The sequence below is a fragment of the Nocardioides sp. NPDC006273 genome (genome assembly GCF_040613495.1).
GTDB lineage: Bacteria > Actinomycetota > Actinomycetes > Propionibacteriales > Nocardioidaceae > Nocardioides.
The window spans coordinates 1-107,589 of sequence record NZ_JBEXSD010000010.1; the positions used below are offsets into that span (position 1 = coordinate 1).

Annotated in this window: 104 protein-coding genes, 2 tRNA genes, 1 other RNA gene and 1 riboswitch; of the genes, 38 read left to right on the plus strand and 69 right to left on the minus strand. The window is 68.3% G+C overall.

Annotated elements, in window-relative coordinates; translation table 11 throughout:
• On the minus strand, nucleotides 1–775 hold a 775-nt coding region (locus tag ABZZ22_RS06370), incomplete at its 3' end, for a hypothetical protein (protein WP_354928058.1).
• An 80-nt stretch (nucleotides 776–855) separates the two neighbouring features.
• Here ABZZ22_RS06370 and valS point away from each other — a divergent pair.
• Nucleotides 856–3,486 carry a valine--tRNA ligase gene (gene valS, locus ABZZ22_RS06375; RefSeq protein WP_354928061.1) on the plus strand — a complete coding sequence of 877 codons (2,631 nt, stop codon included), beginning with the start codon at nucleotides 856–858 and terminating at the stop codon, nucleotides 3,484–3,486.
• Nucleotides 3,487–3,629: 143 nt separating this feature from the next.
• Here valS and ABZZ22_RS06380 read toward each other — a convergent pair whose 3' ends face one another.
• The 5 genes from ABZZ22_RS06380 to ABZZ22_RS06400 form a co-directional block, all read right to left on the minus strand.
• Nucleotides 3,630–4,550 carry a hypothetical protein gene (locus ABZZ22_RS06380; RefSeq protein ID WP_354928064.1) on the minus strand — a complete coding sequence of 307 codons (921 nt, stop codon included), beginning with the start codon at nucleotides 4,548–4,550 and terminating at the stop codon, nucleotides 3,630–3,632.
• A 144-nt stretch (nucleotides 4,551–4,694) separates the two neighbouring features.
• Nucleotides 4,695–5,987, minus strand: a complete 1,293-nt coding sequence (gene clpX / locus ABZZ22_RS06385) for an ATP-dependent Clp protease ATP-binding subunit ClpX (protein WP_179656817.1) — start codon at nucleotides 5,985–5,987, stop codon at nucleotides 4,695–4,697.
• A 99-nt stretch (nucleotides 5,988–6,086) separates the two neighbouring features.
• Complete coding sequence (locus tag ABZZ22_RS06390; protein ID WP_179656816.1) at nucleotides 6,087–6,692, minus strand: ATP-dependent Clp protease proteolytic subunit; 606 nt, start codon at nucleotides 6,690–6,692, stop codon at nucleotides 6,087–6,089.
• 4 nt (nucleotides 6,693–6,696) lie between these two features.
• A complete protein-coding gene (locus ABZZ22_RS06395; protein WP_354928349.1) occupies nucleotides 6,697–7,305 on the minus strand; it encodes an ATP-dependent Clp protease proteolytic subunit in 609 nt (202 codons plus the stop codon).
• A 196-nt stretch (nucleotides 7,306–7,501) separates the two neighbouring features.
• Nucleotides 7,502–8,512, minus strand: coding sequence for a hypothetical protein (locus ABZZ22_RS06400; protein WP_354928068.1), 1,011 nt, complete (start codon nucleotides 8,510–8,512; stop codon nucleotides 7,502–7,504).
• 210 nt (nucleotides 8,513–8,722) lie between these two features.
• On the opposite strand from ABZZ22_RS06400, the gene ABZZ22_RS06405 reads away from it, so the two are divergent.
• On the plus strand, nucleotides 8,723–9,502 hold the full coding sequence (locus ABZZ22_RS06405; protein WP_354928071.1) for a hypothetical protein: 780 nt from the start codon (nucleotides 8,723–8,725) through the stop codon (nucleotides 9,500–9,502).
• A gap of 81 nt (nucleotides 9,503–9,583) precedes the next feature.
• On the opposite strand, the gene tig is transcribed toward ABZZ22_RS06405, so the two are convergent.
• The 7 genes from tig to ABZZ22_RS06440 all read right to left on the minus strand — a co-directional run bounded on the left by tig (nucleotide 9,584) and on the right by ABZZ22_RS06440 (nucleotide 14,164).
• On the minus strand, nucleotides 9,584–10,972 hold the full coding sequence (gene tig / locus ABZZ22_RS06410; protein WP_354928074.1) for a trigger factor: 1,389 nt from the start codon (nucleotides 10,970–10,972) through the stop codon (nucleotides 9,584–9,586).
• A gap of 69 nt (nucleotides 10,973–11,041) precedes the next feature.
• Nucleotides 11,042–11,114: transfer RNA gene (locus tag ABZZ22_RS06415), tRNA-Pro, on the minus strand.
• A gap of 35 nt (nucleotides 11,115–11,149) precedes the next feature.
• Nucleotides 11,150–11,223, minus strand: a tRNA-Gly gene (locus ABZZ22_RS06420).
• A 113-nt stretch (nucleotides 11,224–11,336) separates the two neighbouring features.
• On the minus strand, nucleotides 11,337–12,416 hold the full coding sequence (locus ABZZ22_RS06425) for a PP2C family protein-serine/threonine phosphatase (protein ID WP_354928077.1): 1,080 nt from the start codon (nucleotides 12,414–12,416) through the stop codon (nucleotides 11,337–11,339).
• A gap of 69 nt (nucleotides 12,417–12,485) precedes the next feature.
• Complete coding sequence (locus ABZZ22_RS06430) at nucleotides 12,486–13,343, minus strand: DNA-formamidopyrimidine glycosylase family protein (RefSeq protein WP_354928080.1); 858 nt, start codon at nucleotides 13,341–13,343, stop codon at nucleotides 12,486–12,488.
• A 7-nt stretch (nucleotides 13,344–13,350) separates the two neighbouring features.
• Nucleotides 13,351–13,869, minus strand: coding sequence for a ribose-5-phosphate isomerase (locus tag ABZZ22_RS06435; RefSeq protein ID WP_354928083.1), 519 nt, complete (start codon nucleotides 13,867–13,869; stop codon nucleotides 13,351–13,353).
• Nucleotides 13,847–14,164: a hypothetical protein gene (locus tag ABZZ22_RS06440; protein ID WP_354928086.1), complete on the minus strand. Its 318-nt coding sequence runs from the start codon at nucleotides 14,162–14,164 to the stop codon at nucleotides 13,847–13,849. Before ABZZ22_RS06440 ends, ABZZ22_RS06435 begins: the two co-directional genes overlap by 23 nt.
• Nucleotides 14,165–14,440: 276 nt before the next feature.
• Between ABZZ22_RS06440 and ABZZ22_RS06445 the strand changes: the two genes are divergently transcribed.
• Nucleotides 14,441–15,679 (plus strand): inositol monophosphatase family protein, encoded by a 1,239-nt coding sequence (locus tag ABZZ22_RS06445; RefSeq protein ID WP_354928089.1) that lies wholly within the window; start codon nucleotides 14,441–14,443, stop codon nucleotides 15,677–15,679.
• Between the two features lie 50 nt (nucleotides 15,680–15,729).
• Here ABZZ22_RS06445 and ehuA read toward each other — a convergent pair whose 3' ends face one another.
• From ehuA to ABZZ22_RS06480, 7 genes are all read right to left on the minus strand, one after another.
• A complete protein-coding gene (gene ehuA, locus ABZZ22_RS06450) occupies nucleotides 15,730–16,533 on the minus strand; it encodes an ectoine/hydroxyectoine ABC transporter ATP-binding protein EhuA (RefSeq protein WP_354928092.1) in 804 nt (267 codons plus the stop codon).
• Nucleotides 16,523–17,203: an amino acid ABC transporter permease gene (locus tag ABZZ22_RS06455; RefSeq protein WP_354928095.1), complete on the minus strand. Its 681-nt coding sequence runs from the start codon at nucleotides 17,201–17,203 to the stop codon at nucleotides 16,523–16,525. Before ABZZ22_RS06455 ends, ehuA begins: the two co-directional genes overlap by 11 nt.
• Nucleotides 17,203–17,916: an amino acid ABC transporter permease gene (locus ABZZ22_RS06460; protein WP_354928098.1), complete on the minus strand. Its 714-nt coding sequence runs from the start codon at nucleotides 17,914–17,916 to the stop codon at nucleotides 17,203–17,205. Before ABZZ22_RS06460 ends, ABZZ22_RS06455 begins: the two co-directional genes overlap by 1 nt.
• Before the next feature lie 9 nt (nucleotides 17,917–17,925).
• Complete coding sequence (locus ABZZ22_RS06465; protein ID WP_354928101.1) at nucleotides 17,926–18,822, minus strand: transporter substrate-binding domain-containing protein; 897 nt, start codon at nucleotides 18,820–18,822, stop codon at nucleotides 17,926–17,928.
• A 259-nt stretch (nucleotides 18,823–19,081) separates the two neighbouring features.
• The gene (locus tag ABZZ22_RS06470) at nucleotides 19,082–19,654 is read right to left on the minus strand and encodes a hypothetical protein (RefSeq protein WP_354928104.1); all 573 of its coding nucleotides are present in this window, start codon (nucleotides 19,652–19,654) and stop codon (nucleotides 19,082–19,084) included.
• Between the two features lie 18 nt (nucleotides 19,655–19,672).
• Nucleotides 19,673–20,317: a class I SAM-dependent methyltransferase gene (locus ABZZ22_RS06475; protein ID WP_354928107.1), complete on the minus strand. Its 645-nt coding sequence runs from the start codon at nucleotides 20,315–20,317 to the stop codon at nucleotides 19,673–19,675.
• Nucleotides 20,314–21,207 carry an alpha/beta hydrolase gene (locus tag ABZZ22_RS06480; protein WP_354928110.1) on the minus strand — a complete coding sequence of 298 codons (894 nt, stop codon included), beginning with the start codon at nucleotides 21,205–21,207 and terminating at the stop codon, nucleotides 20,314–20,316. Before ABZZ22_RS06480 ends, ABZZ22_RS06475 begins: the two co-directional genes overlap by 4 nt.
• 45 nt (nucleotides 21,208–21,252) lie before the next feature.
• Here ABZZ22_RS06480 and cls point away from each other — a divergent pair, with 45 nt between their 5' ends.
• The 4 genes from cls (at nucleotide 21,253) to ABZZ22_RS06500 (ending at nucleotide 25,302) form a co-directional block, all read left to right on the plus strand.
• Nucleotides 21,253–22,719: a cardiolipin synthase gene (gene cls / locus ABZZ22_RS06485; protein WP_354928113.1), complete on the plus strand. Its 1,467-nt coding sequence runs from the start codon at nucleotides 21,253–21,255 to the stop codon at nucleotides 22,717–22,719.
• Between the two features lie 71 nt (nucleotides 22,720–22,790).
• Entirely contained in the window at nucleotides 22,791–24,053 is a 1,263-nt protein-coding gene (locus ABZZ22_RS06490; protein ID WP_354928116.1) for a hypothetical protein, read from the plus strand.
• Between the two features lie 59 nt (nucleotides 24,054–24,112).
• Entirely contained in the window at nucleotides 24,113–24,589 is a 477-nt protein-coding gene (locus ABZZ22_RS06495; protein ID WP_354928119.1) for a thioredoxin family protein, read from the plus strand.
• Nucleotides 24,586–25,302, plus strand: a complete 717-nt coding sequence (locus tag ABZZ22_RS06500) for a sulfite exporter TauE/SafE family protein (protein ID WP_354928122.1) — start codon at nucleotides 24,586–24,588, stop codon at nucleotides 25,300–25,302. Before ABZZ22_RS06495 ends, ABZZ22_RS06500 begins: the two co-directional genes overlap by 4 nt.
• Here ABZZ22_RS06500 and ABZZ22_RS06505 read toward each other — a convergent pair.
• The 6 genes from ABZZ22_RS06505 to ABZZ22_RS06530 form a co-directional block, all read right to left on the minus strand.
• Nucleotides 25,286–26,065 (minus strand): 2-phosphosulfolactate phosphatase, encoded by a 780-nt coding sequence (locus ABZZ22_RS06505; RefSeq protein ID WP_354928125.1) that lies wholly within the window; start codon nucleotides 26,063–26,065, stop codon nucleotides 25,286–25,288. The two genes, ABZZ22_RS06500 and ABZZ22_RS06505, sit on opposite strands and share 17 nt — an antisense overlap.
• Before the next feature lie 76 nt (nucleotides 26,066–26,141).
• Nucleotides 26,142–26,933 (minus strand): aminoglycoside phosphotransferase family protein, encoded by a 792-nt coding sequence (locus tag ABZZ22_RS06510; RefSeq protein WP_354928128.1) that lies wholly within the window; start codon nucleotides 26,931–26,933, stop codon nucleotides 26,142–26,144.
• A gap of 97 nt (nucleotides 26,934–27,030) precedes the next feature.
• Nucleotides 27,031–27,645: a non-canonical purine NTP pyrophosphatase gene (locus tag ABZZ22_RS06515; protein ID WP_354928131.1), complete on the minus strand. Its 615-nt coding sequence runs from the start codon at nucleotides 27,643–27,645 to the stop codon at nucleotides 27,031–27,033.
• Nucleotides 27,635–28,342 carry a ribonuclease PH gene (gene rph / locus ABZZ22_RS06520; RefSeq protein WP_354928134.1) on the minus strand — a complete coding sequence of 236 codons (708 nt, stop codon included), beginning with the start codon at nucleotides 28,340–28,342 and terminating at the stop codon, nucleotides 27,635–27,637. The genes ABZZ22_RS06515 and rph overlap by 11 nt, the downstream gene beginning before the upstream one ends.
• Before the next feature lie 167 nt (nucleotides 28,343–28,509).
• The gene (locus ABZZ22_RS06525; RefSeq protein WP_354928137.1) at nucleotides 28,510–29,346 is read right to left on the minus strand and encodes a hypothetical protein; all 837 of its coding nucleotides are present in this window, start codon (nucleotides 29,344–29,346) and stop codon (nucleotides 28,510–28,512) included.
• A complete protein-coding gene (locus tag ABZZ22_RS06530) occupies nucleotides 29,343–30,272 on the minus strand; it encodes an ATP-binding cassette domain-containing protein (RefSeq protein ID WP_354928141.1) in 930 nt (309 codons plus the stop codon). The genes ABZZ22_RS06525 and ABZZ22_RS06530 overlap by 4 nt, the downstream gene beginning before the upstream one ends.
• 133 nt (nucleotides 30,273–30,405) lie before the next feature.
• Here ABZZ22_RS06530 and ABZZ22_RS06535 point away from each other — a divergent pair, with 133 nt between their 5' ends.
• Together ABZZ22_RS06535 and ABZZ22_RS06540 are read left to right on the plus strand one after the other, a co-directional pair.
• Nucleotides 30,406–31,569 (plus strand): histidine kinase, encoded by a 1,164-nt coding sequence (locus ABZZ22_RS06535; protein WP_354928144.1) that lies wholly within the window; start codon nucleotides 30,406–30,408, stop codon nucleotides 31,567–31,569.
• A complete protein-coding gene (locus ABZZ22_RS06540) occupies nucleotides 31,566–32,252 on the plus strand; it encodes a response regulator transcription factor (protein WP_354928147.1) in 687 nt (228 codons plus the stop codon). The genes ABZZ22_RS06535 and ABZZ22_RS06540 overlap by 4 nt, the downstream gene beginning before the upstream one ends.
• A 62-nt stretch (nucleotides 32,253–32,314) precedes the next feature.
• Here the strand turns inward: ABZZ22_RS06540 and ABZZ22_RS06545 are convergent, their stop codons facing one another.
• Together ABZZ22_RS06545 and murI are read right to left on the minus strand one after the other, a co-directional pair.
• Nucleotides 32,315–33,085, minus strand: a complete 771-nt coding sequence (locus ABZZ22_RS06545) for an MBL fold metallo-hydrolase (RefSeq protein ID WP_354928150.1) — start codon at nucleotides 33,083–33,085, stop codon at nucleotides 32,315–32,317.
• The gene (murI, locus tag ABZZ22_RS06550) at nucleotides 33,082–33,939 is read right to left on the minus strand and encodes a glutamate racemase (protein ID WP_354928153.1); all 858 of its coding nucleotides are present in this window, start codon (nucleotides 33,937–33,939) and stop codon (nucleotides 33,082–33,084) included. The genes ABZZ22_RS06545 and murI overlap by 4 nt, the downstream gene beginning before the upstream one ends.
• A gap of 128 nt (nucleotides 33,940–34,067) precedes the next feature.
• On the opposite strand from murI, the gene ABZZ22_RS06555 reads away from it, so the two are divergent.
• The 3 genes from ABZZ22_RS06555 to ABZZ22_RS06565 all read left to right on the plus strand — a co-directional run bounded on the left by ABZZ22_RS06555 (nucleotide 34,068) and on the right by ABZZ22_RS06565 (nucleotide 36,740).
• Entirely contained in the window at nucleotides 34,068–35,075 is a 1,008-nt protein-coding gene (locus ABZZ22_RS06555) for an alkaline phosphatase family protein (RefSeq protein ID WP_354928156.1), read from the plus strand.
• 72 nt (nucleotides 35,076–35,147) lie between these two features.
• Nucleotides 35,148–36,374: an FAD-dependent monooxygenase gene (locus tag ABZZ22_RS06560; protein ID WP_354928159.1), complete on the plus strand. Its 1,227-nt coding sequence runs from the start codon at nucleotides 35,148–35,150 to the stop codon at nucleotides 36,372–36,374.
• Between the two features lie 30 nt (nucleotides 36,375–36,404).
• The gene (locus ABZZ22_RS06565) at nucleotides 36,405–36,740 is read left to right on the plus strand and encodes a hypothetical protein (RefSeq protein ID WP_354928162.1); all 336 of its coding nucleotides are present in this window, start codon (nucleotides 36,405–36,407) and stop codon (nucleotides 36,738–36,740) included.
• A gap of 28 nt (nucleotides 36,741–36,768) precedes the next feature.
• Here the strand turns inward: ABZZ22_RS06565 and ABZZ22_RS06570 are convergent, their stop codons facing one another.
• Nucleotides 36,769–37,716 carry a pyridoxal-phosphate dependent enzyme gene (locus ABZZ22_RS06570; RefSeq protein ID WP_354928165.1) on the minus strand — a complete coding sequence of 316 codons (948 nt, stop codon included), beginning with the start codon at nucleotides 37,714–37,716 and terminating at the stop codon, nucleotides 36,769–36,771.
• Nucleotides 37,717–37,806: 90 nt separating this feature from the next.
• Between ABZZ22_RS06570 and ABZZ22_RS06575 the strand changes: the two genes are divergently transcribed.
• Genes ABZZ22_RS06575 through ABZZ22_RS06590 form a run of 4 tightly spaced genes read left to right on the plus strand, consistent with a single transcriptional unit; the run spans nucleotide 37,807 to nucleotide 41,383 of the window.
• On the plus strand, nucleotides 37,807–38,736 hold the full coding sequence (locus ABZZ22_RS06575) for an ABC transporter ATP-binding protein (RefSeq protein WP_354928168.1): 930 nt from the start codon (nucleotides 37,807–37,809) through the stop codon (nucleotides 38,734–38,736).
• Nucleotides 38,733–39,476, plus strand: coding sequence for an ABC transporter permease (locus tag ABZZ22_RS06580; RefSeq protein ID WP_354928171.1), 744 nt, complete (start codon nucleotides 38,733–38,735; stop codon nucleotides 39,474–39,476). The genes ABZZ22_RS06575 and ABZZ22_RS06580 overlap by 4 nt, the downstream gene beginning before the upstream one ends.
• Nucleotides 39,477–39,489: 13 nt before the next feature.
• Nucleotides 39,490–40,704, plus strand: coding sequence for a sensor histidine kinase (locus tag ABZZ22_RS06585; protein WP_354928174.1), 1,215 nt, complete (start codon nucleotides 39,490–39,492; stop codon nucleotides 40,702–40,704).
• Between the two features lie 58 nt (nucleotides 40,705–40,762).
• Complete coding sequence (locus ABZZ22_RS06590; protein WP_354928177.1) at nucleotides 40,763–41,383, plus strand: response regulator transcription factor; 621 nt, start codon at nucleotides 40,763–40,765, stop codon at nucleotides 41,381–41,383.
• Nucleotides 41,384–41,495: 112 nt separating this feature from the next.
• Here the strand turns inward: ABZZ22_RS06590 and ABZZ22_RS06595 are convergent, their stop codons facing one another.
• The 4 genes from ABZZ22_RS06595 to clpS form a co-directional block, all read right to left on the minus strand.
• Nucleotides 41,496–41,771: a MoaD family protein gene (locus ABZZ22_RS06595; protein ID WP_008358635.1), complete on the minus strand. Its 276-nt coding sequence runs from the start codon at nucleotides 41,769–41,771 to the stop codon at nucleotides 41,496–41,498.
• A 32-nt stretch (nucleotides 41,772–41,803) separates the two neighbouring features.
• Nucleotides 41,804–42,232: a M67 family metallopeptidase gene (locus ABZZ22_RS06600; protein WP_354928182.1), complete on the minus strand. Its 429-nt coding sequence runs from the start codon at nucleotides 42,230–42,232 to the stop codon at nucleotides 41,804–41,806.
• 85 nt (nucleotides 42,233–42,317) lie between these two features.
• Entirely contained in the window at nucleotides 42,318–42,908 is a 591-nt protein-coding gene (locus tag ABZZ22_RS06605) for a DUF2017 domain-containing protein (protein WP_354928185.1), read from the minus strand.
• Nucleotides 42,908–43,201 (minus strand): ATP-dependent Clp protease adapter ClpS, encoded by a 294-nt coding sequence (gene clpS / locus ABZZ22_RS06610; RefSeq protein WP_179656783.1) that lies wholly within the window; start codon nucleotides 43,199–43,201, stop codon nucleotides 42,908–42,910. Before clpS ends, ABZZ22_RS06605 begins: the two co-directional genes overlap by 1 nt.
• A gap of 121 nt (nucleotides 43,202–43,322) precedes the next feature.
• Between clpS and ABZZ22_RS06615 the strand changes: the two genes are divergently transcribed.
• The 5 genes from ABZZ22_RS06615 to ABZZ22_RS06635 all read left to right on the plus strand — a co-directional run bounded on the left by ABZZ22_RS06615 (nucleotide 43,323) and on the right by ABZZ22_RS06635 (nucleotide 47,760).
• Complete coding sequence (locus ABZZ22_RS06615; protein WP_354928352.1) at nucleotides 43,323–44,615, plus strand: nicotinate phosphoribosyltransferase; 1,293 nt, start codon at nucleotides 43,323–43,325, stop codon at nucleotides 44,613–44,615.
• A gap of 22 nt (nucleotides 44,616–44,637) precedes the next feature.
• Nucleotides 44,638–45,213: a nicotinamidase gene (locus tag ABZZ22_RS06620; RefSeq protein ID WP_354928188.1), complete on the plus strand. Its 576-nt coding sequence runs from the start codon at nucleotides 44,638–44,640 to the stop codon at nucleotides 45,211–45,213.
• Nucleotides 45,214–45,268: 55 nt separating this feature from the next.
• Nucleotides 45,269–46,510, plus strand: a complete 1,242-nt coding sequence (locus ABZZ22_RS06625) for an MFS transporter (protein WP_354928191.1) — start codon at nucleotides 45,269–45,271, stop codon at nucleotides 46,508–46,510.
• Nucleotides 46,511–46,627: 117 nt separating this feature from the next.
• Nucleotides 46,628–46,966, plus strand: coding sequence for a hypothetical protein (locus ABZZ22_RS06630; protein ID WP_354928194.1), 339 nt, complete (start codon nucleotides 46,628–46,630; stop codon nucleotides 46,964–46,966).
• Nucleotides 46,967–47,037: 71 nt separating this feature from the next.
• The gene (locus ABZZ22_RS06635; RefSeq protein ID WP_354928197.1) at nucleotides 47,038–47,760 is read left to right on the plus strand and encodes a response regulator transcription factor; all 723 of its coding nucleotides are present in this window, start codon (nucleotides 47,038–47,040) and stop codon (nucleotides 47,758–47,760) included.
• A 34-nt stretch (nucleotides 47,761–47,794) separates the two neighbouring features.
• Here ABZZ22_RS06635 and ABZZ22_RS06640 read toward each other — a convergent pair whose 3' ends face one another.
• Nucleotides 47,795–48,334: a DUF1697 domain-containing protein gene (locus ABZZ22_RS06640; protein WP_354928200.1), complete on the minus strand. Its 540-nt coding sequence runs from the start codon at nucleotides 48,332–48,334 to the stop codon at nucleotides 47,795–47,797.
• 57 nt (nucleotides 48,335–48,391) lie between these two features.
• On the opposite strand from ABZZ22_RS06640, the gene ABZZ22_RS06645 reads away from it, so the two are divergent.
• Entirely contained in the window at nucleotides 48,392–48,871 is a 480-nt protein-coding gene (locus ABZZ22_RS06645; RefSeq protein ID WP_354928203.1) for a MarR family transcriptional regulator, read from the plus strand.
• Here ABZZ22_RS06645 and ABZZ22_RS06650 read toward each other — a convergent pair.
• From ABZZ22_RS06650 to ABZZ22_RS06670, 5 genes are all read right to left on the minus strand, one after another.
• On the minus strand, nucleotides 48,868–49,611 hold the full coding sequence (locus tag ABZZ22_RS06650; protein WP_354928206.1) for a copper homeostasis protein CutC: 744 nt from the start codon (nucleotides 49,609–49,611) through the stop codon (nucleotides 48,868–48,870). The two genes, ABZZ22_RS06645 and ABZZ22_RS06650, sit on opposite strands and share 4 nt — an antisense overlap.
• Nucleotides 49,612–49,697: 86 nt before the next feature.
• On the minus strand, nucleotides 49,698–51,479 hold the full coding sequence (locus ABZZ22_RS06655; RefSeq protein ID WP_354928209.1) for a DEAD/DEAH box helicase: 1,782 nt from the start codon (nucleotides 51,477–51,479) through the stop codon (nucleotides 49,698–49,700).
• Between the two features lie 79 nt (nucleotides 51,480–51,558).
• On the minus strand, nucleotides 51,559–51,837 hold the full coding sequence (locus ABZZ22_RS06660; protein WP_354928212.1) for a DUF3039 domain-containing protein: 279 nt from the start codon (nucleotides 51,835–51,837) through the stop codon (nucleotides 51,559–51,561).
• A 22-nt stretch (nucleotides 51,838–51,859) separates the two neighbouring features.
• Complete coding sequence (locus ABZZ22_RS06665) at nucleotides 51,860–52,426, minus strand: YqgE/AlgH family protein (RefSeq protein ID WP_354928215.1); 567 nt, start codon at nucleotides 52,424–52,426, stop codon at nucleotides 51,860–51,862.
• 152 nt (nucleotides 52,427–52,578) lie between these two features.
• Complete coding sequence (locus ABZZ22_RS06670; RefSeq protein ID WP_354928218.1) at nucleotides 52,579–53,109, minus strand: hypothetical protein; 531 nt, start codon at nucleotides 53,107–53,109, stop codon at nucleotides 52,579–52,581.
• Nucleotides 53,110–53,234: 125 nt separating this feature from the next.
• Here ABZZ22_RS06670 and ABZZ22_RS06675 point away from each other — a divergent pair, with 125 nt between their 5' ends.
• The gene (locus ABZZ22_RS06675; protein WP_354928221.1) at nucleotides 53,235–53,924 is read left to right on the plus strand and encodes a TetR/AcrR family transcriptional regulator; all 690 of its coding nucleotides are present in this window, start codon (nucleotides 53,235–53,237) and stop codon (nucleotides 53,922–53,924) included.
• A gap of 24 nt (nucleotides 53,925–53,948) precedes the next feature.
• On the opposite strand, the gene ABZZ22_RS06680 is transcribed toward ABZZ22_RS06675, so the two are convergent.
• The 12 genes from ABZZ22_RS06680 to ftsE all read right to left on the minus strand — a co-directional run bounded on the left by ABZZ22_RS06680 (nucleotide 53,949) and on the right by ftsE (nucleotide 64,848).
• Nucleotides 53,949–54,989, minus strand: a complete 1,041-nt coding sequence (locus ABZZ22_RS06680; protein ID WP_354928224.1) for a DUF3048 domain-containing protein — start codon at nucleotides 54,987–54,989, stop codon at nucleotides 53,949–53,951.
• A 220-nt stretch (nucleotides 54,990–55,209) separates the two neighbouring features.
• Entirely contained in the window at nucleotides 55,210–55,977 is a 768-nt protein-coding gene (locus ABZZ22_RS06685; RefSeq protein WP_354928227.1) for a glucose 1-dehydrogenase, read from the minus strand.
• Between the two features lie 101 nt (nucleotides 55,978–56,078).
• The gene (locus tag ABZZ22_RS06690) at nucleotides 56,079–57,209 is read right to left on the minus strand and encodes a glycerophosphodiester phosphodiesterase (RefSeq protein ID WP_354928230.1); all 1,131 of its coding nucleotides are present in this window, start codon (nucleotides 57,207–57,209) and stop codon (nucleotides 56,079–56,081) included.
• A 100-nt stretch (nucleotides 57,210–57,309) separates the two neighbouring features.
• A complete protein-coding gene (locus tag ABZZ22_RS06695) occupies nucleotides 57,310–58,224 on the minus strand; it encodes a glycerophosphodiester phosphodiesterase family protein (protein ID WP_354928233.1) in 915 nt (304 codons plus the stop codon).
• 104 nt (nucleotides 58,225–58,328) lie between these two features.
• Nucleotides 58,329–58,736: an HIT family protein gene (locus ABZZ22_RS06700; protein ID WP_354928236.1), complete on the minus strand. Its 408-nt coding sequence runs from the start codon at nucleotides 58,734–58,736 to the stop codon at nucleotides 58,329–58,331.
• Between the two features lie 13 nt (nucleotides 58,737–58,749).
• On the minus strand, nucleotides 58,750–59,577 hold the full coding sequence (locus ABZZ22_RS06705) for a hypothetical protein (RefSeq protein WP_354928239.1): 828 nt from the start codon (nucleotides 59,575–59,577) through the stop codon (nucleotides 58,750–58,752).
• A gap of 36 nt (nucleotides 59,578–59,613) precedes the next feature.
• The gene (locus tag ABZZ22_RS06710; RefSeq protein ID WP_354928242.1) at nucleotides 59,614–60,507 is read right to left on the minus strand and encodes a phenylalanine 4-monooxygenase; all 894 of its coding nucleotides are present in this window, start codon (nucleotides 60,505–60,507) and stop codon (nucleotides 59,614–59,616) included.
• Between the two features lie 372 nt (nucleotides 60,508–60,879).
• Nucleotides 60,880–61,249, minus strand: a transfer-messenger RNA (tmRNA) gene (gene ssrA / locus ABZZ22_RS06715).
• Nucleotides 61,250–61,322: 73 nt separating this feature from the next.
• Entirely contained in the window at nucleotides 61,323–61,802 is a 480-nt protein-coding gene (smpB, locus tag ABZZ22_RS06720; RefSeq protein WP_354928245.1) for an SsrA-binding protein SmpB, read from the minus strand.
• 64 nt (nucleotides 61,803–61,866) lie between these two features.
• On the minus strand, nucleotides 61,867–63,144 hold the full coding sequence (locus tag ABZZ22_RS06725) for a peptidoglycan DD-metalloendopeptidase family protein (RefSeq protein WP_354928248.1): 1,278 nt from the start codon (nucleotides 63,142–63,144) through the stop codon (nucleotides 61,867–61,869).
• A gap of 23 nt (nucleotides 63,145–63,167) precedes the next feature.
• Nucleotides 63,168–64,076, minus strand: a complete 909-nt coding sequence (gene ftsX, locus ABZZ22_RS06730; RefSeq protein WP_354928251.1) for a permease-like cell division protein FtsX — start codon at nucleotides 64,074–64,076, stop codon at nucleotides 63,168–63,170.
• An 82-nt stretch (nucleotides 64,077–64,158) separates the two neighbouring features.
• Nucleotides 64,159–64,848: a cell division ATP-binding protein FtsE gene (gene ftsE, locus ABZZ22_RS06735; protein WP_179656763.1), complete on the minus strand. Its 690-nt coding sequence runs from the start codon at nucleotides 64,846–64,848 to the stop codon at nucleotides 64,159–64,161.
• Between the two features lie 74 nt (nucleotides 64,849–64,922).
• Between ftsE and ABZZ22_RS06740 the strand changes: the two genes are divergently transcribed.
• Nucleotides 64,923–65,540, plus strand: coding sequence for a hypothetical protein (locus tag ABZZ22_RS06740; protein ID WP_354928254.1), 618 nt, complete (start codon nucleotides 64,923–64,925; stop codon nucleotides 65,538–65,540).
• 19 nt (nucleotides 65,541–65,559) lie between these two features.
• Here the strand turns inward: ABZZ22_RS06740 and ABZZ22_RS06745 are convergent, their stop codons facing one another.
• The 8 genes from ABZZ22_RS06745 to ABZZ22_RS06780 form a co-directional block, all read right to left on the minus strand.
• The gene (locus tag ABZZ22_RS06745) at nucleotides 65,560–68,721 is read right to left on the minus strand and encodes a BTAD domain-containing putative transcriptional regulator (RefSeq protein ID WP_354928257.1); all 3,162 of its coding nucleotides are present in this window, start codon (nucleotides 68,719–68,721) and stop codon (nucleotides 65,560–65,562) included.
• 84 nt (nucleotides 68,722–68,805) lie between these two features.
• Nucleotides 68,806–69,645 carry an NlpC/P60 family protein gene (locus ABZZ22_RS06750; protein WP_354928260.1) on the minus strand — a complete coding sequence of 280 codons (840 nt, stop codon included), beginning with the start codon at nucleotides 69,643–69,645 and terminating at the stop codon, nucleotides 68,806–68,808.
• A gap of 302 nt (nucleotides 69,646–69,947) precedes the next feature.
• Nucleotides 69,948–70,733: an alpha/beta hydrolase gene (locus tag ABZZ22_RS06755; RefSeq protein ID WP_354928263.1), complete on the minus strand. Its 786-nt coding sequence runs from the start codon at nucleotides 70,731–70,733 to the stop codon at nucleotides 69,948–69,950.
• Nucleotides 70,734–70,737: 4 nt separating this feature from the next.
• Nucleotides 70,738–71,856 carry a peptide chain release factor 2 gene (gene prfB / locus ABZZ22_RS06760; RefSeq protein WP_354928266.1) on the minus strand — a complete coding sequence of 373 codons (1,119 nt, stop codon included), beginning with the start codon at nucleotides 71,854–71,856 and terminating at the stop codon, nucleotides 70,738–70,740.
• A gap of 158 nt (nucleotides 71,857–72,014) precedes the next feature.
• Nucleotides 72,015–72,827: a C40 family peptidase gene (locus ABZZ22_RS06765; protein ID WP_354928268.1), complete on the minus strand. Its 813-nt coding sequence runs from the start codon at nucleotides 72,825–72,827 to the stop codon at nucleotides 72,015–72,017.
• A gap of 5 nt (nucleotides 72,828–72,832) precedes the next feature.
• Nucleotides 72,833–73,006: riboswitch (cyclic di-AMP (ydaO/yuaA leader) on the minus strand.
• Between the two features lie 212 nt (nucleotides 73,007–73,218).
• The gene (locus tag ABZZ22_RS06770; protein ID WP_354928271.1) at nucleotides 73,219–73,899 is read right to left on the minus strand and encodes a response regulator transcription factor; all 681 of its coding nucleotides are present in this window, start codon (nucleotides 73,897–73,899) and stop codon (nucleotides 73,219–73,221) included.
• Between the two features lie 14 nt (nucleotides 73,900–73,913).
• Complete coding sequence (gene ligD / locus ABZZ22_RS06775) at nucleotides 73,914–74,831, minus strand: non-homologous end-joining DNA ligase (RefSeq protein ID WP_354928274.1); 918 nt, start codon at nucleotides 74,829–74,831, stop codon at nucleotides 73,914–73,916.
• Nucleotides 74,831–75,811, minus strand: a complete 981-nt coding sequence (locus ABZZ22_RS06780; protein WP_354928277.1) for a DNA ligase — start codon at nucleotides 75,809–75,811, stop codon at nucleotides 74,831–74,833. The genes ligD and ABZZ22_RS06780 overlap by 1 nt, the downstream gene beginning before the upstream one ends.
• A 119-nt stretch (nucleotides 75,812–75,930) precedes the next feature.
• Here ABZZ22_RS06780 and ABZZ22_RS06785 point away from each other — a divergent pair, with 119 nt between their 5' ends.
• From ABZZ22_RS06785 to ABZZ22_RS06815, 7 genes are all read left to right on the plus strand, one after another.
• Nucleotides 75,931–76,788, plus strand: a complete 858-nt coding sequence (locus tag ABZZ22_RS06785; RefSeq protein ID WP_354928280.1) for a Ku protein — start codon at nucleotides 75,931–75,933, stop codon at nucleotides 76,786–76,788.
• A gap of 143 nt (nucleotides 76,789–76,931) precedes the next feature.
• Nucleotides 76,932–77,291, plus strand: a complete 360-nt coding sequence (locus ABZZ22_RS06790) for a YciI family protein (protein WP_354928283.1) — start codon at nucleotides 76,932–76,934, stop codon at nucleotides 77,289–77,291.
• An 11-nt stretch (nucleotides 77,292–77,302) separates the two neighbouring features.
• The gene (locus ABZZ22_RS06795; RefSeq protein WP_354928286.1) at nucleotides 77,303–78,589 is read left to right on the plus strand and encodes a sigma-70 family RNA polymerase sigma factor; all 1,287 of its coding nucleotides are present in this window, start codon (nucleotides 77,303–77,305) and stop codon (nucleotides 78,587–78,589) included.
• Nucleotides 78,590–78,641: 52 nt separating this feature from the next.
• Complete coding sequence (locus tag ABZZ22_RS06800; protein ID WP_354928289.1) at nucleotides 78,642–79,457, plus strand: alpha/beta hydrolase; 816 nt, start codon at nucleotides 78,642–78,644, stop codon at nucleotides 79,455–79,457.
• Between the two features lie 159 nt (nucleotides 79,458–79,616).
• The gene (gene kynB, locus ABZZ22_RS06805) at nucleotides 79,617–80,249 is read left to right on the plus strand and encodes an arylformamidase (RefSeq protein ID WP_354928292.1); all 633 of its coding nucleotides are present in this window, start codon (nucleotides 79,617–79,619) and stop codon (nucleotides 80,247–80,249) included.
• A complete protein-coding gene (gene kynU / locus ABZZ22_RS06810; RefSeq protein ID WP_354928295.1) occupies nucleotides 80,246–81,505 on the plus strand; it encodes a kynureninase in 1,260 nt (419 codons plus the stop codon). The genes kynB and kynU overlap by 4 nt, the downstream gene beginning before the upstream one ends.
• Complete coding sequence (locus tag ABZZ22_RS06815) at nucleotides 81,502–82,314, plus strand: tryptophan 2,3-dioxygenase family protein (RefSeq protein ID WP_354928298.1); 813 nt, start codon at nucleotides 81,502–81,504, stop codon at nucleotides 82,312–82,314. Before kynU ends, ABZZ22_RS06815 begins: the two co-directional genes overlap by 4 nt.
• Nucleotides 82,315–82,424: 110 nt before the next feature.
• Here the strand turns inward: ABZZ22_RS06815 and ABZZ22_RS06820 are convergent, their stop codons facing one another.
• Together ABZZ22_RS06820 and ABZZ22_RS06825 are read right to left on the minus strand one after the other, a co-directional pair.
• The gene (locus tag ABZZ22_RS06820; protein WP_354928301.1) at nucleotides 82,425–83,345 is read right to left on the minus strand and encodes a methylenetetrahydrofolate reductase; all 921 of its coding nucleotides are present in this window, start codon (nucleotides 83,343–83,345) and stop codon (nucleotides 82,425–82,427) included.
• Nucleotides 83,346–83,416: 71 nt separating this feature from the next.
• Complete coding sequence (locus tag ABZZ22_RS06825) at nucleotides 83,417–84,325, minus strand: CoA ester lyase (RefSeq protein WP_354928304.1); 909 nt, start codon at nucleotides 84,323–84,325, stop codon at nucleotides 83,417–83,419.
• Nucleotides 84,326–84,620: 295 nt separating this feature from the next.
• On the opposite strand from ABZZ22_RS06825, the gene ABZZ22_RS06830 reads away from it, so the two are divergent.
• Nucleotides 84,621–86,678 (plus strand): carboxypeptidase regulatory-like domain-containing protein, encoded by a 2,058-nt coding sequence (locus tag ABZZ22_RS06830; protein ID WP_354928307.1) that lies wholly within the window; start codon nucleotides 84,621–84,623, stop codon nucleotides 86,676–86,678.
• Here the strand turns inward: ABZZ22_RS06830 and ABZZ22_RS06835 are convergent.
• Nucleotides 86,638–90,588 carry an NAD-glutamate dehydrogenase gene (locus tag ABZZ22_RS06835; protein WP_354928310.1) on the minus strand — a complete coding sequence of 1,317 codons (3,951 nt, stop codon included), beginning with the start codon at nucleotides 90,586–90,588 and terminating at the stop codon, nucleotides 86,638–86,640. The genes ABZZ22_RS06830 and ABZZ22_RS06835 overlap by 41 nt on opposite strands.
• A 184-nt stretch (nucleotides 90,589–90,772) precedes the next feature.
• On the opposite strand from ABZZ22_RS06835, the gene ABZZ22_RS06840 reads away from it, so the two are divergent.
• Together ABZZ22_RS06840 and ABZZ22_RS06845 are read left to right on the plus strand one after the other, a co-directional pair.
• Nucleotides 90,773–91,246 carry a DUF2505 domain-containing protein gene (locus tag ABZZ22_RS06840; protein WP_354928313.1) on the plus strand — a complete coding sequence of 158 codons (474 nt, stop codon included), beginning with the start codon at nucleotides 90,773–90,775 and terminating at the stop codon, nucleotides 91,244–91,246.
• A 51-nt stretch (nucleotides 91,247–91,297) separates the two neighbouring features.
• Nucleotides 91,298–91,774, plus strand: a complete 477-nt coding sequence (locus tag ABZZ22_RS06845) for a DUF2505 domain-containing protein (protein WP_354928316.1) — start codon at nucleotides 91,298–91,300, stop codon at nucleotides 91,772–91,774.
• Nucleotides 91,775–91,996: 222 nt separating this feature from the next.
• On the opposite strand, the gene ABZZ22_RS06850 is transcribed toward ABZZ22_RS06845, so the two are convergent.
• From ABZZ22_RS06850 to ABZZ22_RS06865, 4 genes are all read right to left on the minus strand, one after another.
• Nucleotides 91,997–92,263 carry a transposase gene (locus ABZZ22_RS06850; protein WP_354928319.1) on the minus strand — a complete coding sequence of 89 codons (267 nt, stop codon included), beginning with the start codon at nucleotides 92,261–92,263 and terminating at the stop codon, nucleotides 91,997–91,999.
• A 606-nt stretch (nucleotides 92,264–92,869) separates the two neighbouring features.
• The gene (locus tag ABZZ22_RS06855) at nucleotides 92,870–99,655 is read right to left on the minus strand and encodes a DNRLRE domain-containing protein (RefSeq protein ID WP_354928322.1); all 6,786 of its coding nucleotides are present in this window, start codon (nucleotides 99,653–99,655) and stop codon (nucleotides 92,870–92,872) included.
• 145 nt (nucleotides 99,656–99,800) lie between these two features.
• Nucleotides 99,801–100,151, minus strand: a complete 351-nt coding sequence (locus ABZZ22_RS06860) for a hypothetical protein (protein ID WP_354928325.1) — start codon at nucleotides 100,149–100,151, stop codon at nucleotides 99,801–99,803.
• A gap of 21 nt (nucleotides 100,152–100,172) precedes the next feature.
• Nucleotides 100,173–101,645, minus strand: coding sequence for a wax ester/triacylglycerol synthase family O-acyltransferase (locus ABZZ22_RS06865; protein WP_354928328.1), 1,473 nt, complete (start codon nucleotides 101,643–101,645; stop codon nucleotides 100,173–100,175).
• Between the two features lie 96 nt (nucleotides 101,646–101,741).
• On the opposite strand from ABZZ22_RS06865, the gene ABZZ22_RS06870 reads away from it, so the two are divergent.
• The 3 genes from ABZZ22_RS06870 (at nucleotide 101,742) to ABZZ22_RS06880 (ending at nucleotide 103,902) form a co-directional block, all read left to right on the plus strand.
• Nucleotides 101,742–102,116 carry a hypothetical protein gene (locus ABZZ22_RS06870; protein WP_354928331.1) on the plus strand — a complete coding sequence of 125 codons (375 nt, stop codon included), beginning with the start codon at nucleotides 101,742–101,744 and terminating at the stop codon, nucleotides 102,114–102,116.
• Complete coding sequence (locus ABZZ22_RS06875) at nucleotides 102,113–103,456, plus strand: hypothetical protein (protein ID WP_354928334.1); 1,344 nt, start codon at nucleotides 102,113–102,115, stop codon at nucleotides 103,454–103,456. The genes ABZZ22_RS06870 and ABZZ22_RS06875 overlap by 4 nt, the downstream gene beginning before the upstream one ends.
• 179 nt (nucleotides 103,457–103,635) lie before the next feature.
• Entirely contained in the window at nucleotides 103,636–103,902 is a 267-nt protein-coding gene (locus tag ABZZ22_RS06880; protein ID WP_292647449.1) for a helix-turn-helix domain-containing protein, read from the plus strand.
• Between the two features lie 93 nt (nucleotides 103,903–103,995).
• On the opposite strand, the gene ABZZ22_RS06885 is transcribed toward ABZZ22_RS06880, so the two are convergent.
• The 3 genes from ABZZ22_RS06885 to sigE form a co-directional block, all read right to left on the minus strand.
• Entirely contained in the window at nucleotides 103,996–105,393 is a 1,398-nt protein-coding gene (locus tag ABZZ22_RS06885) for a trypsin-like peptidase domain-containing protein (RefSeq protein ID WP_354928337.1), read from the minus strand.
• Nucleotides 105,394–105,463: 70 nt separating this feature from the next.
• Nucleotides 105,464–105,931 carry a hypothetical protein gene (locus ABZZ22_RS06890; RefSeq protein ID WP_354928340.1) on the minus strand — a complete coding sequence of 156 codons (468 nt, stop codon included), beginning with the start codon at nucleotides 105,929–105,931 and terminating at the stop codon, nucleotides 105,464–105,466.
• Between the two features lie 76 nt (nucleotides 105,932–106,007).
• Nucleotides 106,008–106,625, minus strand: coding sequence for an RNA polymerase sigma factor SigE (gene sigE, locus ABZZ22_RS06895; protein WP_354928343.1), 618 nt, complete (start codon nucleotides 106,623–106,625; stop codon nucleotides 106,008–106,010).
• A gap of 175 nt (nucleotides 106,626–106,800) precedes the next feature.
• Here sigE and ABZZ22_RS06900 point away from each other — a divergent pair, with 175 nt between their 5' ends.
• A complete protein-coding gene (locus ABZZ22_RS06900; protein ID WP_354928346.1) occupies nucleotides 106,801–107,436 on the plus strand; it encodes an O-methyltransferase in 636 nt (211 codons plus the stop codon).
• Nucleotides 107,437–107,589 lie beyond the last annotated feature (153 nt).

Here is a 107,589-nt window from a genome sequence, read left to right on the forward strand (position 1 = left end):
GGGGTCGAGCGAGAAGTGGTTGCGGATCAACAACACCCAGGAGTGGTACGACCAGTACAGCGACCGCTACCAGGAGGACGTGCTTCGGTTCTTCGTAGACCGGCGCAATCCGGACCACGCCGTGCGCCGGCAGGGTCGCGCCCACGAGCGAGACCACCTCGCCGTCGACCTCCCACAGCAGCAGGAACTCCTCGATCCGGCGCCGCACCTCGTCCTCGCTCACGGCGGCGTGCTCGTGGGCGTAGTCCTCGTTCTCGGACTGTTCGCGGGCCGCACGCCCGAAGTCGCTCAGCCACTTCCGGCACAGCTCGAGATCGTCGTACGCCGCCGGGCGGGCGTGCCCGGGCACGCCCAAGGGCATCACCAGCGAGCCGAGCTCGTGCAGGCGCGACGCCATCGCGACGCTCACCCGTCCGCCGGTGAGCCGGACGGTCTCCTCCGCCACCGTTCGGGCGGCGGGTAGCGCCCCGTTGGCCCCACCGGCGTACTCGCCCCTCTCGTGCAGCGCCCGCGCCAGCTCGAGGGCCGCCGAGTCGGGCATCGGGCAGACGTAGAGCGGATACGGCTCGAAGGCGGCCGTCCGCATCGCCGCCCCCACGACCCGGCCATCCTTTCGGGCGACCGCGAACCAGCGGTACGGCCCCTCCTGCTCGACCCGGGTCGCCTTCTCGGCGTTGGTGGCGAGCACGTTGGCGGTCACCGGCTCCCCGGCGAGGTAGTCCCGCGCGACGTCGAGGAACTCGGCTGGATCGGTGAAGAACTCGATGGTGCCCATGCACCGAAGCATGGCGAGCGCGCAACGCCGGTCTCAACCGGTTTCGCGCCAGCAACCGCACGCCCATAGGATTTGGTCCCATGACTGAAACCACGCCCACGCAGATCGCACCGGAGACGACTACGCCCGCTGAGCAGCGCGTAGTCGCCGTACCGGACAAGCCGGTCCTCGAGGGCCTGGAGGCCAAGTGGGCCGAGCGGTGGAAGAACGACAAGACGTACGCCTTCGACCGGACCCAGCCACGCGAGAACGTCTACTCGATCGACACGCCGCCGCCGACCGTCTCCGGCAGCCTGCACGTCGGCCACGTGTTCTCCTACACCCACCCCGACCTGATCGCCCGCTTCCAGCGGATGAACGGGAAGTCGGTCTTCTACCCGATCGGCTGGGACGACAACGGTCTGCCGACCGAGCGTCGGGTGCAGAACTACTTCGGCGTCCGCTGCGACCCGAGCCTCCCTTACGACCCCGATTTCACCCCGCCCGAGAAGCCGGACCCGAAGCGCCAGATCTCCATCAGCCGCCCCAACTTCGTCGAGCTGTGCAACCAGCTCGTCGTCGAGGACGAGAAGGTCTTCGAGGACCTGTGGCGCACGCTGGGTCTCTCCTTCGACTGGGACCAGCAGTACACGACCATCGGCAAGGTCTCCCAGACCGCCTCGCAGAAGGCGTTCCTGCGCAACCTCGCCCGCGGCGAGGCCTATCTGCAGGAGGCGCCGACCCTGTGGGACGTCACCTTCCAGACCGCTGTCGCCCAGGCCGAGCTCGAGGCCAAGGACTACCCCGGCTTCTTCCACCGGGTCGCCTTCCACCGCGCCGATGGCACCCCGGTCCACATCGAGACCACTCGCCCGGAGCTGATCCCGAGCGTCGTCGCGCTGATCGCGCACCCCGACGACGACCGCTACAAGGACCTGTTCGGCTCGACCGTCACCTCGCCGATCTTCGGCGTGGAGATCCCCGTCCTGCCCCACGAGGCCGCGGAGATGGACAAGGGCGCCGGCATCGCGATGAGCTGCACGTGGGGCGATCTCACCGACGTCCAGTGGTGGCGAGAGCTCAACCTGCCCGCCCGGGCCCTGATCGGCCGCGACGGCCGCTTCTCCCGCGACACCCCGGAGTGGATCACCACCGAGGCCGGCATCGCTGCGTACGAGGACCTGAAGGGCAAGACCGTCCACTCGGCCCGCGAGGCCGTCGTCGCGATGATCCGCGAGTCCGGCGACCTCGAGGGTGAGCCGAAGAAGACCCAGCGGATGGCCAACTTCTACGAGCGTGGCGACAAGCCGCTCGAGATCGTCGCCAGCCGGCAGTGGTACATCACCAACGGCGGCCGCAACCCCGAACTCCGCGAGAAGCTGCTGGCACGCGGTGGCGAGCTGACCTGGCTTCCCGAGCACATGCGCCACCGCTACGACAACTGGGTCGGCGGCCTCGCCGGCGACTGGCTGATCTCCCGGCAGCGCTTCTTCGGCATCCCGTTCCCGGTCTGGTACGCGCTCGACGCCGAGGGCAACCCTGACTACGACAAGCCGCTGCTGCCGAGCGAGGAGCAGCTGCCGATCGACCCGTCCACGGACGTCCCGGCCGGATACGAGGAGGCGCAGCGCGGCAAGCCCGGCGGCTTCCAGGGCGACCCGGACGTGATGGACACCTGGGCGACGTCGTCGCTGACCCCGCAGATCGCCGGCGGCTGGGAGGCCGACCCGGACCTGTTCAGCCGGGTCTACCCGATGGACCTGTGCACCCAGAGCCACGAGATCATCCGCACCTGGCTCTTCGGCCGCATCGTCCGCGCCCACCTCGAGGACGGCACCGTCCCGTGGAGCCACGCGATGATCGCCGGCTGGATCCTCGACCCCGACCGCAAGAAGATGTCGAAGTCGAAGGGCAACGTCGTCGTCCCGACCGAGATCCTCGACAAGTTCGGCGCCGACGCGGTCCGCTGGCGGGCCGCGCTGACCCGTCCGGGGATGGACTCGCCGTTCGACGAGACCCAGATGAAGGTCGGCCGCCGACTGGCGATGAAGATCCTCAACGCCTCCAAGTTCGTCCTCGGAAACGTCGGCGCGAGCACCCTCAACCCGGTCGCGATCACCCAGCCGGTCGACTGCGCGCTGATGGCTCGCCTCAAGGAGACAATCACCAAGTCGACCGACGCCTTCTCCGCCTACGACTACTCCACGGCGCTGGAGACCTCGGAGAAGTTCTTCTGGGAGTTCTGCGACGACTACCTGGAGCTGGTCAAGGAGCGTGCCTACGACGAGGACGGCGGCCTCGCCACCGAGTCCGCGCGCGCCACCCTAGCCACGGCTCTCCACGTCCAGCTCCGCCTGCTGGCCCCCTTCCTGCCGTACGTCACCGAGGAGGTCTGGTCGTGGTGGCAGACCGGTTCGGTCCACACCTCGGCGTGGCCCCGTGAGCTCGAGCTCGGCACCGCCGCCGCCGCGGACCCGGCGACACTCGACGCCGTCGCGGCGACGCTGACCGGGATCCGTGGCGCGAAGTCCACCGCGAAGGTGAAGATGCGTCACCCGCTGGCGAAGGCCGAGGTCACCGGCCCCGCCAAGCTGGTCAAGGACGCCGAGGCCGCCGCGCCTGACCTCAAGCGGGTCGGCAACATCGTCGGCGATCTGTTCTTCACCATCGACGACAACGCCACGGCGATCTCTGTCACCGCTGAGCTGGCGGAGGTTCCCGAGGAGGCCTGAGGCACCGACGGCAGCAGAACGGAGCAGGCCCCGGACCGCGATGCGGTCCGGGGCCTGCCTCGTCCCTCACTCCGGCCAAGCGCCCGGGGGGACTCGCTCGGCCGGTCACTCTGGCGTGGTGCTGGTCGCCATCGGAGTGACCTCTACTGCACCGATTTCTCGGCACAAGTCTTCTCGTCCTTGCTGCCGTCCTTCGGCTCCTCCGACCGCTCCGGCGGCTCCGTCGTCTCAGCCTCGGACGGCTCGGCGGAATCGGTGGTGACCTCAGGGTCGGCTGCGGGCGACGACCCTACCGGGGTCTTCGGCTCAGTGCACGCCTCGCCGCACTCCGGCGTGGCCCGCGGCTCGGGAGCCTCGCTCGCTCCAGGCAGCTTCTTGACGTCCTCGGCGATCGCTTCGGTGAGCTCGCAGACGCCCTCGGCGATCCGCTCGGCCTCGGACTCCGGCCCGTCCTGCTCCGGGGCGGACTCCTTCGACTCTCCGGTCGACTCTTCCGCCTCTCGGGCGTCCTTCGGGTCCTTCATCGGAAGCGACTCGACCGGGACGCCGGCCTCGGCGGCGAGCAGCTGCCGCAGGAACATCGGCATGGCTTCGTCGACCGGCCTGGCGTCCTCCTCGGCCACGAACGGCCACAGCAGCGGCGCCATGATGCCGGGGATCGGCCCCACCGACGGCACCAGCGTAGGCGGCTTCGTCTCGTCTTCATCCTCGCCGGGCTCGGCCGGATCGGCCGGCTGCTCGGGGGACGGCGCGTCCGGCTGCTGCTCGGCAGGCGGCGCTGGCGGCGCCTTCTCCGGTTTCTTCTCCGCCTGCTCATCGGGCTCGGCGGCGTCGCCCCGGGCGTCGTCCCCGTTCTCCTCCGCTGCGGCGCTGGGAATCTTGGACACCCCGGAGACGCCGGGAGAAGGTGCCGGCGGGATCACGGTGAACTCGGCCTGGCCCGAGAGCGTACGCGGCACTCGGTGCAACGAGGAGACGTCCGGGCTGAGGGTCTGGATGATGACGAGCAGGCCGATGAGCACCACGGCGGCATAGGCCATCACCGGGCCCCTCTGGAACCTCACGTGCCCACTTCCCTACCGAGTGACGGAACTGGAAAGGTACAGATGCTCATCAATGCGTATTGTGTCCGACCGTCCGGGCCGATAACGACCCGGACGGCGAAAATGACTCAAACGGGCTAGGGCCGTGACTCCCGAGTCCCGGGTCTAGGCCGACTTCTTCTTGGTTTCCTTCTCACGAGTCACGAGCGTCGGCATCTCGCCGTCGTCGACCACCTCGCGGGTGACGATCACCTTGCCGACGTCGCCACGGGAGGGCACGTCGTACATCACGTAGAGGAGGACCTCCTCGATGATCGCCCGCAAGCCTCGGGCGCCGGTGCCGCGCTCGAGGGCCTTGTCGGCGATGGCGGTGATCGCGTCCTCGGTGAACTCGAGGTCGACGCCGTCGAGGTCGAAGAGCTTCTGGTACTGCTTGACCAGCGCGTTGCGCGGCTCGGTCAGGATCTGCACCAGCGCGGCCTGGTCGAGCTTCTCCACGCTCGCGATCAACGGCAGTCGGCCGATGAACTCCGGGATCAGCCCGAACTTGGTCAGGTCCTCGGGGCGCACGAGCTTGAGGAGGTCCTCGGACTCCTTCTCGGCCTTACCGCGGACCTCGGCGGTGAAGCCGAGGGTCTTCTTGCCCACGCGCTGCTCGATGATGTGCTCCAGACCGGCGAAGGCGCCGCCCACCACGAAGAGGATGTTGGTGGTGTCGATCTGGATGAACTCCTGGTGCGGGTGCTTGCGGCCACCCTGGGGCGGCACCGAGGCGGTTGTGCCCTCGATGATCTTCAGCAGCGCCTGCTGCACGCCTTCGCCGGAGACGTCGCGCGTGATCGAGGGGTTCTCCGCCTTGCGGGCAACCTTGTCGATCTCGTCGATGTAGATGATGCCGGTCTCGGCCTTCTTGACGTCGTAGTCGGCGGCCTGGATCAGCTTGAGGAGGATGTTCTCGACGTCCTCACCGACGTACCCGGCCTCGGTGAGCGCGGTGGCATCCGCGATCGCGAACGGGACGTTGAGCATCCGAGCCAACGTCTGCGCCAGATAGGTCTTGCCGCAGCCGGTCGGGCCGATCACCAAGATGTTGGACTTGGCGACCTCGACCTGCTCCTCCTTGGCGTGCTTGCCGGGGCCCTGCGGGCCTCCGGGCTGCAGCCCGGCCTGAACGCGCTTGTAGTGGTTGTAGACCGCCACCGCGAGCGACTTCTTCGCCTGCTCCTGACCGATGACGTAGGAGTTGAGGAAGTCGAAGATCTCCTTCGGCTTGGGGAGGTCAGCGATCTCCACCTCGGAGCCCTCGTTGAGCTCCTCCTCGATGATCTCGTTGCAGAGATCGATGCACTCGTCGCAGATGTACACGCCGGGACCCGCGATGAGCTTCTTGACCTGTTTCTGGCTCTTCCCGCAGAAGGAGCACTTCAGCAGGTCACCTCCGTCGCCGATGCGTGCCACGAGTGGCCTTCCTTCCCCGACTTGACTGCTAGGTCCGAATAATTACTGACGGTACCCCGCGCCGCCCTTTCGATGTGGGAGCGGCGCGGGGCCCGAGGGTCAAACGAGCGCCGGCGTCTTGAGCGACTCGAGCACCGAGTCGATCAGGCCGTACTCCACTGCCTGAGCGGCGGTGAGGATCTTGTCGCGCTCGATGTCGTGGCTGACCTCGTCCATCGACTTGCCGCTGTGGTCGGCGATCATCTTCTCCAGCAGCTCACGCATCCGGAGGATCTCGTTGGCCTGGATCTCGATGTCGGAGGTCTGGCCGAAGGTGCCCTCGGTGTAGGGCTGGTGGATCAGGATGCGGCTGTTGGGGAGCGCCATCCGCTTGCCGTGCGTGCCTGCACCGAGCAGGATCGCGGCCGCCGAGGCGGCCTGGCCGATGCAGACGGTCTGCACGTCCGGCTTGATGAACTGCATCGTGTCGTAGATCGCGGTGCAGGCGGTGAACGAGCCACCCGGGCTGTTGATGTAGATCGAGATGTCCTGGTCCGGGTTCATCGACTGCAGGCAGAGCAGCTGGGCGATGACCGCGTTCGCGACATCGTCGCTGATCGGGGTGCCCAGGTAGATGATCCGGTCCTCGAAGAGCTTGGCGTAGGGGTCGATCCGGCGGACGCCGTAAGACGTACGCTCCTCCCACTGCGGGATGTAGTAGTTCATGTCGTCAGTCCTTCTTGTGGGCGGGGCGGCCCTCGTCAGAGGCTTCCTTGGCACTCCGGATGACCTGGTCGACCAGGCCGTAGTCGAGCGCCTCGGCAGCGGTGAACCAGCGGTCGCGGTCGGCGTCGACAGTCACCTGCTCGACGCTCTGACCGGTGTGCTCGCTGATCAGGTCGAGCAGCACCTTCTTGATGTGCAGCGACTGCTGGGCCTGGATCTTGATGTCCGAGGCCGATCCACCCATGCCCGACGAGGGCTGGTGCATCATGATCCGGGCGTGGGGCAGCGCGTAGCGCTTGCCCTTCGCGCCGGCGCAGAGCAGGAACTGCCCCATCGAGGCGGCCAGCCCCATGCCGACGGTGGCGACATCGTTGGGGATGTAGTTCATCGTGTCGTAGATGGCCATGCCGGCGTCCACGGAGCCACCGGGAGAGTTGATGTGGAGGAAGATGTCGGCCTCCGGGTCCTCAGCGGAGAGCAGCAGAAGCTGCGCACAGATCGCGTTGGCGTTCTGATCACGGACCTCGGAGCCGAGGAAGACGATGCGCTCCCGCAGCAGTCGGGTGTAGATGTTGTCGTCGAGAAGGCTCAGACCACCGCCGTTGCCGCCCAGGCTCGGGGAGAGCCCTGGGGCACCGGCGTGAGCGTCAGCCGCGCTGGAGTCGATGTTCACAGGATCGACACTAGCCGCCGAAGCCAGTTGTTCCACGGCTGGTGTGCCGTTGTTCGCCGACGGCAGAACTGTGCTGTTGGCGATTTCCTCGCAATCCGCGCAGCGCGCCGAAGTCGGCAGGAGTGCGAGAGCTGCGCTAGGCGAGCCAGCGCAGCAGGGCGTCGTGCACCGACGGGTGGTTCGACAGCGGCGTCTCGGCGGTCGAGAGCGTGAACCGCTCCGCGGTCGGGAACAGGTCACGCACCCGTCGCGACCGCAGCGGCGTCTTGTGTCGCCACCACAGCATCTCCCCGAAGAGTCGCCCGACCCGGTTGGGTCGCGAGGTCGCCTTGTCGGTGACCAGCAGATAGTCCACGTCCGGCCGCGGCGGCAGCATCGCCTCGTCCGGCCCGACCACCGCGATCCCGGCCAGATGCTCGTCGATCTGCTTGCCGACCCCACGCGAGATCGGAGCGGAGGTGACCGCATAGGGGGTCGTGCCGAGCGCGATCAGCTCAGAGACGTACGTCGTCCACGGCCGGGCTCCGGGAGTGGCCACCCCGAGCGCGTTGCGGGCGATCAGACCACCGCCGGCGTACCCGACCAGGACGATGCGCGGCGAACCGGCATCATCGCCGCCCGACTCCGCCGCCAGGGCGTCCACGCACTCCTGGATCCGGCTGCTGAGCGCGACCGCGGCGGACACCGACTTGGTGCCGGCCGACACGTGCAGGTGCAGCGGCAGCCAGCCGAGCAGCTCGGCGAGCCGATCGGCGTACGTCGCACCGGTCGCCTCGGAGCCTTCGTCCCACACCGTCTCGTCCTTGCCCAGCGGCGGGACCAGGACCAGGACCCGCGGGCTCACCCCGGCGTGCTGGTGCGCAGCGGCCCACTCCCGCGCGCTGACCGTTCGGCGGTCGTGGCGCACCGCGACGGCCGGCCCGGACTCGGTGCCGGCGACGCCGCGGACGATCGGGGTCGCGAGCGCGAACGGCGCCACGAAGGGACGGCGCGCGAAGGCGGTGATGCGCCAGGCGAACCTCGCCAGACCGACGAGGCCGGCCACCCGGCCCTGCGCACGATCGAGCTGCTCCTCGACTTCGGGATCCACCGGGGAGTCCTCGACGTTGAGGACCACGGCACGGACGGTCTCGGGGCTGGTGCTCACGCTTGGAAGGGTAGAGCCTGAGGCTGGGCGGAGAGCTCACCTGTGCCGCCTGTCCGGCCCGTATGTGCTTCAGATCACATCACGCCCGCCGCATTCCGTACGTTTGCGTTCACTCACGCGTATGGTGTCTGTGATGCTGTTGTTACGGATGTTGCGTGACGATGGCGGTCTTCACGGGTTACCGTCGGACGGGGAAGGGGGTGTCGGTCAGTGGGTGATGAGCTGGAGTCACACTGCCCGACGTGCGGTGATTCGCAGCTTCCCGGGGCCATCTACTGCATCGGCTGCGGCGCTCCGCTGCTGGCTCCCCCGGAGCCCCGCCGCCCTCTCTTCGTCGACGAGATCGGCGAGGAGTCGTACCTCCAGCGAGACACGCGGGCCTTCTTCTTCGACGACGCTCCCCCGCCGCCTCCGGCAGGACGCAAGGGCCGCACCGCCGCGATCCTGACCGTGATCGCGGTGCTCGTGCTCGTGGCCGGAGCGCTCGGGTTCATCTTCGGCAAGGACGGGATCAGCCCCGCACGACCCGAGGCGAACCCTTCGACCGGCCCTGCCGGGACCGAGCCCGCGAGCGAGCCATCGAGCGAGCCATCGAGCGAGCCAGCCCTGGACCCGAGCGCCCCTCCCGAGAATCAGCTGCTCCGGATCTCCCGCCTCGACACCGAGGCCGCCAGCAAGCTCATCGGCAGCTGGCTCCCGCAGCTCGCGGCGGTCGGCGCCGGCGACGGCGGCGACGCCGACTGGCACGAGGCGCTGAGCCGCTACCAGGAGATCAAGACCGAGCACCCTGACGTGCTGCTCCTCGACACCGGCGAGTGGCCCAGCTCGTACGTGAAGCCGGGGATGTACGCCGTCGTCGTGCCCTATCCCAGCGACACCTCCGGGCCCGCGCTGGAGTGGTGCGTCGAGCAGGGCCTGTCCCGGAGCGACTGCGCGGCCAAGCGCCTGGAGGTCTCAGGCGACCCGACGGACAACTACGACTCCCAGTAGGTCCGCCAGGCTCCATCCATCAGGCGTCACAGACGAAACCGCCCCTGCCCGAATCGGGCAGGGGCGGCGTACGTCTGATGATCAGGCGTCAGCCTTCTCGGCGGCCTCGTCGCTCTCGTCGGCGGCCTCTGCCTCGGGCTCGCCGATGGTGCCGTCAGGACGGAGGTTCTTCAGCTCGACGTGGTTGCCGGACCCGTCGACGACCGTGGCGGCCTCGACCAGCTGGGCGAGCGCCTTGCCGCGCAGGATCTCCTGGACCAGCTCGGGCACGTGGTTGTGCTCGAGCATGTGGTTGACGAACTCCTGCGGGTCCTGACCGGACTGCTGCGCACGGCGCATCATGTGCTCGGTCAGCTCCTGCTGCTCGACCCCGATCTCCTTCTCCTTGGCGATCTGGTCGAGGATCAGCTGGGCGGCGACGGCGTCACGAACGCGGCGCTCGAGGTCGGCCTCGAACTCCTCGATCGTCTGCTCCTCGTCCTCGAGGTACTTCTCGAAGGTGAGGCCGGCGAAGCCGAGCTGCTGCTCGATGCCCTCGCGACGGGCGTTGAGCTCGTCGGCGACGATGGTCTCCGGAAGCGGGATCTCGACCTTCTCGAGGAGCGCCTCGAGGACAGCGTCCCGGGCGGCGGCGGCCTGCTCGAGGCGCTTGCCGTTGCCGAGGCGGGCGCGAACGTCCTCCTCGAGCTCCTTGACCGTGTCGAACTCGCTGGCGAGCTGGGCGAACTCGTCGTCGTACTCCGGGAGCTCCTGCTCCTGCACCTGGTTGACGGTGACGTTGACGTCGACCTCCTGGCCGACCAGCTCACCGCCGACGAGGGTGCTCTTGAAGTCCGCGGACTCGCCGGCCGACAGGCCGGTGAGGGCCTCGTCGAGACCGTCGAGCATGCCGCCCTTGCCAACCTGGTAGCTCATCCCGACGGCCTCGGCGCCGTCGACGTCCTCGCCGTCCTTGGTGGCCTTCAGGTCGATGACCACGAAGTCGCCGTCGGCGGCGGGGCGCTCGATGTCCTTGAGAGTGCCGAAGCGCTCGCGCATCGCCTGGATCTGCTCCTCGACGTCAGCGTCGGTGAGCTCGATGTCCTCGACCTTCGCCTCGATGCCCTCGTAGTCGGGCAGCGTGATCTCGGGCTTGATGTCGACCTCGGCGGTGAACTCCAGAGTCTCGTTGTCCTCGAGCTTGGTGACCTCGATCTCGGGCTGCGCGAGCGGCTCGAGCGAGTTCTCCTGGAGGGCTTCGAAGTACATCTGCGGGAGGACGTTGTTGACCGCCTCGGAGAGCACCGCACCGCGGCCGACCTGCTTGTCGATCACCTGGGGCGGGACCTTGCCACGGCGGAAGCCGGGGACGTTGATCTGCTTGGCGATCTGCTTGTACGCCGCGTCGAGGCTCGGCTTGAGCTCCTCGAAGGGCACCTCGACGGTCAGCTTGGCCCGGGTCGGGCTCAACGTCTCGACGGCGCTCTTCACAGGGTGTCTCCTGTCGTTTGTTTCTGAGAATGATGTCGCGTGCAGGGCTATGAAATTTCGCGGGAGATGTCGGGGCGACAGGACTCGAACCTGCGGTCTCCTGCTCCCAAAGCAGGCGCGCTAGCCACTACGCTACGCCCCGTCAAGAGCCCCTCCCCAATCAGCGGGAATGGCACTTGGAGCGGATGACGGGAATCGAACCCGCGTAATCAGTTTGGAAGACTGAGGCTCTACCATTGAGCTACATCCGCGTACGCGAGAGCCGACGCCCTCGTGCAACCTGCGAAATCCTGCCATAGATCTGGCTCACACCTGTAACCGGCTCCCCTACTGACCGGTTGGCCAGGTCGTTTCGGTGCGGATCTCAGCGCCGTCTGCCGACCGCGACGAGCGCGCGATCGTCGGCACTCGCGCTCATCCCCTCGAGCAGGCGCCGGGCTCCGCCACCCCGTCCGGTGACGGCGAGATGATCGGCGGTGGCGACCAGGTTGCTGATGCCGTCCTCGAGGTCGACGCCCCGCGCCTCCACGACTCCGTCGGTGTAGAGCATCACCATGTCCCCCACGCCCAGCGTGCCTGCGCAGGCATCGAAGTCGACGTCGTCCATGAGCCCCAGCACCGGGCCCACGCTGTCGGCCTCTTCCCAGCGGCTGGTGGACGCGCGGCGTACGAGCGCAGGCGGGTGGCCGGCCGTGCGGATCTCGTAGGCGCCGTCGCTGAGGTCGATGGAGAGGTAGACCGCGGTCGCGAAGCCCTCCTGCCAGTCCTGGCGGAGCAGGTAGCGGTTGGCGGCGGGCAGGAAGTCGCCCGGCGGCACAGCCCCGAGGAGGCCGCCGAACGCTCCGGACAGCTGGAGCGCCCTGGTGCCCGCTCGCTCCCCCTTGCCGGAGACGTCCACGACGACGACCTCCAGCCGGTCCTCCACCCGAGCGGCCACCACGAAGTCGCCCGCGAACCGGGTGCCGCCCGCCGGCAGGACCGCTGAGTCGGCGAGCCACCCCGGCGGCATCGGCGGGATCGCACCCTGGTCGAGCCGGTGGGTCAGGTCGAGCAGCATGAGCTCGTCGCTCAGGCCGCCGACCCCGAGGTAGGTGCGGCGCATCGCGACGGACAGCACGATCGCGCCGAGCAGGAAGTGCACCCCGATGGCGGCGGCGTCGCGGTCGGAGAGCGTGACGCGGCTGGCACTCACCACGATCATCACCATCACGAAGACGACGAACCAGCTGAGCGTACGCGGGCCGAGCAGCACTGCACCGAGCAGCAACGGCACCGTGAGGACCGCGACCGGGACCACCTGCAGCCAGCCGACCTGAGCCGCCGAGAGCACCGTCAGCAGGATGGTGAGCAACCCGAGCCACAGCACCGCTCGCAGCTCCGGGTCGCGGAACCTGCGGCGGATGGCGTTGCTCCGCAAACGGCCTGCGAAGGCATGGCTCGACATAGCCTCACTCTAGGTCTCGAGGTGGGCGCTGCGTGGTCGTTCTCGCAGGCCGGAGCGTAGTGCGGGCTCCTACCTCGCGTTCGTGCGGGGCCGGTAGGTGCGCTGGCACTTCGGACACCAGAAGAGGTTGCGCTGCTGCAGCTCGACGGTGCGTACGTTCGTGCCGCACACCAGGCAGGGCTGGCCGCTGCGGCGGTAGACGTAGACCTCGCCGCCGTGGTCGTCCTTGCGCGGCGGGCGGCCCATCGCCTCCGGCGTGTGCTCCTCGCGGACGGTGTCGATGCGGTTCGCCTGGACGCCGAGCTTCATCAGCTCGACCAGGTCGTCCCAGATGGCGTCCCACTGCTTCCTGCGCAGGGTGTTTCCCGGTCGCATCGGGTCGATCCGGTGCCGGAAGAGCACCTCGGCCCGGTAGACGTTGCCCACTCCGGCCAGGACGGACTGGTCCATCAGCAGCGCGCCGATGCTCGAGCGACTCCGGCTGATCCGCAGCCACGCCCGGCCAGGGTCGGCGTCGTCGCGCAACGGGTCCGGCCCGAGTTTCGCGACCACGGCGTCACGCTGGGCCGCGGTGACCAGGTTGCAGGTGTTGGCGCCACGCAGGTCTGCGTACGTCCCGCTTCCGGTGGTCGACCCTGCCGGGACCAGGCGGAGCCTGACCTGGCCGACGGGAAGAGGGGGCTCGGCGGTGTAGGGCAACAGGTCGAGCTTGCCGTAGAGGCCGAGGTGGATGTGGATGTACTGCTCCCCCGGGAACTCGACGAACAGCTGCTTGCCCCAGGCCTCGGCCCCGACGAGGACCTGGCCGTCCAGGAGGGCCGCGGAGTCTGCGAACCTGCCCTGCGGGCTGCTGACCCGGACCTGCTCGCCGGCGAAGGCATCGCTCAGGTCGAGAGCGAGGCGGTGGAGGGTGTGCCCCTCGGGCATCCCCGGATCAGTCCTGGTCCTCGGCCGGCCCCAGGCCCTTGGCCGAGTCGGGAAGCGCCGGCCGCACGCCGTCGGCGTCGTAGGCGTGGAGCTGGTCGATGCGGCGTACGTGCCGCTCCTCGTCGCTGAACGGCTCGGCCAGGAAGATCTCGACGAACTTCGTCATGTCCTCGAGACTGTGCATCCGGCCACCGACCGCGACGACCTGAGCATTGTTGTGGTCGCGAGCGAGCTTGGCGGTCTCCTCGCTCCAGGCGAGCGCACACCGGATGCCGGTCACCTTGTTGGCCGCCATCTGCTCACCGTTGCCCGACCCCCCGATCACGACCCCGAGGCTGTCGAGCCCCTGCTCCCGGTCACGAGCCACACCCTCAGCCGCCCGGATACAGAAGACCGGATAGTCGTCGAGTGCGTCATAGACGAACGGGCCATGGTCGACAGGCTCATAGCCGAGCTCCGTCAGACGGTTGATCAGATGGGACTTCAGTTCGAGACCGGCGTGGTCACAGCCGATGTGGACGCGCATGGCGCCCATCCTCTCTTACGGTCGGCTCAACTTCGGATTTGGTGGCTGGTGTTTCGCAGGGGCTGGTGGCCGCCGACCCGTTATGGATGGTGTTCACGCCGGTTCCCGGTGAGAATTCTGGCCGGTTACCGTCGGCATCGATCTTGTCCAGCGCTTTGGTGATCACTCCGGCCTTCGCCTCGGACACCTCGCCGCTCGCAAGGCCGGCGGCCACCAGTTCATACCGGGACACTGCGTTGGCGAGCTTGATCTGAGAGCGAGCGGCACCTTTGTCGACCAGCAGCTCGGCCCGCATCCACGCGGAAGCGTCCCTGTCGCCGCTCTCGGCCCGCGAGCGGGACGTTCCGGCAGGGAGGTCTCGACAAGCTCGACCACCGGGGGCTGGTCGTTCCGGCAGGGAGCTGTGTTGGTCTCGACACGCCTCCGCCTAGCGGCTCCGGCGGCTCGACCAGCGGGGCGGGTCTCGACAAGGTCGACCAACGGGGATGGGGTCTCGACAGGCTCGACCACCAGAAGCGAACCGTGTAGCCAAACGCCCTCCCAGACCGACCCCAGCCGATAGATTCCCCGCGTGGACCGATGGAAGACCATGGACGAGATCTTGGCAGCAAGAGCAACGTTCGAGAGTGCGATCAAGGGCTGGGCACCCCCAGCGGCGCACGGCGTAGGCCTCGTACCGTCGACCGCATCCACGCCGGCAGCGGAGCATTTCCCGCTGGTGAACGCCTACGGCCACCGCCTCCCGGCGGTCGTGATGGCGACAGTCCTCGGCCACACGGGTGGCACGGCGGCGTACCGGCTGACCAGGCAGGACCTCGAGCGGGCGATCGAGCTGCTCTCCCCGGCAGAGGCGTACGTCGGGTATGACCATCCCAACCTGTGGAGATGGCGCGACGAGCTCCTGCCCGCACTGACAGCAGATCCCGGGGCCGAGGTGGTCGCGGTCTTCGTCGGCGACGAGCCCGAGCACCCCTCGGACCCGGTGATCGATGCCTTCAGAGCAGCGTTCCCGGACTCGGCCGTCGCGATCGCGGCGGCGACGGCGGGGGCGGCGGTCGTTCGGGAGATGTACGGCACCGACCTGAGCCATTTCGACAAGTCTCCGACAGACTTCGCCACCGAGGCCGACCTCGCCTCGGAGAAGGCGATCCGGGAGACGATCGCGACCTACCGCCCCGACGACGCATTCGAGGGCGAGGAGACCGGCAGGGCCGGCAGCAGCGAGCGACGGTGGCTGGTCGACCCGCTCTGCGGCACCCTCAACTACGCCGCCCAGACCCCGCTCGCCGCGGTGAACGTCGCGCTGGTGACCCCCGACGGAGTCAAGACAGCGGTCTCGGCGGACCCGATCAGCGAGGAGATCTTCTGGACCGACGGGGTCTCGACAGGCTCGACCACCGGGGCGTGGGTCCGCAAGAGCGGCGGTGACACCGCCCTCTCCCCGACCCCGCGCACCCGCCTCGTCGACATCCAGTCCGACGGGCCGCTCGACCGGCTGTTCGTCGGTGGGCAGCTGGTCGCAGACCCGCGCCTACGCGCCGAGTTCGGTCCGCGGGTGATGTCCTCCACTCTCGCAGTCGCCTGGGTCGCGGCAGGCCGGCGGGCGGCGTACGTCACCGACGGCCATCTCGAGGGCAGCGTCCACTTCACCGCCGGCATCGCGCTGTGCCAGGCCGCCGGCTGCGTCGTCACCGATCTCAGCGGTGGCCCGATCCACACCGGCCGCGGGATGATCGCCGCGGCCGACGCCGCCACCCACCGCAAGCTCCTCGACCTGGTCCGCCCCCACCTGGACGCCACGTCGAGCTGAGTCGAGCTGAGTCGAGCTGAGTCGAGCTGAGTCGAGCTGAGTCGAGCCTGTCAGAGGACCGCTTGCAGGAACTGCTTGGTCCGCTCATGCGTCGGGTTGTTGAACATGACCTCAGGCTTGGCCTCTTCGATGACACGACCTTCGTCGAACATCAGGACCCGGTGAGAGACGTCCTGGGCGAACTGCATCTCGTGGGTCACCAGCAGCATCGTGATGTCGGTCTCCCTGGCCACCTGGCGCAAGACCTCGAGCACGTCGCCGACCAGCTCCGGGTCGAGCGCGGAGGTGACCTCGTCGAGCAGCAGGATCTCCGGTTCCATCGCAAGTGCGCGCGCGATCGCGACGCGCTGCTGCTGGCCACCCGAGAGACTGCTCGGGTGAGCATCGACCTTGTCCCGGAGACCGACCTGGTCGAGCAGATCGACCGCCTTGGCCCGGGCCTCCTCCTTGGACTGGCCCAGCACGTGCACCGGTGCCTCGATGATGTTTTCGCACACCGTCATGTTGGGGAACAGGTTGAACTGCTGGAAGACCATCCCGATCCGCTTGCGGATCCGGGTGACCTCTTTGCTCGGCAGCTTCACCCGGCGGTTGCCCCGCTTGGCGTAGGTCAGCGGGTCACCGTCGACGTAGATGTAACCGCCGCTCAGCTCCTCCAGCGTCATCAGCAGCCGAAGGATGGTGGTCTTCCCGGACCCGCTCGGGCCGATCAAGGTGACGCGTTCCCCGCGTTCCACGGTGAAGTTCAGCCCGTCCAAGACGGTGTTCTTGCCGAACCTCTTCGCCACGTCCTCCATCACGATCCGTGGCTGGTCCCCGGTGGACGCCCCCGGGCTGGTGGGGTCAGTAGACAAGCTTCTTCTCCAACTTTCGCATCAGGACGGCCGTGGGGTAGCTGGCCGCGAGGAAGATCAGGCCGGCGACGGTGAACACCTCGGTGTATTGATAGGAGGCCCCGCCCAGCTGCTTGGCCTTGGCGACCATCTCGGGGACCAGGATGACGAGCAGGAACGGGGTGTCCTTGAACATCGCGATCGCCCAGTTGCCCAGCGACGGCAGCGTGGCCCGCAGAGCCTGCGGGATGATCACCGCTCGCCAGACCCGAATCCGCGGCAACGAGAGCGCTGTGGCCGCCTCCCACTGCCCACGACCGATCGATTCGATCCCGGCGCGGTACGACTCCGCCATGTAGGTGGAGTAGTGGACGGAGAAGACCGCGACCCCGAGGATCATCCCGATGGTCTCGACGTCGGTCTCGGGAAACCTTCGATAGCCGTCGAACGAGATGAAGATCGCCACCGCGAACAGCAGCTGCAGCGGCAACGGCGTCATTCGGATCACGTCGAGCACCCAGGTGAGCACCATCCGGGTCGGCGTCGGCAGCTCTCGCTGACCGACCGCCCAGAGCAGACCCAGCAGGGCCGCGACGACTGAGCCGGCGACCGTGACCACGAGGGTCACCTGGAGGAACGCCATGAGCAACGGCCCCACGGTCTCCAGCGCGAACTCGAGATCGAACTCCATCAGGCCACCGCCTCTGCTGTCGCGCGGGTCGTCCTGGTCTTGCTCGGGGCGAGCCCGAGGCGTCGCTGCGCGCGACGTTCGAGCAGCCGCAGGCCGCTGGAGCAGCCGAGCGCGACCAGGTAGTAGAGCAGGAAGCCGACGCCGTAGGCGATCCAGAGACCTACCTCGGGATCCTTACGCATCACCTCTACCCAGTAGGTGAGGTCGTGCAGACCGATCAACAACGCCACGGCGGTGCCCTTGACCAGCATCACCATCAGGTTGTTGAGACCGGGCAGCATCAGCCCCCAGGCCTGCGGCCAGATCACCCGTCGCACCGCCATCGGCCACGACATCGAAAGTGCGGTGGTGGACTCCCACTGCACCTTGGACACGGCGTTGAGCGAGCCGCGAACCACCTCGGAGCCGTAGGCGCCGTAGTTGAGGCCCAGACCGATGATGCCGCACCACATTCCGGGAAGGTCGATCCCGAAGAGCGGGAAGACATAGAAGAGGAAGAACAGCTGGACCACCAGCGAGGTGCCGCGGAAGAACTCCACGACGACTCGCGACCCCACTCTCAGCACAGCGAAGGGGCTGATCGCACACAGTCCCAGGAACACGGCTACGACGAGCGCGACGACCGCCCCTCCCCCGGAGAGGGCCAGGGTCACCTGGACACCTTCCCAGAGGTAGGGGCTGTAGTCGGTTACTGCTTGGAAGAAGTCAGACAAGGCGTTCGGTCAGCTCGCCGACTCGTACTCGTCCACCGTCGGCAGCTCTCCCTTGCAGAGCATGTCGGTGGTGATGTTCTCCGGCGGACGCTCGGCGTCGGTGAAGCCGAACTCGCCGAGCACGCCCTCGTACGCCTCGGTCGAACCAGTGATCTTCTCGAGCTCCTTGTTGTAGTCCTCGCGCAGCTTGGAGTCCTTGTCGCGGAAGACGGTGGCACCGGCACCGACCTGGACCACGTCGTCGACGACCGCCTCGAAGGAGTCAGTCGCCTCCAGCCCGGCGTCCGGGTTCTCCTCGACCCACGTACGGACCGAGATCCCGGTCAGCGCGAAGGCGTCGGCCTGGCCGTTCTGGACCGCGGCGTAGCCGTCCTCGGCGGAGTTCACCGTGGTCACGCCGTCGATGCCGAGCTTCTCGGCGTAGCCCTGCTCGATGGCACCGTTGATGACGGCGAGCCGGACGTCGGAGTCGGCGACGTCCTGCATGCTCTCCAGGCCCTCGGGGTTGCCCTTCGGAACAGCGAAAGCCGTGGTGTACATGATCTCGGGATTGCCGAAGGACGCCTGCTCGCAGCGTTCCGGCAGGATCGACATCCCGGCGCTGACCACGTCGTAGCGGCCGGCGTTGAGCCCCGGGATCAGACCGTCCCACTCGACGACCTCGGCCTCGACGTTCTCGTAGCCGAGGTTGGTGAAGATCTCCTTGTGGAGCGCAACGGTGGCGCCGGTCGGCTCGCCATCCTCCATGTAGGAGTACGGCTTCTCGCCGGCGATGGCGATCGTGATGGTTTTGCCGCCCTCTCCTCCGCTGGCACCGTCATCGTCGCCGCCGCAGCCGGAGAGGAGCAGGGTCCCGGCTGCCAGCGTGGCAAAGAGTGCGCGTGAGCCTCTTGTGCGCAGTCGCATGGTGTTGAAACCTTTCGATCGGGCGTCTCGACGCGCCGACGTAGTCCGCGCATCGAGCTAAGACCTCGTGACCGTATGACGTCCTCGCCGACATCTCAACGTCCGCCGATCGCCATTCGGTGCGCCCTGGAGCCGGTTGCTCCCCTCCGGTATTCCCGGGTTGACCTGCACAGACCAGGTCCCGACCGATGCCGTTCGGACGGCCGGCGTCACGCCCAGGATCGACACATGTTCGTTACCTTGTCGCGGCGGAACGGACTCAGCGCTGCATCAACGCGTCCATGGCGACCGCGACGGCGGCAGCGACACGGAAGTCGACGCGAGGGTCGTGGACGGTGACGGTGTACTTGTCGCGGAAGGCGAAGCGGCGCTCGATCGAGATCAGCGACTGGCCGTCGGAGGCCACGTAGTCGAAGTGGATCGGGAGGAAGTCGAGCTCGGTGAAACGGCGCAGGATGGCGACCAGCTGATTACGCTCCTGCCCGGTGCCGGCGTACCCCGGACCCTCGATGTGAAAGGTCGAGCGGAGCAGGCTCTTGCCGAAGTCCTTGCGGAAGAAGCCCAGCGCCGCGCCGCTCGGGTCGGTGATGTCGTAGCCGGCGTTGAGGTCCATCACCGCGCGCGCCTTGAAGGCGAAGACGGCCTGCGACTTCGACTCGTCGGCGTAGAAGGTCACCTGCTCCTTGAACGCCAGCCGCTTCTGCTGTGCGAAGGCGAGCACCTGCCCCTCCGAGCCGTCGGCGTTGGCGGCCTGGGCCACGTATTTGTTGGTGAAGGGCGTGACCTTCTGGCGAAGGAAGAAGCGAGGTACGTGGTAGGGCTGCTGCGTCATGCGCGCAACCTATCGTCGTCAGCGCCGGCGCGCGACGAGATAGGCCTGCGGCGTGCGCTCCCAGTCCTCCGCGGAGCGGACCACGGTCGCGGTGACCTCGAACCCCGCGTCCTCGAGCAGCGCGCTGGTCGCCTCGACGGGGAGCCGGTAGCCGTCGAAGGTGACGTCGTGGCCATAGGCGCCGATGTGGCGGACGTGCTCGTCGCCGACCTGGAACGCGGTCACGAACCGGCCCCCGCGCCGGGTCACGCGGGCGAGCTCGGCGATGACCGCGGGCCGGCGCGTGGGCGGGGTGTGGATGAGCGAGTACCAGGCGAGTACGCCGGCGAGCTCCCCGTCGCGCAGCGGAAGGTGCTCCATGTCGCCGACCTCGAACCTCAGGTCAGGATGGCGTTCCGTGGCCTGCGCGATCATGCCCGTCGAAAGGTCGACCCCGAAGACGTCGAGCCCCCGCTCGGCCAGATATGCGGTCACCCGCCCCGGCCCGCAGCCGATGTCGCCGACGAGCCCGCCGCCGTCGTTGCGTACGTAGGTGGCGAAGGTGTCGAGAATCCCTGCGTCGAATGAGGTCTCGGTGACCGTCGGGTCGACGATCTCGGCATACGCCTTGGAGACCGTGTCGTAGGCGGCCCGGGTCTCGGTGACGTCGTAGGGCTCCGTCATCGGCGCCCGTTGAAACCGTGCTGGTTCAAGAAGGCGGCGGTCATCGCCATCACGGACTCGGCGGCGGGGAACGTCTTCCCGTGGCGCCAGAAGCCGTGGATCTGTCCGACGGCACGGAACGCGACCACCTCGACCCCGAGATCCGCCAGCCGGAGCGCGAAGTCCTCGTTCTCGTCGGTCAGGATGTCGCCCTCGGCACTGACGATCAGCGTCGGCGGCAGGTTGCGAAGCTCCTCGTCGGCGGCTAGATAGGGGCCCAGGTCGGGATTGCGCAGATCTGCTTCGCTCGCGGCGTACTGCTTCCAGTACCAGGCGGCCTCCTCGCTCCAGCCGCCCTCCACCGCATAGCCCGGCGTGCTCATCGACGGGTCGAGGAAGGGGTAGACCAGCACCGTCGCGGCGAACGTGCCGGGGTTGCGCAACGCGGCGACGAGGGCGAGGTTGCCGCCGGCGCTGTCACCGTGGACATAGGCCGGCAGCGCGCTCAGCGACGGATCGTTGCCCAACCACTTGATGACCGTGTCGACGTCGTCGGGCGCCGCCGGATAGGGGTGCTCCGGGGGCCTGCGGTAGTCGACCGACAGCACCCGCAGCCCGCTACGGTTGGCCAGCCGCCGGCACGCGGTGTCGTGGACCTCGACGTCGTTGAAGACGAAGCCGCCACCGTGGAGGTGGACGATCAGCCCCTCGCGTACGTCCTCCGGGGTGTAGAGCCGGCACGGAACGCCGTCGGCGTCGATGCCGGCGACCTCCGCGACCTCCTCCCTCGCCTCGGCCGCGGCCAGCGCGCGGGCCTGGTCGCGCTGGTGGGCGATGTCGACCGCCCACACGGGCGGCGAGGCCTCCTCGGCGGCGATGGCACGGCGGGCGGCGGGGAAGAGTCGAACCATGTCAGAAGATTCCCACACGAGCGGGCGTGGTGCATGCTGAGGCGCATGACAGTGGCTGGGGTCGTGGGGACCTCGATCTACATCATCGACCTGCTGGTCAAGATCGTCGCCCTCGGTGTCGTGCCGAGGAACCGACGTCCCGGCACCGCGATGGCGTGGCTGCTGGCGATCTTCCTGATCCCGGGCATTGGCCTGATCGGCTACCTGATGCTCGGGCAGACGCGGCTCGACCGGCGCCGTCACGAGCGGCAGCGGGCGCTCAACGAGGAGGTCACTCGGTACGTCGGCGGGCTGCCGAGGCCGCCGTATCCCGATTCGCTCTCGCAGGTCGACGCGACCACGATCGAGCTCAACGAGCGGCTCGGCTCGTTGCCTGCCACACCGGGCAACCGGATCGAGCTGATCGCCGACTACCGCGGCTCCATCGAGGCGATGACGGCGGCGGTCGAGCAGGCCGAGCACCACGTGCACGTGCAGTTCTACATCACCGCCTGCGACCACATGACCGAGCCGTTCTTCGACGCCCTCGACCGGGCGACGGCGCGGGGCGTGAGCGTCCGGCTCCTGCTCGACCACCTGGGCTCGCGCGGCATCCCGGTCTGGCGCCAGCTCGTCAAGCGGCTCGACGCCTCCGACATCGACTGGCGCCCGCTGCTGCCGATCCATCCCTTGCGCGGCCAGTTCCGCCGCCCCGACCTGCGCAACCACCGCAAGCTCCTGGTCGTCGACGGCCGGATCGCCTTCACCGGCTCGCAGAACCTCATCGAGCCGGGCTACGACAAGCCGAAGAACCACAAGGCGGGTCGGGAATGGGTCGAGCTGACCGCCCGGGTCGAAGGACCGCTGGTCTCGGCGCTCAACGTCGTGTTCGCCAGCGACTGGGACACCGAGACCGGCGAGCTGCTGCGATCGGAGCTCGCGGTCTCGTCGTCGGTCTGGACCTCCGGCGAGCTCGTCGGCGACGTCACCGGCCAGATCGTGCCGAGCGGGCCGGGCATCGATGCCGAGAACAACCTGCGCGCCTTCACCTCGCTGATCTACGCCGCCCGCGAGCGGATCTCGATCACGAGCCCCTACTTCGTGCCCGACGAGTCGCTCCTCTACGCCGTCACCACCGCCGCCCGGCGAGGTGTCGCGGTGGAGCTGTTCGTCAGCGAGGGCAAGGACCAGTTCATGGTCTACCACGCCCAGCGCTCCTACTACGAGGCGCTGCTGGAGGCCGGGGTCCGCATCTATCTCTACCCCAAGCCCGCCGTCCTGCACTCCAAGCACTTCAGCATCGACGACGAGGTCGCGGTGCTGGGATCGAGCAACATGGACATGCGCTCCTTCGCCCTCAACTACGAGATCTCGCTGATGCTCTTCGACGGCGACCCGGTGGCCCAGATGCGCAAGGTCGAGGACAGCTACCGGGCCATCTCGCGCGAGCTGCGGCTCGAGGAATGGCTCGCGCGGCCGAAGGTCGCGGCGTACGCCGACAACGTGCTGCGCCTCACCGCCGCTCTCCAGTGATTCCGGCGAGCACAGCGGCTCGCCCGAAGAATTCGGGGGCGGGTTCGTCCGGGGCTCCCTAGACTCCCGCCGTGGACCTTCGAGCACGCGCTGCCACGCTCGCGGTCCTTGCCTTCCTGGCCTTCCTCACCGCCGGCTGCGCGGACCTTCCCGGCGGCGCCAGCCCCTCCCCGGCACCTTCGCATCCTCCGTACGACCCCACTCCGGCCGACTACAAGGCGGTCGAGGACCTGCTCGCCCAGCGCGCGACAGCGGCCCTAGAAGGCGACGAGGCGGCCTTCCTCGCCACCGTCGACCCCCGCGACCAGAAGCTCGTCGATCAGCAGCAGACGATCTTCACCAACCTCCAGCACCTTCCGATGAAGTCGCTCGCCTACGAGGTGAAGAGCCTCGACCACACCCCGGACGAGGTCCGCAACCACGGCGTCCTCTTCGCTCCGCTGGTCACCGAGGTGGCCCAGCTCGAGGAGGCCCACCGGGCGCCGGTCGCCAACGCGACCGACATGACCTTCGTACGTCACGACGGCGGCTGGGTGATCGGACGGGACCGGCCCGCACCCGAGGACAGGTACAGCCGGCCGTGGTTCGGCGGCCCGGTCGAAGCCGCGACCGGGCGTTCGGTCGTCGTCGTCACCGAGCGCGACGGGCCCACCAGTGCCGCCGAGCTCCTGGACCGCATCTCGGCGGCACGCGCCGAGATCAAGGAGACCCTCGAACCCGTGTGGCGCGGCGAGCAGGGGGAGGAGCCGCTGCTCATCGACGCGACGTACAACGGCCAACCGCCCGGAGACACCTTCGAGGGCGATGACGGCGCCGCCGCGGTGACCTACTGGGTCGACGCGACCGGGTTCATGTCGGGTTTCGCCGGAGCCGTCGTCAAGGACAACCCCGTCGCGACCAATCGGCTGGCCACGGATGGCCGCACGTTGCGCCACGAGCTGAGCCATGTCTACGGCCCGGCGCTGGTGCCCACCTGGGTCAACGAAGGGCTCGCGGAGTACCTCTCCGGCTGCGAGTCCAACGTCTGCGACGAGGATGAGCAGCGCGATGAGCTGCTCGCGCACGAGCGAGCGATCCCGGGCGACGAGGAGTGGGGCGAGGACGGTTCGATCGACTACGCCGTCTCCCATGCAGCGGTCTCGTGGCTGATCGACGAGAACGGCGGTCTCGATGACTTCCTCGAGTTCTGCAACGACTTCTACCTGCACCTGCCGAGCGGTACCGACGACTTCCACGACGGGACGGGCAAGGCCCTGCGCGAGTCGTACGGCATCACCGAGAAACAGCTGGTCGACGGCACCTGGTCCTGGTTCGAGCGGCTCCCTTCCGATTGACTGGAAACATGCGACCGACAACGCCCATCCGCGGGGACATCCACTCCGAACCCAGTCACATGAAATCCCGCATCGTGGCTGTGCTCGCTCTTGTCCTCCTCGCCGCCGGTTGCGGCACCGACGCCGACCAGGCCGAGGAGCCGACGACCCCGGCCGCCTCGACGCCGTCGGCCGCCGAGCCCACCTCCAGCGAGCTGCCTGCCGACGACCCTGCCTGCGAAGCGCCGGGACGCTACACCGACTACTCCGCCGGGGCGGTCGCCGAGAAGTGCTACACCGACACGATCCTCTTCTTCCACGCACCGTGGTGCCCGGAGTGCCGCGGGTTCGAGGAGGCGATCAAGGGCGGCGAGGTTCCTGACGGGGCACAGATCCTGAAGGTCGACTACGACTCCGCGACCGACCTGCGCAAGCAGCACGAGGTGACGATCCAGTCGACCTTCGTACGGGTCGATCCGGCCGGTGACACGGTCAAGCTCTGGTCGGGCTACGGTCAGGACAAGTCGGTGGACGCCATTCTCGAGAACACCCAGTGACGCTGCTGCTGGCGTCGTTCCTCGCCGGGGCGCTCTCGGTGCTCGCCCCCTGCGTGGTCGCGTTCGTGCCGGTGATCCTCTCCCGCGGGACCGGTGAGCGCCGGCCGTGGGTGGCGGTGGCCGCGCTCGGTGTCTCCGTCATCGTGTTCAGCGTCCTGCTCAAGTCGACGACGCTGCTGATCGACGTCCCGCCCCGGTTCTGGAGCATCGTGTCCGGTGTGATCGTGGCGCTCTTCGGCGTCGTGATGATCTGGCCACGGCTGTGGGACGCGGTGGCGTTCCGCCTCGGGCTCGGATCGCGCGCCCAGGAGCGTCTGGCCCGGGCGAGCACCCGGCGCGGGCTCGGCGGCGACATCCTCCTGGGCGCGAGCATGGGGCCGGTCTTCAGTGCGTGCAGCCCGACGTACGCCTTGATCGTGGCCGCCATCCTTCCGGCCGAGCCGCTGCGTGGCCTCGGCTACCTGCTCGCGTACGTCGCCGGCCTGACGCTCCTGCTGGCCGCGGTCATGGTGGGCGGGCGAGCGTTGATCGCCCGCCTCCGGTGGGCGATCGACCCCGAGGGCACGTTCCACAAGGTGCTCGGCGTCGTCCTGGTGCTCATCGGTGTCGCGATCGCGACCGGACTGGACAAGGCCCTGCTCACCCTGCTCGTGGAGCAGGGGCTCTTCGACTGGCAGATCGGCCTGGAAGGCCGGCTCAGCACGGATCAGTGACCCGATCTGGGATGTCGTTCGGGGCCGCTCGGAACGATCGGCCGCGCAGGAGCGGCACCACCGACGAGCCGTCCGTCTCGGAGGCCACGACCACGTCGTCGGCGTAGCCCTTCGCGGTCAGCTCTCGGCCGCCGGCGCAGGCGTGGAGCGCGTCCGGAAGATCCGCCGCGCCGAAGGTGTCGCGCGCCATCGCGGCCTCGGGCGAGAGATCGCCCGGGTCGAGAGCGGCCAGGACCGCCCCGGCGCCCCAGAGGTCCTCGACCGCGGGACGGAGCGTGCCGTCCGGCCAGCGCTCCCCCGACGCGACGAAGCCGACGATCGCGCCGTCGGCGCAGCGAGGAGCGAGCCACTCGGCGACGGCGGTGCGGTTGCGGAGCGAGGCGCCGATGACCGTGGCGCCGCCCTCAGCGAGCAGGCTGCTGATCGTCGAGCCGTTGGGCGAGGGCAGCACGAGACGCCGGACACCCTCAGCCCTGCGCAGCGACGCGGGCGAGAGCGAGGGCCGGCCCGGCACCGCGTCCTGACGCTGGACCGCGAGAACGGCATCGTGCTCGCGTGCGTACGCCTCCGCCCGGTCGTCACGCCACCGGAACGGGAACACCTCGATCCCGCGCTCGACGGCGACCGTCAGCGTCGTGGTGAACGAGAGCACGTCCACCACGACGGCGATGTCCACCGGACCGATCGCCTCGGCGCCCACCGGCCCCCACTCGAGCCGGAACCGGTAGGCGTGCTGACGGTGCTGAGGGTCGAAGGTCGTCACACACCGAGGTTAAATACCCGCTCGCCGCATCCGGGAGAAACGATCGGAACTGGTTCGCCTGGTCGACGGGGCCGTCTCAGCCGTGCTCCAAGCGCTCGATCACTCCGGTGAGACCGGACTCGATGTAGGTGGGTTCGCCCTCATCCAGACCGTGGAGCACCTCGTGCCAGGGGCCGAGGCGGTGCCAGACGAACGCCCGACGCTCCTGTTGCGGATCAGGTCGGTAACTGGCGCGGATGCCCTCACGGAATCGCTCCGGGGTGCCGTGGAGTGTCCAGGCGAGGTCGATCGCCGGATCCCGCAGGCACGAGTCGGTCCAGTCGATGACGCCCGAGACGACACCTGCCTCGACCAGCAGGTGGGCAGGCCCGAGATCGCCGTGCGCGAGAGACAGCGGCGTCGTTTCCCCGGCCTCCGCAATCAATCCAGCACCCGGTTCACGCAACGTCGCCGGAAGCAGCGGAACTACTTCCCTCTCCATCCGCGCGAAGGTGAAGCCGAGGCCGCTGTCGAACCTTGCCTCGAGTCCAAGCGCACCCAGATCCAGATCGTGGAGCGTCCGCAGGAAATCGCCGACGATCACTCCGTCACCCCTGGTCAAGGCCGAGGGTGTCGCGGCGGCACCCGGAACGATCTGATGCCGAACTCGCCACGGGCCATCAGCGTCCGCGGGGATCTCGTACGGAACCGGCACGACGAGTGGCAGAAGCGGTGCGATCACGGGCAGGAGCCGACACTCCCACTCGAGGCCGTCACGCACGTCCGGGCGTCGCGGTATCCGCTCGATGAAGGCCACCCCATGAGCATCGTCGACGATCGCCGCCTCGCTGTCCCAGCCGGGGACAGCCACCGGCCGCCGGGTGCTCACGCGACCGGCTCGCCGAGACAAGGTCGAAGATTGCAGCCACCACGTGACTGGGATCTTCGACCTTGTTCACTCAAGCGATGACCTCGACGCATCGGACTCAGGCGAGCAGCTTCGCCATCTGCGGAGCGATCTCGCGCAGCGCGCGACCACGGTGGGAGATGGCGTCCTTCTCCTCGATCGACAGTTCGGCAGACGTACGTCCATCCGCGGTGTCGACCGCGACGAACAGCACGTCGTAGCCGAAACCGCCGGCGCCACGGACCTCACGGAGAACCCGCCCGTCCATTCGTCCCTCGACGACGATCTCGCCGCCGTCCCAGACGAACGCGATCGCGCACGCGAAGTGGGCGCCGCGACGCTCGTCGGGGACATCGGAGAGCTGAGCCAGAAGCAGCTCGTTGTTGCGCTCGTCAGACTTGGGTGGGCCGCCCCAACGTGCGGAGAGCACGCCGGGCATGCCGTTGAGCGCGTCGACGCACAGACCCGAGTCGTCCGCGACGGTCGGCAGCCCGGTGGCCGCGAAACCGGCCCGCGCCTTGATCAGCGCGTTGCCCTCGAACGTCGGTGCGTCCTCGACCGGCTCGTCGTAGTGGGTGACGTCATCGAGGCCGACGACCGAGACTCCGGGCACCAGCGGCGAGAGGATGCGGAACATCTCCCCCAGCTTCTTGGCGTTGCGCGAGGCGACGTGGATCTTCGGCTCAGCCGGCAAGTGCGGCCTCCTGCAGCTTGGTCAGGTCGGCGCAGCCCTTCTCGCCCAGCGCCAGCAGGGCGTCGAGCTCGGCGCGGTCGAAGGCGACGCCCTCGGCAGTGCCCTGGACCTCGACGAACTTGCCCTCGCCGGTCATTACGATGTTCATGTCGGTCTCGGCGCGGACGTCCTCCTCGTAGGGGAGGTCGAGCCGCGGCGCGCCGTCGATGATCCCGACCGAGATCGCCGCGACGGAGCCGGTCAGCGCCTTCTGCACGCCGAGTGAGGCGACCGCGTCGGCGAGCGCGATGTAGGCACCGGTGATCGCGGCCGTGCGCGTCCCACCGTCGGCCTGCAGCACGTCGCAGTCGATGTTGATCGTGTTCTCGCCCAGGGCCTTGTAGTCGATCACGGCACGCAGCGAGCGCCCGACCAGGCGGGAGATCTCGTGGGTACGTCCGCCGATCTTGCCCTTCACCGACTCGCGCGAGGAGCGCTCGTGGGTGGCGGCCGGGAGCATCGCGTACTCCGCCGTCACCCAGCCCAGCCCGGAGCCCTTACGCCAGCGCGGGACACCCTCGGAGGCCGAGGCGGCGCACAGCACGCGGGTCTTGCCGAACTCGATGAGGACGGAACCGGCCGCGTGGTCGAGCCAGTTGCGGGTGATCTTGATGGGGCGCAGCTCGTCGTCGGCGCGCCCGTCTGCTCGATTCGTCACGCCGACCACCCTAGGGGACCGAGCGAGGTGGACCGCAATGGTTACGCCTGTGACGCCTGAGGCGCCACATCCTTCGCATCCGCAACGGTTCCGGTCCGCAGGACCCTCCGGACGACAAGCGGGGGCGAGTGCTGAAGCACCCACCCCCGCGTGTTGTGTCCGAAGAGCTACTTCAGCTCGGACTTGAGGACCCGCATCGTGCCGAGCACCAGCGGCAGCCCGACCCACAGCGCGATCGAGGTGAAGAGCCTGGCGTATCCGAGCGCCCCGTCCTCGACGGCGACACCGGCTGTCTGCATCTGGTCCCCGGCGATGAACGGCATCATCGCGACCTGCATCGAGATCCACGGGAAGACGTTCTGCGCCCAGTCGAAGACGAAGTAGAGCGCACTGAAGACAGAAGCCTCCAGGATCAGCGTGTAGCCGTAGTAGATGACCAGCGCGGCCGGGGTGTTGAGCAGCAGCATCGCGAAGCCGAAGCCCATGAGCAGGTAGAGGATCTGCGTCGCCAGCGTCCAGGCAAGCGCCTCGCCGGTGACGTTCCAGTTCGGATCCGTTCCGGCGATCGCCCCGCCGAGCAGCGTGCCGAGCGCACCGACGCCGACCGCGATGGCCATGGTCACGATGCCGAGGACGAAGACGGCCACGAGCTTCGCGAAGACGACCTTGAGCCGGCTCGGCTCGAGCGTGAAGGTGACCATATGGGTGCGCTGGCCCCACTCCTGGGTCACGATCATGATCGCCAGCACCGGCACCAGCAGCGAGACCGGGAAGGAGAGCGCGCTCATCCAGTTGTAGGCATCCAGCGCGGCCATGTCGGCCAGCGCCGTGATGAGCAGGATGACGGCTGCGACCAGGGCGATCAGCCCGCCGGTGATCATCAGCATGACGCGGCCGGCGCGGGTGTCGGTCATCTTTCGCCACTCGACCATGACCAAGCGCCCGAACGGCACCTTGGTGGCGGTCGGCAACGGGGTCGACGGCGCTACGGATACGGCGCTCATGCGGAAGCTCCTTCGGCGTGGATCTGAGTGGTGCTCTCGCGCTGAGTCTCGGCGGTGAGCTGCAGGAAGATGTCCTCGAGCCCGGCGCCGCCGTCACGCAGGTCGGTGAGCACGACGTTGGCCTCCAGGGCCGCCTTGCCGACCTCGGCCGGTGCGGCGGAGACACGCATGCCGGTGCCGACCGGCTCGACGCTGTAGCCCTTGGCCTTGAGCGCGACGGTGAGCGCCTCGTTGTCCAGGGCGGTGACCAGGGCCTGGCCTCCGGTGGCCTGACCGGCCAGGATCGTGTCCTTGGTGCCCTGCGCGACGATGCGGCCGTTGCCGATGAGGATCAGCTCGTCGGCGATCTGCTCGACCTCGTGCAGCAGGTGGGAGGAGAGCAGGACGGTGCCGCCGCGGTCGGCGTACTCCTTCAGCAGGCCGCGCATCCAGCGGATGCCGGCCGGGTCGAGACCGTTGGCCGGCTCGTCCAGGATCAGCACCTTGGGGTCGCCGATCAGCGCGCTCGCGATACCGAGGCGCTGCTTCATGCCCAGGGAGTAGTTCTTGATGCGGCGCTTGGACTCCGACGGCGTCAGCGAGACCAGCTCGAGCATCTCGTCGACGCGCGACTTGGGCAGGCCCATCGTCATCGCGGCGAGCGTGAGCACCTCGCGGCCGGTGCGGCCGTCGTGCTGGGCGCTGGCGTCGAGCAGCACACCGACGTGGCGGCCCGGGTTGGGGAGGTCGGCATAGAGGCTGCCGTCGATCGTTGCACTGCCCTTGGTGGGATTGGTCAGTCCGACCATGATGCGCATGGTGGTCGACTTGCCCGCGCCGTTCGGGCCGAGGAAGCCGGTGACTTTGCCGGCCTCGGCGATGAACGACACGTCGTCGACCGCGGTGAAGGGCCCGTAGACCCTCGTCAGTCCTTCGACTTTGATCATGATGCCCATCCTGCCCTGCGCGCCGCCCGAACGGCATCGGACATACGGATGACCTGCGACCCGACGAAAGTATGGGGCCGGTCTCGACCGCGGCATCGGGTCCGCCGGACTCAGGTTCACTAACGTGGGGGCTGTGCAACAACGCTCCCCCGACGACTATCAACCACGCCTGAGCCTGTGGGGACACGTCTGGCGCTATCTCGCCGCGCTGGGCATCAGTGCGCTCGGGTTGACCAGCAGCGTCGGCGGCTGGCCGGATTGGCGTTTCGCGCTCGACGTCAGCCTCGGCGTCATCAGCCTGGTCCTGGTCTTCTGGCGGCGTCGCTGGCCGGTCACGATCACCACCATCGTCACCATCGCCAGCGCGTTCTCGATGCTCGCAGCGGGCGCGTCCGCCCTCGCGCTGGTCTCGCTGGCGACCCGGCGGCGCTGGCGCGAGATCATCCCCATCTCGCTGCTCAGCTTCGTGGCCGGGATGTTCTGGTTCGCCGTGATGGACACCGCCACCCCCACGGCCGGGCCGTCGGCGTTCGTGATGTGGGGGCTCAACATCGGTCTCAGCGTGGTGGTCATCGGGGCGATCGTCGCGTGGGGCATGTACATCGGGTCGCGGCGCGAGCTGATCGCCGCGCTGCGGCTCCGCGCCGAGACCGCCGAGGCCGAGCAGGCCCTGCGTGTCGCGCAGGCCCGCGAGACCGAGCGGCGGCGGATCGCCCGCGAGATGCACGACGTGCTCGCCCACCGGATCTCCCACATCTCGATGCAGGCCGGGGCGCTCGCCTACCGCGAGGATCTCTCCGCCGACCAGATCCGGAGCGAGGTCGGCACCATCCGCGACGGCGCCCACCGGGCGCTCGAGGACCTGCGTACCGTCCTCGGAGTGCTCCGCGGCAACGGCGAGGACCCCGAGACCGCGCCCCAGCCGACGTACGCAGATCTCGGCCGTCTCATCGAGGAGACTCGCGCCGGAGGCATGAACATCACCATGGAGGACGACGTCGAGGGCTCGCCGCCTGAGGCGGTGGGGCGCTCGATCTACCGGGTCGTGCAGGAGGGCATCACGAACGCCCGCAAGCATGCGCCCGGGGCGGCCCTGAAGGTGACGTTGCGGGGCTCCGAGGAGCACGGGATCGACGTGCTGCTGCGCAACCGGCTCGGCTTCGACTCCAACACTCCCGGCTCCGGCCTCGGCCTCATCGGGCTCACCGAACGCGTCGACCTCGCCGGCGGAAGGCTCGCGCACCGCTTGGAAAAGGATGTCTTCATCCTCGAAGCGTGGCTACCGTGGGGCCAGTGAACAGCCCAGAGCCCAGCCCGGACAGCCCGATCAAGATCAAGGTGGGGATCGTCGACGACGACCCGCTCGTGCGCTCTGCCCTCGGCCTGATGCTCGGCGGCCAGGCCGACATCGAGGTCGTCGGCGAGGCGACCGACGGCCAGGAGGCGCTCACCCTGGTGCGTACGGCCGGCCCTGATGTGGTGCTGATGGACATCCGGATGCCGCGGGTCAACGGACTCGAGGCGACCCGTCGGGTGCTGGCCGAGGCCAAGCCTCCGCACGTGATCGTGCTGACCACCTTCGGCGCCGACGAGTACGTCGTCGACGCGCTCGCGGCGGGCGCCGACGGGTTCCTCCTCAAGGACACTCCTCCGCCAGAGATCGTCGCCGCGATCCGTACGGTCATGGTCGGGGAGGCGATCCTCTCCCCCAGGGCCACGCGCACCCTGATCACCCGGCTCCGAGCCGAGCCGACCGGCGACCGCGCCGCTGCCGCCGTACGCCGGCTCGACACCCTCACCGAGCGCGAGCACGAGGTCGCGCTCGCTGTCGGGCGCGGGCTGAGCAACGCCGAGATCGCCAAGGAGCTCTACCTCTCGATCCCGACCGTCAAGGCGCACGTCTCCCGGCTCTTCGACAAGCTCGGCGCCACCAACCGCGTCCAGATCGCGATCACGGTCCACGACGCGGGACTGGTCTGACCCACCGTCGGTCGAGCCGCCGTCGTGAGGAACGAGCGACGGCGTGTCGAGACCAGCAGCGGTCAGATGTCGTAGACGGCCCCCGTGGCCGCCAGCTCGATCGGCCCCTCGTACGCCGAACGGGCCTCGCGCACGGCATCGGCGGAGTCGTGCCAGGGCGGGACGTGGGTGACGATCAGCTTCTTCGCCCGAGCCTTGGTGGCGTACTCCCCCGCGTGGACGCCGGTGATGTGCACGCCGGGCGGGTTGTCGACGCCGTCGCGGAAGGCGGCCTCGCACAGGAACAGGTCGGCGTCGGCGGCGATGTCGAGGAGCGCCTCGGTCTCGGCGGTGTCACCGCTGTAGCCGAGGACCTTGCCGTTCGCCTCGATCCGGAGCCCGTACGCATCGACCGGATGCTCCACGGCGGTCGGGGTGATCACGAACGGTCCGAGATGGATCGGACCGGTGTAGGTCGAGAACGCGAACTCCTCGCGCATCCCGGGACGCTTGGGCAGGTCGTAGGCCTTCGCCAGCCGTCGGCCGGTGCCCTTGGGGCCGTAGACCGGGATCGGGGGCTGCGGGCCGGTCGGATGCCATTTGCGCAGGACGTAGTAGGAGGTCATGTCGACGCAGTGGTCGGCGTGCAGGTGAGAGATCAGGACTGCGTCGATGAGCAGCGGGTCGACATAGCGCTGCAGCACACCGAGCGCGCCGTTGCCCATGTCGAGCACGATCCGCCACGTACGTCCGGTCTCGTCCTCGGCCTCGACCAGGTAGCAGGAGGCCGGGCTGTCGGGTCCGGGGTAGGAGCCCGAGCACCCGATGATGGTCAGCCGCATCCCCGAGGTCATCCCATCCCTCCGGCGAACTGCTGGGCGGCGGCGAGCTCGGGGCCGAGGAACCGGGCGCCGATCGCCTTGAACTCCGCCGGGTTGCCGGTGGTGAGGAACGTGTAGGTCGGCTCCCCGCCCTCGCGCATCAGGTCGTTCTCGGCGAGGACGCGGTAGACGTCCTTCGCCGACTCCTCGGCGCTGCTGACCAACGTCACGTTGTCGCCCATCACATAGGAGATCACACCAGTCAGGAGCGGATAGTGGGTGCATCCGAGGATCAGCGTGTCGACCCCTGCGCTGGTCAGCGGATCCAGATACTCGTGCGCTGCGGCGAGAAGCTCCTCGCCGCCCGTGACACCGGACTCGACGAAAGGTACGAACCGAGGGCAGGCCCGGGTGTGCAGCGAGACGTGCGGCGCGGCGGCGAACGCGTCGTCGTAGGCCATCGACTCGGCCGTCGCACGGGTGCAGATGACCCCGATCCGACCGGTCCGAGAGGCGGCGACGGCGCGACGGGTCGCGGGCAGGATGACCTCGACCACTGGCAGCGGCCGGTAGCGCTCACGGGCGTCGCGCAGCATCGCCGCCGAGGCGGAGTTGCAGGCGATGACCAGGGCTTTCACACCTTGCTCGACGAGATGGTCGAGGCACTCCAGGGCATACTCGCGGACCTCGGCGATCGGCTTGGGCCCGTAGGGGGCGCGGGCGGTGTCGCCGACGTACAGGATCGACTCGTGGGCGAGCTGGTCGATCACGGACCGCGCCACGGTGAGACCGCCGAAGCCCGAGTCGAAGATCCCGATCGGGGCGTCGCGATCGGGCTGGGCTGAACCCAGTGGCGAGGGCGAACCCAGGGACGAGACGGACTGCACGATCGTCAAGGCTAGGCCCAAACACCGCCTCTTCGCAGTGCTGGGGGTCACCCGAGATCCATCTCACGTTCACGAGCGGCTGCTGAAGGTTCGCCTTGGGCGCCATCGGCTTCACTTAAGGTGTGCCGGTGCGTCGCCTCTTCCCGCTCGTCTCCGTCGGTGTCTTCGTCGCCGTCGTGCTCGTCGTGGCTCTCACCGCGCTGCCCGACGGTGCCGACCGCGAGGAGCGGGAGCCCAGCCAGGTCGACCGGAAGGTGCTCGCGATCTCGATCGACGGGTTGAACCCGGACGCGCTCGCCAGGCTCGGGCAGACGAGGACGCCCAGCATCCATCGGCTGATCGACGAGGGCGCCTCGACGCTCAACGCCCGCACTGCCTATGAGAAGAACATCACCCTGCCCAACCACACCGGGATGGTCACCAGCGACCCGATCGACGCCGACGAGGGCGGTCACGGGGTCACCTGGAACGTCGGCGACCCGTCGAGGTCGATCGCGGCCACCGAGGACTCGGTGTTCACCGTCGCCCACGACGCCGGGCTCAGCACCGGGGTCTTCGCGACCAAGCAGAAGTTCGAGCTGTGGCAGCGCGCCTGGGAGGACGACATCGACCTCTTCGCAGCCGTCGACGACCACGACAGGCTGGTCGCGAAGGCTGCGAAGGACCTGGCCTCCGAGCAGCGGGACCTCACCTTCGTACATCTGTCGCTTCCCGACGTCGCCGGGCACGCCTCAGGCGGGATGTCGCCGGAGTACCTGAACGCAGTCGAGGAGTCCGACGCACAGGTCGGCCAGCTTCTCGACGTCATCGAGGCCGACCCGGGCCTCGAGAATGAGCTGGACGTCATCCTGACCGCCGACCACGGCTTCAAGCCCAGGATCACCAACCACTCCGAGAAGGTCTACGAGAACTACCGGATTCCGTTCATCGTCTGGGGTCCCGACGCCGGTGCCGGCGAGGACCTCTACCGGCTCAACGCCGACGACTACCGCGACCCCGGCAAGGGGCGTCCCGGATACGAAGGCCCCCAGCCCGTACGCAACGCCGACCTCGGCAACCTGGCCCTGGACCTCCTCGGCCTCGGGCCCATCGAGACCAGCGACATCGGCAAAGAGCAGACACTCGACGTGAAGTGACGTTGTCGGAACCATCCACGAGCAGACACGTCTTTGAGGTACGTTTCGAACGTAACCTCCCAAGGAGCGTGAATGTCAGTCAGCCGGATCGCTCGAGCGGCCTTGCACAGGGGCCGACGCGCGCAGCGGGTCACGATCATCGGCGCCGGCATCGGCGGGCTGACGCTCGCCGTCGAGCTGCGCCGACTGGGCATCGACGTCGAGGTTTACGAGGCCGCGACCGACCCGCGACCGAGCGGCGACGCCGTCTTCCTCCCGGCCAACGCAACCCGGCTCCTCGGACGTATCGGCCTCGAGCCCGCCCTCGGTGAGGCCTCGGCGAGAGTCGACGGACTGATCTGGCGCGACGGGCACACCGGCGCCACGATCGGCCGGCTGCTCTCCGCCGGGGATTACGCCGCGCGCGCCGGTGCGCCCGGCTACGGCATCGGCCACGCCGACCTGCACGCGCTCCTGCGCGAGGCGTTCGGCACCGACGGGCTCCACCTCGGCCACCGCGTAGTCGGTCTCACCGACGACGGGCACGGGCCGGCCTCGCTCGAGCTCGCGGTCGGTGAGTCGGTCGAGGCAGACCTGGTCATCGGCGCCGACGGCGCCCGCTCGATCCTGCGCGAGCACGTCGTCGGCTACGACGACGCCCAGTTCTCCGGCTGCCTCGCCTGGCGCGGGACCATCCCGCGCTCGCGGCTCACACTGCTTCCCGATCCAGCCCGACTGCAGCTGTGGCTCGGCGCCGATGGCCACCTGATACACCATCCGATCGGCAACGGCGACCATGCCTTCCTCCTGGTCAAGCGGCAGACCGGGCCCTGGGCCCCAGAGTCATGGGGCTGGCCCTCCGACCAGGACGAGCACATCCACGCGTACGCCGGCTGGCACCCCGCCGTCGTCCAGATGATCTCCGCGGCGCCGGTCTCCGAGCACTGGGCGCTCTTCCACCGGCCACCCCTGTCCACCTGGTCGCGCGGCAGCGTCACGCTGCTGGGGGATGCCGCTCACCTGACGCTCCCCCACCACTGCCAAGGTGCCGCCCAGGCGATCGAGGACGCCGTTGTCCTCGCCGGCTGCCTCGCCGCCGACGACGACTGGGAGCGTGCCCGGACCAGCTACGAGGTGCGCCGCCGCGACCGCACCCGCCGGATCCAGGTCGCCTCCCAGGCCACCGCCGACGTCCTCCACCTCCCCGACGGCCCACGCGCCCAGGCCCGCAACAAGCGGCTCGGGTCACCTGATGCCTACGACCGCCACCTCGCCTGGATCCACGAGCACGATGCTGCGACCGGCCTCCCCCACCCGTAACTCCGCGGCCCACTTCGGCGTTGCCGAGGTGTGAGGGCCTTCCCCGGACGCAGAGGGTTCATCGCGCTCGGCATCTGGACGATGTACGCCGCCGCCGTCGCCGTAGCGCTGGCCCAGCTCGGCTCCGGTCCTTCTGCCAGCGGCGGACGCCCGCTCGCCCCCGGCAGCCCCGCCGCGCTCATCGCGCAGCACGACTGCTGGAGCGCGAAAGCACCGGGCAACATGACCGGCAGGCTCCCCAGCCACGCCATCGTCGCCACCGGAGCCACGCCGCGCTACGTCGACTCCGGCCTCACCGGCAAGGCCCTCGACCAGGTCTTCGAGGGCGAGGACCACGGCCTCGTCGTCTACGCCTTCTGCCGCTGAGGGGCGGGCCCGACCGGCGCGACGGTTGTCAGGCCCAGAGCTGGCCCTCGAGGCCCTCCTCGGCGTCGTCGATGGTGCCTTCGTATGCACCGGTGGAGAGGTACTTCCAGCCGCCGTCGGCGACGACGAAGGCGATGTCAGCCTTCTCCCCGGCCTTGAGGGACTTGGCGGCCTGGGCGAGGGCGGCATGCAGGATGGCGCCGGTGGAGATGCCGGCGAAGATGCCCTCCAGCTCGAGGAGCTCGCGGACGCGGCGTACGGCGTCCCGAGGGCCGACGGAGAAGCGGGCGTCGATCAGGGACGCGTCGTACAGCTCGGGGACGAAGCCCTCGTCGAGGTTGCGCAGGCCGTAGACGAGCTCGCCGTAGCGCGGCTCGGCGGCCACGATGCGTACGTCCGGCTTGGCCGAGCGGAAGAAACGGCCGACGCCCATGAGCGTGCCGGTCGTGCCGAGTCCGGCGACGAAGTGGGTGACGGAGGGCAGGTCGGCCAGCAGCTCGGGGCCGGTGCCCTCCTCGTGCGCGAGCGCGTTGGCGGAGTTGCCGTACTGGTAGAGCATCACCCAGTCGGGGTGCTCCGCCGCCACGCGCTTGGCGACCCGGACGGCCTCGTTGGAGCCACCGGCGGCGGGCGAGGAGACGATCTCGGCGCCCCACATCCGCAGCAGCTGACGCCGCTCCTCGGAGGTGTTCTCCGGCATCACGCAGACGATCCGGTAGCCCTTGAGCTTGGCCGCCATGGCCAGCGAGATCCCGGTGTTGCCCGACGTCGGCTCGAGGATCGTGCAGCCAGGGCGGAGCCGCCCGTCCTTCTCGGCCTCCTCGACCATCCGAAGAGCCGGGCGGTCCTTGATCGAGCCGGTCGGGTTGCGGTCCTCGAGCTTGGCCCACAGCCGTACGTCGGGCGATGGCGAGAGGCGGGGCAGGCCCACCAGCGGGGTGCCCCCGACCGACGCCAGCAGGTTGTCGTAGCGCATGGGGTCCATGGTCGCATCAACCGATCGGCTGATGCCCACACGCGCCGATCGCCCGATCCGTGAGACCGCGGGGCACGACAGGCTGGGAGTATGCATCAGGAGCGAGAACCAGCGGTCGTCGTGGACGGCCTACGCAAGACCTATGGCGACAAGGTGGCGGTCGACGAGATCAGCCTGAGCGTCCACGAGGGCGAGATCTTCGGCATCCTCGGCCCCAACGGGGCTGGCAAGAGCACGACCGTCGAGGCGATCGCCGGCCTGCGGGTCGGCGACCGGGGCCGGATCCGGGTCCACGGTATCGACCCCTGGAGCGACCGCGCCGCCCTCACCGAGGTGCTCGGCGTGCAGCTCCAGGAGGCGAAGCTGCAGCAGAAGATCACGGTCCAGGAGGCCCTGGAGCTGTGGAGTGCCTTCTACCCCGACCCCGAGGCTTGGGCGCCGCTGGCCGAGCGGCTGGGGCTCGGCGCTCATCTGCGGCAGCGGTTCGAGGACCTCTCCGGTGGCCAGCAGCAACGGCTCTCGATCGCGCTGGCGCTGATCGGCCGCCCGCGGGTCGTCGTGCTCGACGAGCTCACCACCGGCCTGGACCCGCGGGCGCGTCGCGAGGTGTGGGACCTGGTGCGAGACGTACGCGACCGGGGCGTGACCGTCATCCTGGTCACCCACTCCATGGAGGAGGCGCAGACGCTCTGCGACCGGATCGCGATCGTCGATGCCGGCCGGATCCGCGCCCTCGACACCCCGGCAGGCCTCATCGCCGCAGGCACGGCCGCCACGACCACCACCTTCGACACCTCGGCCGCGATCGACCTGGTCTCCCTACGCGAGATCGACGGCGTCACCGCCGCGTACAGCGCGAACGGCACCATCACCGTCGAGGGTGCCGAGGGGGTCGCCCTCGCCGTCATCGAGGCGCTGCGTACGCAGGGGGTGTCCCCCCAGCGGCTCCGGATCGCCGCCGGAAGCCTCGACTCCGCCTACCTCGACCTCACCGACACTCCGCAGGAGATCACGCGATGACCAGCCCGACAGCAGCCGTGATCCGGACCGAGTCCAGGCTCTTCGCCCGCGAACGGCTCTCGCTCTTCTGGATCGTCCTGTTCCCGAGCCTGCTCCTGGGCGTGCTCGGGCTCATCCCGAGCTTCCGCGAGGAGAGCGCCGACTTCGGCGGCCGGAGCCTGATCGACCTCTACGTCCCGGTCACCGTGCTGCTCTCGATGATCATGGCGTCGATCATGACGATGCCGGCGACGCTGACCGGCTACCGCGAGAACGGGATCCTGCGACGGCTCGGCACGACACCCGCCAAGCCGTTCGCGATCCTGCTCGGCCAGGTGCTGGTGCACGCCGCTGCGGTCGCCGCCTCGTCGGTGATCGTGATCGTCCTCGGCCGGGTCGCGTTCGGGACCCCGCTGCCGGAGTCGGTCGTCGGTTATGCGGTGGCGTACGTCCTGGCGCTGATCGTCTCGCTCGGGATCGGGGCCGCGATCACGGCCGTCTCGCCCAACGCGAAGGCCGGCCAGGTCGTGGGGATGGTGGTCTTCTTCCCGTGCATGTTCACGGCCGGGGTCTACTTCCCGGTCGAGGTGTTCGGCGGCACGGTGCGCGACGTCATCTCGCTCACGCCCTACGGCGCGGCCTCCAACGCACTCAACGACGCCACCGCCGGGAGCTTTCCGGAGCTGGTCGACCTGGCGGTCATGGGCGGCTGGGCGGTCGTGCTCTACGTGATCGCCGTGCGGATCTTCCGCTGGGAATGAGATGGTCCTCTACATGACCTCGGCGAACGAGCACGAGCAGCGCTGGGAGCGCAATCTCAAGGCGCTTCCCTTCGCGCTGCTCGCGCTCGCCACGGTCATCAGCGTCGCGACCATCCCCGAGCTGGGCCCGCACGCGGTCGGGATGCAGGTGACCCTGGGTGTGCTGGTGGCGGCGACCGCGGCGTGGATCTGGCGGTGGATGTATGTCCACGGCCGCCCGCATCCGGTCGGCTACGCCGGGCGCACTCTGCTGGCCGCCGCCCTCACCCTCATCCATCCGCTCTTCTGCATCTTCGCCTGGATCGGGTTCCTGGACGCGTTCGACTCCTTCCGCGGGCGCTGGCGATGGGTGGCGATGGCGGCCACCGCGCTGATCATGGCCGTCGGCCAGACCGGCGGGCCGCCGCCCTACGACAACCCGTGGCAGGGCGCACTGCTGCCCATGCTCTTCCTCGTCAACTTCGGGCTCGCCAGCCTGATGGCCCGCTACAGCATCCATCTCGACGCCGTCAGCCGGGAGCGGGCCGACACCATCATCAGGCTGGAGCGGGCGCACGCCGAGAACGCCAAGCTGCAGGAGCGGCTCCTCGCGCAGTCGCGGGAGAGCGGTGTACGCGACGAGCGCGAGCGCCTCGCCCGCGAGATCCACGACACCATCGCGCAGTCGCTCGCCGGCGTCGTGGCCCAGCTCCAGGCCGCGGAGGGCTGCACGGACACCGAGGACGTACGCCGCCGGGTCGCCCGGGCCACCGAGATGGCTCGCACCGCGCTCGTCGAGGCCCGGCGGTCCGTCCAGGACCTCACCCCCGCAGAGCTCGCCGACGCGGGGCTCCCCGACGCCTTGTCGGCATTGGTCGCGACCTGGCGCGACGACCACGGCGTCGGGGCCTCCTTCGTCGTCGTCGGCGAAGCCACGGCACTGCACTCCGAGGTCGAGGCGACCCTGTTGCGGATCGCCCAGGAGGCCCTCGCCAACGTGGCCAAGCACGCCGGGGCATCGAGGGTCGGCGTCACGCTCACCTTTGACGAGCCCGACGTCATCCTCGACGTTCGCGACGACGGCTGCGGCTTCGACCCCACCGCACCCCGCCGTGACTCGGCCTTCGGCCTGGGCGTGATGCGCAACCGCGTCCAGCGCCTCGCCGGCACCTTCACCCTGGAGTCCGCTCCGGACACCGGCACGGCGATCTCCGCGACCGTCCCCGCGCTACCCCGAGGTGCCGCATGACCCCGAGACTTCACCTTCTGGCGCCGAGGGGTCACCTTCTGACAGATAGAGGACCACAGTGATCAAGATCGTGGTCGCCGACGACCACCCGGTCGTACGCGACGGGGTGGTCGGAGTGCTCCGCGCCCAAGGCTTCGAGGTCGTCGGCCAGGCCGGCGACGGCGCCGAGGCTCTCGCCCTCGTCCATGAGCTCGAGCCGGACGTGCTCGTCCTCGACCTCCGGATGCCCGGGACCGGTGGCGTGGAGGTGATCGAGCGGCTCCGGGCACGGGAGTCGCGCACCGGCGTACTGGTCCTGACGACGTTCGACACGGACACCGACGTGGTCGCCGCGATCGAGGCGGGGGCGACCGGCTACCTGCTCAAGGACGCCCCGACACCGGACCTGGTCCAGGCCGTCCGGGCGACTGCCGCCGGCGAGACCGTGCTCTCCCCCGCCGTGGCGACCCGGCTCGCCTCCCGGCTCCGCTCACCGGGCCCGACGGCTCAGCTGAGCCCGCGCGAGCGCGAGGTGCTCACCCTCGTCGCCGGCGGGACGACCAACCGCGCGATCGCGGCGTCGCTCTTCGTCAGCGAGGCGACGGTCAAGACCCACCTGGGCCACATCTTCGACAAGCTCGGCGTCACCGACAGAGCTGCCGCGGTCGCACGAGCGTACGACCGCGGCATCCTGGGTTGAGAACGCGTCCGGGATGCAGACCGAGGTACCTCGGTCTGCAGTCACTTCCTTCGCGGAACTCCGCGAGGGAAGTGAGTGCTCACCGAGTTACCTCGGTGAGCATCCGCGCAGTTCAGCAGCCGCCGGCGACGGCGGGGAGGACTACTACCTGGTCGCCGTCCTTGAGCTCGGCGTCGAGACCGCCGATGAAACGTACGTCCTCGTCGTTGATGTAGACGTTGACGAAGCGGCGCAGGTCACCGTTGTCGATGAGGCGCTCCTTGATGCCGGAGTGGTTCGCCTCGAGGTCGTCGATGAGCGCGCTCAGGGTCTTGCCCTCGGCGCTGACTGCCTTCTCACCGGCGGTGTAGGTGCGGAGGATGGTCGGGATCTTGACCTCGATGGCCATGGGTTCTCCTAGCTGGATGTTTCTCGGGCGCATCACGACAACGTCGCGACGATGCTGATTTCTTCCTCGGTGACGTTGCCGTCGACGATGCGGAACGATCGGAACTCGACCGGGCCCTCGTCGGACCCGTGCTCGCGGGTGCTGACCAGCACGTAATGTGCGTTCGGCTCCATCGCGAGGCCGATGTCCGTGCGCGAGGGGTAGGCCTCGGTCGCCGTGTGGGAGTGGTAGACGATCACCGGCTCCTCGTCGTTGGCGTCCATCTCCTTGTAGAGCTGGAGCAGGTCGGAGGAGTCGAACTCGTAGAAGGTCGGCGAGCCGGCGGCGTTGATCATCTCGATGAACCGCTCCGGCCGGTCGGACCCCTCGGGGCCCGCGACGATCCCGCACGCCTCGTCGGGATGGTCGCGCTTCGCGTGGGCGACGATCGCGTCGTAGGTCGCCTGGTCGATGGTCAGCACGGGATCAGCCTAGGCGGGCAGAGCAGCGACGACATACGTGACCGGGTGCCGGACACGGTCACGACCGCCCGCCGCGATGGTGTAGTCAGGACGCCGCCCAGAGGGCTTCGACGATGGTCTCCTGCAGGATCCCGACCCACTGGTAGATCCCGTAGACCTGGCCCGCGGGGTCGTCCTCGGGCAGCGAGTCCCAGAAGTCCTCGTCGTCGTCCTCGACCCCGAGCCGGGTCGCGAGCGCGAGCCGGATGTCGGTGAACGAGCGCATCCATGCCTCGGCGTCGGCGATCGAGAGCTCGACGTCGATGACCATCCCGTCCTCGTCCAGCTCGGGCGGCAGCCCGGCCTCCTCGAGCGCGTCGATGATCGTCGAGGCGGCCCGCGCCTTGCCATCGCGCAGCCCGCCCTCGGTGAACCGCCGGAACTCCCCGGCAGCCTCGGCGTCGTTGCCGTAGGCCGAGGGGAAGAGCCGCTTCAGCACCGGGTCCTCGGGCTCGGTGGTCGGACCCGAGAAGTCGAGCATGGCCTCCAGCGGGTCATCGCTCTCGGCCGGCGCGGCGACCTCGTTGCGCAACAGCTCGACGAGCTGAGAGGTCAGCGAACGGAGCAGGTCTGCCTCGAACCCGGAGAAGGTCGCGATGATCTGCTTGCTGCGGCGGTGGTAGCTGAACCCGCCCATCAATCCTGCTTCTCCAGAGTCGCCCAGAGCCCGTACTCGTGCATCGCCTGCACGTCGCGCTCCATCTCCTCACGCGATCCGGAGGAGACGGCCGACTTGCCGTCGTGGTGCACCTCCATCATCAGCTTCTCCGACTTCTTCTTCGAGTAGCCGAAGTACTTCTGGAAGACGAAGGTGACATACGACATCAGGTTGACCGGGTCGTTCCAGACGATGGTCACCCACGGGGTCGCGGGCGCTACGAGGTCGTCGACCTCGGGCTCGTCGAGCTCCACGGGGCTAGGCGCACTCATGTGATCCATCGTGCCACGTACGCACCGACGGACTCGATACCGCACTCCAAGTTGATCTGTTGGCGCGCGGACGCACTCAAGACTGTGCCGATGGTGCCACGATGTGCCCGTGGACTCGACAGTGGACTCGACGGCAGGCTCGACCGCGCTCCTGACCGATCATTACGAGCTGACCATGCTCCAGGCAGCCCTGAAGGCCGGCACCGCGGAGCGCCGCGCGGTCTTCGAGCTGTTCCCCCGGCGGCTGGCCGGCGGTCGCCGCTACGGCGTGCTGGCCGGGGTCGGGCGGGCGCTCGATGCCATCGAGGCCTTCCGGTTCGGCCCGGAGCAGCTGGCAGTGCTGGAGGGAGTCGTCGACGGCCCGACCCTGGAGTGGCTGGCCGGCTACCGCTTCACCGGTGACATCTGGGGATACGCCGAGGGCGAGACCTTCTTCCCGCACTCGCCGCTGCTCGTGGTCGAGGCCAGCTTCGCCGAGGCGGTCGTCCTGGAGACGGTGCTGCTCTCGATCTACAACCACGACTCGGCCATCGCCACCGCGGCCTCTCGGATGACGCTCGCGGCCGGGGAGCGCCCGTGCATCGAGATGGGCTCGCGGCGTACCCACGAGGCGGCCGCCGTCGCCGCCGCCCGCGCGGCGTACGTCGCCGGCTTCACTGCCACCTCCAACCTCGCCGCCCGCGCCCGCTACGGCGTGCCCACCACCGGCACCTCCGCCCACGCCTTCACGCTCCTGCACGACACCGAGGAGCAGGCCTTCCGGGCCCAGGTCGCCTCCCTCGGCAAGGGCACCACGCTGCTGGTGGACACCTACGACATCGCGGAGGCGGTCGCGAAGGCGGTCGAGATCGCCGGTCCCGAGCTCGGTGCGGTGCGGATCGACTCCGGCGACCTGGGGCTGCTCGCCCATGACGTACGCCGCCAGCTCGACGACCTCGGCGCCACCGAGACCAAGATCATCGTGACGAGCGACCTCGACGAGTACGCGATCGCCGGCCTGGCCGCCGCCCCGGTCGACGGCTACGGCGTCGGCACCCAGCTGGTCACCGGCTCCGGTCATCCGACCGCCGGTTTCGTCTACAAGCTGGTCGCCCGCGAGGGCGCCTCCGGCGACCTGGAGCCGGTCGCCAAGAAGAGCGCGTCCAAGGCCTCGATCGGCGGCCGGAAGTACGCCCTGCGCCGCCGCGACCGAAAAGACGTCGCCGACGCCGAGGTGATCGGTATCGGTGCCGCGCCGGCCGGCGACCACAACGACCGTCCCCTCCTCACCCAGCTCGTGGCCAAGGGCGAGGTCGTCGGTCGTGAGCCGCTCGACGCGGCGCGTGAACGCCATCAGGCCTCGGTCGCCGAGCTTCCCGTCGTCGCCCATTCGCTCCTCAAGGGCGATCCGGTCATCCCGACGCTGTTCCAATGAACCTCGCGTTAGTGTGGCGAGCATGACGCGTGCACTGATCGTGGTCGACGTACAGAACGACTTCTGCGAGGGCGGGTCCCTGCCGGTCGCCGGCGGGGCGCGGGTGGCCTACGACATCGGTCAGCTGCTGCGTGAGCGGGCGGCGAGCAAGGAGCCGGAGCCGACGTACGGCCTGGTCGTCGCCACCAAGGACCACCACATCGACCCGGGCGACCACTTCGGCAACCCGCCGGACTACGTCACCTCCTGGCCGCCCCACTGCGTCGTCGGCACCGACGGCGAGGCGTTCCACCCCAACCTGGACCCGGTGACCTTCGACGAGATCTTCCGCAAGGGCGAGTACGCCGCGGCCTACTCCGGCTTCGAGGGCGCGGCCAACGGCGGCGCCACTCTGGTCGACTGGCTCCGGGGCCGCAGCGTGGAGGAGGTCGACGTGTGCGGGTTGGCGACCGACTACTGCGTACGCGCCACCGCGCTCGACGCGCGAGCGGCCGGGTTCCACACGACGCTGCTCTCCGACCTGACCGCCGGAGTGGCTGCGGAGAGCACCGCGGCGGCCGTCGAAGAGATGCGCGCCGCTGGGATAACGGTCTCATGACAGAAATGGGAACTTTCCGCCGATAAGGCGCGTCTGACGGTCTATTCTCTTCCGAATGGCTCCGATCTCGGCGACAGCCCCCCTTCGCCAACCCCTCTTTCGGTGGTTCTTCGCATCCCGCTCGATCAACCTGGTCGGCAACTTCATGGCGCCGGTCGCGCTCGCCTTCGCCGTGATGGAGGTGAGCGACGCACCGATCGCGATCGGTGCCGTCCTCGCGGCCCGAACCATCCCGATGATCGTCTTCATGCTCATCGGCGGCGTGCTCGCCGACCGGATGGGCCGGGCCCGGGTCCTGCTCGCCTCCAACCTGATCTCCGGGCTGAGCCAGGCGGCCGTCGCCGTCCTCGTCATCACCGGCGTCGCCGAGCTGTGGCACCTGATCGCCCTCTCCGCTCTCAACGGCATCGTCTCCGCCGCCGGCCTGCCGGCTCAGCAGGGGATCATCCCGCTCGTGGTGCCCCGCAACATGTTGCAGGAAGCCAACGTGCTGCTGTCGCTGACCCGGGCGGTCGTCGCGGTCGCCGGCCCCGGCACCGCCGGTCTGCTCGTCCTCAGCGTCGGCGCGGGCTGGGCGCTCGCGATCGACGCCGCCACGTGGATCATCGCGGCTCTGCTGTTGCTGCCGGTCAAGCTCAGCGGCACTGCCGGCAAGGCATCCATCGTCGGCGACCTGCGTCTGGGCTGGGACTACTTCCGCACCACCAGCTGGCTGTGGCTCTGCGTCGGCGCCGCGACAATGCTCAACGCACTCTACGAAGGCGGGCTGCTCACCCTCGGTCCGCAGCGGGCGGAGGGTTCATCGCTGGGCGCAGGCGGCTGGGGCCTGATCCTCACCTTCCAGGGGATCGGCGTGCTCGCCGCGACGCTCGTGCTGATGAAGGTCCGGCTCGAGCGGCCCCTGTTCTACGGCATGATCGGCATGGCCATGTTCGGCCTGCCGATCGCAGCGCTCGGCTTCTCCACCGACCTGGCGGTGCTGCTTCCCGCAGCCGCACTCTCCGGCGCCGGCATCCAGGTGTTCAGTCTCGGCTGGCAGCTCTCGATGCAGGAGAACGTCCCTCCCGAGCTGCTCTCCCGTGCCTCGTCCTACGACCAGCTGGGGACCTATATCGCGATCCCCATCGGGCAGCTGGCGATGGGGCCCTTGGCCGCTGCGTACGGCATCGAGAACGTGCTCGCGATCGCCGGCATCACCTTCGTCGCGATCTCGCTGGCGACACTGCTGAGCCCGGCTGTCCGCCGCTTGAGCCGCGTGCCCGTCCTGGCCGAGCGCGACGGCGCTCCGGCTCACTAGGTCCGACCCACCAGAGCGCAGGTTGGCACCACAGGAGATCCGGCCGGGTCTTCAGTCCCGGAGCTTCGGGCCCTATGCACGGTCACGCAGGCACCCCGCGGGACAACGATTGCTTCCATGATCAGCAATCCCCCATCGACAATCCAGATGGTTCCCGGAAAGAACGGCGGCCCGAGTCAGCGCAGGATCGCCCGGCTGCTTCCAGCCGGATCCCCACAGTGGACCTTGCTCAAGGTGATGCGTGAGGTGCGAACTCCCTCGTGGACGCCGCAGTCCTCGGCCGTACGCCTGGCAAACCAGGTCGGCGACGGCCGGGCCCTGCGGGAAGCACGGGTCCGTCTGCGGTTGGCCACCATCGAAAGAGCGACGATCACCGAACTGCGTGCGTTGGCCACGTTGAACCTGGCGATCAATCATTTCGAGACGACCAACGCGGCTGGGCAGGTCGGGGCATGAGGGCCGAAGCAAGCTCCAGTCCCCGTCGATCTCTGGTCAACAACCGGGTAGCCATCGTGGAGTCTCATCCGGTGGTCGGCGAATCCCTGGAGCTGGCGCTGTCGAGGCACCACTTCGACGCCCGGCTCCTGCCCCCGCTCTCGGATCACGCGAGCACGTCCGCACTCGCAGCACAGATCCTGCGCGCTCGGGCGAGCATCGTGATCCTCGGCACGACGCTGGACGCCGGAGATCCCTGGATGGGGACGATCGCACCACTGACGCGCGCGGGGGTCGATGTGGTCATCCTGACGTCGACGACGGACCGGGCCTGTTGGGGACAGGCGCTGCGCCGCGGTGCTCGGGCGGTGCTGCCGAAGTCCCGGCCGCTCAACGATCTCATCTCGATCGTGAGACGCCTCACCGACGGACTCCGCGTCCTCGACGTACGGGAGCGCGAAGAGCTCATCGCGCACGCCGTGAGTCGCGACATCGAGCTGGCAGGACTCCGCGAGCGGTTCGAACGTCTCTCTCGCCGCGAGGAAGAGGTACTGGAGCACCTCAGGAACGGGCGCGCCGTATCCCAGATCGCCGCCCTCGACTTCGTCTCGCCTGCGACGGTCCGCACGCAGGTGAAGTCCATTCTCGCCAAGCTCGAGGTCACCTCGCAGATCGCCGCGGTAGGCGCCGCCCATCGCCTGGGCTGGCAGCCGCCGAAGACCCTCGACCCTCAGACTCGCTTCCAACCGGCTCCCGCGCAGCTTCGGCACCCCATGGCTCATACCTCGCCTCCGGCGCGGGCTGCAGCCGGGTGATGAACCACGCTGTCGAAGACAGATGTATCCAGGCTCACGCCCACCTGTCGGCAAGGGTGCGGATCACGTTGAGGTTGCGGTTGGTGCTGACCGCGATGTGGCGCTCGACGACGGCGTTGGTGATTTTCGTCTGGTGGAAGGTCTCGGTGAGCAGGTGCACGGCGCGGCCGATGACATAGACCCGCTCGCCATCCCCCGCCCGAGCGACCAGCGCGTCCCGCGAGCCGGAGTCCGTGAGCTCCTTGCACAGGAACACGAACTGCTTGCCTTCGTGCCCCGTCCCGACAGCGGCGGCGTCGTTGGCGATCACCTTCAGCTCGGCGGGCGTGAGGCAGATCGTCGGCACCTCGAAGAAGCGGTCGGCAGCGAAGGCCTCCTCCAGGATCGCCTCCATCTCGGCCCGGTCGCCGGCCGGGTGCTCGAAGCGTACGTTGCCGGTGTTGATGTAGGTCTCGACACTCGTTCCGCCCGCTCTCACGACCGCGGCGATGATCGCCTGCTTCGGGAACTTCCGGTTCGCGCCGAGGTTGATGGCTCGCAGGAACGCGATCCAGGTGTGCCGTTCCGTTGTCATTCTCAGATAGTCTCCACCCGTCCGCCGCGCCGCAACCCCGACCCTGGAATCCGATCGATGCCTTCACAGCAGCTGCTCTCCTCGGCAGCCCCGACCGCCTCGGGCTCCGCTCCGGCGAAGACCCTGGAACTCTCCAGCGACCTGGTGGTCTACGCGGCGCGTCTCATGCGCCTCGTACGCCGCACGCTGGACCTTCCGGCCAGCGTCCGCGTCCTCACGATCCTCGACGCCATCGGGCCGCTCGGCATCACCGAGCTGGCTCGCGCCGACGGCTGCTCACAGCCGACGATGTCGGCCCAGATCGCTCAGCTGGTGGAGACCGGCCTGGTCACCAAGACACCCAACCCGGCCGATGCGCGGGCCAGCCTCGTCACCCTCACCGACGCCGGCCGGGCCGATCTGGCCGACGTGCGCGACCGCATCTCCCGACTCATCGCCGAGCGGCTCGAGTCCCGCAACCGCACCGAGGCCGAGCTCGAGGCCGCCGTCGCCGTCCTTCGTGACCTGGTCGAGGGCGACTCCCCGACCGTCTCCTAGCCCCGGCTCAGGCCGAGCGCGGCAGCCGCTGCGGCGACCACCGCGGGATCGGTCTGCCAGTGGCCGCCGTCGTCGGCGTCGCCCAACGCCAGCCGGGAGGCGGTGGTGACCCGCCGCTTCGCGGACAGATGCACGCCCTCGACACCGAGCGCGGTGAGCGTCTCGATCGAGCCGACGCCGACGCCACCGCCGGCCAGGATGTCCGGCCCCTCGACGGCGACCATCGCGGCGATCGTCGAGGCCCCCGCGGCCGCCGTCGGTGCGCCGCCTGAGGTGAGCACCCGGTCGACCACGCCTGCCAGCGCCCGGACGGCCGCGATCGGGTCTGCGCTGAGATCGACGGCGCGGTGGAAGGTCACCGTTGCCTCGTACGCCGCAGCCTCCTCCGCCAGCTGCCGGACCAGCTCCACGTCCGGCTCCCCGTGCGGGGTGAGCGCGCCGATCACGATCCCGTCGGCACCGGCCTCGAGGATCATGTCGACCTCGCGCCTCAACAGGTCCCGCTCCTCCAAGGAGTAGCTGAATCCACCCGGGCGCGGCCGGACGAGCACGTGGACGCCCTGCCACCCGTCATCGGCCTCGCTGCCACCGACCTCGTCGAGAACCGCCTCGACGAGCCCCTGCGACGGGGTGATGCCGCCGACCTCGAGGGCCGAGCAGAGCTCGACCCGGGTCGCCCCGCCCGTGCGCGCCGCGCGTGCCCCGTCCACCGAGGTCACCGCGATCTCCAGCGCGGTCATCGCTTCACTCGAAGTACCCGCGGCCGCAAGGCTCCCGTTCTCATGGCAGACAGTGTGCCCGACCTCCGACCCCGAGCCTCGCGAGGTCAGGCCGAGCCTCGCGCCGCCCAGTCGCGCAGGGTGTCGATGCGGGCCTTCAGCTGGTCTGCGTTGGCGACCGCGGCGGGCGGGCCGCCGCACTCCTTCCGGAGCCGGTTGTGGGTGACGCCGTGGGGAGTCTTGGTGCGATGGTGCCAGGCGGCGACCAGGCCGTTGAGCTCACGTCGGAGCACGGCGAGCTGCTCGTGGGCTGCGACAGCGGCGACCGGCTCGTCGGCGGCCACCGGCGCCGAGGTGGTCTTCTGCTTGCGCGCCCGGTCGCTCTGCCGCTGCTGGAGCAGGGTCTTCATCTGGTCGGTGTCGAGCAGCCCGGGGATGCCGAGGAAGTCCATCTCCTCCTCGGAGCCGACGTGCACCTCGCCGGAGTGGCCGAACTCGCCGCCGTCGAAGAGCACCCGGTCGAAGCGCGCCTCCGAACCCATGGCCTCCCAGGCTCCCAGCTCCTCCTCGGAGGCGCCCTCCTCGGCGTTGGCCGCGGCCATCAGCGCATCCTCGGCGGCGAAGATGTCGTCCTCGCTGGTGACCTTCTTGCCGAGCACGTGGTCGCGCTGCAGCTCGAGCTCGGAGGCGAACCCGAGCAGGTTCGGGACCGACGGCAGGAAGACCGAGGCGGTCTCACCCCGCGTACGCGCACGTACGAAGCGCCCGACCGCCTGCGCGAAGAAGAGCGGCGTCGAGGTCGTGGTCGCGTAGACCCCGACCGCCAGCCGGGGCACGTCGACACCCTCGGAGACCATCCGGACCGCGACCATCCAGCGATCGTCGGACTCGGAGAACTTGGCGATCTTCTTCGAACCGGCCTTCTCGTCGGAGAGTACGACGGTGGCACTCTGCCCGGTGATGGTCTTCAGGGTCTTGGCGTAGGAGCGCGCCGAGTCCTGGTCGGTGGCGATGACGAGCCCGCCTGCGTCGGGCACGTGACGCCGCACCTCGGTCAGCCGCTTGTCGGCGGCCGCGAGCACCGATGGGATCCACGATCCGGTCGGATCGAGCGCGGTCCGCAGCGCCTGCGAGGTCAGGTCCTTGGTCAGTGGCTCGCCGAGGTGGGCGGCGATCTCGTCGCCGGCCCGGGTGCGCCACTGCATCTGCCCGGAGTAGGCCATGAAGAGCACCGGCCGGACGACGTGGTCGCGCAGCGCCTCGGCATACCCGTAGGTGTAGTCGGCCGCCGAACGCGGCACGCCGTCCTCACCGGGGGCGTAGGTGACGAACGGGATCGGGTTGGTGTCGGAGCGGAAGGGCGTCCCGGTCAGTGCCAGTCGGCGCGCGGCCGGTTCGAAGGCCTCCCGCACCCCCTCGCCCCACGAGAGCGCGTCGCCGGCGTGGTGGACCTCATCGAGGATCACCAGCGTCTTGAATCGCTCGGTGCGGATCCGCATCGCGAGCGGGTTGACCGCCACCCCGGCGTACGTCACCGCGATCCCGACGTAGTCGGCCGAGGTCTTGCCCTGACCGGCGGAGTAGCTGGGGTCGATCGGGATCCCAGCCCGCGCGGCCGCCTCGGCCCACTGCACCTTGAGGTGCTCGGTGGGAGCGACGATGGTGATCCGGTCGACCAGCCTGCGGCCGAGGAGCTCGGCGGCGACGGTCAACGCGAAGGTCGTCTTACCGGCACCCGGCGTCGCCACCGCCAGGAAGTCACGAGGTTGGTCGGCCAGGTATCGAGACAGCGCCTCCTGCTGCCAAGCGCGCAGCTTGGGCGCAGTGCCCCAGGCAGCCTTGTTGGGCCACGCGGGTGTGAGGGCGCCGGGAAGCTCGGCGCTACTCACTTCGCCGTGTCCGTAGCGCGAGCGCGAGAATACGCACCCGGCGAAGCGTTGATCGAATGGCTCACTCGCTGACGCTCGCTCACTCGTTATCGCCCTCGCCACCGCTAGGCGGCATCCCCTCGAAGATCTCCTTGCAGTCGGGGCAGACCGGGAACTTGGACCCGTCGCGGCTCGGCACCCACACCTTGCCGCACAGCGCGACCACGGGCGTGCCCATGACCATCGCCTCGGTCAGCTTGTCCTTCTCCACGTAATGGGAGTAGCGGTCGTGGTCACCCTCCTCGGTGGGGACGTCCTGCTCGCGGATGTCCTCCCGTTCCTTGACGGCTTCTTTCGTGCCGAATCCCAGGATGCCCATACGCCAACCTTACAAGGGTCCGTCAGTTGAGTCCCGGGTCGGGCGGGCGCGTGGCGTGAAAGGCCAGCTCACCAGGCTGGCGTCGAAGCACCGCAGCCCACATCGAGCTCACGTCGTCGAGGAAGGAGTCATAGGGCTCGCTGTCGACGACATACCAGGACCCCTCCTCCACCTCGCCCTGCAGCTGGGTTGACCCCCAGCCGGCGTAGCCGGCGAAGATGCGCAGTCGCGACAGCGTGCCCTCGACCAGCTCCAGGGGCGTGTCGAGGTCGAGCAGCCCGAGTCGCCCGACCACGGGACGGAACCCCAGGGGCTGGTCGTCGGCGTCGACCAGGAGCGCGACCGCGATCGCGGCGTCCTTGCTCACCGGGCCGCCTTGGAACAAGACGTCGGGATCGGCGACGGAGGCCGCCCACGGATGGAGCACCTCGGCGACAGGGACCGGCGAGGGCCGGTTCAGCACGACGCCGAGCGCACCTTCGTCGTTGACCTCGATCAGCAGCACCACGGTGTCGACGAAGTTGGGATCGCGAAGCTCCGGCGTCGCCACCAGCAGCCGACCGGCGCGTACGTCCGTCTGCTCGGTCATGACGCCATGATCGCATCACCTGTGAAACATCAACCGCACCCGAAGCCAACACGTATGAAGACTCCGGGGCCGGCGCTGAGGGAGTGCGGAGGGAGACCCGCGGGAGGGCGCGCCGGCGCCCGGAGCCTGGCTTGGTGAGCCGGTACGCAGCGTCAGGCCGCCGAGCGCACCGACCGGAACATGTCGACGAGACCGGCGAAGGGCCCACGGTCAACGGTCGGGGCGGCCGGTTCGTACTCGGCCCGCGCCCTCAGCTCGATCAGCGAGCCGATCTGGACGCACTGGGCGTCGGCGAAGGCACCCTTGCCCGCCATGACGGCAAGGGTGAGGTGCTCCTTTGCCTGCGCCTTGGCCAGGGCGTCGGCCATCGCCTCGTCGACGGGCAGTGCGTGGTAGCGGTCGAGGACCGCACGGATCCCCGGCAGGTCGTCGGCGGCGCCGTGCCAGGCACGGACGACGGCGTCCTCGAGGTCCATCGGCTGGTCGGCGAGCTCGGTCTCGATGCGGCCGGACAGGCGGGTGTGCCAGCGCAGCTGCAGGGCGGCGAGCAGGTCGAGCTCGTCGGCGAAGGTCTCGGTGACGCCGGGAAGATCCATGGGCAGCAGGCCGTCTCGACGTTCATCGACGGCGGCGACCACGCCGCGGAGGATCTCCCCGCGCTTGTGATGGCTGGTCCAGCTCATTTGTCGGCTCCTTGCGGAAGTTCGTGACTCACATACCGTGAGTACGTACCTATAGTATTGAACATACCAAGGGTATGGCCAATACCTGGGACGGTGATTCCGAACACGGCCGTTAGAGTGGGCGGGTGGCAAAGTCGTCCGTGAGCAAGCTCGTCCCCAAGGTCCCCCCTCTCTCGTCGGTCCCGGGGATGTCACGGCGGCAGCAGTTCTCCGCCTCGACCAAGAAGACGCTGGTCGAGGTCGCCGAGAAGCTCTTCACCGAGCACGGCTACGCGAGCACGTCGCTGGACGCCATCGTGGCCGGCGCCGAGGTCACCAAGGGCGCGCTCTACCACCACTTCAGCGGCAAGCAGGCGCTCTACGAGGTCGTCTTCGAGAAGGTCGAGGCCGCCACCGCGCAGAGCATCGACGCCGCCATGCGCGAGTCGAAGGACCCCTGGGAGCAGGCGCGGGCCGGGCTGCGTACGTTCCTGGAGGCCGTCCAGCAGCCCACCTACCGCCGCATCGTCGTGCAGGAGGGGCCCGCGGTCCTCGGCTACCAGCGCTACCGCGAGCAGGAGGAGCGCTCCACGTTCACCGTCGTCGAGGACATCGTCGCCGCGGTCCTGCGCGCCGGCGACCGGACCGTGGACGACGAGATGGTCGCGACCTTCGCCCGGCTCTTCTTCGGGGCGATGTCGGCCGCGGGCGAGTCCGTCACCGAGGCCAGCGACCCCGAGGACGCCGCCGAGCGCATCGAGCTGGCCGTGACCTACCTGTTGACCGGGGTGCAGACCCTGGCCAAGCAGGGCGTCAAGGTCGAGGACATGCGCTGAGCGCAGATCCTTGCGGCCGGGTCGCTACTTGACGCTCACGCCACCGGGCTCGACCTGGCCGTTGCCCTTCGGGATCAGGTCCAGCCACACCTTGCCCGGCGGGATCTCGATCGCGGCACCGCTCGCGTCGGTGAACGCGACTGCGCCCTTCTCGCCCTTCTTCACCCAGGTCGCTTCGACGATCTGGCCGGCGCGCATGATCCACGCCTTGCCCCGGCCGGTGAAGTGGGATACCGGCACGATCGCGCCGCCCGGGTCCTTGTAGGGGGCGATGGTGGTCTTGGTCTGCGCGACCACGACGGTGTCGGCGAGGAACTGGCCGCTCTTGGACATGTAGTTGTTCTGCAGGCGGTACTTGCCACCCTTGAAGACCCAGTTGTCCGTACGCGCCTGGGAGAACTTCACGTCGACGGCCTTGGCGGGCTTGCCACCGGTCAGCTCGGTGGTCGCGTCCCCCCAGGGCATGAAGTCGCTGGGCCGCTTGGCCTTGCCCTTCTTCTCGGCTGCCTTGCCTGCCTTCGCGACCTTGCCGACCACGCTGTGCAGGAAGTCGTGGGGCTTGCTGGTGTCGCGTACGACGTAGGGGGTGGACATGTCGATCCACTCCACGTCGTGCTTCTTCAGCTGCGCGAACGTGTACGGCGCCGCGCCGCTGGTCATGATCTTGGCACCGATGGGCGCGGCGATCCCGGCGTCGGTCGCCCGCATCGACCGGACCGGGCCGGCTTCCTTCGGCAGCTGGGAGTAGTACGCGACGGCCAGCCGCGTCACGCCACCCTCGACCAGTTCCTGGACGACCATGTCCGCCCGGGCAAGCCCGTACTGCGGGTCGCTGGCCGCGGTGTTGTCGATCTTCACGATGTAGGCGGGGTGCTTGCGAGCGGCGGTCTGCCCCTCGGGGAGCTGGGCTCCGGTCAGCGGCTCATGGTCGGGCTCAGCAGGCGCGGACGGTGACGGCTTCGTCTCCTTCGGCTCATCCGAGGAGCCGCAGCCGGTCAGGACCAGTCCCGCGGCGGCGAGCGTCGCCGTCGCTCGCAGCAGGAACCCCGGGCGGGACGTGCGCATCATCGATCTCCATCTACATCGGCTCAGCTATCTAGACGAGTCTCAGACGGTAATCGTTGCACCCTACGAAGCCGCGCCCGGGGTTCCCTAGTAATTGCGATCTGAGCGTTCTCCCAGTGCGTGCACGGCAAGGCGGAGGAGGGAGGCGGCCCAGGCCTGAACGAAGTGGCCTTGGCCGTCGACCGACGACAACGCCGCCGGGTGCGTGCTGGGAGAGCGCTCAGGCTACGGTCGCGCCGCCGTCTACGTAAAGGGTCTGACCGGTGATGTAGGAGGACTCGTCGCTTGCCAGGAAGGCCGCGGCGGCGGCGATGTCGGCGGGCTCGCCGACGCGCTTGACCGGGTTGGCCTCGGCCGAGAGCTTGCGGAACTCGTCGACGTCGAGACCGAGGCGGGCCGCGGTCTGGTCGGTCATCTCGGTGGCGATGAACCCGGGTGCGATGGCGTTCACGTTGACGCCGAACGGGCCGAGCTCGAGCGCGAGGGTGCGGGTGAAGCCCTGCACGCCTGCCTTCGCCGCGGAGTAGTTGGCCTGGCCGCGGTTGCCCGTGGCCGAGGTGGAGGAGACGTTGATGATCTTGCCGTACTTCTGCTTCACGAAGACCGCCTGCGCGGCCTTCGACATCAGGAAGTGGCCCTTGAGGTGCACACCCATGACCAGGTCCCAGTCGTCCTCGGTCATCTTGAAGAGCAGGTTGTCGCGGGTGATGCCGGCGTTGTTCATCAGGATGTGCAGACCGCCGAGCTCCTCGACGATGCGGGCGACCGCGGCCTCGGTGTCGTCGGCCTTGGCGACGTTGGCGCCGATGCCGACGGACTTGGCATCCTCCACCAGCGGGAGCTTGGCGGCCGCCTCAGCGGCGGCGGCCTCGTCCAGGTCGATGATCGCTACCGACGCACCCTCCTCGGCGAAACGCGTGGCGACTCCGAAACCGATCCCTCGCGCTGCCCCGGTGATGACTGCGACGCGTCCATCGAAACGACCCATGACCAAACTCCTTCGTGTGACTCAGGCTCTATGACTCAGCCGACAATGACGTACGGCCCCCGCCGACTGTAGCGAGGGTCGTACGTGGTGTCGCGAGGTGTCTACTGATTGGTAGCAACCCAAGCGTCGCGCACGGCCACCCCCAGATCGGGGTGGTCGGTGAAGAACGCGTCGACGCCGGCGTCCAGGTAGGGGCCGACCTCGCAGCCGAGGTCACCGATCGCGATCGGGTCGGTGCCGATGCGGCACTCGGTCGGGAGATTCTTGTTCTCGGCGCGCATGGTCCAGATGACGGTCGGCAGCCCGAGGCGCTCCGCGCGGTCGGCGAGGTCGGTCGGCTCGCCCAGCGTGCCGTCGGCGTTGCGCGGGATGAAGTAGTACTTGTACGGGGCCACCTGGTCGGCGTACTTCCTGATGCTTCGCAGACCCTTGTCGGTGACCAGGAAGTCGTTGGTCACGCCGGTCCCGGCGACCACCTGGTCGTAGGGGGCACCGCCGAAGTCGACCAGCTGCACCAGCGGGGTGGCGACCATGCGGTTGAGGTCCTTGAGGTTGTCGACCTCGAAGGACTGGATCACTGCGGCGGCGCGCTTGCCGCCGAGACCGTGGCGCTTGAGGCTCTTGGCGAGCGGCTCCTCCATGGAGAGGCCGATGGAGTCGAAGTACGTCGGGTGCTTGGTCTCCGGGGCGACGCCGATGGTGCGGCCGGTCTCGGCCTCCTTGGCATCGACCAGGTCGAGCACCTCGTCGAAGGTCGGCACCTCGAAGAGACCGTCGTAGGCGGTGTTGGCCGGGCGGTCGCCGGGGATGCGCTCCACGGCACGCAGCGTCTTCAGCTCGGCGAGGGTGAAGTCCTCGGTGAACCAGCCGGTCAGCGCCTTGCCGTCGATGGTCTTCGTGGTCTTCCGGCCCGCGAACTCCGGGCGGTCGGCGACGTCGGTGGTGCCCGAGATCTCGTTCTCGTGACGGGCAACGAGCACGCGGTCCTTGGTCGAGACCACATCGGGCTCGATGTAGTCGGCGCCCTGCTGGATGGCCAGGTCGTACGCCTCGAGGGTGTGCTCAGGCCGGTAGCCCGAGGCACCGCGGTGGCCGAAGACGATCGGCTCGGCGTGCTTGTGCTTGGCCGCCTGGACGGCGGTCGTGGTGGTGGCCGCTGCGGAGGCGGGGTTCGCGACCAGGAGGGTCCCGGCGGCGAACGCCGCGGCCGCGGCGAGCGTGAGGGTACGCATACGAGTGGGGTTCGGCGTGGTCATGAACCGATCACACCGGTCCCGGGAGACCCCGGGCCCGGTGTGCGGTGAACGACGAATGACGATCTGTCGACGGGCCTCAGGCCGCGTCGGCCGCGTCGTTCACATCAGCGGTACGGCGACCGGCGATCACGTTCTCGAGCACGTCGGGGCGGTTGGTGATGACACCGTCGACACCGCGGTCGAGGACGGCGCTCATCATGTCGGCGTCGTCGACCGTCCAGGAGTGGATGTCCATCCCCAGCGCGTGCACGCGGGCGACGTAGCTCGCGTCGAAGGAGCCGTAGTGCGGGTTGATCTGGTCCGCCCAGGTGTAGCTGTCCAGGTCGGCGTAGGCCGGGGTGCCGAGCAGGCCGGCCGGCACCTCGGGCTGGATGCTCTTGTAGGTCTTCATGGAGTCGAAGTCGAAGCTCTGCACGGCGAGCCGGCCGGCTGCGACCGCGGATCGGACGTAGCCGGGAAAGGAGTCGAACTCGGCCGCGACCCTCTTCTCGATCCCCGGGTAGAGCCCGGGCGACTTGAGCTCCATCAGGATCCCGGACCGCGAGGACCGCACCTGCTCGACCATCTCCTTCAGCGTCGGCACCGGCTCACCGGCGAACTCCTCGCCGAACCAGGAGCCGGCGTCCAGCGTCTTGATCTCGGCGAGCGTGAAGTCCTTGACCCGCCACGGCGAGCGGCCGGGGAAGCGCTGCTCGACGTCGGTCGTACGCGACAGCGTGGTGTCGTGCATCAGCACGAGCTCGCCGTCCTTGGTGGCCTGCACGTCCGACTCGATCCAGTCGGAGCGCTGCTCGATGCCGACGGCGAAGGCGGCGAGGGTGTTCTCCGGGGCGTACGCGCTCGCCCCACGGTGGGCGGTGACGGTGATGTCGTCGGCCCGGTTGGCCTCGACGGCGTTCACCGCCACCGGGACGAGCATCGTGCCCGCGGCCAGCGCGACGCCGGCCAGAGCTGAGGTAAGGGACTTGGTCGCGACGGACGACATGGACATTGCGCACTCCCGGGATCAGTGGACAACAACTGGTCTCGAGTGAATCGGCCCTCACCGACCTCCCCCCGACCTCTTGATGGCCGAAGCCGTACGCCTCGGTGAACTCAGCCCAGCACGGCACGCAGCCGGTCGGCGTACTCCTTCTGTTCGCCGTCCTTGTACTTGTGCCGCGGCCAGAAGAAGCCCTTGAGGCCGTCACCGCGAGTGCGCGGGACGACGTGGAGGTGGAGGTGCGGGACCGATTGGCTGACCACGTTGTTGATCGCGACGAAGCTGCCTTGGGCGTCGAGACCGTCGATGACCGCGGCGGCCAGGCGCTGGGCATTCGCGACGAAGCGTTCGTGAAGGTCGGGAGGGAGATCGAGCAACGTCTCGAGGTGGAGACGGGGCACCATCAGGATGTGCCCCTTCTGCACCGGCCGATGGTCGAGGAAGGCCAGGAAGGCGTCATCCTCGAAGACCACCTCGGCCGCCAGATCGCCGGCGACGACGTCACAGAAGACGCAGCTCATGGGGTTCGCTCGCTCACGACTCGTCTCCCCACGACAGCGTGGCGACCACCAGGTCGACGGTGGGCAGGGCCAGGTCGGCGAGGTCGGGGTGCGGGAAGGAGTAGATCAGCCGTGACTCGTAGAGCCGGTCGGGCGAGGCGATCCACCGCTCCCCCACCGTGGTCGTCTCGACCTGCAACGGGTGTCGCATCATCCCGAACGGCGCCGGCCGGTTCAGCGCGACTGCCAGAGCGGACGGGCGCCGTCCGACCCGCTGCAGCCAGAAGGCCAGGAAGGCCGCGCCCTGCTCGGCCGCCGCGTGCTTGGCGGCGATCATCCACTGCGCCCACTCGGACTGCTCCGTCTTGGACCGTTGCACCTTCGGGAGGACGTTGTCGACCAGATCGGCGAGCTGGTAGTCGCGCACGTCATCCTCGGACATGTCGACGACGTACCACTCCTGCCCCTTCGGCAGGCGCAGGTCGACGTGCGGCTTCGGGCCGAGCGCCTTGAGCACGCCCTTGATGCCGGCTCGGAACCGGTTCGGACCCGCAGGGTCGAAGGTGACGTACGCGATCTCCTCGATGTTGGCGGTGAGGAACTCGCGCACGCCGTCGCCGCCGCGCAGCTGTGCGCGGCGCCGGGTGTCCTCGGCGAGAAACGTCTCCAGCGACTCCTGGGAGGAGAAGAGCATCGCCTCGTACGGTGGCCGGTTGCCGCGGTCCCCGGGAAAGACCCGGATCCGGGCCTCGTCGAGCTGGGGAACGACAACCTGCCCCGTACGCAGCGCGGCTCCGACCGCGTCGATGTCGGCGGTCTCAAGGGCCGCCTCCAGCGCGTGGTTGCGGTAGCCGTCGATCATCTTCCGAGGCTAGCGCCCGGAAGCGACCGGTTGATGCTAGGCAGCCCCGAGACGCTGCGGCGTGTCGTCGTCGCAGGTCGCGAAGAAGTTGCCGACCTCGTCGACCATGTGGCTGAACGACTCCGCCGCGAAGAGCACCGGCTGGTAGTGGGTGATGTCGTAGTCGACCGTCGCCATCTGGGCGAAGTCGATCGGACGCACCTCCACCTCGTGCATCTCCTCGATCTCGCCGTAGGAGGAGAGCAGCCCGGCCCCATATGCCTTGATGTCGCCGTCCTCGTGGAGCACGCCGAACTCGATCGTGAACCAGAAGACGTCGGCGACGACCTGGAGCGCCTCCCTGGTCTCGACACGACGCGCGGCGGCGCCGGCGAGCCGCTTGACCTCGGCGACCTGAGGGTCGGCGAGGAGGTTCCCGTGGCCGATCACCTCGTGGATGATGTCGGGCTCCGGGGTGTAGAGCGGCACCGCGTGATGGCGCAGATACTGCGTCGAGTGGAACTGCCTGTCCGCCAGGCTCCCGTAGAACTCCTCCAGCGGGACGATCCCGGCGGCCGGGACGTACTCGAAGCCGGTCAGTGCCTTCAGGCCGGCGCTCACCTCGTCGAGCTGCGGCACCCGGTCGGTCGGGAGATTGAGGGCCTCGACGGCCGCGATGTAGTTGCGGCAGGCATATTTCGCGTGCAGCGGCGCGATCTCACGGGAGACCGTCCGCCAGATCTCGTTCTCCGTCTCGGTGTAGTCGATCCGGGGCACTGGCTCCCCCGGCTTCCAACCGAGCGCCGCGCCAGCGATCTCGCTGCGTCGAGCCCGGTAGTCCTGGTCTGCGAACCCGGGGTGGTTGTCCCCCAGATGCACCTCGACCTGCCCATCATCGCCCACGGTGACGGGCGAGTAGAGCTGTCCTTCCTCGAACATCTTTACCTCCATGTGACGTACGCCTCACAACCCTATCGCGCACGCAAGAGAAGTCATCTCGCCAGGGAGGTGAACCACAGGAGTTCTTCCGCCTCTTCGAAGCAATACCCCGAATCCGCGGATCATGAGTGCGGCCAGCAGCCCGGGAATGACCCTAGGAGGGCCAGTCACACAGAGCGTGACTGGCCCTCCTAGGGGTCCCCTGCGCGCCACCGACCACGCACGTCGGGGGTGCGGGTGGCGAAGCCCCCGCCTCCGCGCGACGCACCAGCCACGCGCAACCAGGGGGGTGCGGGGGATCTCCCCCGCCGCGACGCGGAGCGTCGCCTAGATATGACAAACCGACGTGGCCCTCCATCTGGAGGGCACACGTCGGCCAAAGGTTTGTGGAGCTGCGGGGAATCGAACCCCGGTCCTCGAGCGCCGTGCCAGGTCTTCTCCGGGTGCAGTCTGTGGGTGGCGTTCTCTCATCCCCGGGGCTCGACACAGACACGTCCCCGACAGGCTCATCCGACTAGTTGTCCCTCATGCCCCGTCGGCATGTGCATGAGGTGAGTCTCCTAGATGACGCCTGGATCCGAGCCGGAGACGGATACTCGGTCAGACGCTTCGATCACCGCTCAGGCGGCGAGAGCGAAGGAACTGCGCTTAGAGTCGGCAGTTATTGGTTTCCAGCGATCGTTTACGAGATGACGCTGGCTCCTCGACCCGCTTCCCCTGGGAGCAACGTCCCAAGTCGAAACCGATCAGCCCCTTTTGAGTTTTCAACGCCTGCAACCAGGCAACAACACAACACTACAGGCCGCCGCCGACATTCCCCACTCGGTTTAGCCCGTCATGCCCTTGAGTTTGCGCCCGACCTCTACCTCGGCCTCGCGCTTGGCCGTACGCTCGGCGATGGTGTTGCGCTTGTCCCACGACTTCTTGCCCTTGGCGACGCCGATCTCGACCTTGGCGCGACCGTTGAGGAAGTAGAGGGCGAGCGGGACGACGGTGAGACCCTTCTCGGAGACCTTGCGATCGATCTTCTCGATCTCGGCGCGGTGGAGGAGCAGCTTGCGCTTGCGGCGGGCGGCGTGGTTGGTCCAGGTGCCGTTGAGGTATTCGGGGATGTGGATCCCGTGTATCCAGGCCTCGCCCCGGTCGATGTCGACGAACCCGTCGACCAGCGACGCGCGACCTTCACGCAGCGACTTCACCTCAGTGCCCTGCAGGACCATGCCGGCCTCGTAGGTGTCCTCGATGTGGTAGTCGTGTCGCGCCTTCTTGTTCTGCGCGATCATCTTGCGCCCCTGCTCCTTCGCCATTCTCCCATTCTCTCAGGCACAGGGGCATGACCGCGAAACGTTTAGGCGGCAAGCCTCCCCGGGATCAGCCCAGCAGCGGCATCGGGTCGACCGGGGTCCCGTCGCGAAGGATCGTGAAGTGCAGGTGGCAGCCCGTGGACCAGCCGGTGGTCCCCGCATACGCCACGGTCTCACCGCGGCCGATGCTGCCCGAACGCTTCGCATAGCTCGAGATGTGGTTGTAGACGGCGGTGTAGGAGTGCCCGTTGACCTTGCCGAGATACAGGTGGAGTCGGTTGCCCCACACGCTCGAGTACGAGGTCGAGATGATCTGCCCCGATTCGATGGCGCGCAACGGGCGACCGCACGGCGCGTGGAAGTCCGTGCCGTTGTGCAGCGACACGTAACCGTAGATCGGGTGCTTGCGGATGCCGTAGGGCGAGGTGACGTAGGTGTCGGCCACCGGAGCCCCGAAGAGCCCACCGACCGACCCGACGTTCCGGTCAGAGCCGGAGCCCGACGAGGCGAGCGACCGGATCTTCGTACGCAGCGCCGACTCCTCTGCCTCGAGCTTGCGCAGCTCGGCGGCATCCGCAGCTCTGGCCGCCTCGGCGGAGCGCTTCGCGGTGGCTGCCTGCTCGGCCAGCGTGGACATCTCGGCGTGGGCCGCCTCGGCCTGGTCCCGGAGCGAGTCGACCTCGGCGACCAGCTTGCGGGCCTTCTTCTCCTTGGCCGCGATCGCGTCGGTCGCCTCCTGCACCTCCGCCTCGCGGACCACGAGCATCGTCTCGGTCGCCTCCATCCGCTGGAGGGTGGCGTCCTGGCCCGCGGCGGCCGCGTCGGCGTAGGTCTGCTGGCGCATCAGATCCTCGAGGGAGCCTCCTGAGAGCAGGGCCGCCGCCTGCGCGAGCTGCGGGTCTCCCCCGGTGAAGCGGGTCAGGATCGCGTCGCGCATCTCCTCGCGCTGTCCCTTGACCTTGGCCTCGCCCTGGGCGAGCTGCCTCTTTGCCTGGGCGAGCAGCCGCCTCTGCTCGGCCAGCTCGCTCTCGAGCCTGGCGTGGGTGGCCTGTGCCTCGACGAGCCTCGCGTTGAGCTCGTCCAGACGCGACTGGGCCCGGTCGAGCTTCTTCTGCGCCGCGGCGTAGGTCTCCGACGCCTTCCGCACGCCGGCGCTGGAATGCTCGAGATCCTTGGCGGCGGCCTTCTGGTCCCGCTCGACCTCGCGCTGCTCCTGCTCGAGACGGTCCCTCTCGTCGGCGGAGGAGGGAAGGGGCGGCGAGAGGAGCACGGCAGCCACCACGGCGCAGCTGAGCACAGCGGCAAGCGAACCGGCACGGGGGCTGCGAAGACGGGGGCAGTGCACGGCCAGACGCTAAGCGACCCGGGTCAGACCTTGATGTATTTGCGGGTGAGCAGGAGTGTCGGAACGAGGGTGAGCAGGATGCCGAGGAGCGCGACGATCGCGAAGGAGCTGAAGAACTCCTCCCAGCCGACCCACTGGGTCACTGCCGTGGACGAGAGCCGCTGCTCGACGCCGAAGTGCATCACCGCGGCCAGCGCGATCCCGGACAGCCCGATGCCGACCAGCGCCACCACGAGCGACTCCAGGAGGAACGGCAGCGCGATGTAGAGGGTCGAGGCGCCTACCAGCCGCATGATCCCGATCTCACGGCGGCGCGCGAAGGCTGCCAGCCGGATGGTGTTGGCGACCAGCAGGAGCGCCGCGACGATCAGCACGATCGCGCCGACCAGAGCCGCGCTCTGCAGCCCGTCGACCGCGGCGAGGATGGGCCCGGTCACCTCGTGGACGTCACCGACGTGGTCGATGCCGTCCAGACCGGCGACGGCCTCGATGATCTCGGCGGAGTGGTGCGGGTCGGTCATCGTGACCCAGTAGGACTCCCACATGTCTCCGGCCCTGACCACCGGGTCGGGACCGCTGACGCCTTCGACGTCGAGAGCCTGCAGCCGCTTGTAGGCCTGCTCCTGGCTCTCCGGCTCGATCCTGTCGACGTACCGGTTGTCCTCGAGGGCGTCGGTGATGACCTTCTTCTGGCTGTCGTCGACGGCACCGGCGCACTGCGGGTTGCGGTCGTTGGCGCCGTTGCACATGTAGAAGGTGATCTGCAGCTCGTCGCCCCAGACCTCCTCGGTCAGCTGGGCCTGCTCACGCAGCAGCAGGCCGACACCGGCCAGGGTGAGCGAGACGAGCAGGGTCAGGGCCACCGCGACGTGCATCGACAGGTTTCGGCGGAGCCCCTGGCGAAGCTCGGTGAATACGTAGCGCAGCTGCATGGCGGGTCGAAGAGCCCTTCTAGTGGTAGAGCAGGTGGTAGGTGCGTCGTCAGAGTCCGGAGCAGGGCTCAGGGCTGGAGCCTCAGAACTGGGCTCCGTAGCCGCCCTGGACCTGGTCGCGCACGAGGTGGCCGTGCTCGAGCTCGATGACGCGCTTGCGCATCTGGTCGACCATCTGGACGTCGTGGGTGGCCATCACGATGGTGGTGCCGGACCGGTTGATGCGGTCGAGCAGGCGCATGATGCCGACGGTGTTGCCGGGGTCGAGGTTTCCGGTCGGCTCGTCGGCGATCAGGATCATCGGCCGGTTGATGAAGGCGCGGGCGACGGCGACCCGCTGCTGCTCACCACCGGAGAGCTCGTCGGGCATGCGGTCGCCCTTGCCGTCGAGGCCGACCAGCTCGAGCGTCTCCGGGACCCGCTGACGGATCTCGCGGTTGGAGTGACCGGTCACCTGCATCGCGAAGGCGACGTTCTCGGCGACGGTCTTGTTGGTCAGCAGACGGAAGTCCTGGAAGATCGTGCCGACCTGGCGACGCAGCCGCGGCACCTTCCAGCCGGCGAGCCGGTTGATCTCCTTGCCGGCGACGTAGACCCGGCCCGAGCTCGGCCGCTGCTCGCGCAGCATCAGCTTGAGCGCCGTCGACTTCCCCGAGCCCGACTGGCCCACGAGGAAGACGAACTCCCCCTTCTGGATGTCGATCGAAAGGCTGTTGAGGGCGGGCCGTGCCTGCCCTGGATAGGCCTTGCTGACCTTCTCGAAGCGGATCACCCCGCCGAGGGTAGTGCAACCGTGGTGGGCTCAGCACTTCGGCTCTGAGATACCGACCCCTGTACTCTGACGGCGTGCGCTCTGCAGTCCGGATCCTCCTCGGTGCCGTAGTCCTCACCGCGATCGCGGTCGGGGTCGGCGTGCTCACCCTGAAAGACGATGAGCCGAAGACACCCGAGGTGAAGGGCGATCTCAGCACCGCTGACACCACCACGATGCATGTGCGCCGGGGCGCTTTCTGCGACCGCGTGCCGACCGAGGACGTGACCGAGGCGCTGGGCGGCGCCGCGACCGAGAAGAAGGCCTACGGCGACGGCGACCAGACCGTCATCACCGGCGAGACGACCGACGTCGCCCAGGAGTACGGCTGCATCTGGACCGGGCCGGAGGAGTCGGCCACCTCTGCCCGCGCCTGGGTCTTCGCCCCGCCGGTCACGCTGGACTGGGCCACTCAGATGACCAAGAGCGTGCCCAAGGGCTGCCAGGCGTCGTCGAGCCCTGCGTATGGGAAGCCGTCGGTCGCACTCACCTGCGTCGACGCGAAGAAGCAGCCGAAGGTGGTCCTGCGCGGCCTGTTCGGCGACGCATGGCTCTCCTGCGAGCTCACCGGCAAGGCCGGCGAGGAGGCCGCGACGCTCCAGAAGCGCGCCTCTCGCTGGTGCCTGGTGACCGCCACTGCGGCCGCCACCTGAGGTTGCGGGTAGGCACCGCTTAGCCCCGGGCGCTATCTGGCTCTCCGTACGAGCGACGCGCCTCGGCGAGGTGCGCCCGCGCACGGGCCGCCCATACACCGTAACCCTGGGCCTCTGCGATCGCGACGGACTCATGAATCACCGCAATCGCCGCTCCCGGGTCACCATCTGCGACCAGGCTCCAGCCGAACCCGTCAGCAGCCAGCGCGATCCCGCGCGGCTCTCCCAGGTCCCGAGCGATCTCGTACGCCTCCTGGCCCGCCGTACGTGCCTCGCTGCTGCGGCCGACCTGGACGTACAGCCGACTCATCTCGTCGAGGGTCGAGAGCACACCACGCGGATACCCTCGTCGCCGATAGCCACGTAGCACCACGTCAAGCAGTGCCTGAGCCTCCACGGTGCGACCGAGCTGCCGCAGGGCACTGGCCCGGTTGCCCTGGTTGGCCAGGACGGCGGTCTCCCGCCCCGCCGCGTGGTTCAGGTCCTGAGCGCGCTTGAAGGCTTCGGCGGCCTGCTCGAACTCGCCGCTCTCCAGCACCGCCATCCCGAATCCGTTCAGCCCCAAGGCGAAGGCGTGGCTCTCTTCGCCATCGGCCAGCGCCATGCTCCGCTCGAACCACTCCCGAGCATCAAGGAGCGCTCCGGACTCATAACGCTGCCAGCCGACGTCATGCGCGACCCAGGCGGCCGCCTGGGTCCACCCGCAGGCCTCGGCCAGTGCGCTGGCCCGCAGGGTGTCCTCGAGTGATCCGTCGTCCATACCAAGCGCGCCACGGGCATAGCTCCGACAGATGTACATGGCGGTTCGCGCCCGATCGTCGTCGACCTTCTCGGCGGCGATCAGCCCGGCCTCGGCCAGGCGGAGCCAGCCCTCGCGACGGCGCAGGAACAGATAGCCCCGCAGGTGGTCCACGATGCGCCAGGAGAAGTCGAGCAGAATGCCCTCCTCCACCGAGGACTCGACCAGCTCGAGCATTGCCGGATACTCCTGATCCAGCCAGGCCATTGCCGCATCTTCGTCGACGAACGCTGACGCCCTGTCGGCGTGAACCGCCGCCGCCCCGAGCTGCGGGACGACCCAATCGACGGCGGCCGTCGCTCGATCGAGATACCACCTGGCCAGTCGATGACGAGCCGGCTCAGCACCATCCTCCCTACCGCTGCCACCGGCGAACTCATGTTCGGCATAGAGTCGCAGCAGGTCATGAAAGCGATACCGCTCGGCCGAATGCTGATAGAGCATGTTCGCGTCGAGCAGCTCCTCCAGCGAGTGCCTGCTGGCAGCTTCGTTTTCGTCCAGGAGCACAGCGACCGAGTCGACACCGAAGTCATCAGCCGGGAGCAGAGAACACATCCGGAACGTACGCCGCGCTTGCACAGACAAGGTGGCGTAGCTCAGGCGGAAACTGCCGAGCACACTCACCTCACCGACGACCAGCTCGCCGAGCATGTCGGTGGCACCATCAAGTCTTCGAGCAAGGTCGGCCGCGGAGGATCGAGGCCGATGAGCCAGCTGGCGGGCCGCGATCCGTAGCGCCAGCGGAAGGTCCCCGCAGGATCGAGCCACGGCAGCCATCGCCTCAGCGTCCTCGCCCGAGCGTCGGGAAACCTCTTGGATCAGCCGCACCGAGTCGCTCGGATCGAGCACGTCAAGACTGATGGAGACAGTGCCATCCAGGTCGGGTAGCACGCTGCGGCTGGTGATCAGGGCATCGCTGCGGCCCGCTCCAGGCAGTAGGGGCCAGATCTGCCTCGCCTCCTGAACATTGTCGAGCACCAGCAGGACCCGGCGCTCGGCCAATCGGCTACGCAGCAACGCGGCGGCCTCATCGACGTCCGGAGGAACGTCTTCGACGCCCTGGGCCCTCAAGAACCGGCCGACCACGTCGACGGCGGCGATCGACCGACCCACACCGGCACGCAGGTCCACGAACAGCTGACCGTCGGGATAGCCGGTGCGCAGCCGATGCGCAGCAACAAGCACCACCGAGGTCTTGCCGACACCTGCCGGGCCACTTACCAAGACGACCCGTCCAGTGGACTGAGCTTCATCGCTGCCGAGAGCGCGCTCGATCTCGGCGATCACCGCTTCCCGGCCGACAATGTTCGGAGGCGGCGCCGGCAGCTGCTGCGGCGCTGGCGACTTGCGCGGCCGCCGGCCGCGCCACCGCTGCTGGATGACGTCGAGATGGGCCGAACGAAGCTGCTGCCCGGGATCCATCCCGAGCTCGTCGGCGAGTGCTCGGCGTACCTCTTCGTAGCGACCCAGCGCCTCGGCCTGGTGGCTAGCAGCCGCAAGGCTGCGGATGAGCTGGGCGTGCAACGCCTCGTCAAGCGGGCGCCGCCCACACATAGCTCGCAGCGGGACCAACGACTTCTCGGGAACCCCAGCCTCCCGCGCGGCCGCCGCGAGGGCGATCAGCGCTGCGACGTACTCCGTCTCGATCGCCTCCGGCACCTGCCCGAACCGCATCGGATCCGACTCGACTCCGCCACGCCACAGATCGGTGGCCTCGGCGAGATGGCGGACTGCGACCTCTGGTTCTGTCGCTGCTGTTCCCCTGGCGACGCCCGACCGAAACTCCAGCAGGTCCAGGTGCTGCGGCTCCAGCTCGAGCCGGATCCCCGCCGTGGTGGCCACCAGGCGGTCATTCGCGCCACGGTCCAGCAGGCGGCGCAACCGGGTGAGCTGGGTGCTGAGCGCCGCCGGACCGGTTGCCGGAGGATCCTCGCCCCACATCGCCTCCAGGAGGGCGTCCCGTGAGACCACCTCGCCCGCCGCGAGAGCCAACCTGGTGAGCAGCACGCGCTGCTTCGCTGAGGCCAGCGGCACCGTCTCGCCTCCGACGCGAAGCACGAGCGGGCCCAGGACGTCGATCCGCAGCGCACTGGGATCGGCCTTCGCATCGACAGTCCGGGCTTGCGGCGCGGACCGCTGGCTCCGCAGGTCGGCAACGTCCGCCTCAGAGAGTCCCAGAGCACGCACGAGCGCCAGCAGCGACTCCTCTCGGGGTCGTCGGCTCCGACCCTGCTCGAGGTCTCGGACCGCGGCCAGACTGATTCCCGCCCGATCCGCCAGGTCACGCTGGGTCAAGCCCCCGCGTTTCCGCTGGATACGCACCAGCATTCCGAATGACTTCGTGGGGTCGTTGTGGGCTGCGTGCGAGGGGTCGGATGCCACGATCGAGAGACTATCGGCGGCAACGGGAAATGCCCCGAGAGGTGACCATGCCGCAGTCACCCCTCGGGCGTGCGTGTGGGTTGATCAGGCGAACGGGCGCGCGACCAAGGATTTGGGACCAGAGACGTACGACACAGACGTGATCGACAGCGGCGTCCCAGGCTGCACCGCATGGATCATCTTCCCCTCGCCGAGATAGATCGCGACGTGGTCCACCGCAGCGTCAGTGTCGTAGTTGAAGAAGAGCAGGTCGCCGCGACGCCGGTCAACCCACGCGATGTCCGCGTAGTTGGCGTACTGCGTGTCTGCGGACTTGTGCCCCCCGATATCGAATCCGCCTGCCTGCATCGCCTTGTAGGTCAGCCCCGAGCAGTCGAAGTAGTCAGGCCCGTGAGAACCGAGGACGTAGGGTGCGCCGAGCTGCTGCGCAGCGTACTCGATCATGCGCTCGACACCGTGGATGTCCTTGCCCCTGCCGACCTGCCAGAGCACGTCGCCGGCGTCGTTGAGCAGCAGGACATGCCCGTAGTCGGTCACCTTGAGTCGGGTGCCGCCCTTCCAGCGGCTGGTTCCGCTGGCCCAGACAGCCTTACCCGACGCCGTCCAGATCACCACGTTGCCGTACTCGCTGATACCGACCTTGGTGCCACCGAGGCCGCCTGCCCGCGGATGCCACACGATCTCGCCGTCGGAGACCTGGCGAAGGATGAGGTTGCCCTCGGTGTGCATGGTCAGCGAGTAGTCACCATTGGGCGAGTAGAGTCTCTCGCCAGCATCCAGGGTGGTCCCGATCGAGATGCTCGAAGCCGCCGATGCCGGCGCCCCCGTGCCGAACACGAGCGCCGACGACGCGAGCACCGCGACCACCCCGGCGACGAGGAGACTTCTGGCGCGGCTGGCAATTCCGCTGGGTCCTGAGATCATGGGAGTCGTCCTTCTTGCTCTGCTGCCGCTGTTCGGCAGCTGGTGAGACGACCGTAGAACTCGCGGATTTCAGCGCGCTGCCCGTACGTCAGGAGCGCCCGCACTCTGCCCGTACGTCAGTTCTGGTCGGCCTTCTCAGCACCCCGGCGCTAGCGGATGCCGGGCCTCGAGGAACCCGTCAATGTCGCCGTCGAAGACGGCCCGCGGGTTGCCGACCTCGTAGGCCGTACGCGGCGAGTCATTTGCGCCCAGCCAAAGTCGAGCGCTTTAACCGACTTAGTCGCTCGGGTTGGGTAGGCAGCTCACCGGGCGGCGCGCGCCGCCGCGGGCACTGAGTCAGAGCAGAGCCGGCTGGCGAGAGCGGGTGGGGTCCTTAGGGATGGGGATCCCACCCGCGACGCAAGCCAGGCCAGAACGGTGTCGGCGAACTCGTCGGGCTTGTTGCGATGCACGAAGTGGCCGACGTCGAAGTGGACGAGGTCGGCCTTCGGGATCCGGTGGGCGACCTTCTCGAGGTCTTCCGGCGGGATGTGGCTGTTGCCACCACCGGCCACGATCAGGGTCGGCATGGGCAGCAGCTCGAGCTGCTCCCACATCCACGCGTCGTACGTCGTCGCCTCCACGAGCAGGGATGCGATGCACTCCCAGTCGTGCGGCATCGGCCTGGTCGCGCGCCCGGGGCCCCGGCGATCGCGCGGCGCAGGTGGCACGACGTCCTCGATGACCATCCGGGAGACCAGGTCGGGCCGGTGCATCGCGACCAGAAGCGCGACGTTGCCGCCGGTCGAGTGCCCGACGAGCACCGCACCCGAGATCTCGAGCGCGTCCATCGCGACGATGACGTCGTCGGCGATGAGCCGATGAGAGTACTCCGAGGCCCAGTCCGAGTCCCCGTGCCCACGCAGGTCGAGGGCGTGGACCCGGTGCTCGGCCGCAAACGACGGCACGACTGCCTGCCATCGCTTCGCCGTGCCTCCGAGCTCGTGCAACAGCACCATCGGCGTTCCACCCTCGGGGCCGTAGACGTCATAGACGTACGCCGCCCCGCGGCCGGGAAGTGGAAGCCTGGTGCGCGTCTGCGCAACCATCAAGTCAGTTCTGCTCGGCCTTCTCAGCGCCTCGACGCCAGCGGATACCGGCCTCGAGGAATCCGTCGATGTCGCCGTCGAAGACGGCCTGCGGATTGCCGACCTCGTAGGTCGTACGCAGGTCCTTGACGATCTGGTAGGGATTGAGGACGTAGTTGCGCATCTGGTCGCCCCAGGAAGCGGCGACGTCGCCCTTGAGCTCCTTGATCTGCGCCTCCTCCTCTGCCTTCTTCAGCGCGAGCAGCTTGGCCTTGAGAACGATCATCGCGGCGGCCTTGTTCTGCAGCTGCGACTTCTCGTTCTGGCAGGAGACCACGGTGCCGGTGGGGAGGTGGGTCAGCCGGACCGCCGAGTCGGTGGTGTTGACCGACTGGCCGCCGGGACCCGAGGAGCGGTAGACGTCGACCTTGATGTCGTTCTCGTCGAGGTCGATCTCGTCGGTCTGCTCGAGGACGGGCACGACCTCGACCGCGGCGAAGGAGGTCTGCCGGCGGCCCTGGTTGTCGAAGGGGCTGATCCGGACCAGACGGTGGGTGCCGGCCTCGACCGAGAGGGTGCCGTAGGCGTAGGGAGCGTGGATCGCGAAGGTGGCGGACTTGAGCCCGGCCTCCTCGGCGTAGGAGGTGTCGAAGACCTCGACCGGGTATTTGTGCTGCTCGGCCCAGCGGACGTACATCCGCATCAGCATCTCGGCGAAGTCGGCGGCGTCGACGCCGCCCGCGCCGGAGCGGATCGTGATCACGGCCTCGCGGGAGTCGTACTCCCCCGAGAGCAGGGTGCGGATCTCCAGGCTCTCGACGGACTTCTTGACCCGGCTCAGCTCGGCCTCGGAATCGGCGAGCGAGTCGGCGTCGCCCTCCTCCTGAGCCATCTCGACCATCAGCGCGAGGTCGTCGATGCGGGTGTTGAGCTCGGTGAACTTGTTGAGCTCTCCCTGCAGCAGGGAGAGACGTCCGGTGACGCGGGTGGCGTTGTCCTGATCATCCCAGAGGTCGGGCGCGGCGACCTGCTCGCCGAGGTCGGCGATCTCCGTGCGCATCGCGTCCAGGTCCAGCACCTGGCCGATGGTCTGCATCGTTGCCTGGAGCTGCTTGATCTCGGTGTCGAATTCGGGGCCTGCCACGTACTACAGGTTACTTGACCGGTGGTTCGCCACCCGATTCGCCGCCCCCTCACAGATGCGCTCGCCCTCCGGCATGGGGAACCGGAGGGCGAGCGCCATGGGGATGTCGCCAGAAGGGATATATCGGCGTGAGCCCGTCGAAACGGGCCGGAGAGACCTCAGGCCTGATGGATCGAGCCGGCGAACCAGCCGTCCCAGGCAGCCTCCTCACGAACAGCGGTTCCCGGCTTGGGAGCGTGCAGCATGATCGCCTGGCCGTTCTCCCAGCGCAGGAAGATGCCCACGTGGTAGACGGGGCTGCCCCAGAACATCAGGTCACCGCGCTGGATCTGGTCGTTCGGCACCGACGGCAGCGCAGCGGCCTGGTCCCGCGAGACCCGGGGCAGCTCGATACCGGCGGCGCTGAAGGCGTACTGCGTCAGGCCGGAGCAGTCGAACGCGCTCGGCCCGGTGGCACCCCAGACGTACGGGTCACCGATCTGCTCCGAGGCGACGCTGATCGCGCGCTCGATCTTGCCCTGCTGGCTCGCGGCGAAGGCCTTGGCCTCCGCCGCCGCCTTTGCTTCGGCCCTCTTCTTCTCTTCCGCGGCCTTCTTGGCCGCGATCGCTGCCTTGCGCTTCGCCTCGGCAGCCTTACGGGCTGCCTCGGCCTTGCGCTGCTGCGCCTCGACAGCCCTCTCGAGCTGCTTGACGTCGGTGAGCATCGCCGTGGGGGTGGCCGAGGCCTCCAGGATCGGAGCCTCCACCACCGTGGCCGACTCGAGGTTCGGCTTGTCGGCGGGCGGGGCGGCGTTGGCAGCGGGCACCGCCACCAGGGCACCTGCGGCGATGCCGCTGGCGAGGGTGACGCGACCGAGGAGCTTTCCGTGGCCGCTGAGCGATCCTGTGATCGTCCGGGCGATGGATAGGTTCAGCGCCCGGAAGGGGCGAGTCGTGCCTCGATGGGCAGGACGGGATACGGACTTGGACATGCGTGAGTTCCTTCCCACGCCTGCGAGGTGAGCTGTCGGGTTCGGGCCAGAAAGGTTGCCCGGCCATCTTGCGATGGCTTCACCCCGAGCGACCGTCCGAGTTAGTCGCGTGGATCTTGGGTCCCCCGCTCCTGTCCCATACGTACTGCTGAGTGTGAGGGGTAAGGGGGTTCAGTAGTAGGGGCCGGCTTCCGGAGGGACAGGATTCGGCGTGTACCGGGGCCGGTCGTGCATTCTGCACGGCTCAACCAAGGTGACATGGCAACTCAAGCGGATCCAATCCGGAATGTGCGCATTTGGGGCGGAAACCACGTGTTCACGCGTGGTTTTACCGTCGTTTGTGAGTCATCTCACCGGCAGACGGCCGTTTGAGACCAGGTCCGAGCGGGTCTCACTCCGCCGCTTCGAGCCGGAATCCGACCCCGCGGACGGCGACGACCTTCTCCTGCACACCGGCCGCCTCGAGCTTCTGGCGCAGTCGTCCGACGGTGACGTCGAGCGTCTTCGTCGAGCCGTACCAGTTCTCGTCCCAGACCTCGGCCATCAGCCGGTCACGGGAGACGACCTTGTCGCGGGAGGCGGCCAGCACGGCCAGGAGCGCGAACTCCTTGCCGGTCAGCGTCACCTCGCGCTCACCGGCGTAGACCCGGTGGGCAGCCACGTCGATGCGCAGCGCGTCGTCGTCGCCGCCGGGCTCGTCCGGACCCGAGCGGCGCAGCAGTGCGCGGACCCGGGCCTGGAGGACGGCCAGCGCGAACGGCTTGGCCAGGTAGTCGTCGGCACCGGCGTCGAGGCCGACCACCAGGTCGATCTCGGCGTCCCGAGCGGTGAGGATCATGATCCCGCCCTCGTAGCCGTTGTCCCGCGCGGCCTTGCAGACCTCGAGCCCGTCCATGTCGGGAAGGCCGAGGTCGAGCAGCACGAGCTCGGCCTCGTAGGGGGGCGCCAGCAGCTCCAGCGCCTTCTTGCCGGAGTCGACCCAGGTGACGTCGTACCCCTCACGCTGGAGCGTGCGCACCAGCGGAGCGGCGATGTCCTCTTGGTCTTCTACGACGAGCACGGAGTTAGACATGAAGAGAACAATAGTTACAGGCCCGTAGGGCTTGTGAAGAGATCCCCCCTTTCAGATAAGCGCGTGATCACATTGTTAGGTCCGAGCTGCTCGATACCGAGCGGATCCTCGGCTCCTTCGGTGACCTCGTCCCAGGTGACGGGAGCTGCCACCGTCGGGGTGTCCTTGCCTCTCAGCGAGTAGGGACAGATGGTCGTCTTCGAGCCGGAGTTCTGCGACCAGTCCAGGAAAACCTTGCCTGACCTGCGGCTTTTGGTCATCGTCGCGGTCACCTTGCTCGGGTTCGCCTTCTGTAGGTCCTCGGCGATCTCCTTGGCCAGCGCCGTGGCCGCGTCCGGCTCGACGGGCTCCGGCAGGGCGGCGTACAGATGCAGGCCCTTGCTGCCGCTGAGCACCGGAGCCGCGGCGAGGTCGCGGGCGCCGAGCGCCTCGCGCACCAGCAGCGCCACCTCGCAACACTCCTGGAGACCGGCCGGCTCGCCGGGGTCGAGGTCGATCACGATCCGGTTCGCACCGGCCGGGGTGCCGTCGGCGCCGACCGTCCACTGATGGACGTGCAGCTCCAGCGCGGAGAGGTTGGCGGCCCAGGTGAGGGCGGCGAGGCTGTCGAGGACCGGAAAGGTGAGTGTTCCCTCCTTGTGGTCGGCGGTTCGGGATCCCGTTGTCGGAACGATGACCGTGCGGACCCAGCTGGGTGTGCCAGCCGGTGCGTTCTTCTCGAAGAACGACATGTCGCCGATGCCGTGCGGCCAGCGGATCCGCGTCACGGCGCGGTTCTCGAGCTGCGGCAGGATCGCCGGCGCCACCTGGGCGTAGTAGTTGAGCACCTCGCCCTTCGTCATTCCGGTGCGGGGATAGAGCACCTTGCTGAGGCTGGTCAGCGTCAGCACCCGGCCGTCGACCTCGACGCGTACCTCTTCTCGTTCGACCATCACAGATCCTCCGGTGAGACGTCGTCCCTGATCCCGATGAAGCTCGGCTGCCGCAGCCGGCCCTGGTAGCTCGCCGCCGCGACGGCGGTGCCGTGGGTCTCCACCTCCACGACGAGGAGCGGCTCGACCCAGTGGGTGCCGCGGGCATCCACCGTCGGCACTCCCCCGTCGGGGTCGACGTCGGGGCCGGCGAAGGGGCTGCGCCCGGTCTCGCGGAGCAGTTCCCCGAGCCGCTGGGCCCGCTTGCCGGTGATGCCGCTGCCGACCCTTCCGCGGTAGATCAGCCCGTCGGGCGTCGGCTGTCCGACGAGCAGGGCGCCGAGACGCTCGGTGCCGCCCTCGGTGCCCACCTCGGGTCGCCAGCCGCCGACCACGAGCGATGCCCGGTAGCGGTGGGCGAGCTTCACCCAGTCCTTGCTGCGCTCACCGGGCCGGTAGCGGCTGCCACGCCGCTTGGACACGATCCCCTCCAGCCCCTGCGCCCGTGTCACCTCGTGGAGCATCGGCCCGTCGTCGTAGGTCGCCGGCAGCTGCCACGACCCGAGGTCGCCCTCGGCTTGGACGGCCTCGAGGACCTTGCGCCGCTCGGCCCAGGGCTCCTCGATGAGCAGCCGCCCGTCGAGACGGAGAAGATCGAAGACCATGTACGTCGCCGGGATCTTCTCCGCGAACCGTGCAGCGCGGCGGACGTCGCGGTTGTGCATCCGGTCCATCAGCACCCGGAAGTCGGGCAGCCCGGAGTCGTTGAGCGCGATCACCTCGCCATCGACGAGCACGTCACGCTTCGGGCCCGTGGCGATCTCGGGCCAGGCAGGGGTGGCGTCGTTGTCGTTGCGTGTGGTCAGCCGGGTCTGCGTACGCCCTTCGGGGCTGTCGCCGAGGAGACGGATGCCGTCCCACTTGACCTCATGGACCCACTCCTCCCCCGGCGGCACGTGGCTGCCGGGCGTGGCCAGCATGGGACGCAGCGTTGAGCGCATGGGCCCATCTTGCTATCTCGCGGCGGCGCGTGGTGGCTCTGACGGGGGTGAATGGGGTACCGGTATCGGGGAATCCGACAGATACTTGGTGAATCCATCCCAACTGACGAGGGGTCCGCATGCGTGCGATCTGGAAGGGCGCTGTCTCGTTCGGGCTGGTCAGCGTGCCTGTGAAGCTCTACTCGGCGACGGAGTCCCACGACGTCTCCTTCCGCCAGGTGCACCAGGCCGACGGCGGCCGGATCCGCTATCAGCGGATCTGTTCGATCGACGGGGAGGAGGTGCCCTACTCCGAGATCGCCAAGGGCTATGAGACCGAGGACGGCGAGATGGCCATCCTCACCGACGACGACTTCGCCAACCTGCCGACGACCTCCTCGCGCGAGATCGCGGTGGAGAAGTTCGTGCCCTCCGAGCAGATCGACCCGATGCTCTTCGAGAAGAGCTACTACCTGGAGCCGGAGAACACCGGGGTCAAGCCCTACGCGCTCCTGCGCCAGGCCCTGCTCGATGCCGACCGGGTCGCCCTGGTGACCGTCGCGCTGCGTCAGCGCACGACGGTCGCCGCGCTGCGGGTGCGGCCGACGGACAACGGCGACGTGATCGTGCTGCAGACGATGATGTGGCCCGACGAGATCCGGGTGCCCGACTTCAACGTCGAGGCGGGCGAGATCAAGGACTCCGAGATCAAGATGGCCAACATGCTCGTCGAGACGCTCGCGGGCGACTTCCACCCCGAGGAGTTCTCCGACGACTACGCCGAGGCCATCGAGGAGATGGTGAAGGCCAAGATCGAAGGCGGCGAGGTCGAGCGGACCCCCACCTCCACCAAGACCTCCGGCGAGGTCGTCGACCTGCTCGCCGCTCTGCAGCGCTCTGTCGCCGCGGCGAAGAAGTCGCGCGGCGAAGAGGTCCCCGAGGAGGCGTCCGACAAGGACGAGGACAAGGGCGAGGAGAAGGCCTCGGAGGCCTCCTGAGGAGGAGGCCGCGCGCAGCGTGGAGACGACCGGCGCGACACGCAGAAATCTTCTGGTGCGGTCGTGTCGAAGAGGGCAGGCTCTGCTCGACGCGTAGGCGACGATGCTCAACGGAAGCGTCGCGCAACCGCAAGGAGAGACTGATGCGCTACATGATGCTGGTGAAGATGGCCCCCGACGCCGGGCCGCCTCCGGTGGCACTGATGGAGGCGGTGGAGGGCGAGATCAAGCAGCAGTACGCCGATGGCATCCTGCTCGACGCCGACGGGCTAGGTCCCGGGCTGGAGATCCGGCTGACCGCCGGGGAGGTCACCCACATCGACGGACCGTTCGCCGAGGCCAAGGAGGTCGCGGGCGGGTTCTCGCTGTTCGAGGTCCGCTCCCACGACGAGGCCGTCGAGCTCGGGCGGCGGATGGTCCAGCTCCATGAGGAGCTGTGGCCCGGGCAGGACGTGGCCGTGGAGATGCGGCCGTTGGTCGGTCCGCCGGCGCCGGCGGAATGAGTCACTGAAAGGTGGTCTCGACAAGCTCGACCACCGCTGAAGAAGCGATCGTCGCGGTCTGGCGCAACGAGTCCGTACGCCTCCTCGCCGGTCTGGCGCGGATGACCCACGACCTCGACCTGGCCGAGGATCTGGCCCAGGATGCCCTCGTCGCGGCGCTGGAGCAGTGGCCGGACGAGGGCATCCCGCGCAACCCGGGGGCGTGGCTGATGTCGATCGCGAAGCGGCGCGCGATCGACGGGTTCCGCCGCGACGAGGTGCTGCGCCGCAAGGTCGCCCTGTTGGGCCACGAGCTGGAGGAGGGTGAGATGCCGGACCTGGCCGCCGCTGTCGACTACATCGAGGACGACGTACTGCGCTTGATGTTCGTCTCGTGCCATCCGTCCCTGGCCCCCGACTCCCGCACGGTGCTGACGCTGCGGCTCGTGGGCGGGCTGACGACCGCCGAGATCGCGCGGGCCTACTTCGCCAAGGAGTCGGCCGTGGGGCAGCGGATCTCGCGGGCGAAGCGCACCCTGGCCGAGGCCGGGGCGTCGTTCGAGCTTCCGGTCGGCGAAGAGCGGGCTGCACGTCTGCGCGACGTGATGCAGACGATCTACCTGGTCTTCAACGAGGGCTACGCCGCGACGTCCGGGCCGTCGTGGACCCGGCCCGAGCTGTGCCTGGAGGGAATGCGGCTGGCCCGGATGCTGGCCGCGCTCGCTCCGGGGGACCCCGAGGCGCAGGCGCTGCAGGGGCTGTTGGAGATCCAAGGCTCGCGGCTCGCGGCCCGGGCGGACGCCGACGGGAGTCCGGTGCTGCTCGAGGACCAGGACCGGGCCCGGTGGGACCAGCTCCTGCTGCGGCGCGGCCTGGCCGCCGTCGACCGGGCGAAGGCGCTGGCCGCGTCCGGCACTCCCGGCGGGAGCTATCTGGTTCAGGCGATGATCGCCGCGTGCCACGGCCGCGCCCGCACGGCCGAACAGACCGACTGGGCCGAGATCGCGCGCCTCTACGACGTGCTCGCCGCCGCTGCCCCGGGCGCCGTCATCGAGGTCAACCGGGCCGTGGCGCACGGGCGCGCCTTCGGGCCCGACGCGGGACTGGCGATCCTGGCGGCCCTCCCCGACGGTGCGCTCCCGGGATCGCATCTGCCGGCCGGCGTACGTGGTGACCTGCTGCACCGCGCCGGGCGACACCTCGAGGCCGCGGCGGCGTTCGAGGAGGCCGCCGCGGCGACCGCCAACGTCGAGGAACGAGAACTTCTGGAGAAACGCGCGGCCGCGTGTCGAAACGACGACAGCTCGTCCGACGCGTAAGCATCAACCGAGCCTCACCGGCTCGCCAACCGCTGGATTAGGGAAGATCGCCATGACCAAGACCACCACCTCCGTCGACGGCTCCACGATCGCCTACGACGTCACCGGCACCGGCCCGGCGCTCGTCCTCGTCGACGGCGCGATGTGCTATCGCGGCTTCGGGCCGTCGCAGGAGCTGGCCGACGCTCTCTCGGACCGGTTCACGGTCTACCGCTACGACCGCCGCGGCCGGGGCGAGAGCACCATCGCCAAGCCCGCTGCCGTGGGCACCATGGAGGCGGTCGAGCAGGAGGTCGCCGACCTGGGCGCGGTGATCGAGGCGGCCGGCGGTCACGCCCACCTGCTGGGCCTCAGCTCCGGTGCCTTCCTCGCACTCGAGGGCGCACGGGCGGGGCTGCCGATCGACAAGATCGTCGCCTACGAGGCGCCTCTCATCCTCGACGACACCCACCGCCCGAACGACGCCGATCTGGCACAGCAGGTCGAGGCTCTCGTCGAGAAGGGCAAGCGGGCGGCCGCGATCGAGCTGTTCATGCGCGTGGTCGGCATGCCCCTGATCGCAGTCAAGATCATGCGCCTGTCCCCCATGTTCAAGAAGCTCACCCCGGTGGCGCACACGCTGACCTATGACCTGGGCATGTGCGTCCCGTTCCAGCAGGGGCGGCCGTTGCCGAACGGCTACTACAAGAACGTGTCGGTGCCGGTGCTGTCGGGGGCGGGCAGCAAGAGCCCGACCTACATGACCAACGCCCAGCAGGCCATCTCCAAAGCGGTCCCGGACGGCCGCTACGTTGTCCTCGACGGGCAGGACCACATGGTCAAGGCCGCCGCCCTGGCCCCGGTCGCCACCGAGTTCCTCACCGCCTGAAGCGCTGAGTCGGCTCGTCCTGACCCGATCGACCGTCGAGTCGGCTCGTCATGACGCGCCGACTCGGCGGACTGACCGGTCAGGATGCGCCGACTCGGCGAGCTGAGCGGTCAAGATGCGCCGACTCGGCGAGAAATCGGGTCATCTAGGCTGCGGAGCATGGCGCAACTGTGGGACATCTCACCACCCGTTCACGCGGACTCGCCGGTCTTCCCCGGTGACCACGCCACCGAGGTCGGCTGGACGTTCCGGATCGGGCCCGGGTGCCCGGTCAACGTCGCCGAGCTGACCCTGTCGGCCCACGTCGGCGCGCACGCGGACGCTCCGCTGCACTTCACCGACGGGGGTACGCCGGCCGGTGAGATGTCGCTGGAGCCGTTCCTCGGTCCGTGCCGGGTGGTCGACGTCTCCGACGTGCGGCCGCTGGTCACCGTCGACGACATCGACGTCACCGACCTGCCGCCGCGCGTGCTGTTCCGGACGTACGCCACCCAGCCGACGACTTGGGACGACGACTTCTGTGCGCTCGACCCCGCGGTGATCGACCTGCTCGCCTCGCACGGGGTGCGGCTGGTCGGCACCGACGCGGCCAGCCTGGACCCGTCCGACTCCAAGGACCTGCCGGCGCACTTCGCGACCCATCGTCACGACGTACGCATCCTGGAGAACCTGCTGCTCGACGAGGTCCCGGCGGGCGACTACGAGCTGATCGCGCTCCCGCTCAAGCTCACCACCGCCGACGCAGCGCCCGTGCGGGCCGTGCTCAGGCCGATCCAGGAGGTCGCCGGATGAACCGCGACGACGTGGTCGCTCTCGACCGGGCCGACCCGCTGGGTCCGCTGCGGGAGCTCTTCGACCTGCCCGAGGGGACGATCTACCTCGACGGCAACTCGCTCGGCGCGCTCCCCCGCGCCACCGCGGGCCGGGTGGCCGAGGTGGTCACGCAGGAGTGGGGGCGCGGGCTGATCGAGTCGTGGAACACCGCCTCCTGGATCACCCTGCCCCAGCGCGTCGGCGACAAGATCGCCAGGATCGTGGGCGCAGGTGAGAGCGAGGTCGTGGTCGCCGACTCGACCTCGCTGAACGTCTACAAGGTCCTCGCCTCGGCGCTCTCGATCGCCTCGGTCGACTCACCTGAGCGACGGATCGTGATCAGTGAGCGCAGCAACTTCCCGACCGATATCTACATCGCCTCCTCGCTGTGTCGCGAGCGCGGCTACGAGCTGGTGCTGGTCGACTCGCCCGACGAGATCGAGGGGCTGCTCGACCGCGCCGCGGTGCTGATGCTCACCGAGGTCAACTACCGCACCGGATACCTGCACGACATGGCCGCGGTGACCGAGCGTGCCCACGGACACGGCGTGCTCGCGGTCTGGGACCTGTGCCACTCCGCGGGTGCCGTGCCGGTGGACCTTCGTGGCGCTGATGCCGACTTCGCGGTCGGCTGCGGCTACAAGTTCCTCAACGGCGGCCCCGGCTCGCCGGCATTCCTGTGGGTCAGCCCGCGCCATGTGGACCGCTTCGAGCAGCCGCTGTCCGGCTGGATGGGTCACGCGGCGCCGTTCGAGATGTCGCCGGGCTACCGGCCGGCGGAAGGGGTCTCGCGCTATCTGTCCGGCACCCCCGCCGTCATCGGCATCTCCGCCCTGGAGTGCGGTGTCGACACGCTGCTCGCCGCCGAGACGTACGGCGGTCTGCCGGCGCTGCGGGAGAAGTCGCTCGCGCTGACCCGGCTCTTCGCCGACCTCGTCGCCTCCCGGCTCCCCGGGTTCGTGATCGAGTCGCCGCCGGAGGACGCTCGGCGCGGCAGCCAGGTGTCGCTGAGCCTCGGATCGGGCGAAGGGGCGTACGCGATCGTGCAGGCGCTCATCGAACGTGGCGTCGTCGGGGACTTCCGAGCAGGCTCGCCCGACATCCTGCGTTTCGGAGTCACCCCGCTCTACACCCGCTACGTCGACGTGTGGGACGCCGTCGACCACCTGGTCTCGGTGATGGACAACGACGAATGGCGCGACGAGCGCTTCTGGACCCGAGGAGCAGTCACATGAGCCGTGAAGACAGCGGAGCGCAGGACCTTCCGATGGACTACTCCGACTACCTCCACCTGCCGGAGGTGCTCGGTGCGCAGAACCCGCTCTCGGGCGACCACCACGAGATGCTCTTCATCGTGCAGCACCAGGCGATGGAGCTGTGGATGCGGCTCGCGCTGCACGAGCTGACCGAGGCCCAACGGCTGCTCTCGGTCGACGAGGTGCGCCCGGCGTTCAAGGGGCTGGCCCGGGTCTCCCGGGTCATGGAGCAGCTCGTGCACGCCTGGGACGTCCTCTCGACGCTGACCCCGACCGAGTACGACAAGTTCCGCCCCTACCTGGCCACCGGCTCAGGGTTCCAGTCGTGGCAGTACCGCTGCATCGAGTTCGCGCTCGGCAACAAGGCGGTCCACACGCTTCGCGTGCACGAGGGGCGGCCGCACGAGCAGGATGTGCTGGCTGCGTACGGACGGCCTTCTCTCTACGACGAGTCGCTGCGACTGCTGTCCCGGCGAGGCTTCGACATCCCGGAGTCACACCTGACCAGGGACTGGAAGCAGGAGTACGCGGCGTCCGACGCCGTCGAGGCGGCCTGGCGCGAGGTCTACCGCGACCCGGAGAAGCACTGGGACCTCTACGAGCTCGGCGAGGAGCTCACCGACCTGGAAACCGCCTTCCGCGTCTGGCGGTTCCGGCACGTCACCACCGTCGAGCGGATCATCGGTTTCAAGCCAGGCACCGGCGGGACCTCCGGTGTCGGCTACCTGCGCAAGCAGCTCGACATCATCCTGTTCCCCGAGCTGTGGGCGATGCGTACAGGGCTGTGAGCAGGGTGGATGCTCACCGAGGTAACTCGGTGAGCGCGCACCTACTTCGTGGAACTCCGCGAGGCAAGTGACAGTTGACCGAGGTAACTCGGTCAGCATCCCGGCCCGCGTCAGCGCGTCAGCTTGGCCCGGAGCCGCTCCGCGAGGCGTACGGAGGCCTCGATCTCGACCTTCCGGATCGAGACGGACTCGATGTTGATGCCGAACGGCACGCCGAGCTGACGGCAGAACGCCATCAGCTCGAGCGCGGTCGCCTCGGCCTGCTCGAGCGAGGCGTCGAGGGTGTCGGTGGCGTGGCGCAGCTCGTTCTCGATCCAGCGCGGGACGTCGACGCCGAGCCAGCGGAGGAACTCCAGGGTCTTCATCGAGCCGCACACGGAGAAGGTGAACACGATCGGGACCGGCTCCACGCCACGGCTCTCGCACTCGTAGCGGTAGTCGGAGACGAGGTTCTTGGCGGCGTTGACGTCGTAGACGACCTGGGTCACGAAGTAGGAGCAGCCCGCCTCCTGCTTCGCGATCAGCCGGAGGTGCTCGTCGCCCTTGGCCGTGTGTCGCTCGGGGATCGCGACCGCTCCGAGGAGCAGTTCGGGGTTGATCTCCTTCCGGATCTCCTGGGCACGGCGCAGGCTGGTCGCCACCCGCTTCTCACCCGAGGAGGCACCGACGAAGACCGACAGCGCCCTGGTCGGGTCCTGGGTCTTGACCCAGTCCCGCAGCTCCCCCTCGTCGTACTTCCCCGTGGCTCGGTAGACCACGGCCGGCACGTCGAGACCGGCGAGGTTGCGCTCGAGGAACTCGGCCGGGTCGAGGGTGCGTACGAACGGAAAGGGTCGTTCCTCGGGATTGCGATCGGACTCGTCGTCGATGTCGTAGAGGATCAGTCCGTCGACATCCAGCGGCCGGATGCGCTCGAGCGTGACCTCCGCGATCTGCTGCACCCTCTCGGGGTCCGTCGTCACCCTCGGTGGGGTGACGGCGAAAAGCAGAATCTCACCGGCTCGGTCACTGATGCGCTGCTGCAGATCCACGGCCTCAACGCTAGCCGAGGAGTGCCGACTCGGCGCGTCTGTCCCACCCCAGCGCGCCGAGTCGGCGTGGATCAGTAGACGCTCGGCCCCGAGGCGGGGGCGTCGTAGGCCTCGGTGTCGGGCTTGATCTTGAACAGCTCGGCACGCCGCTTGATCGTCTCAGCACGAGCCAGGCGCGGCTTGTCGCTGCCGTCGCGGATCACGCGGCCGCCCTCCTCGAACTTGTGCAGGAACTCGTAGGCCCAGGTCACGTCGGACGGGGTCGGGCTGAACGACTCGTTGATCACCGAGGGCTGCTCGATGTCGAGGCAGAGCTTGCCGGTCATACCCATGGCGACGCCGTCGGAGGACTGCTCACGCAGGAGGGGGTGGCTGCTGCCGACCGTCGGGCCGTCGATCGGGCCGGACAGGTTGCCGATCCGCGAGGCCAGGACCAGCTTGGTCCGCGGGTAGGCCATGGCGAGCGGGTCGTTCTCCGCGCCGGTGTCGCGGCGGTAGTCACCGGAGCCGAACGCGAGCCGGTAGGCGCCGCGCGCCCGGGCGATCGTGGCGGCGTCCTCGATCCCCAGCGCCGACTCGAGCAGCGGGATGACGGGGGTCCCGCCGCCCAGCCGCTGGAAGGTGTCGGTCACCTGGTCGGGCGACTCGGTCTTCGCGAGCATCACACCGGCGAGCGTCCCGATCCCGGCCAGCGCCGAGATGTCCTCGCTCCAGTCCTCGGTGGTCCAGTCGTTGATGCGTACCCAGGCACGGCCGCCGCCCTTGAGCCACTCGGTCACGTTCGCACGCGCCTGTGACTTCAGCGAGCTGTCGATCGCATCCTCCATGTCGAGGATGATCTGGTCTGCGCGGCTGAGCTGCGCGTCGTCGAAGATCTCCGTACGCATCGCGGAGACCAGGAGCCAGGATCGGGCGTTGTGGCCCTCGACTCGGTTGGCTTCGCGCACCTCGCGCTTCTCGGCGATCTGGCTCGTGCTCATCGTTCGTCTATCTCCCTACTGGCGTCCTGGGCTGGACGCGATTTGGACGGTAAACCAACGCGTCGGTGACTCGCGAGTAGGAAGCCTGTGTGCAGAGCTGGTTGAGACGTAACCCACATCGAGCCCTGGGTCCGAAGGGGTGACTCCACAGTCCTGCTGGGCCAGTCACCTGGAGGCACAACGGCGTCAACGACAGCCATATGGGCGATTCGGGACGTAAAAACATGTCGCTGCTCGGATAGTCTGCCGAAGTCCCCCAACGCGACGTTTGTTCCCCCGAAGAAGGATCCCTCCCATGTTCAAACGGGCTTGCTTGGCGTTGGCGCTCCTGGCCGGAGCGTTCCTCATGGTGCTCTCACCGCCGCCGGCTCATGCGATGACGGACTCGTGGGCCGAGTGGGCTCCCATCTCCGGGACGTCCAACGACTACTCCACGACGATGACCCAGCGCTCGGCCGGCTTCCCGCAGGCCCAGATGGCCAGCGACTCCCGCGCCAACGTCGCCCTCCCCAGCGGGGCGAGCACCTTCCTCGACACCAGCACGCCGCCGGGGGCGAAATACGGCACGAGCCGCGGTTCGGCCTACATCAACCTGCGACCGAAGGCCGACACCCCGAGCAGCCCTTCGACCACGACGTACGCCTTCGAGAACCCCACGCCCGACACCGGCTGGGCGTTCGTGCTCGGCGACATCGACTCCGACCAGGTCCAGATCCTGGCGACCGACGAGAACGGCGACCCCGTCCCGGCCGCGGAGATCTCCGCCTGGTTCCAAGGATCGTTCAACTACGCAGGCGGCACCGATCAGCCGACCTGGAACGCGGCCACCTCGACGCTGACCGGCAACCCGACCGCCACCGACACCAACGGCGCCAGCGGCTGGTACGAGCCCGACATCCGGATCACCAGCCTCTCCTTCGTCTTCACCCGCCGCGCCGGGTTCCCGATCTACCAGACCTGGTTCGTGAGCAGGGCCCGGCCGATCGGCGGCACCGTCACCGACGTGTCGACCTCCGGGGCCTGCCCGATCGAGGAGTCCGTGCTCACCCTCGTCTCTCCGTACGGCGAGACGCTGGCGACCACGAGCCCCGCCGCCGACGGCACCTACTCCTTCGGCGACTTCGCCACCCAGGACGGCTACACCGTCCGCCTCACCCGGCCCGATAGCTGCGCGACGGTCGGGCAGTCCGAGGTGGTCGTGAGCAACCGCGGCAACGATGACGACCCTGCCTCGCGGGCCGACTTCGAGGTGCGGCAGGTGATCCCGCAGGCCATCAGCGGCACCGTACGCGACTCGGCCGGCGCGCCGGTCCCGGGCGCGACCGTGACCCTCACCCGTCCCGACGGGACCACCGCGACCACGACGACGAGCGTGGACGGCAGCTATCTCTTCGACGACAACGCCGCCGGCACGGGCTACTCGGTGACCCTGACGGTGCCCGACGGCTACACCGCCGGTCCCGACGGTACGACCCGCTCCGACATCACCATCACCGACACCCCGATCACCGACCAGGACTTCGTGGTGAACCAGCTGGCCAGCGTCTCGGGCACCGTGACCGGCGGCGGCAACGGTCTCGGCGGCGTCCAGGTGCGCCTGGTCCCGGCCGGCGGCGGCGACCCGGTCACCACGGTCACCGACGGTGACGGCAACTACCTGCTCGACGGCGTGCCACCCGGTGACTACACCGCCGAGATCGACGCGCCCGAGGGCTACTCCGGCGCCACCACACGACCGGTCACCGTGACCGCGAGCGACGTGACCGGGGTCGACTTCGACCTCACCCGCCCCGGCACGGTCACCGGACAGGTCACCGACGCCTCGTCCGGGGACCCGGTCGCCGGGGTCACCCTCGCGGTCGACGGTCCCGACGGCCAGGTCGCGGTCATCACCGACGACGCGGGCGCCTACATCCTCGAGGACCTTCCTCCGGGCGACTACACCATCACCGTCACCGCGCCCGACGGGATGCGCGTGGTCGGGGAGACGACGCGTACGGTCACGATCACTGCGGCCGGCGAGATCCGCGGCGGGCAGGACTTCCGGGTCGAAGCGGTTGCCTCCCCGAGCCCGACGCCGACCCCCACCCCGGACCCGACGCCGACACCGGACCCGACACCGGACCCGACACCGGACCCCACACCGGACCCGACCGACCTCCCGACCCCGGGCGGAGACGAGAATCCGCCGACGGCCCCGAACCCGGGACCGCCGACGGAGATCTCATCTCAGAGCTCGTTGCCCGAGACCGGCGGCCCGTCGTGGATCTTCGCCGCGCTCGGTATCTCGCTCATGCTCGCCGGAACGGTGCTCACTGTGACGGCTCGGCGACGCGCCCGAAGCCACGGTTGACCTCTTCGTTGACCACCGAGGTCGCCCAGATCTCCCGCCGCAGCGGGTGGTCCAGGACGGCCTCGGGGAAACGCTCACGGATGGCGGTCGGGAAGTACGCCACCAGCCGCTGCGTCATCTCCGGGTCCGTGGCCGGGTCGGGAAGACCCTCGGCGACCAGCTCGCGTTGACGCTCGATCTTGGCCCAGGCGAGCACGACGGACAGCTCGGGGGCGGTGAGCCCCTCCCCCGCCTCCAGACGGCGAGCCACCTCGGTCGATGACGGCAGTCCCTCGACATCGCGGGTGAGGAGACCGTCGGTGACCCACTCCGCGATCTGACGCTCGTGCGCCTCGAGCAGCTGCGGCGCCGAGGCGACCGCACGGGTCAAGGTCACGTTGTGAGCCTCGTTGTGAGCCAGCACCAGCGCGGCGACCTCGTCGGTCATCTCCTCGAGCAGCTCGTCGCGCGCGGCGAGGGTGAGCGAGCCGGCGCGTACCTCACGGTCCAGCAGGATCTTGAGGTTCACCTCGTGGTCGGAGGTGCCGACTCCGGCGGAGTTGTCGATCGCGTCGGTGTTGATCAGCCCACCCTTGCGGGCGAACTCGACGCGCGCGGCCTGGGTGATGCCCAGGTTGCCGCCCTCGCCGATGACCCGCACCCGCAGGTCGGCGGCATCCACCCGGACGCCGTCGTTGGAGTGGTCCCCCGCGTCGTCATGGCTCTCGTCAGAGGCCTTGACGTACGTGCCGATCCCGCCGTTCCACAGCAGGTCGACCGGCGCGCGCAGGATCGCGCTGATCAGCTCCTGCGGCGTCAGCCGCTTGACGCCGGTCGCGAGACCGAGCGCCTCGCGCACCTCGGGACTGATCGGCACCCACTTCAGCTGCCGCGACCACACGCCTCCGCCCGCTGAGATCAGCGAGGTGTCGTAGGACTCCCAGTTCGACCCGGGGGTCTCGAAGAGACGCTTCCGCTCCTGGAACCCCGTCGCCGCGTCGGGCGTCGGGTCGATGAAGATGTGCCGGTGGTCGAAGGCAGCCACGAGCCGGATCCGGTCCGAGCGCAGCATGCCGTTGCCGAACACGTCTCCGGACATGTCGCCGACGCCGACGGCGGTGATCTCGTCGACCTGCGGGTCGATGCCGAGCCGCTTGAAGTGGTGCTGCACCGAGACCCAGGCACCTCGCGAGGTGATCCCCATCGCCTTGTGGTCATAGCCCGCCGAGCCACCGGAGGCGAACGCGTCGCCGAGCCAGAAGTCGTACTCCGCCGCGACCGAGTTGGCGAGGTCGGAGAACGTCGCGGTGCCCTTGTCGGCGGCGACGACCAGGTAGGAGTCGTCGGCGTCGTGGCGCACCACGTCGGGCGGCGGCACGATCTCACCGTCCACCCGGTTGTCGGTGACGTCGAGCAGGCCACGCAGGAAGGTGACGTAGGCATCCGGACCGGCGACGCCCTTGGGGACGAAGCCGCCCTTCGCGCCACCCGGCACGATCACGGTGTTCTTGACCTGCTGCGCCTTCGCCAGTCCGAGCACCTCGGTGCGGAAGTCGTCGCGCCGGTCGCTCCACCGCAGCCCGCCACGGGCCACGGCGTCGAAGCGCAGGTGCACGCCCTCGACGTTGGGCGAGTAGACGAAGATCTCGTACGCCGGCCGCGGCAGCGGCAGGTCGGGCACCTGCTGCGGGTCGAACTTGAACGCGAGGTAGTCCCGACCGCGGTAGTAGTTGGTCCGCGTCGTCGCCAGGATCGTGGTGACGTAGCTGCGCAGGATCCGGTCCTGGTCCAGGCTCGCGACGTCGTCGAGTGCCTCGATGATCGCCTCGGCCCGCTTCGTCTCGTCACGCGTGGTGAGCGAGGGGTCGAAACGGGTCTCGAACAGCTCCACGAGCTGCCGGGCGATGCCCGGGTTGGCGACCAGCGCGCCCGCGATCGTCGCGAACGAGTTGGGGGTGCCGCCCTGGCGCAGGTAGCGGCCGTAGGCGCGCAGCATCGTGATCTGGCCATGGTCGAGACCGGCCAGGACGAGTGCGTTCAGACGGTCGACCTCGCTGCGCCCCGACCAGGCCTGGTGCAACGCTGCGACCAGCTGGATGGGCGTGCCGACGGGGGTGCCGGCGTAGGCGAGGCCGAAGTCGTAGATGAACCACTCCTCCGACCCGGACGTGCCGACCCCCTCCAGGTCATAGGGCCGCTCGTCGGTGACCTCGAAGCCGAAGGAGGACAGGATCGGGAGCATCAGCGACAGCGAGAGCGGGCCGCCGGTGCGGTAGATCTTGACCCGGAACCCGCCGGCGCTCTCGGGGTCCTTGTAGAAGGAGAAGTCGACCGCCTCGCCCTGGTGCGAGAGCAGCTCCAGGCGAGTCAGGTCGGCGGCGCCGGTGTCGGCGTCGAAGTCCTCCTTGTAGGCCTCTGGGAAGGCGTCGAGCACGTGCGAGAGCCGGGCCGCACCGTCCTCTCCGGCGTGGGCGATGACCGCGCTGACCAGGTCGTCGCGCCAGCTCCGGGCGGCCTTGCGTAGCCGCGACTCGAGGCTGTCGACCAGCCCCGGGGTGTCCAGGGCCTTGCCCAGCGACTCGGTGGTGCCGTGGACCACGAAGTGCACCCGGGCGGTGGTGGACTCGCTGATGCGTACGGTGAACTCCAGGTCGGTGCCACCCAGGACATCGAGGAGCACCTTCGAGAATCGCTCGCGGACCGTGGTGTTGTAGCGGTCACGCGGCAGCGAGACGAGCACCGAGACATAGCGCCCGTACGTGTCGGGACGGACCGCGACCCGAAGGATACGACGCTCGATCGCGCCCAGCGCGGCCTCGGCGAGCGCGGTCAGCTCCTCGGCGGAGGCGTGGAAGAGCTCTTCGCGCGGGTAGGTCTCCATCGCGTCGAGCATCGCCTTGCCGGTGTGGCTGCGGGGGTCGTAGCCGGTGTGGTCGAGGACCGCGGCGACCTTGCCGCGGACGACCGGGATCCGAGTCACCGACTGCCGAGCCGACTTCGTGGTGAAGAGCCCGAGGAACCGGTGCTCACCGACCACCTCACCGGCGCCGTTGAAGATCTTGATGCCGACATGGTCGAGGTAGGCGGGCTCCCCGACGGTCGAGCGCGAGTTGGCCTTGGCGAGGACGAGCATGACCTTGTCCCGGGCGTGGGCGGCCACCTTGGGCGGCATCTTGCCGTGGTCGGGAGCCTGCGGCGGGTCGGCGCGCAGGATGCCCAGGCCGGTGCCGGAGCGGCCGCGCAGGTAGTCACCGTCGAGGCGGTACTCGCGGTAGCCGGTCAGCAGGAAATGGTCCTCGGCCAGCCAGGCCAGCAGCTCGGCAGCCTCGGCGGCCTCCTCGCGAGGCACGCTGTTGGGCGGGGTGTAGCGCAGGCCGGCCGCGATCTCCGCCAGTCGGCGGTGAAGGCGCGGCTCGTCCTCGATGACCTCGCGTACGTCCTCGAGGATGCCCTCCAGACCCGCGACGATCTCCTTCGCCGTGTCGGGGGCGAGACGGTCGATCTCGATGTGCATCCAGGACTCGCGGATGTCTCCTTCGTTCACCCCCTCGAGCGCGCCGGTCACGTCACGGGCGACGTCGATGACGGGGTGGACGACGAGATGGACGTCGAGACCGCGGCGGTAGAGCTCGGTCTTGACCGAGTCCACGAGGTAGGGCATGTCGTCGACGACGATCTCGACGACGCTACGGCCTCCGGCGGACCAACCATCTGCAGCAGTGGTCGGGGTGAGGATCCGCACGGCGGCGGTGCCCTGCGGGCGGCTCGCTGCCAGCGCCAGATGTGATCCCACCGCGCCGGCGAGGTCTGTCTCGCTGCGGCCGGTGAGCTCCTCAGGAGCTACGTTGCGGAAGTAGGTGGTGCTCGGCAGGCGGAACTGCTGGACCGTCTGCGAAGCTTGGACAGGTTGGATATGCGTCTCCGTTGACACACCTGTCACGGTATCCCGGGAGGGCTGCGGATAGGCGGTCGGAACCGAAGGAATCGCCGATGCGAGTCATAGGCCCACGGCACCCTCGCGGAACCGGCCCATTCAGCATACTCGGGGAATGTGTCGGTTCTCTCGGCCCCTCTACTGATGACTCTGACGCGGCTAGGCGTCATGATGGGTTCTTATGAGTAAAAAGCTGTCGATCGACCTGGCTTACGACGCCCCGATCGCAGCCGTCTCCGGGATGCTCGCCGACGCGACGTTCCGTGAGCAGGTCTGCGACGCCCAGCACGCACGGTCCAAGAGCGTGGCCATCACCGGGTCGACGGTGAGCATCCGCTATGAGCAGGCCGTCAGCGGGGTGCCTGGGTTCGCGAAGAAGTTCGTCGGCGACACCATCGAGGTCCACCAGGACGAGGTGTGGTCGGCCGACTTCACCTCCGGCGATCTCAAGGTCTCCCTGCCCGGCAAGCCCGGCTCGCTCACCGGCGTCGCTCGACTGGCCGAGAACGGCACACGGACCATCGAGACGGTCACCCTGACCGCTACCGTGAATGTGCCCCTGGTCAGCGGAAAGCTGGAGGACCTCATCCTCTCGATCTTCAAGAAGGGGCTCGAGAAGGAGCACGAGGTAGGCACCCGCTGGCTCGCCGGCTGACCCTCCTTCATCCCCGTCCCAACCCGCAGAAGAGCCCCAAAGGATTCGGCAATGACGACGACCCTTCAGCACGAGCTCGTCTACGAGGCCCGTATGGGCGAAGTCTCCGCGATGCTGGCTGATCCTGGCTTCCGCGAGCGGGTCGCCGACGCCCAGGGCGCGCTCCGTCGCCGGGTGACCATCGGCGGCGCTCCGCGCGAGGTCCGGATCGACCGGGTGCAGTCGACCGTCGGCGTACCCGCCTTCGCAAAACCCATCGTCACCGGCGACCTCACCGTCCACCAGAACGAGGTCTGGTCCTCCGACACGGTCGCCGTCGTCGACATCACCGTCCCCGGCGGCCTCGCCACGCTGCGCGGCAACATCTCGCTGACCGAGTCCGACGGGCGCACCACCGAGAGCGTGCGGCTGAACATCAAGGTGCCCGTCCCGCTGGTCGGCGCCAAGCTCGAGGAGTACGTCGAGGAGCTGATGCTCAAGGCCTTCGACCTCGAGCAGGCGGTCGGCGCGGAATACCTTTCTCGCTGATTTGGCGCATCCGAACACCTCGTCCAGCGTTGTAGTCCACGCTAGGCAATCGCCACTAACCCACCGCCAGCCTCGGTCTTTCATCGAAGTGAGCGGGCGCTGGGTCTGGCGGTGTGATTGGCGATGACCGTGTTGCATCGGGTCGGGGGCATGCAGGAGTGTCGGCTGGCACTGTCGGGCTGCGGTTCTCCGGTTCTCGGGTCGTGGATGGGCGGTTCGTGGTCAGGGTGGTAGAGGGATCGCGGCGATGCTGGCGAAGACTCTGACGACGTCGTCGATCCAGGGCCAAGACGCGCGGAGCCGCAGCCGTCGTTGTCGAGCAAGACGAGTCAGGCGGGCGAGCACGTGCAGCAGCCGGTGACGCAACCTCTTCGGTTCCGCGGACGCCAGCGCGGTCTGGTCAAGGCCGATCAAGCGCAGCCACGCCATCAGATCGGCAGCAATCTGGACGGCCAGGAGGTCAGGGGTCGTGAAGGTAGCGTCGCGCACGCCGAGGTCTTTCGGATGATCGTGTACGAGCCTTCATTTTCGAAAGACCTCGACGTCTACCCACGGACCGACGCGCCGGACACCGCCCGGGGACCTACACCCTCAACTGTGAAGAGCCAATTACGCTTCAACTGCCGAGTGCCTTCCTGCTGGGACTACTTGAACCGTCGCAAGTCCAAGTCTTCCCTGCTCAGGGGGACTTCGGTGTTCCTACGCGCCGATCACGCCACAGAGTCACGAACGATCCGGACTAGTCACTAAAATCTAGCGAGAAGGCTCACCAATCATTCGATACATGTCGAATAAATGCGCCAATAACTGCACCGTAGAGCATCGAATACCCAGTGAAGACCAAGCTGGATGCACCACCCGAGATGCCAAGGATCATATACAGCGTCATGGTCACTACAACCCCAAACATAGCCGACCCCTGTCGGGGCTTCGGCCCCCATTTTGGAATCCACCCGAGCGCATCAAGAGTACAGAATATCGATACGCCTATTATCGACACCAGCAAAGGGCGCCATTGAGTATCTTGGACAACGATGGAAATCCCTAGAGAGAATGCCGATACCGCTATCCAGCCGAATACATGTAGCCTTTTCATCACGCAGTCCAAGCATACTTTGAAAACCACCAGGTCCAACTATGTAGCGTTGCCCTAGTTTTTCCCCACCAGGTCTTGTATCTGTATATCTTGATACGCGTAACGATCCCCGATTTGTGATTGATGCCCCATTGCGCCGCGACTGCCAACACACCAGGAATAACTGAGCCAATAAGAGCGCCGATAACGGCCCCGACCACACCTCCATAGGCTGCACCTATGCCCGCCCCAACCGCGGCTGCAACAGCGCCTACGAAGTACGTTCCATAATCCAAGTAGCGGCGCAATGCTACTCGATTGAAGTACACAGTCACCCACCGGTAACTTCCGGAGCGTCCACGGGTGTATTTTCCCCACCAGTAAGTTCCAGCGGTGTCAGTCTGGTTGATCGGGTCTGTCGGGTACGCGTATCGCGTGGCTCCGCCGTCTACAATTGGATCATTCGAAAGGAACGAACCTGTTGCCGGGTTATATAGACGCGCTCCCATCAAAGTGACTCCGCCCAACGTGTCGCCACCGGCTGCGCGTTGAGCTGTCCCAAGATACATATATCGACTCTTAAGAACGGCGTCGGCAATGCCCTTTCCGTACTCGTCAGTCTCAGCGTAGCTCAGTATACCGGACTCGGCCAGTCCACTCACAGCACCAACGATATCTCCGTGAAGATTGGCGATATACCAAGTCGTCTCGTCGACGCTCTCCGATCCAATCAGGCCGAACTCGCTAATTCGGAAATTGCGTTGCGGTGCCAACGTTTGGCCTGCGTCAGTGGCGGACGAGATGTACGCAGGACTATCGCCAGCACCGGCGTACTCGTACCGAACTCGACTCGTCTCCACACCATCGACGGTCGAGGCGACGCCCAGAACCCGTCCAGCGGGATCCAGGGTATACTCGCGGCCTTCGGTGCGTATGGAAACGGTGCCGTCGGTTGCGGTCGCCTGGAGTTCTTGCGTCATCGACTCGACCATGTCATTCGCGTGATAGCGCACATTGAGGGGACCAGAGCCGGAACCACTGTTGGTATCGCTTGCCGGGATAGTCAGGGTGCGCCCAAGGGAGTCGTAGGCGTACCCGTTGTTCGTTATCCTGTTAGCCGCATCATACGCGGTTGCCTTAGTGGTGGCTCCATCGGTTGTCTGGCAAGCCCCAGCGCCGGCCGATGTATCGCCCTTCGCCGGAGCGTACGTAGTCAAACTGGTTCGTTCTGAAGCCTGGCTGAAGCCGTAATCGCGGGTCACGCATGCGCCGTCCCGGGTGTCCTCGACCTTGGTAAGGCGACCGACAGCGTCGTAGTTGTAGGTCTGGGCTGAAGCTGGTGAACTGTATTCAAGGACTCGTCCGTCGATGTCTGTCTTCGAGGTGAACCCGGCCAGTTCGACGGTCGCGTCACCCACAAGCGTTGCGTAGGAGAGCGAGACGGGAATTCCTGCCTCTGTGTAGCCATAAGTAGCGGTCATCCCGTTCGGATATCCGACCTCGCCAACCTGGCCATTCGCATCGCGCGCAATTGTCAGAATGTCGGCTGTCGCTGCAGGTAGGCCCAGGTCGACACTGGAGATCACGTCACGATGCTCGCCAAGTGCCTGGTCATATTCGTACTCGTAGCGATGGCGGCCGTCGTTAAACGTCGCGATCTCGCCCGTGGCCGTGTAGGTGGTGACCGATTCCAGACCTGCCGCATCGGTCGATGTCCACTCTCGCCCCCACGTGTCGCTGGTGACGCTGATCGTGTTTACCCCGTCACGGATGCTCGTGGACAGTCCCGATGCTGGGTCATACGAGATCGTGGTGGCGCGGGTGCTGTTACTTGCGTCAGTGCCTGCAACTGCCACAGTGGTCCGAGTGGTGCGACCGAGCGCGTCGTAGTTGGTCATGGTTCTGCGAGTGACGCCAGCGGATGTCTCAATCAGCTCAGTCGGCTGAAGGCTGGCATTGTAATCGACGAAGTAGGTGACTGGCAGTGGCTGTCCTACGGGCTGCACAGCTGGGCCGGTCTTGCATGTGAGCCCGTCCCAGTGGATGCGGTTGGGATGGCCGTTGATCTCGCAGTCAGGTTCGGTGGCGTTCTTGGTGTAGTAGGAGAACACGGTCGAGTGGGCGTCGTTCCCTGTGCCGGTGGCGTCATGTCCTCCACCGGGCTGGCGGGTTTCGATCTGGAGGCCGCCGGTGTCGTAGCGGGTGATCTGGGTCGACCATGTTGCCTCGCCGCCGCTATCGATCCCAGTTTGGACCTTAACTTTGGTGGGAATGCCGAAATTCCAGCCATTCCCGTCCCCTTCGACAATGGGGGCGTACTCGTTGCGGACCACCGTGGTGTCGGCGTCGGTGCTCATGTCGACCGAGGCCGCTGACGTGCGGGTCTCGACGATTAGGTCGAAGCTGCTCGCGGCGTTTTCGTAGGCGGGCTTGCTGCCACCACCGAGCGTGGGTGCTTCGTCGTCGTAGACATTCGCGGTGTGTGACCTGAACCGACCAGTAGTGCCGTTCTTGAGGGTGGCAGTGGTCGCTGGACCGTAGGTATCCTCGACCCGCAGAACCGGGTTCTCGACCGGGGCGCCGTCCTCGTTGAGCTCCGGGGTGCTGTAGTAAGTCAGCGCCGAAGCCTCATATGCGGCCTGGGCCTGGTCTTGCTCGGGTGCTGCCAGGGCGCGTTGGCGGCCGGCCGCGTCCAGGGTGCGGACGGTGTTGCCGCGTGAGTCGTACCAGACGGTATCGATCAGCCATTCACCATCACCGGAACCGTCGCGGGTGGTGTTGCCGTGGACGCCTGTGTTGAGCAGGTTTCCCTCAGAGTCGGTGTAGAACAGCTCCGCGTGCTCGAGATCTGCCGGCGTCGGGCTGGCGGACGGAACGTGGGCGGGGGTGAAGACCGCGAACACCTTCGCGGGCGCATTGTTCTGGCCCCACCTCCCGGTCTCGCCGGCGTTCATCGTAGGTAGACCCGCGGCCGTGGTCTCCAAGCCAGCGGCGCCGCCGTCCTTCGCATAGGCGATGGTCCACGTCGCGTTTCCGGCGCCGGTGGCTTCGTCGAGCGGACGGGTGACCTTGGTCAGGCGGCCGGTGGAGTCGTAGGAGAAGTTCCACGGCTTCTGTCCAGGCGGCGTCGCCGTGGCGAGCAGGACACGCCCCGACACGGTGGTGGTGTCATAGCCGTACATGGCGCACAGGGCAGTCTGGGGTCCAGTCCCGTCAGGGTCGGGACCACATACTTGAGCGAGCCGACCGGAGGCGTAGGTGTAGGTCGCCAACGTCGTCGATGATGCACCAACGGCGCCTCGTTCGACCTTGACCAGGCGCTTCAAGTCACCGGTCCCCGAGTACGACAGCTTCAGCCAACGACAGCCAGCGGTCTGCTCGGCGGGGGTACAGGTAGCCGCCACACCAGGGGTGGTCTGACCAATCCAGGTCGGATACTCCCCGCCGGCAAACGTCGCCGTCTCGTCATCGCCTTCCCCATCACCATCGGGACTGGTGGTCTCCTTCACAACCCACTTCTCCGGCTCGGTGCCAAGGGTCGCCGGGGTCTCCTCGGTGGCCTCGCTCGCATCGACCGCATCAGAACGCTTCCACTCCCACACGGTCGAGGAAGTCTGATTCGCTCCAGAGGGACGTGACAGGGTCAGCGTTGCCCTGGTGGCGGCATCGCTATCTGCCGAAGGATCCAGAGTGATAAACGAGCCGTCGTTGCTTCCTGCGGGAATGAACCGGACCGGCTTGGACGGGCTGATCACATCCGCAGTCGCGTTCTCGGGGGTGTAAGTCTGCGAACCACCACCAGCAGAGACCAGGACGACGGTGCGGTCTTTCGACCGATTGTCGATGACGATGGCACCAGTGTCTCCATCAGCAACGAGGGTGCTGGCCCACCCAGGGCCGAACGGGCCCGCCTCTGAGGCTGCGGTCGCGGAATCGTAGGAAGAGAAAGTTCGTCCCACACCCGCGGTTGTGTCGACGGCGTCGGTTTCGTTGATCGCTGCCTCGCCGGTGAACAGTGCAACGGATGCGGGCCCCGCCTGGGTGGTGGGGAAGTTCCCGCCAAAGGCGGAGGGCACCAAGTGCACCCGTCGAACTGGAGTGCACACCGGCGTCGTGGAAGTGCTGTAGGTCAGGCAGCCACGGATCTCGATCGCGGACGGTGCTTTGATCAAATCATCGGCGGCGGTAGTGGTGACGTCCTTCTCCGCCGACGCGTCCCACAGCAGCTGGCCCGTGGTCGATTCCGTTGTCGAACTCGACACCGCGCCCGTCCAAGCACCGGAGCCCTTCTTGACTGTTGTTGCGGTGTTCCACGTTGCCGAGCCGGGGTAGCGCCATGACAAGGCCCCCGTAACCGTGCTCAACCCCGCCGGAGGGCCCGTGACAGTCACCGGGAACGTGCCAGTGGAACGCGTGTCCTGGTTCGGCCACATGTACCCGGCCGGTCCGATACCGAACTTGAACTCCTTCGCGCCGGACACGTTCCCGGCCTTGTCGGTCGCGGTCACCTTCAACGAGTGCGCACCGTTGCCAGGCAGCCACGAAACCGTCGCATGACCGTACGAGTTCGCCGGAACGACCGTCGCCGCGCCGCCATCTCGAATCACCGAGTATGACTTGGTGTCGTCACTGCCTTGGAGCCGGAACTGGATTGCAGTAGTGGGCTTGGTGGCGAGCCAGGTCGTGTGCTCGAATTCATCGGCGATGATCTCGACGAACGGTTTGGTGGTGTCAGCCGTGAACGACGTCGCAGCAGATGCTGACGACCACAGGCGGCTGTCATAGGCGGTGGCCTTGACGGTATAGGAGTGGCCGTCGACGAGCTTGCCGGATGGCACCTTGGTCGAGACCGAGGACCCTGATGTGGACCCGGGAGATGCCTGGGTCCACGACCACACCGACGTGGTGCCTTTAAAGACCTCGAACTTCGCACGCACCGTACCCCCATCGGGATCGGAGACCTTCGCCGCCAACGTCGGCGTCAGGCTATTCGACAACGCACTCGTCAACGGGTCCACCGTCGGCGCAGCCGGCGTGGAGGGCTTTTGGTTGTAGGTAATGTTGATATGCGGACGCATATCAGAATCGACGGTGTAGTTCCCCGACCGATACTTCCGCCATGATGAGGTCGAGGCCTCCGGGGCACCGACCACCCGCAGACCGAACCGGTCGCTCGTCCCCCCGACCCAGCCCCTCACAACCGACGTCACATCCCAACTCGCCCACCCCGCCGGGCAGGAAGCGTCATGACCGTAGGCGGTGGAGAACTCCACATACGTGGACGAGACAGCGGGCTGGTTGGCCCACGTCAGTGTGTCTGCGTCCCATTTCGAGCTGATCCGCGCAACCCGGGTGCCACCACCGGAGCATGTCCCTGAGTACCAGTTCCGCATGAGCAACTTCGCCGACGTGACGTCTTTGCCGTTCCAGGCAGTCGAGTCGAAGACAAGGAACGAGCGTGCCTTACGTACGCCGTCCTCGCTGCCCGACCTCAAGACCGCAGAAGTCTTCTGCGAGGACTGGTAATCCGGGTACTGCAACCACGTGTCACCGGTCCACACCGTCAGCGACGGGTCCACCGTGAGCGGCAGCCGAAGATCAGGGTCGGAAAGGATTGCCTCTGGAACGGTCAGTTCGATCACCGACTTCTTCGCCGAGGGCTTGCCAGCTTTCCTGGTCTGCTTCGGCTTTCCAGACCTCCCCGTCGGCCCGTCCTTGACCTTCACGTCAGCGATGCCGGTCTTGCCACCGACGGGCTCGCCACCTGGTCCGTGTGTCCGCTTAGGGGCCTTCTTGCCGTGGGTGGCCAACGCCAGCCCAGCAGGGTCGAGCTCGTCCGGGCCGGTAGTTCCCGCGTCCCATAACGTCGGAGCCGGGGCCCCCAGAATCTTCTTGCCCTTGTCATCCTCGATCCGGATCCCGCCGGCCTTCGTCGAGATCACCTTCACCGGCGCGATCTTCGAGTCACGCTCGGCACTCACATCCGTGACAGTCAGACCGAGCGACAACCCAGCCGAGGCGTCCTCAGTACTCGGCGCACCCGAGCTGTTCGTCGAGGCGTCTCCCGTGCCCGCGTCCTTGGCGTGAGCGCTCTCGAGGAGCGAGGAGCCCTCGTTGATGACCCACCAATGCTCAAACCCGGTGACGAACGCCTGCACGACCAGGTCCGTGCTCGGCAGCACATCTTTGTAGACCGCGACGTCGCCCTCGACGACGGGCGTCGTGAACTCGACCGGGTTGCCCTCGATGTCCTCGAGACCGAACAGCATCTCATGCCCCTGCTCTGTCAGGGTCGCGAACCAGTCACTACCGCCACCGGCGAACCGCATGGTCGCCGACACATGTGCCGGACGCCACGACTCACCCTCAGCTTCGACCAGTGTGGTGTCGACCCGGTTCCAGGACGCCGCACCGTCGGCATCCACCGGCCCGTCCTGAACCTGCTCAGGCTCCGTCGCCACCTCCGCAGACCACGTCCCATCCGGATTGCTGAATACCCGAGTCACCTCACTGCGCTGTGACCGGTCTTCCACAGGGACACCCGCAACCCGCGCAGTCACACTCGCCGACACACTGTCAGGACGAACCGGACGCTCATCCAAATCACCCGCAGGAAGATCGTCGGACTCAGCAGCGAGAACCACTGGCACTGACGCGCCCGGCAGCGACAGACCCGCGACCGTCAAAGCCACGCCCAGGACACCAATCAGGGCCCGCAGGACGAACCGAACCACCGACTGGGCAGAAAAAACGGCAGAAAGAACCATGGGGAAGGACTCCACATTCAACGAACCAACAGAAGACACGTCGGCCGGGGAGTCGCGAGCTACCCAGGATCGAGCAAACAGGAACGTAATGCACCCAGGGGTATGCATTGTCCGGAAAGGATGATCTTTACCAAGTTGTTGCTCTTGAGGCGTCCTCTTGTGTCACGGCGAATGCGGTCTGCTGTCAGTCTGAACTGATGAGCTGCGGGATCTCCTGGGTCGCGAACCAGCCCAGGTCGTCGTCGGGATCGGCGTCGGCGGGCCGGTCTGTCAGGTCGGCGTGGACCGCGGCGACGAGCTTGAGCGGCACCACCTGGTCCCCGAGGGCTTCCGGTGCGTCGACGACGACCACGACCCTGCGCCCGGGACCGGCGAGGAGCGCCGTCGAGTCGTCGGCGGCGCTCATCAGCGCGGCGTACTCGGCCTCTTCGCTGTCGCCGGGCGCCGCATAGCCGTCGGCGGTGCCGGGCAGCTCTCCGTTGGCGTACCAGTCAGCGAGCAGCTCGAGCGTGGCAGGTACGTAGATGCGGGTCACGGTCGGATTCTCTCAGACCGCTCACTCGCCGGAGCTCTTGACCACGCGCAGCCCCCGAGGCGCCCGGAAGCGGCGTCCCGAGGCGGTGTCGAGCAGCTCGTCCAGCGCCTCGCTGATGCACTGCCCGAGCAGCGACGCGTCCGGCACCAGGTCGCGGTCGGCGGTGATCGCGAAGAAGACGTGGCCGTCGTAGGAGGTCACCCCGATCGCGAGGGTGTGGCCCTCGGTCAGCGGGTGGATGGGATAGGAGGCCACCAACCGGGAGCCGGCCGCATAGCGAGGCTCTTGGGGACCGGGCACGTTGCACACCGAGAGCAGGTAGTCGTGCTCGCTCTCGGCAGCCACCCGGGAGCCCACCATGTGGAAGGTCGCCGGGGCGAAGCCGCTGATCCCGGCCAGCCGCTGCGCGCTGACGGTGCGGGCGTTCGCCTTGTGCTGCTCGAAGGAGTAGGACACCTGGTGGAGGCGGACCACCGGAGAGGGCTCCGCCACCGGCAGCACCACGAAGTGGGGCGCCACCGCGGAGCCGAGCTGGGTCGGGTCGAGCTCCTCGTCGATCACCGAGACCGGCACCAGGGCCGGCACCTGGCGCACGCCGGCGAGCGACTCCTGGCGGGTCATCAGCCAGGCGCGCAGACCGCCGGTGACGGCAGCGAGGATGACGTCGTTGACGGTGCCGCCGTGGGTGTCCCGGATGCGGCGGAAGTCGGCCAGGTCGGCCTGCAGCGTGACGACCAGCCGCTGCTGGGAGAGTGTCCCGTTGAGCGGCGTCGGCCGTTCCGGAGGCCGACGGGTGACCACCCGGGCGATGCCCGCGCCCACGTTCTGGACGTCCTTGGCCACACCGGTGACCCGGCCCAGGGCGAAGCCGCCCAGGCTGCGGGCCGTGCCGGTCAGGCCGCTGACCGAGGTGACCGCGTCGAAGACCGCGTGCGCGACCAGGCGCGCGCTCGACTGAGGCTCTGGCGGCTCCCACAGGTCGGGCACGACCGGTCCGACCTCGGGCTTGTCGTCCAGCAGGAGCTGGACCAGGTCGACGGTCTCGGCGCCGTCCACCAGCGCCTGGTGGGTCTTGGTGACCAGCGCGACCCGGTCGCCGGCCAGCCCCTCGATGACATACAGCTCCCACAACGGCCGGGAGCGGTCCAGGGGTCGGGAGACGATCCGGCTGGCGAGGTCGAGGAGCTGTTCCATCGAGCCCGGGCGGGGCAGCGCAGAGCGGCGTACGTGGTAGGTCAGGTCGAAGCGGTCGTCGTCGGTCCACACGGGGTAGGCGATCCGACCGGGCACGACTCGGACCCGTTGCCGGAAGCGGGGCACGAAGGCCAGCCGGTCCTCGACGTGCTGGAGGAAGGCGCCGTAGTCGAAGCCCTCCGACCTCGGTTCGATCACCTCGATGCTCGCCACCTGGTGCGGCACCGCCAGTGTCTCCCCGTCCAGGAAGGCCACCTCACGTGGTCCGAGTCGATCTCGCTGACGCTCGCTCGTGGTCACTCGCTGACGCTCGCTCATTCCTCTCAGCCCCCTCTTTGGTTCGTATGCGATTGTGGCAGACGCCAGCTTGAAACCAGCCCACGAAACGGGGGATCAATGCGCCTCACGACCCGGATCATCGCGGTCGTGGCTGCAATCTGCGGGATCGCGTCCGTCGCGACTGCCTGCGGAAACGACATCGCCACCGAGCCCAGGACCAGCAGCGACCCGGTGGTCGTCGAGATCAACTTCTCCGGTGACTCGGTCGACCCCCACGGGACCAAGATCGAGGTCCCCCTCGGGCACGGCGTCGAGCTCGACGTCACCGCCGATGCCGCCGGCGAGATTCATGTGCATTCCGACCCGGAGCAGTCGGCCGCCTACGGCGTAGGCACGACGCGGATCAGCCTGGGCGCGTTCGGGATCCCTGGTCAGTACGAGGTGGAGTCACACACCCTCGGCAAGACCATCGTCACCCTCGAAGTCAAGTGATCCTCACCCACGGCGTGGGTGGTCGCCAAGACCTCCCACTGCCGCTCGAGTACGTCATCGCGGGCGCCGTCCTCGCCCTTCTCGTCTCCTTCGGGCTGCTGGTGCTGACCACCAGGCGTGCCGCTGCCGGCAAGGAGATCGCCAGCACGGATCCACAGAGCCGGAACCCACGCGGCTGGCCGCTGCCCCGCCTCGGGCGTGTCGTCGACTCCCCCGCCTGGACCGCGCTGTGGCGCGTCGTCGGCATGGTGATCCTCGCCTACTTCGTCCTGGTCGCCTTCGCCGGGCTCGACAACGCCAACAACCCCATCTTCGGGATGACGTACGTCTGGCTGTGGGTCGGCATCGTCCCGTTCTCGCTCCTCTTCGGACCGGTCTGGAAGGCGATCAGCCCGGCCCGCACGATCGTGGCCGGGCTGACCTGGCTGCGCGGCACGGGCGACCCGCCGCTCCGTCTGCCGGAGCGCCTGGGCTACTGGCCCGCCGCGTTCGCGCTGCTCGCCTTCGCGTGGCTCGAGCTGGTCTACCCGGAGAACAACTACCTCGGTCCCGTACGCCTCTGGCTGGCCGTCTACCTGGCCGTGATGATCCTCGGCGGCGTGCTGTTCGGCGAGAAGTTCCTGGAGCGCACCGATCCGTTCGAGGTCTACTCGTCGCTGATCGCGCGCCTGTCGGTGTGGGGACGGACCCCGGCCGGCAGGCTGGTCCTGCGGACCCCGCTCGGCAACCTCGACACGTTGCGCCCGACGCCTGGCCTGGTCGCGGTCGTCTCGGTGCTCTTCGGCACCATCGTCTACGACTCCTACCGCGAGTCACCGCAGTGGCTCCAGATCGTGCAGAACCCGGAGATCTCGGGGTCCACTGCCTACCTGATCAACAACGTCGCGCTCATCGCGCTGCCGCTTCTCGTCGCCGGATTCTACTCGGCCGGGACGATGCTGACCGGTGTCGGTGACGTGCCTCGGCGGGCCCTACCCACCGAGCTGGCGCCGTCGATGGTGCCGATCATCGCCGGTTACGTCGTGGCCCACTACCTCAGCTACTTCTGGGAGAGCGGGCTGGCCACGTTGCGCAACGCGTCCGATCCGATGGGGACCGGAGCCGACTGGTTCGCGACCGCGGACATGCCGGTCTCCTACTTCTTCGCCTACCACGGCACGCTGTTGGCCGTCATCAAGGTGGCCGCGGTGATCGTCGGCCACGTGCTCGGCGTCTGGTCGGCCCATATCCGGGCGCTCCAGGTGCTTCCGAAGCAGCATCTGGTGGCCGGGCAGGTGCCGCTTCTGGTCACCATGGTCGGTTTCACCGTCGGTGGCCTGTACCTGCTGTTCTCCGCATAGGCCGTGTCTCTCAAATCCACGCCCGCTGCGCGGTGTCTTTGAGAGACACGGCCTAGCGCACCACTGCTTCACGATTCACCCACCTCGCATCCACAAAGAAGCGCAACACTGCCTAAGGTGGGCTAACAGGTTGGCGCTCTGGTTTACGGCCGCTTGCAGAGTCTGGGAGACTGAACCTTATGTCTGGTACCCCCCGCTTCCTGACTCTTGCCGACGTCGCCGAGGTCCTCAACACCTCGAGCGCACAGGTCTATGCCCTTGTCCGCCGTGGTGAGCTGCCCGCTATCAAGATCGGCGGACGTGGCCAGTGGCGCGTCGAGGCCAGCGTCCTCGAGAAGTTCATCGATGACATGTACTCGCAGACCAAGGCCTTCGTGGCCGACCACCCGTTCGTCGAGGCTGAGAGCAGCACCCCTGCTCCCGCAGTCACGCCGGACGCTTCTTGAGTCATAGCTATCTGAACCCCCACAACTAAACCTTCCCCACAACAACGCGAAGAGCTGCCAGGCATTGTGCCGAGCAGCTCTTCGCGTCTTGGTTCAGGCGAGGTTCTCGGTCTGCGCGTCAAGCTTGATCTTCAGCTCCTGACGGGCGCCGTTGCGCATCACGGTGAACTCGACCGTCTCCCCCGGCTGATGGGCGCGGATGGCGACGATCATGCCGATCCCGTCGGTGACGGTCACGTCTCCCACCTTGGTGACCCGATCGCCGTCCTTGAGCCCACCGGCGGCCGCCGGTGAACCGGCCTCGACAACCGAGATCAGCGCACCTCTGTGGTCCCCGGCCTGTACGTCGACCGAGGCGCCCACGATCGGGTAGGTCGCCTTCCCCGTCTTCAGGATCTGCGCGGCGGTCACCTTGACCTGGTCGATCGGGATGGCGAAGCCGACGCCGATGCTGCCGCTCTCACCGCCCTCTCCACCACCCGCGGTGGCGATGGCCGAGTTGACCCCGATGACCTGGCCGACCAGGTTGACCAGCGGGCCACCGGAGTTGCCTGGGTTGATCGCCGCGTCGGTCTGGACGGCGTTGATGTAGGAGGTGTCGTCCTCGGTCTGGCCGGTGCTCACCGGGCGCTGGAGAGCGCTGACGATGCCTGATGTCACCGTGGAGCTGAGCCCCAACGGCGAGCCGATCGCGACCACGCCCTCGCCGATCCGCAGGCGCGAGGTGCTGCCCAGCGAGGCGGGGTCGAGCTCCTTGATCTCGGGCACGTCGAGGACGGCGAGGTCGTAGACCGCGCTGCGTCCGACCACGTCGGCCTTGTAGCGGCGGCCCTTGTGGTCGACGACCTCGATCCTTCCCTTGGCCTTGGCCGCGTTGGCGACCACATGGTTGTTGGTCACCACATGACCGTTCCTGTCGAAGACGAAGCCGGAACCGGTCGCGGCGTCCTTCACGCCCTGGTATTCGGCGAAGATCTGGACCGTCGAGGGCAGCAGCGTCGCGGCCACCTTCACGATGCTTGCGTCGTCGGCGTTCAGTGGCGCGTCGGTCTCGATCGAGCCCGGCTCGAGCCCGCCGCCGGCCAGGCTCGACATGTCGTCCTGGTCTTCGAGCACGCCGCCCGCATAGCCACCGAGCACACCTAGCAGGAAGGCGACCGCAGCAGCGAGCGCCCAGATCGGGCCGGGGACGCGACGGCGCGGCGAGGAACCGGTCGGAGCTGCGGACAGCGGCGGTGGTGGGCCGTCGAAGCCGGGAAGGGACGCGCCCGGCGGCGGCGCCGAAGGCGGCAGCGGAACGGTGTCGCCGGCCGGCGCCGGGGCGACCGGGCGGCCGGGCATGCCTGGCAGCGGCACCTCGGCGGTGTCGCGCTCGTCCTCGCCGAGGCCGTCGCGGGACGACTGCCCGGCCGAGGGCACGTTGGGCGCGTCAGTGGGAGGCGCCCAACGGGAGATCGGCCGCGACTGGTCGTCTTGTGGTTCCTGCGTCACGACACCCATTCTTCCCACTCGCCCCAACTATGGGCAGTCCGGGGCTCGTGTCGTGTCGCTCGGCGGACGGTCAGCGGCGTACGTGCGCGATGACGGGGGCGCCCGGGGAGCCCGGAAGCTGGGTGACCGCGGTGACCGGAAGGTTCCTGGGAACGGGTGCGTCGGCAGGTGCGGCGGCGAAGGTGAACATGCCGAACACCGCGGCGCCGACAGCACCACCACCCGCCGCGACCATCACCAACGTATGCCGCATCGACCGAGGGTCGGAGTAGGTCTCGCTGAGGTCGTCGGTGGGCCATACCGAGGCGGCCAGGGCACCGCCGCGGAGCGAGCCCTTCAGGTCGGCCGGTGCGGTGACCCCGGGGTCGACGCTCAGGCCCGCGAGGCGCCGCTTGAGCCAACCTTCACGCTCCACGGCGCGGCGGCATGCGCAGCATGTGTGCACGTGCGCCCAGGCGCGCTCCTCCTCCTCTGCGCGGAGCTGTCCGTCGAGAAGGGCACTGGTCCGCGCGCCGAGATGGTTGCCCAGAAGACTCATGCCGGCGCCTCCGTCGAGGAGAGCGAAGAATGCGGACCCGCCGGCCTGAGGCTTGTTGTCGCTCGCTGGCGCTCGCTCATGAAGCCCCGCCCCACAACACCTTGGGCCCGGAGTGGCGCAATCGTCCGCCGCGCGGGGCGCGGTGGGCGAGGGCGTCACGGAGCATCGCCCGGCCGCGGTGGATGCGCGAGCGGACGGTGCCGAGCTTGGCATCCAGGATCTCGGAGATCTCCTCGTAGGAGAGCCCCTCCACGTCACAGAGCACGACCGCGGCCCGGAAGTCGGGCGGCAGCGTGGCCAGCGCGCGCTCGATGTCGTCGTCGAAGCGCTGGTCGGTGTAGGCCACGTCGGGCGTCGGACCGCTGCTCGTCAGGCGCGAGGCGCGCTCGTCGGAGAGGGCGTCGAAGCGGATCCGCTGCTTGCGGCGAGCCTGGTCGAGGAAGAGGTTGGTGGTGATCCGGTGCAGCCAGCCCTCGAAGGTGCCAGGGCTGTAGGTGTCGAGGGAACGGAAGACCCGCACGAAGACCTCTTGGGTGAGATCCTCCGCGTCGGGACGGTTGCCGGTGAGGCGGTAAGCGAGCCGGTAGACCCGGTCGGAGTGCTTCTCCACGATCTCGTCCCACGTCGGAACGCCCGACGACGCTCGCTGGTCGAGCTCGTCGAGAGCGGTCTCGTTGGTGGGCTCCGCGGTCATGGTGCTCCTGTATGCCTCGCTGATCGCTGACATCTCCTACGGTAGATCGCCTGGGACCGGAGGGGCTGAGAGTTGCCTGTGAGGCTCCTATTTTTCCTCGCCCTCAGTGCACCTAACGCATGAGTTGGATCAGGCGTTCCCGCACCGTTACACGAAACAGGTTAGGTTTTGCGGTGTGACCAGCCCTGTCTCGCCCGCAAGTTGGACCTACGCCGACGAGTTCGTCGCGGAGGACGACCTCCTCGCTGCCGCCCGTTCCCGGGCCGAGGAGGTCGGAGTCGCGCCCATCGGCCCCGGCGGTGGCGCCACGCTCCGCTTCCTCGCCTCCGTCCTCGATGCCAAGAACGTGGTCGAGGTCGGCACCGGCACCGGCGTCTCCGGGCTGTGGCTGCTGCGCGGCATGCGCCCCGACGGGGTCCTGACCACCGTCGACGTCGAGACCGAGCACCAGCGGCTGGCCCGCCAGACGTTCACCGAGGCCGGGTTCGGACAGCGGCAGGCTCGGTGCATAGCCGGCGCCGCCCTCGACGTGCTCCCCCGGCTCACCGACAACCACTACGACGTCGTCTTCGTCGACGGCGACAAGACCGAGTACGCCGCATATCTCAAGGAGGCGCTCCGGTTGCTGCGCCCCGGTGGCGTCGTCGCCTTCGACAACGCGCTGTGGCACGACCGTGTGGCTGACCCGTCCGTACGCGACGAGGAGACCGCCACCATCCGCGAGCTCAACCAGCTGGTCGCCGACAACGACGGTCTGATCCCGCTCCTTCTCCCGGTCGGTGACGGCCTGCTGCTCGCCCGGAAGATCTAGCCGAGACGACCGGAGCGCCGAAACGTCACCCCGGTCGGCCGAAACGTCACCCCGGTCGGCCGAGCTGCTTCTTGAAGGTGTTGAAGACCTTCGCTTCGTGACAGACCGCATGGCTGTCTCCTGTCTCGTTCGTGAGCCCCCTGCCGCGAGCCG

Excerpts from the sequence above, each read along its gene's own strand:
- valS (WP_354928061.1), top strand. The coding sequence starts at position 856 with ATGACTGAAACCACGCCCACGCAGATCGCACCGGAGACGACTACGCCC.
- ABZZ22_RS06390 (WP_179656816.1), bottom strand. The coding sequence starts at position 6,692 with ATGAACTACTACATCCCGCAGTGGGAGGAGCGTACGTCTTACGGCGTC.
- ABZZ22_RS06425 (WP_354928077.1), bottom strand. The coding sequence starts at position 12,416 with ATGTCGAGCCATGCCTTCGCAGGCCGTTTGCGGAGCAACGCCATCCGC.
- ABZZ22_RS06430 (WP_354928080.1), bottom strand. The coding sequence starts at position 13,343 with ATGCCCGAGGGGCACACCCTCCACCGCCTCGCTCTCGACCTGAGCGAT.
- ABZZ22_RS06435 (WP_354928083.1), bottom strand. The coding sequence starts at position 13,869 with ATGCGCGTCCACATCGGCTGTGACCACGCCGGTCTCGAACTGAAGTCC.
- ABZZ22_RS06440 (WP_354928086.1), bottom strand. The coding sequence starts at position 14,164 with ATGCGGGCCGAGCTGCTGGTCGACAAAGGTGCCGCTCGCTCTCAGATC.
- ABZZ22_RS06455 (WP_354928095.1), bottom strand. The coding sequence starts at position 17,203 with ATGGAGTTCGATCTCGAGTTCGCGCTGGAGACCGTGGGGCCGTTGCTC.
- ABZZ22_RS06465 (WP_354928101.1), bottom strand. The coding sequence starts at position 18,822 with ATGCGACTGCGCACAAGAGGCTCACGCGCACTCTTTGCCACGCTGGCA.
- ABZZ22_RS06470 (WP_354928104.1), bottom strand. The coding sequence starts at position 19,654 with ATGACGCAGCAGCCCTACCACGTACCTCGCTTCTTCCTTCGCCAGAAG.
- ABZZ22_RS06475 (WP_354928107.1), bottom strand. The coding sequence starts at position 20,317 with ATGACGGAGCCCTACGACGTCACCGAGACCCGGGCCGCCTACGACACG.
- ABZZ22_RS06480 (WP_354928110.1), bottom strand. The coding sequence starts at position 21,207 with ATGGTTCGACTCTTCCCCGCCGCCCGCCGTGCCATCGCCGCCGAGGAG.
- cls (WP_354928113.1), top strand. The coding sequence starts at position 21,253 with ATGACAGTGGCTGGGGTCGTGGGGACCTCGATCTACATCATCGACCTG.
- ABZZ22_RS06495 (WP_354928119.1), top strand. The coding sequence starts at position 24,113 with ATGAAATCCCGCATCGTGGCTGTGCTCGCTCTTGTCCTCCTCGCCGCC.
- ABZZ22_RS06525 (WP_354928137.1), bottom strand. The coding sequence starts at position 29,346 with ATGAGCGCCGTATCCGTAGCGCCGTCGACCCCGTTGCCGACCGCCACC.
- ABZZ22_RS06530 (WP_354928141.1), bottom strand. The coding sequence starts at position 30,272 with ATGATCAAAGTCGAAGGACTGACGAGGGTCTACGGGCCCTTCACCGCG.
- ABZZ22_RS06545 (WP_354928150.1), bottom strand. The coding sequence starts at position 33,085 with ATGACCTCGGGGATGCGGCTGACCATCATCGGGTGCTCGGGCTCCTAC.
- ABZZ22_RS06560 (WP_354928159.1), top strand. The coding sequence starts at position 35,148 with ATGTCAGTCAGCCGGATCGCTCGAGCGGCCTTGCACAGGGGCCGACGC.
- ABZZ22_RS06570 (WP_354928165.1), bottom strand. The coding sequence starts at position 37,716 with ATGCGCTACGACAACCTGCTGGCGTCGGTCGGGGGCACCCCGCTGGTG.
- ABZZ22_RS06575 (WP_354928168.1), top strand. The coding sequence starts at position 37,807 with ATGCATCAGGAGCGAGAACCAGCGGTCGTCGTGGACGGCCTACGCAAG.
- ABZZ22_RS06580 (WP_354928171.1), top strand. The coding sequence starts at position 38,733 with ATGACCAGCCCGACAGCAGCCGTGATCCGGACCGAGTCCAGGCTCTTC.
- ABZZ22_RS06585 (WP_354928174.1), top strand. The coding sequence starts at position 39,490 with ATGACCTCGGCGAACGAGCACGAGCAGCGCTGGGAGCGCAATCTCAAG.
- ABZZ22_RS06595 (WP_008358635.1), bottom strand. The coding sequence starts at position 41,771 with ATGGCCATCGAGGTCAAGATCCCGACCATCCTCCGCACCTACACCGCC.
- ABZZ22_RS06605 (WP_354928185.1), bottom strand. The coding sequence starts at position 42,908 with ATGGGCGGGTTCAGCTACCACCGCCGCAGCAAGCAGATCATCGCGACC.
- clpS (WP_179656783.1), bottom strand. The coding sequence starts at position 43,201 with ATGAGTGCGCCTAGCCCCGTGGAGCTCGACGAGCCCGAGGTCGACGAC.
- ABZZ22_RS06620 (WP_354928188.1), top strand. The coding sequence starts at position 44,638 with ATGACGCGTGCACTGATCGTGGTCGACGTACAGAACGACTTCTGCGAG.
- ABZZ22_RS06625 (WP_354928191.1), top strand. The coding sequence starts at position 45,269 with ATGGCTCCGATCTCGGCGACAGCCCCCCTTCGCCAACCCCTCTTTCGG.
- ABZZ22_RS06630 (WP_354928194.1), top strand. The coding sequence starts at position 46,628 with ATGATCAGCAATCCCCCATCGACAATCCAGATGGTTCCCGGAAAGAAC.
- ABZZ22_RS06640 (WP_354928200.1), bottom strand. The coding sequence starts at position 48,334 with ATGACAACGGAACGGCACACCTGGATCGCGTTCCTGCGAGCCATCAAC.
- ABZZ22_RS06645 (WP_354928203.1), top strand. The coding sequence starts at position 48,392 with ATGCCTTCACAGCAGCTGCTCTCCTCGGCAGCCCCGACCGCCTCGGGC.
- ABZZ22_RS06650 (WP_354928206.1), bottom strand. The coding sequence starts at position 49,611 with ATGACCGCGCTGGAGATCGCGGTGACCTCGGTGGACGGGGCACGCGCG.
- ABZZ22_RS06660 (WP_354928212.1), bottom strand. The coding sequence starts at position 51,837 with ATGGGCATCCTGGGATTCGGCACGAAAGAAGCCGTCAAGGAACGGGAG.
- ABZZ22_RS06665 (WP_354928215.1), bottom strand. The coding sequence starts at position 52,426 with ATGACCGAGCAGACGGACGTACGCGCCGGTCGGCTGCTGGTGGCGACG.
- ABZZ22_RS06670 (WP_354928218.1), bottom strand. The coding sequence starts at position 53,109 with ATGAGCTGGACCAGCCATCACAAGCGCGGGGAGATCCTCCGCGGCGTG.
- ABZZ22_RS06680 (WP_354928224.1), bottom strand. The coding sequence starts at position 54,989 with ATGCGCACGTCCCGCCCGGGGTTCCTGCTGCGAGCGACGGCGACGCTC.
- ABZZ22_RS06685 (WP_354928227.1), bottom strand. The coding sequence starts at position 55,977 with ATGGGTCGTTTCGATGGACGCGTCGCAGTCATCACCGGGGCAGCGCGA.
- ABZZ22_RS06690 (WP_354928230.1), bottom strand. The coding sequence starts at position 57,209 with ATGCGTACCCTCACGCTCGCCGCGGCCGCGGCGTTCGCCGCCGGGACC.
- ABZZ22_RS06695 (WP_354928233.1), bottom strand. The coding sequence starts at position 58,224 with ATGTCCATGTCGTCCGTCGCGACCAAGTCCCTTACCTCAGCTCTGGCC.
- ABZZ22_RS06700 (WP_354928236.1), bottom strand. The coding sequence starts at position 58,736 with ATGAGCTGCGTCTTCTGTGACGTCGTCGCCGGCGATCTGGCGGCCGAG.
- ABZZ22_RS06705 (WP_354928239.1), bottom strand. The coding sequence starts at position 59,577 with ATGATCGACGGCTACCGCAACCACGCGCTGGAGGCGGCCCTTGAGACC.
- ABZZ22_RS06710 (WP_354928242.1), bottom strand. The coding sequence starts at position 60,507 with ATGGAGGTAAAGATGTTCGAGGAAGGACAGCTCTACTCGCCCGTCACC.
- smpB (WP_354928245.1), bottom strand. The coding sequence starts at position 61,802 with ATGGCGAAGGAGCAGGGGCGCAAGATGATCGCGCAGAACAAGAAGGCG.
- ftsX (WP_354928251.1), bottom strand. The coding sequence starts at position 64,076 with ATGCAGCTGCGCTACGTATTCACCGAGCTTCGCCAGGGGCTCCGCCGA.
- ABZZ22_RS06750 (WP_354928260.1), bottom strand. The coding sequence starts at position 69,645 with ATGATCTCAGGACCCAGCGGAATTGCCAGCCGCGCCAGAAGTCTCCTC.
- ABZZ22_RS06755 (WP_354928263.1), bottom strand. The coding sequence starts at position 70,733 with ATGGTTGCGCAGACGCGCACCAGGCTTCCACTTCCCGGCCGCGGGGCG.
- ABZZ22_RS06765 (WP_354928268.1), bottom strand. The coding sequence starts at position 72,827 with ATGTCCAAGTCCGTATCCCGTCCTGCCCATCGAGGCACGACTCGCCCC.
- ABZZ22_RS06770 (WP_354928271.1), bottom strand. The coding sequence starts at position 73,899 with ATGTCTAACTCCGTGCTCGTCGTAGAAGACCAAGAGGACATCGCCGCT.
- ligD (WP_354928274.1), bottom strand. The coding sequence starts at position 74,831 with ATGGTCGAACGAGAAGAGGTACGCGTCGAGGTCGACGGCCGGGTGCTG.
- ABZZ22_RS06780 (WP_354928277.1), bottom strand. The coding sequence starts at position 75,811 with ATGCGCTCAACGCTGCGTCCCATGCTGGCCACGCCCGGCAGCCACGTG.
- ABZZ22_RS06785 (WP_354928280.1), top strand. The coding sequence starts at position 75,931 with ATGCGTGCGATCTGGAAGGGCGCTGTCTCGTTCGGGCTGGTCAGCGTG.
- ABZZ22_RS06790 (WP_354928283.1), top strand. The coding sequence starts at position 76,932 with ATGCGCTACATGATGCTGGTGAAGATGGCCCCCGACGCCGGGCCGCCT.
- ABZZ22_RS06800 (WP_354928289.1), top strand. The coding sequence starts at position 78,642 with ATGACCAAGACCACCACCTCCGTCGACGGCTCCACGATCGCCTACGAC.
- kynB (WP_354928292.1), top strand. The coding sequence starts at position 79,617 with ATGGCGCAACTGTGGGACATCTCACCACCCGTTCACGCGGACTCGCCG.
- kynU (WP_354928295.1), top strand. The coding sequence starts at position 80,246 with ATGAACCGCGACGACGTGGTCGCTCTCGACCGGGCCGACCCGCTGGGT.
- ABZZ22_RS06815 (WP_354928298.1), top strand. The coding sequence starts at position 81,502 with ATGAGCCGTGAAGACAGCGGAGCGCAGGACCTTCCGATGGACTACTCC.
- ABZZ22_RS06825 (WP_354928304.1), bottom strand. The coding sequence starts at position 84,325 with ATGAGCACGAGCCAGATCGCCGAGAAGCGCGAGGTGCGCGAAGCCAAC.
- ABZZ22_RS06830 (WP_354928307.1), top strand. The coding sequence starts at position 84,621 with ATGTTCAAACGGGCTTGCTTGGCGTTGGCGCTCCTGGCCGGAGCGTTC.
- ABZZ22_RS06840 (WP_354928313.1), top strand. The coding sequence starts at position 90,773 with ATGAGTAAAAAGCTGTCGATCGACCTGGCTTACGACGCCCCGATCGCA.
- ABZZ22_RS06845 (WP_354928316.1), top strand. The coding sequence starts at position 91,298 with ATGACGACGACCCTTCAGCACGAGCTCGTCTACGAGGCCCGTATGGGC.
- ABZZ22_RS06870 (WP_354928331.1), top strand. The coding sequence starts at position 101,742 with ATGCGCCTCACGACCCGGATCATCGCGGTCGTGGCTGCAATCTGCGGG.
- ABZZ22_RS06880 (WP_292647449.1), top strand. The coding sequence starts at position 103,636 with ATGTCTGGTACCCCCCGCTTCCTGACTCTTGCCGACGTCGCCGAGGTC.
- ABZZ22_RS06890 (WP_354928340.1), bottom strand. The coding sequence starts at position 105,931 with ATGAGTCTTCTGGGCAACCATCTCGGCGCGCGGACCAGTGCCCTTCTC.
- sigE (WP_354928343.1), bottom strand. The coding sequence starts at position 106,625 with ATGACCGCGGAGCCCACCAACGAGACCGCTCTCGACGAGCTCGACCAG.